This window comes from Methylomonas fluvii (assembly GCF_014850975.1).
Classification (GTDB): Bacteria; Pseudomonadota; Gammaproteobacteria; order Methylococcales; family Methylomonadaceae; genus Methylomonas; species Methylomonas fluvii.
Genome location: NZ_JACXST010000003.1, coordinates 517,239 through 632,021, shown reverse-complemented (window position 1 = coordinate 632,021; position 114,783 = coordinate 517,239). Strand labels below are relative to the sequence as shown.

Annotated in this window: 109 protein-coding genes, 1 tRNA gene and 3 pseudogenes (2 of these 113 running past the window's edge); 75 read left to right on the top strand and 38 right to left on the bottom strand. The window is 52.3% G+C overall.

The annotated features are described in order from the left end of the window. Positions 1-117: the end of a DnaJ domain-containing protein gene (locus EBB_RS20435; RefSeq protein WP_229427616.1), read on the top strand. It extends 363 nt beyond the left edge of the window; 117 of the gene's 480 nt are visible here — the last part of the coding sequence; its start codon lies beyond the left edge, outside the window; it ends in the stop codon at positions 115-117. A gap of 484 nt (positions 118-601) precedes the next feature. Continuing rightward, a complete protein-coding gene (gene rpoS / locus EBB_RS20430) occupies positions 602-1,582 on the top strand; it encodes an RNA polymerase sigma factor RpoS (RefSeq protein WP_192395566.1) in 981 nt (326 codons plus the stop codon). A gap of 78 nt (positions 1,583-1,660) precedes the next feature. Here rpoS and EBB_RS20425 read toward each other — a convergent pair whose 3' ends face one another. After that, positions 1,661-2,896, bottom strand: a complete 1,236-nt coding sequence (locus EBB_RS20425) for a hypothetical protein (protein WP_192395565.1) — start codon at positions 2,894-2,896, stop codon at positions 1,661-1,663. Further along, a complete protein-coding gene (ppx, locus tag EBB_RS20420; protein WP_192395564.1) occupies positions 2,890-4,392 on the bottom strand; it encodes an exopolyphosphatase in 1,503 nt (500 codons plus the stop codon). Before ppx ends, EBB_RS20425 begins: the two co-directional genes overlap by 7 nt. A 118-nt stretch (positions 4,393-4,510) precedes the next feature. Between ppx and EBB_RS20415 the strand changes: the two genes are divergently transcribed. Continuing rightward, complete coding sequence (locus tag EBB_RS20415) at positions 4,511-5,416, top strand: ABC transporter ATP-binding protein (RefSeq protein ID WP_192395563.1); 906 nt, start codon at positions 4,511-4,513, stop codon at positions 5,414-5,416. Next, entirely contained in the window at positions 5,413-6,177 is a 765-nt protein-coding gene (locus tag EBB_RS20410) for an ABC transporter permease (RefSeq protein WP_192395562.1), read from the top strand. Before EBB_RS20415 ends, EBB_RS20410 begins: the two co-directional genes overlap by 4 nt. Before the next feature lie 4 nt (positions 6,178-6,181). Here EBB_RS20410 and EBB_RS20405 read toward each other — a convergent pair whose 3' ends face one another. From EBB_RS20405 to fliK, 3 genes are all read right to left on the bottom strand, one after another. Beyond that, a complete protein-coding gene (locus tag EBB_RS20405) occupies positions 6,182-6,916 on the bottom strand; it encodes a helix-turn-helix domain-containing protein (protein ID WP_192395561.1) in 735 nt (244 codons plus the stop codon). 62 nt (positions 6,917-6,978) lie between these two features. Continuing rightward, positions 6,979-7,983: a class 1 fructose-bisphosphatase gene (locus EBB_RS20400; protein WP_192395560.1), complete on the bottom strand. Its 1,005-nt coding sequence runs from the start codon at positions 7,981-7,983 to the stop codon at positions 6,979-6,981. Between the two features lie 152 nt (positions 7,984-8,135). Continuing rightward, positions 8,136-9,635: a flagellar hook-length control protein FliK gene (fliK, locus tag EBB_RS20395; RefSeq protein WP_192395559.1), complete on the bottom strand. Its 1,500-nt coding sequence runs from the start codon at positions 9,633-9,635 to the stop codon at positions 8,136-8,138. Positions 9,636-9,928: 293 nt separating this feature from the next. Here fliK and EBB_RS20390 point away from each other — a divergent pair, with 293 nt between their 5' ends. Then, entirely contained in the window at positions 9,929-11,863 is a 1,935-nt protein-coding gene (locus EBB_RS20390; RefSeq protein WP_192395558.1) for a hypothetical protein, read from the top strand. 282 nt (positions 11,864-12,145) lie between these two features. On the opposite strand, the gene EBB_RS20385 is transcribed toward EBB_RS20390, so the two are convergent. Continuing rightward, the gene (locus tag EBB_RS20385) at positions 12,146-12,727 is read right to left on the bottom strand and encodes an ANTAR domain-containing response regulator (protein WP_033156304.1); all 582 of its coding nucleotides are present in this window, start codon (positions 12,725-12,727) and stop codon (positions 12,146-12,148) included. A gap of 2 nt (positions 12,728-12,729) precedes the next feature. Then, positions 12,730-14,208: an MFS transporter gene (locus EBB_RS20380; RefSeq protein WP_225587640.1), complete on the bottom strand. Its 1,479-nt coding sequence runs from the start codon at positions 14,206-14,208 to the stop codon at positions 12,730-12,732. 430 nt (positions 14,209-14,638) lie between these two features. Here EBB_RS20380 and nirB point away from each other — a divergent pair, with 430 nt between their 5' ends. From nirB to EBB_RS20365, 3 genes are read left to right on the top strand one after another with little or no spacing between them, the layout of a single operon-like run. Further along, positions 14,639-17,179, top strand: a complete 2,541-nt coding sequence (gene nirB / locus EBB_RS20375) for a nitrite reductase large subunit NirB (protein WP_192395557.1) — start codon at positions 14,639-14,641, stop codon at positions 17,177-17,179. After that, a complete protein-coding gene (gene nirD, locus EBB_RS20370) occupies positions 17,179-17,559 on the top strand; it encodes a nitrite reductase small subunit NirD (RefSeq protein WP_192395556.1) in 381 nt (126 codons plus the stop codon). The genes nirB and nirD overlap by 1 nt, the downstream gene beginning before the upstream one ends. Positions 17,560-17,562: 3 nt before the next feature. Next, positions 17,563-18,480: a PhzF family phenazine biosynthesis protein gene (locus EBB_RS20365; protein ID WP_192395555.1), complete on the top strand. Its 918-nt coding sequence runs from the start codon at positions 17,563-17,565 to the stop codon at positions 18,478-18,480. Between the two features lie 3 nt (positions 18,481-18,483). Here EBB_RS20365 and EBB_RS20360 read toward each other — a convergent pair whose 3' ends face one another. From EBB_RS20360 to EBB_RS20325, 7 genes and pseudogenes are all read right to left on the bottom strand, one after another. Then, on the bottom strand, positions 18,484-18,999 hold the full coding sequence (locus EBB_RS20360) for a metal-dependent hydrolase (RefSeq protein ID WP_192395554.1): 516 nt from the start codon (positions 18,997-18,999) through the stop codon (positions 18,484-18,486). Positions 19,000-19,059: 60 nt separating this feature from the next. After that, entirely contained in the window at positions 19,060-19,917 is an 858-nt protein-coding gene (creD, locus tag EBB_RS20355) for a cell envelope integrity protein CreD (protein ID WP_223146886.1), read from the bottom strand. Beyond that, positions 19,839-20,423 carry an inner membrane CreD family protein gene (locus EBB_RS26870; RefSeq protein ID WP_223146885.1) on the bottom strand — a complete coding sequence of 195 codons (585 nt, stop codon included), beginning with the start codon at positions 20,421-20,423 and terminating at the stop codon, positions 19,839-19,841. The genes creD and EBB_RS26870 overlap by 79 nt, the downstream gene beginning before the upstream one ends. 162 nt (positions 20,424-20,585) lie before the next feature. Next, a pseudogene (locus EBB_RS26095) lies at positions 20,586-22,216 on the bottom strand (IS3 family transposase). A gap of 94 nt (positions 22,217-22,310) precedes the next feature. Continuing rightward, positions 22,311-23,558 carry a hypothetical protein gene (locus EBB_RS20335; protein ID WP_192395551.1) on the bottom strand — a complete coding sequence of 416 codons (1,248 nt, stop codon included), beginning with the start codon at positions 23,556-23,558 and terminating at the stop codon, positions 22,311-22,313. A gap of 207 nt (positions 23,559-23,765) precedes the next feature. Beyond that, on the bottom strand, positions 23,766-24,110 hold the full coding sequence (locus EBB_RS20330) for a hypothetical protein (RefSeq protein WP_192395550.1): 345 nt from the start codon (positions 24,108-24,110) through the stop codon (positions 23,766-23,768). Between the two features lie 127 nt (positions 24,111-24,237). Beyond that, complete coding sequence (locus tag EBB_RS20325) at positions 24,238-25,116, bottom strand: HDOD domain-containing protein (protein ID WP_192395549.1); 879 nt, start codon at positions 25,114-25,116, stop codon at positions 24,238-24,240. Between the two features lie 88 nt (positions 25,117-25,204). On the opposite strand from EBB_RS20325, the gene prmB reads away from it, so the two are divergent. The 8 genes from prmB to kdsB are packed head-to-tail and all read left to right on the top strand — an operon-like array spanning position 25,205 to position 31,418. Beyond that, positions 25,205-26,134 carry a 50S ribosomal protein L3 N(5)-glutamine methyltransferase gene (gene prmB / locus EBB_RS20320; protein ID WP_192395548.1) on the top strand — a complete coding sequence of 310 codons (930 nt, stop codon included), beginning with the start codon at positions 25,205-25,207 and terminating at the stop codon, positions 26,132-26,134. A gap of 2 nt (positions 26,135-26,136) precedes the next feature. Next, the gene (aroC, locus tag EBB_RS20315) at positions 26,137-27,225 is read left to right on the top strand and encodes a chorismate synthase (protein ID WP_192395547.1); all 1,089 of its coding nucleotides are present in this window, start codon (positions 26,137-26,139) and stop codon (positions 27,223-27,225) included. Next, entirely contained in the window at positions 27,226-28,380 is a 1,155-nt protein-coding gene (locus EBB_RS20310; protein ID WP_192395546.1) for an MFS transporter, read from the top strand. 34 nt (positions 28,381-28,414) lie between these two features. Further along, positions 28,415-29,029, top strand: coding sequence for a MotA/TolQ/ExbB proton channel family protein (locus EBB_RS20305; RefSeq protein WP_192395545.1), 615 nt, complete (start codon positions 28,415-28,417; stop codon positions 29,027-29,029). Then, complete coding sequence (locus tag EBB_RS20300) at positions 29,029-29,460, top strand: ExbD/TolR family protein (RefSeq protein ID WP_192395544.1); 432 nt, start codon at positions 29,029-29,031, stop codon at positions 29,458-29,460. Before EBB_RS20305 ends, EBB_RS20300 begins: the two co-directional genes overlap by 1 nt. Then, the gene (gene lpxK / locus EBB_RS20295) at positions 29,460-30,461 is read left to right on the top strand and encodes a tetraacyldisaccharide 4'-kinase (RefSeq protein WP_192395543.1); all 1,002 of its coding nucleotides are present in this window, start codon (positions 29,460-29,462) and stop codon (positions 30,459-30,461) included. The genes EBB_RS20300 and lpxK overlap by 1 nt, the downstream gene beginning before the upstream one ends. Next, a complete protein-coding gene (locus EBB_RS20290; protein WP_033156289.1) occupies positions 30,454-30,645 on the top strand; it encodes a Trm112 family protein in 192 nt (63 codons plus the stop codon). Before lpxK ends, EBB_RS20290 begins: the two co-directional genes overlap by 8 nt. Further along, positions 30,642-31,418, top strand: a complete 777-nt coding sequence (kdsB, locus tag EBB_RS20285; protein ID WP_192395542.1) for a 3-deoxy-manno-octulosonate cytidylyltransferase — start codon at positions 30,642-30,644, stop codon at positions 31,416-31,418. The genes EBB_RS20290 and kdsB overlap by 4 nt, the downstream gene beginning before the upstream one ends. 313 nt (positions 31,419-31,731) lie before the next feature. Here kdsB and EBB_RS20280 read toward each other — a convergent pair whose 3' ends face one another. The 4 genes from EBB_RS20280 to rpiA all read right to left on the bottom strand — a co-directional run bounded on the left by EBB_RS20280 (position 31,732) and on the right by rpiA (position 36,708). Then, positions 31,732-32,115, bottom strand: a complete 384-nt coding sequence (locus EBB_RS20280) for a bacteriohemerythrin (protein WP_192395541.1) — start codon at positions 32,113-32,115, stop codon at positions 31,732-31,734. Between the two features lie 24 nt (positions 32,116-32,139). Next, a complete protein-coding gene (locus EBB_RS20275; RefSeq protein ID WP_192395540.1) occupies positions 32,140-34,014 on the bottom strand; it encodes a methyl-accepting chemotaxis protein in 1,875 nt (624 codons plus the stop codon). A gap of 134 nt (positions 34,015-34,148) precedes the next feature. Then, the gene (locus tag EBB_RS20270) at positions 34,149-35,822 is read right to left on the bottom strand and encodes a formate--tetrahydrofolate ligase (RefSeq protein ID WP_192395539.1); all 1,674 of its coding nucleotides are present in this window, start codon (positions 35,820-35,822) and stop codon (positions 34,149-34,151) included. A gap of 208 nt (positions 35,823-36,030) precedes the next feature. Further along, positions 36,031-36,708 carry a ribose-5-phosphate isomerase RpiA gene (gene rpiA / locus EBB_RS20265; RefSeq protein ID WP_192395538.1) on the bottom strand — a complete coding sequence of 226 codons (678 nt, stop codon included), beginning with the start codon at positions 36,706-36,708 and terminating at the stop codon, positions 36,031-36,033. A 190-nt stretch (positions 36,709-36,898) separates the two neighbouring features. Here rpiA and ilvA point away from each other — a divergent pair, with 190 nt between their 5' ends. From ilvA to EBB_RS20200, 13 genes are all read left to right on the top strand, one after another. Continuing rightward, positions 36,899-38,428, top strand: a complete 1,530-nt coding sequence (gene ilvA / locus EBB_RS20260; protein ID WP_223146884.1) for a threonine ammonia-lyase, biosynthetic — start codon at positions 36,899-36,901, stop codon at positions 38,426-38,428. Positions 38,429-39,034: 606 nt separating this feature from the next. Then, positions 39,035-40,909: a type II secretion system protein GspD gene (locus tag EBB_RS20255; RefSeq protein WP_192395537.1), complete on the top strand. Its 1,875-nt coding sequence runs from the start codon at positions 39,035-39,037 to the stop codon at positions 40,907-40,909. Beyond that, positions 40,906-41,385 (top strand): tetratricopeptide repeat protein, encoded by a 480-nt coding sequence (locus EBB_RS20250; RefSeq protein ID WP_192395536.1) that lies wholly within the window; start codon positions 40,906-40,908, stop codon positions 41,383-41,385. Before EBB_RS20255 ends, EBB_RS20250 begins: the two co-directional genes overlap by 4 nt. 32 nt (positions 41,386-41,417) lie before the next feature. Next, the gene (locus EBB_RS20245; RefSeq protein WP_223146883.1) at positions 41,418-41,621 is read left to right on the top strand and encodes a hypothetical protein; all 204 of its coding nucleotides are present in this window, start codon (positions 41,418-41,420) and stop codon (positions 41,619-41,621) included. A 287-nt stretch (positions 41,622-41,908) separates the two neighbouring features. Then, entirely contained in the window at positions 41,909-42,853 is a 945-nt protein-coding gene (locus tag EBB_RS20240; protein ID WP_192395535.1) for a type II secretion system protein, read from the top strand. Between the two features lie 443 nt (positions 42,854-43,296). Then, a complete protein-coding gene (locus tag EBB_RS20235; RefSeq protein WP_192395534.1) occupies positions 43,297-45,039 on the top strand; it encodes a PglL family O-oligosaccharyltransferase in 1,743 nt (580 codons plus the stop codon). Positions 45,040-45,342: 303 nt separating this feature from the next. Further along, a complete protein-coding gene (locus EBB_RS20230; protein WP_192395533.1) occupies positions 45,343-46,020 on the top strand; it encodes a prepilin-type N-terminal cleavage/methylation domain-containing protein in 678 nt (225 codons plus the stop codon). After that, the gene (locus EBB_RS20225) at positions 46,017-47,099 is read left to right on the top strand and encodes a type II secretion system protein (protein ID WP_192395532.1); all 1,083 of its coding nucleotides are present in this window, start codon (positions 46,017-46,019) and stop codon (positions 47,097-47,099) included. The genes EBB_RS20230 and EBB_RS20225 overlap by 4 nt, the downstream gene beginning before the upstream one ends. A gap of 361 nt (positions 47,100-47,460) precedes the next feature. Then, positions 47,461-49,275, top strand: coding sequence for a hypothetical protein (locus EBB_RS20220; protein WP_192395531.1), 1,815 nt, complete (start codon positions 47,461-47,463; stop codon positions 49,273-49,275). Beyond that, entirely contained in the window at positions 49,253-49,978 is a 726-nt protein-coding gene (locus tag EBB_RS20215; RefSeq protein ID WP_192395530.1) for a hypothetical protein, read from the top strand. The genes EBB_RS20220 and EBB_RS20215 overlap by 23 nt, the downstream gene beginning before the upstream one ends. 4 nt (positions 49,979-49,982) lie before the next feature. Continuing rightward, on the top strand, positions 49,983-51,635 hold the full coding sequence (locus EBB_RS20210) for a GspE/PulE family protein (protein ID WP_192395529.1): 1,653 nt from the start codon (positions 49,983-49,985) through the stop codon (positions 51,633-51,635). A gap of 1 nt (position 51,636) precedes the next feature. Beyond that, the gene (locus tag EBB_RS20205; RefSeq protein WP_192395528.1) at positions 51,637-52,860 is read left to right on the top strand and encodes a type II secretion system F family protein; all 1,224 of its coding nucleotides are present in this window, start codon (positions 51,637-51,639) and stop codon (positions 52,858-52,860) included. Next, positions 52,861-53,310: a hypothetical protein gene (locus EBB_RS20200; protein ID WP_223146882.1), complete on the top strand. Its 450-nt coding sequence runs from the start codon at positions 52,861-52,863 to the stop codon at positions 53,308-53,310. Between the two features lie 17 nt (positions 53,311-53,327). Here EBB_RS20200 and EBB_RS26525 read toward each other — a convergent pair whose 3' ends face one another. The 4 genes and pseudogenes from EBB_RS26525 to EBB_RS20185 all read right to left on the bottom strand — a co-directional run bounded on the left by EBB_RS26525 (position 53,328) and on the right by EBB_RS20185 (position 56,731). Further along, the gene (locus tag EBB_RS26525) at positions 53,328-53,648 is read right to left on the bottom strand and encodes a response regulator transcription factor (RefSeq protein ID WP_306790029.1); all 321 of its coding nucleotides are present in this window, start codon (positions 53,646-53,648) and stop codon (positions 53,328-53,330) included. Positions 53,649-53,652: 4 nt separating this feature from the next. Next, entirely contained in the window at positions 53,653-53,955 is a 303-nt protein-coding gene (locus tag EBB_RS26520) for a response regulator (RefSeq protein ID WP_306790084.1), read from the bottom strand. 216 nt (positions 53,956-54,171) lie between these two features. After that, complete coding sequence (locus EBB_RS20190) at positions 54,172-55,056, bottom strand: fructosamine kinase family protein (RefSeq protein WP_192395527.1); 885 nt, start codon at positions 55,054-55,056, stop codon at positions 54,172-54,174. 14 nt (positions 55,057-55,070) lie between these two features. Further along, positions 55,071-56,731: pseudogene (locus tag EBB_RS20185) on the bottom strand (glutamine--tRNA ligase/YqeY domain fusion protein). 242 nt (positions 56,732-56,973) lie between these two features. Between EBB_RS20185 and rpoH the strand changes: the two are divergent. From rpoH to EBB_RS20135, 10 genes are all read left to right on the top strand, one after another. Further along, positions 56,974-57,828, top strand: coding sequence for an RNA polymerase sigma factor RpoH (gene rpoH, locus EBB_RS20180; protein ID WP_192395526.1), 855 nt, complete (start codon positions 56,974-56,976; stop codon positions 57,826-57,828). Positions 57,829-57,876: 48 nt separating this feature from the next. After that, positions 57,877-57,961: transfer RNA gene (locus EBB_RS20175), tRNA-Leu, on the top strand. A 186-nt stretch (positions 57,962-58,147) separates the two neighbouring features. After that, positions 58,148-59,401 carry a tyrosine-type recombinase/integrase gene (locus EBB_RS20170; RefSeq protein WP_192395525.1) on the top strand — a complete coding sequence of 418 codons (1,254 nt, stop codon included), beginning with the start codon at positions 58,148-58,150 and terminating at the stop codon, positions 59,399-59,401. Beyond that, the gene (locus tag EBB_RS20165) at positions 59,402-60,124 is read left to right on the top strand and encodes a hypothetical protein (protein ID WP_192395524.1); all 723 of its coding nucleotides are present in this window, start codon (positions 59,402-59,404) and stop codon (positions 60,122-60,124) included. A 98-nt stretch (positions 60,125-60,222) separates the two neighbouring features. Next, positions 60,223-60,444, top strand: coding sequence for a helix-turn-helix transcriptional regulator (locus EBB_RS26865; RefSeq protein ID WP_192395523.1), 222 nt, complete (start codon positions 60,223-60,225; stop codon positions 60,442-60,444). Positions 60,445-60,482: 38 nt separating this feature from the next. Then, positions 60,483-60,710, top strand: coding sequence for a hypothetical protein (locus EBB_RS20155; protein WP_192395522.1), 228 nt, complete (start codon positions 60,483-60,485; stop codon positions 60,708-60,710). Then, entirely contained in the window at positions 60,703-61,638 is a 936-nt protein-coding gene (locus tag EBB_RS20150) for a primase/helicase family protein (RefSeq protein ID WP_192395521.1), read from the top strand. The genes EBB_RS20155 and EBB_RS20150 overlap by 8 nt, the downstream gene beginning before the upstream one ends. After that, the gene (locus EBB_RS20145; protein WP_192395520.1) at positions 61,625-63,607 is read left to right on the top strand and encodes a cell wall-binding protein; all 1,983 of its coding nucleotides are present in this window, start codon (positions 61,625-61,627) and stop codon (positions 63,605-63,607) included. The genes EBB_RS20150 and EBB_RS20145 overlap by 14 nt, the downstream gene beginning before the upstream one ends. A gap of 880 nt (positions 63,608-64,487) precedes the next feature. Beyond that, positions 64,488-64,802: a hypothetical protein gene (locus EBB_RS20140; RefSeq protein ID WP_192395519.1), complete on the top strand. Its 315-nt coding sequence runs from the start codon at positions 64,488-64,490 to the stop codon at positions 64,800-64,802. A gap of 20 nt (positions 64,803-64,822) precedes the next feature. Continuing rightward, on the top strand, positions 64,823-66,469 hold the full coding sequence (locus tag EBB_RS20135) for a phage tail tape measure protein (protein WP_192395518.1): 1,647 nt from the start codon (positions 64,823-64,825) through the stop codon (positions 66,467-66,469). Positions 66,470-66,540: 71 nt separating this feature from the next. Here the strand turns inward: EBB_RS20135 and EBB_RS20130 are convergent, their stop codons facing one another. Further along, entirely contained in the window at positions 66,541-67,044 is a 504-nt protein-coding gene (locus tag EBB_RS20130; RefSeq protein WP_192395517.1) for a PEP-CTERM sorting domain-containing protein, read from the bottom strand. 368 nt (positions 67,045-67,412) lie between these two features. Here EBB_RS20130 and EBB_RS26090 point away from each other — a divergent pair, with 368 nt between their 5' ends. The 8 genes and pseudogenes from EBB_RS26090 to EBB_RS20090 all read left to right on the top strand — a co-directional run bounded on the left by EBB_RS26090 (position 67,413) and on the right by EBB_RS20090 (position 74,509). Next, positions 67,413-68,054 (top strand): DUF7673 family protein, encoded by a 642-nt coding sequence (locus tag EBB_RS26090; protein WP_223146881.1) that lies wholly within the window; start codon positions 67,413-67,415, stop codon positions 68,052-68,054. Then, complete coding sequence (locus EBB_RS20120; protein WP_192395516.1) at positions 68,051-68,554, top strand: hypothetical protein; 504 nt, start codon at positions 68,051-68,053, stop codon at positions 68,552-68,554. Before EBB_RS26090 ends, EBB_RS20120 begins: the two co-directional genes overlap by 4 nt. Further along, positions 68,551-69,192, top strand: coding sequence for a helix-turn-helix domain-containing protein (locus tag EBB_RS20115; RefSeq protein ID WP_192395515.1), 642 nt, complete (start codon positions 68,551-68,553; stop codon positions 69,190-69,192). Before EBB_RS20120 ends, EBB_RS20115 begins: the two co-directional genes overlap by 4 nt. Then, a complete protein-coding gene (locus EBB_RS20110) occupies positions 69,189-69,449 on the top strand; it encodes a hypothetical protein (RefSeq protein WP_192395514.1) in 261 nt (86 codons plus the stop codon). Before EBB_RS20115 ends, EBB_RS20110 begins: the two co-directional genes overlap by 4 nt. A 334-nt stretch (positions 69,450-69,783) precedes the next feature. Further along, a complete protein-coding gene (locus EBB_RS20105) occupies positions 69,784-71,583 on the top strand; it encodes an ABC transporter transmembrane domain-containing protein (RefSeq protein WP_192395513.1) in 1,800 nt (599 codons plus the stop codon). A gap of 155 nt (positions 71,584-71,738) precedes the next feature. Continuing rightward, a complete protein-coding gene (locus EBB_RS20100; RefSeq protein ID WP_225587636.1) occupies positions 71,739-73,037 on the top strand; it encodes a YihY/virulence factor BrkB family protein in 1,299 nt (432 codons plus the stop codon). Between the two features lie 151 nt (positions 73,038-73,188). Beyond that, positions 73,189-73,378 (top strand): annotated as a pseudogene (locus EBB_RS20095) (transposase); the annotation flags it as partial. Between the two features lie 657 nt (positions 73,379-74,035). Beyond that, on the top strand, positions 74,036-74,509 hold the full coding sequence (locus EBB_RS20090) for a GNAT family N-acetyltransferase (protein WP_192395511.1): 474 nt from the start codon (positions 74,036-74,038) through the stop codon (positions 74,507-74,509). On the opposite strand, the gene EBB_RS20085 is transcribed toward EBB_RS20090, so the two are convergent. Further along, positions 74,506-74,970: an EVE domain-containing protein gene (locus EBB_RS20085; protein WP_192395510.1), complete on the bottom strand. Its 465-nt coding sequence runs from the start codon at positions 74,968-74,970 to the stop codon at positions 74,506-74,508. The two genes, EBB_RS20090 and EBB_RS20085, sit on opposite strands and share 4 nt — an antisense overlap. Positions 74,971-75,675: 705 nt before the next feature. Here EBB_RS20085 and EBB_RS20080 point away from each other — a divergent pair. Continuing rightward, complete coding sequence (locus tag EBB_RS20080; protein WP_192395509.1) at positions 75,676-79,203, top strand: DUF1631 family protein; 3,528 nt, start codon at positions 75,676-75,678, stop codon at positions 79,201-79,203. A gap of 28 nt (positions 79,204-79,231) precedes the next feature. Here EBB_RS20080 and dnaQ read toward each other — a convergent pair whose 3' ends face one another. Together dnaQ and ppk1 are read right to left on the bottom strand one after the other, a co-directional pair. Beyond that, positions 79,232-79,951, bottom strand: a complete 720-nt coding sequence (gene dnaQ / locus EBB_RS20075) for a DNA polymerase III subunit epsilon (protein ID WP_192395508.1) — start codon at positions 79,949-79,951, stop codon at positions 79,232-79,234. Positions 79,952-79,959: 8 nt separating this feature from the next. Then, on the bottom strand, positions 79,960-82,029 hold the full coding sequence (ppk1, locus tag EBB_RS20070; protein WP_192395507.1) for a polyphosphate kinase 1: 2,070 nt from the start codon (positions 82,027-82,029) through the stop codon (positions 79,960-79,962). 126 nt (positions 82,030-82,155) lie between these two features. On the opposite strand from ppk1, the gene cysM reads away from it, so the two are divergent. The 4 genes from cysM to truA are packed head-to-tail and all read left to right on the top strand — an operon-like array spanning position 82,156 to position 85,761. Beyond that, positions 82,156-83,046: a cysteine synthase CysM gene (gene cysM / locus EBB_RS20065; RefSeq protein WP_192395506.1), complete on the top strand. Its 891-nt coding sequence runs from the start codon at positions 82,156-82,158 to the stop codon at positions 83,044-83,046. Between the two features lie 58 nt (positions 83,047-83,104). Then, positions 83,105-84,427 (top strand): 23S rRNA (uracil(1939)-C(5))-methyltransferase RlmD, encoded by a 1,323-nt coding sequence (gene rlmD / locus EBB_RS20060; RefSeq protein ID WP_192395505.1) that lies wholly within the window; start codon positions 83,105-83,107, stop codon positions 84,425-84,427. Continuing rightward, the gene (locus EBB_RS20055) at positions 84,424-84,945 is read left to right on the top strand and encodes a L,D-transpeptidase (RefSeq protein ID WP_192395504.1); all 522 of its coding nucleotides are present in this window, start codon (positions 84,424-84,426) and stop codon (positions 84,943-84,945) included. The genes rlmD and EBB_RS20055 overlap by 4 nt, the downstream gene beginning before the upstream one ends. Positions 84,946-84,957: 12 nt before the next feature. Further along, positions 84,958-85,761, top strand: a complete 804-nt coding sequence (truA, locus tag EBB_RS20050) for a tRNA pseudouridine(38-40) synthase TruA (protein WP_192395503.1) — start codon at positions 84,958-84,960, stop codon at positions 85,759-85,761. A 32-nt stretch (positions 85,762-85,793) separates the two neighbouring features. On the opposite strand, the gene EBB_RS20045 is transcribed toward truA, so the two are convergent. Then, positions 85,794-87,113 (bottom strand): AMP-binding protein, encoded by a 1,320-nt coding sequence (locus tag EBB_RS20045; RefSeq protein WP_192395502.1) that lies wholly within the window; start codon positions 87,111-87,113, stop codon positions 85,794-85,796. A gap of 176 nt (positions 87,114-87,289) precedes the next feature. Between EBB_RS20045 and EBB_RS20040 the strand changes: the two genes are divergently transcribed. From EBB_RS20040 to EBB_RS19980, 13 genes are all read left to right on the top strand, one after another. Next, positions 87,290-88,516: an NAD(P)/FAD-dependent oxidoreductase gene (locus EBB_RS20040; protein ID WP_192395501.1), complete on the top strand. Its 1,227-nt coding sequence runs from the start codon at positions 87,290-87,292 to the stop codon at positions 88,514-88,516. Positions 88,517-88,526: 10 nt separating this feature from the next. After that, on the top strand, positions 88,527-89,696 hold the full coding sequence (locus tag EBB_RS20035) for a beta-ketoacyl-[acyl-carrier-protein] synthase family protein (protein ID WP_192395500.1): 1,170 nt from the start codon (positions 88,527-88,529) through the stop codon (positions 89,694-89,696). Continuing rightward, positions 89,668-90,159 (top strand): hotdog family protein, encoded by a 492-nt coding sequence (locus tag EBB_RS20030; protein ID WP_225587634.1) that lies wholly within the window; start codon positions 89,668-89,670, stop codon positions 90,157-90,159. Before EBB_RS20035 ends, EBB_RS20030 begins: the two co-directional genes overlap by 29 nt. Beyond that, positions 90,156-90,884: a 3-oxoacyl-ACP reductase FabG gene (gene fabG / locus EBB_RS20025; RefSeq protein WP_192395499.1), complete on the top strand. Its 729-nt coding sequence runs from the start codon at positions 90,156-90,158 to the stop codon at positions 90,882-90,884. Before EBB_RS20030 ends, fabG begins: the two co-directional genes overlap by 4 nt. Continuing rightward, a complete protein-coding gene (locus EBB_RS20020) occupies positions 90,878-92,113 on the top strand; it encodes a beta-ketoacyl-ACP synthase (protein WP_192395498.1) in 1,236 nt (411 codons plus the stop codon). Before fabG ends, EBB_RS20020 begins: the two co-directional genes overlap by 7 nt. A gap of 1 nt (position 92,114) precedes the next feature. Then, the gene (locus tag EBB_RS20015; RefSeq protein WP_192395497.1) at positions 92,115-92,870 is read left to right on the top strand and encodes a beta-ketoacyl synthase chain length factor; all 756 of its coding nucleotides are present in this window, start codon (positions 92,115-92,117) and stop codon (positions 92,868-92,870) included. A 206-nt stretch (positions 92,871-93,076) separates the two neighbouring features. Continuing rightward, positions 93,077-93,325, top strand: a complete 249-nt coding sequence (locus EBB_RS20010; RefSeq protein WP_101052293.1) for an acyl carrier protein — start codon at positions 93,077-93,079, stop codon at positions 93,323-93,325. 6 nt (positions 93,326-93,331) lie between these two features. Next, entirely contained in the window at positions 93,332-93,979 is a 648-nt protein-coding gene (locus EBB_RS20005) for a COG4648 family protein (RefSeq protein ID WP_225587630.1), read from the top strand. Between the two features lie 2 nt (positions 93,980-93,981). Continuing rightward, the gene (locus EBB_RS20000) at positions 93,982-94,359 is read left to right on the top strand and encodes an ApeI family dehydratase (protein WP_192395496.1); all 378 of its coding nucleotides are present in this window, start codon (positions 93,982-93,984) and stop codon (positions 94,357-94,359) included. Next, on the top strand, positions 94,343-95,086 hold the full coding sequence (locus EBB_RS19995; protein WP_192395495.1) for a glycosyltransferase family 2 protein: 744 nt from the start codon (positions 94,343-94,345) through the stop codon (positions 95,084-95,086). The genes EBB_RS20000 and EBB_RS19995 overlap by 17 nt, the downstream gene beginning before the upstream one ends. Further along, positions 95,083-96,060: a lysophospholipid acyltransferase family protein gene (locus EBB_RS19990; protein WP_192395494.1), complete on the top strand. Its 978-nt coding sequence runs from the start codon at positions 95,083-95,085 to the stop codon at positions 96,058-96,060. The genes EBB_RS19995 and EBB_RS19990 overlap by 4 nt, the downstream gene beginning before the upstream one ends. Position 96,061: 1 nt before the next feature. Further along, complete coding sequence (locus EBB_RS19985; RefSeq protein WP_192395493.1) at positions 96,062-96,478, top strand: acyl-CoA thioesterase; 417 nt, start codon at positions 96,062-96,064, stop codon at positions 96,476-96,478. A gap of 124 nt (positions 96,479-96,602) precedes the next feature. Next, positions 96,603-97,169, top strand: a complete 567-nt coding sequence (locus EBB_RS19980; RefSeq protein WP_192395492.1) for a hypothetical protein — start codon at positions 96,603-96,605, stop codon at positions 97,167-97,169. A 63-nt stretch (positions 97,170-97,232) separates the two neighbouring features. Here EBB_RS19980 and EBB_RS19975 read toward each other — a convergent pair whose 3' ends face one another. From EBB_RS19975 to EBB_RS19965, 3 genes are read right to left on the bottom strand one after another with little or no spacing between them, the layout of a single operon-like run. Further along, positions 97,233-97,610, bottom strand: a complete 378-nt coding sequence (locus EBB_RS19975; RefSeq protein ID WP_192395491.1) for a rhodanese-like domain-containing protein — start codon at positions 97,608-97,610, stop codon at positions 97,233-97,235. A gap of 29 nt (positions 97,611-97,639) precedes the next feature. Continuing rightward, entirely contained in the window at positions 97,640-98,470 is an 831-nt protein-coding gene (locus EBB_RS19970) for a polysaccharide deacetylase family protein (protein ID WP_225587628.1), read from the bottom strand. Beyond that, a complete protein-coding gene (locus EBB_RS19965; RefSeq protein ID WP_192395490.1) occupies positions 98,470-99,585 on the bottom strand; it encodes an acyl-CoA dehydrogenase family protein in 1,116 nt (371 codons plus the stop codon). Before EBB_RS19965 ends, EBB_RS19970 begins: the two co-directional genes overlap by 1 nt. Before the next feature lie 235 nt (positions 99,586-99,820). Here EBB_RS19965 and EBB_RS19960 point away from each other — a divergent pair, with 235 nt between their 5' ends. Then, a complete protein-coding gene (locus tag EBB_RS19960; RefSeq protein ID WP_192395489.1) occupies positions 99,821-100,564 on the top strand; it encodes a YkgJ family cysteine cluster protein in 744 nt (247 codons plus the stop codon). A gap of 157 nt (positions 100,565-100,721) precedes the next feature. Here EBB_RS19960 and EBB_RS19955 read toward each other — a convergent pair whose 3' ends face one another. The 8 genes from EBB_RS19955 to EBB_RS26350 form a co-directional block, all read right to left on the bottom strand. Then, a complete protein-coding gene (locus tag EBB_RS19955) occupies positions 100,722-101,156 on the bottom strand; it encodes a GNAT family N-acetyltransferase (RefSeq protein WP_192395488.1) in 435 nt (144 codons plus the stop codon). A 77-nt stretch (positions 101,157-101,233) separates the two neighbouring features. Beyond that, entirely contained in the window at positions 101,234-101,764 is a 531-nt protein-coding gene (locus tag EBB_RS19950) for an REP-associated tyrosine transposase (RefSeq protein ID WP_192395487.1), read from the bottom strand. 74 nt (positions 101,765-101,838) lie between these two features. Next, positions 101,839-102,615 (bottom strand): hypothetical protein, encoded by a 777-nt coding sequence (locus EBB_RS19945; RefSeq protein ID WP_192395486.1) that lies wholly within the window; start codon positions 102,613-102,615, stop codon positions 101,839-101,841. Between the two features lie 89 nt (positions 102,616-102,704). Further along, positions 102,705-104,132: an amino acid adenylation domain-containing protein gene (locus EBB_RS19940; protein WP_192395485.1), complete on the bottom strand. Its 1,428-nt coding sequence runs from the start codon at positions 104,130-104,132 to the stop codon at positions 102,705-102,707. Between the two features lie 171 nt (positions 104,133-104,303). After that, the gene (locus tag EBB_RS19935) at positions 104,304-105,590 is read right to left on the bottom strand and encodes a hypothetical protein (protein ID WP_192395484.1); all 1,287 of its coding nucleotides are present in this window, start codon (positions 105,588-105,590) and stop codon (positions 104,304-104,306) included. Next, positions 105,587-105,829 (bottom strand): acyl carrier protein, encoded by a 243-nt coding sequence (locus tag EBB_RS19930; protein WP_192395483.1) that lies wholly within the window; start codon positions 105,827-105,829, stop codon positions 105,587-105,589. The genes EBB_RS19935 and EBB_RS19930 overlap by 4 nt, the downstream gene beginning before the upstream one ends. 56 nt (positions 105,830-105,885) lie before the next feature. Continuing rightward, positions 105,886-106,143, bottom strand: a complete 258-nt coding sequence (locus EBB_RS26355; protein ID WP_229427613.1) for a methyltransferase family protein — start codon at positions 106,141-106,143, stop codon at positions 105,886-105,888. Continuing rightward, entirely contained in the window at positions 106,140-106,391 is a 252-nt protein-coding gene (locus EBB_RS26350) for a hypothetical protein (protein WP_229427612.1), read from the bottom strand. Before EBB_RS26350 ends, EBB_RS26355 begins: the two co-directional genes overlap by 4 nt. Positions 106,392-106,533: 142 nt before the next feature. On the opposite strand from EBB_RS26350, the gene EBB_RS19920 reads away from it, so the two are divergent. The 9 genes from EBB_RS19920 to EBB_RS19880 all read left to right on the top strand — a co-directional run. Then, positions 106,534-106,797 carry a phosphopantetheine-binding protein gene (locus tag EBB_RS19920; protein WP_033156258.1) on the top strand — a complete coding sequence of 88 codons (264 nt, stop codon included), beginning with the start codon at positions 106,534-106,536 and terminating at the stop codon, positions 106,795-106,797. A 2-nt stretch (positions 106,798-106,799) separates the two neighbouring features. After that, entirely contained in the window at positions 106,800-107,411 is a 612-nt protein-coding gene (locus EBB_RS19915) for a COG4648 family protein (protein ID WP_192395482.1), read from the top strand. Continuing rightward, positions 107,408-108,040 carry a LolA family protein gene (locus EBB_RS19910; protein ID WP_225587624.1) on the top strand — a complete coding sequence of 211 codons (633 nt, stop codon included), beginning with the start codon at positions 107,408-107,410 and terminating at the stop codon, positions 108,038-108,040. The genes EBB_RS19915 and EBB_RS19910 overlap by 4 nt, the downstream gene beginning before the upstream one ends. Before the next feature lie 3 nt (positions 108,041-108,043). Then, positions 108,044-110,374: an MMPL family transporter gene (locus EBB_RS19905; protein WP_192395481.1), complete on the top strand. Its 2,331-nt coding sequence runs from the start codon at positions 108,044-108,046 to the stop codon at positions 110,372-110,374. Beyond that, positions 110,374-111,576 (top strand): beta-ketoacyl-ACP synthase, encoded by a 1,203-nt coding sequence (locus EBB_RS19900; protein WP_192395480.1) that lies wholly within the window; start codon positions 110,374-110,376, stop codon positions 111,574-111,576. Before EBB_RS19905 ends, EBB_RS19900 begins: the two co-directional genes overlap by 1 nt. Next, a complete protein-coding gene (locus tag EBB_RS19895; RefSeq protein WP_192395479.1) occupies positions 111,576-112,325 on the top strand; it encodes a beta-ketoacyl synthase chain length factor in 750 nt (249 codons plus the stop codon). Before EBB_RS19900 ends, EBB_RS19895 begins: the two co-directional genes overlap by 1 nt. 93 nt (positions 112,326-112,418) lie before the next feature. Continuing rightward, entirely contained in the window at positions 112,419-112,829 is a 411-nt protein-coding gene (gene bamE / locus EBB_RS19890; protein WP_192395478.1) for an outer membrane protein assembly factor BamE domain-containing protein, read from the top strand. Between the two features lie 17 nt (positions 112,830-112,846). Next, on the top strand, positions 112,847-114,052 hold the full coding sequence (locus tag EBB_RS19885) for an NAD(P)/FAD-dependent oxidoreductase (protein ID WP_192395477.1): 1,206 nt from the start codon (positions 112,847-112,849) through the stop codon (positions 114,050-114,052). A gap of 225 nt (positions 114,053-114,277) precedes the next feature. Then, on the top strand, positions 114,278-114,783 hold the 5' portion of the coding sequence (locus EBB_RS19880) for a S26 family signal peptidase (protein ID WP_192395476.1). The gene runs 340 nt beyond the window's last position; 506 of the gene's 846 nt are visible here — the first part of the coding sequence; the start codon lies at positions 114,278-114,280; its stop codon lies off the right edge, out of view.

The window sequence follows — 114,783 nt, the reverse complement described above, 5'->3', positions numbered from 1 at the left end:
GAAGAAATTATTCAGGCTCACCGTAAACTCATTTCGCGCTTTCATCCTGATCGAGGCGGTTCAGATTATTTGGCGGCCCAAATTAATCAAGCCAAAAAAATTTTGTTAGGCCGTTGAAAAGTCCGTTCGGCTAAAACTTAGTCAGAATTGTATATTTTTGCAGTTATTTTAAATATATGTGACGCGCATCACTTTCTTGTTTTCATAATTTAGAAGTGGTTCGGGTTTTAGTTTGATCTTGCTGATTTTAGTCGCAAAAAATGCCTAAGAGGCTGCTGTGAATAAAAATCAAAAAAGAGATGTGGACCACAAAAATATCAGTAAATTCAATTTATAAGACAAATCTTTTAAAGTTATATTGGCACTCGCCGTTAAGGTTAGTACCTTCGATTAGATTAGTCGAAAATACAAGAAGAGGCATGATGTCGTTAAGATTGAGCTGTTGACTTAAGTGGTTTTGACAGTGAGCAATTTCGATCCAGTTGTTGGGTTTCAATCTTATCTGCATTTAAATAGTTTTAAGGGATTAATAGTTATCTGGCGAGACACGTACCAATAAAAATAAACGATTCAGCAAGCCAAAATACCTGGGAGATTAATCATGATGGAAGAAACGATAGATGTAATTAAAGATATGGATATTCCAGATTTCATTTCTTTTGATGATGTCGATGAAGAAGTTGTCGAAATCGATCCGAACGAAACGTTTAAGCTGGCCGAGATAGAAAGTAACGAATCGCAAAATGAGAGTAATTTCGATGCTACTCGAGCGTATCTGAATGAACTCAGTAAATCCCAGCTGTTAACTGCTGATGAAGAAAAAATCTACGGCAGACGCACTCAGCAGGGTGATCCACAAGCCCGAAAAATTATGATCGAAAGCAATTTACGTCTGGTTGTGAAAATTTCCAGGCGTTATCTAAACCGCGGACTCCCTTTACTCGATTTAATCGAAGAAGGTAATTTAGGATTGATCAGAGCAGTTGAAAAATTCGATCCTGATCGAGGCTTCAGATTTTCAACTTATGCAACCTGGTGGATCAGGCAGACCATAGAGCGTGCAATCATGAATCAGACTAGAACTATTCGTCTGCCGATTCATATTGTTAAGGAAATGAACATTTATTTGAAAGCGCAACGGAATTTAGCGCAACAGCTCGATCACGAGCCTACTGTCGACGAGATCGCCCGGCATCTTGATAAACCGGCTAAAACCGTCAGTAAAATGCTGAAACTCAACGAGCGTGTCACATCGGTTGATGTGTCGTTCGGTAAGGACTTTGACAAACCTCTACTTGAGACAATTTCCGAAGAAGAAAGCCGTAATCCCGCTGAAATCTTGCAAGACGACTTTATTCAAAATAACGTCACCTACTGGGTCTATCAGCTTGCCGAAAAACAGCGTGAAGTCATTTGTCGCAGATATGGCCTTTGTGGATTCGAAAACGCAACTTTGGAGCAAGTAGCGCTCGAATTGGGCGTAACTCGGGAAAGAGTCAGACAAATACAGATGGACGGCTTGAAGCGTCTGAAAGAGATTCTTGAAAGTAGCGGCTATTCGTTCGAATCGATTTTTAGCTAATAGTAAAATTTAACCGGCGGCAAACCAGAGTAGTGTGACTTTTGTCAGATCTGGTTTGGGTGTCTTTTCTGAGGAACCTCATAATTGATACAACGGCAAGCCTGTAATTCTGTCGTCAATTAGTTGGATCAGTTCGTTGTATGCAGAACTTCCTACCGAATGAAACTTGCTAACAAACGTCGCTTCGTCCATATGTTCCGGTAAGTCCTGTAGCTCCGGGATAATAGACGAATAATCTTTAGTGCTAGACATAATTCTTTGTAATTCCCTCGCTTTCTCGGTTGATGCTACGGCTATTTGACCGAATCTAGTACCGGCTCGATCCGCTGTCAGATCAATGAAACTGAAGCCACTACCTTTTTGCGCATCTCCCAATTCTTTATCGATACCAATTTGCTCGCCGAGTAATGAGGAATCAAGAATTGCCAATAGTGCCGACGCAATAAAATGTTGAGGTATATCCACTCGCTTATAGGCAAATACAGGATATTCCTTGCTGTAAACCAAGCCAAGCGGCAGATAGCGGCGTAAGTCCTGTTTATAGATATAACTGCCGACAGCAATGATGATCGCGCGATTTTCCTGAACGGCATCCGCCATCGGTGTTTGTTGATACGCCGTCAAAAATAAAGGTTGCAACAAATCGGTGATTGATAAGCGCCAGCTAGGGTCATGTTGGCTGACGATTTCGTTGATTTGCTGTTGATAGCGATGCAGGTTTGGGTAATCCCGATGTTTTTGGATAGCCAATTGCTTTGCTGCGTCCACGATGGACCCTAGATAACTAATTTCCAAAGCTTGCGGACTAATGCGGACTTTCTTGACGTATTGGCTCAACAATTGCCAATGCTGCTCTAGCGGCGTGTTATGCACGATGGCCGGAATCAAGAGGTTAGCAGCTGGATCGGGAATGGAGATTTCGCCAATTTTCAACGACTTGATAACAATGGCATCATCTACCTGTCGTAGATTAAAACTAAAGTCCAAATATCTACCCCAGGGGCTTTTGGGCACAAATATCGCTATCTGAATCATCAATCTGTCATCGACAATCTGAATTTGCGTCGTATTTTCCGCAAAATGATTTAATAGATAACTCACCGCAATATTCAAGTCCTTCTGGTCCAAACTAACGGTTTTAATTTGGCCTCTTTCCTCCGGTGCCACATGCAATAACTGCTTCGCGCGCTGTATGTCTTCGCGGTTTAAACCCTGATGGATTTTTATCAACGGCGTATCGTCGATTGCGAAAAACAGTAAGCCTACGAAGAGTATTGCCAGCGAAAGGAGAATATACAGCAGGAATTTCAGCATTGATCGAAGATCAGATTAAAGCGGGCCTCCTTGAGGTAATACATTTCTTGTTTGAGATCGGCATGCGTCAGAGGCGCTTGTTCCAGCCAATTTTCCGGAAAATCAATTTTTATATCGTGGCGATCAATCGTGATGCTAAAGTCTGGGCGTTTGCTATTACGATTACGGTGCAGCAAAGCGGTCAGCCGAAATACGACTGCCATAATCGGTGCATGTTGGCGCCAAGGAAACGGCAAATCTTCAAAACGGCTTAAATTAAGCTTTTTGCGGTGACTACGAACCAGCTTAGACAGTAGTAGCTGATCTTGTTTGGAAAATCCTGCCAAATCGCCATTTTCAATAATATAGGCGCTGTGCTTATGATACTGGCTATGGGCGATCTCAAAGCCGATTTCATGGAGTTCCGCCGCCCATTCCAAAAACTGTAAACTGGCAGGATTGTCATTAAAGCAAGGGTGACCGTCTAATTGCTGAACGATGTAACGTAGGGTTTCTTTGAGCTGATGACTGTGTGAAGTGTCGGTGTGGTAACGTGCGGCAATGGTCTGGCTAGTCTGCGAACGAACGTCATCGTTGTAAATTCTACCCAGCAAATCCTGCACCAGACCTTCGCGCAATGCACCATCCGAAACCGTCATTTGCTGAATATTCAACATTTTGAACGTAGCATAAACAATAGCGACCGCGCCGATAAACACTGGCCGCCGTTCTATACTCAAGGCCGGAAAGCTGATTTCGTCGATCCGATTCAGTTTTAATAGATGGGCGACCAACTGTTCTAATCCTTGATTGGTAATGCCGTTATTGCTCCATCCCATGGTTTGTAACACATTGCTGACGGCTTTTAGGCTGCCGGAAGCACCTATGGCTTCCTCCCAGTTTTTGGAATTGAACGTGTTTTGAAAAGGTTCGAGATGTTGCTCGGCAAACAGTACCGCCTTACGAAAGGCCTTTTTGGTCAATTCGCCATTTTTGAAAAAGTTCTGACTAACAGTGACGCAGCCCATGTTCAGGCTTTCCTTCGTGTGGGCAATATCATCCCGCCCGATAATGTACTCTGTGCTACTGCCGCCGATATCCATCACAAAGCGGTTGTTGGCATTGCTGCCCAGGCTGTGGGCCACGCCTTGGTAAATTAAGCGCGCTTCCTCGATGCCGGAAATGATATGAATCGGATGCCCCAGGGCTTTTTCGGCCTTGTTGATGAATTGCTGCGAGTTTCTGGCGATGCGTAGGGTATTGGTACCGACAATCGCAACGCTGTTCGGTGCGAAATCCCGGATGCGGTGACCGAAGCGTTCCAGGCAGGCCAATGCGCGTTCTTGCGTGATTTGGTTGAGATTTTTATGCTGATCCAATCCCGCAGCCAGGCGCACCATTTCTTTCAAGCGGTCGATGGTTTGCAATTTGCCGTTATGCAAGCTGCATATAATCATGTGAAAACTGTTGGAACCCAGATCGACGGCAGCAACACTGGTCGGTATTTGATATGGCAAGAGTCTAATCCTGTTCAGGCTGCTGAGAAGTGGTGAATTCTGATAAAATCCGAAGGCTTTATTGGCGCATTTTTAAAGAACGCGTCAACTTCTTCGCCCGGGATTATAACATTAGAGCATGACGGCTTTATCCATCCAAAACCTAAAAAAGACTTACAACAACGGCTTTGTAGCCTTGAAAGGCGTGGATCTCGATGTCCAGCGCGGCGACTTTTTTGCGCTGTTGGGTCCCAATGGCGCCGGCAAATCGACCTTGATCGGCATCATTAGTTCGCTGGTCAACAAAACCAGCGGATCGGTCAGCATCTTCGGCCACGACTTGGATAAAGACAATGTCGCCGCCAAAACCTGCATTGGCGTGGTACCGCAGGAAGTTAACTTCAATCAATTCGAAACCAGCATGAGCGTGGTGATGAACCAGGCCGGCTATTACGGCATTCCGCGCAAGCAAGCCTTACAGCGCACCGAACAATGCTTGCGGCAAATGGAGTTATGGGATAAGCGCGACGTAGTGTCCCGGCGCTTGTCCGGCGGCATGAAGCGGCGCTTGATGATAGCCAGAGCCATGGTGCATTCGCCGCGCTTGTTAATATTGGACGAACCCACCGCCGGCGTGGATATTGAAATCCGCCGCTCGATGTGGGAGATGATGCAAGACGTCAACAAACAGGGCACCACCATCATTTTGACTACCCATTATCTGGAAGAAGCCGAAAGCCTGTGCCGGAATATCGCCATCATCAATAATGGACAAATCGTCGAGAAGTCTGCAATGAGCAGTTTGTTGAGCCGATTGCAAACCGATCATTTTGTATTGGATATAGCGCGCCCCTTAACGCAAGCACCGCTAATCGATGGCTGCGAAATTGTGCTCAGCGCCGATACCGTATTGGATGTGGCGGTGCCGAAAAGCCACGGTCTAAACCGTTTATTTCAGGCGCTATCTGAGCAACATATCGAAGTCCTCAGCCTGCGCAACAAGTCCAATCGACTGGAACAATTATTTTTGGATCTGGTGCAATGAATTACTCAGTCGCTTTTTCGACGATTTTAATCAAAGAAATCCGCCGTTTCACCCGGATTTGGCCGCAAACGCTGCTGCCGCCGGCCATTACCACGGCGCTGTATTTCCTGATCTTCGGCAAGTTGATCGGCGACCGCATAGGCTTGGTGCATGGCGTCAGCTATATGGACTACATCGTGCCGGGCATTATTCTGATGTCGGTGATCAGCCATTCTTATTCCAATGTGGTGTCTTCGTTTTATTCCACTAAATTCCAGCGCCATATCGAAGAACTCTTGGTGGCACCAGTGCCGAATTATGTGATTTTGGCCGGTTATGTCTGCGGCGGCATCGCTCGTGGGGTGTTGGTTGGCGTGGTGGTGGCGGGGATTTCGATGATGTTTACCCATACTACGATTTTGCATTGGGACATCGCCGCTGCGGTGTTTGTGCTGACTGCAACTCTGTTCGCACTAGCCGGTTTCATCAATGCGGTGTTTGCCGATAGCTTTGACGATATTTCCATCATCCCCAATTTTGTGCTGACGCCATTGAGTTACCTGGGTGGCGTATTTTATTCGGTAGCGATGTTGCCGGGGATTTGGCAAAAAATCGCGCAGGCCAATCCGATTCTATACATGATCAACGCCTTCCGTTACGGCATGATCGGAGTTAGCGATGTCCAGATCGAACTGGCTTTCGCGATGACCGGTGGCTTTATCCTGTTCTTGACTGCCCTGAGCTTGCTGCTGTTGCACAAAGGTATCGGTATTAAAAATTAGGACCTTATTCCAACGGCACTAACATATTGCGCAAAGCGGTAAGATCTTTGATCGCGATAAAACGGTTCTGCACCACGATCAAATTATCGTCCTGGAATTTTTTCAGCAGCCGGCTCACCGTTTCCAAGGCCAAGCCTAAGTGATTGCCGATTTCCTGGCGGGTGAGCGACAACTTGAATTCGGATGACGAAAATCCGCGCCGTTTCAGCCTTTCGGATAAGCTGATCAAAAAATAAGCCAAACGCTCTTCCGCCGGCCGTTTGCTCAATACCAGCTGGTTTTTGTCCTCCAGCATTTTCTCACCGGTATGCCGAAACAATTCGCGCGTCAGGCTAGGCATGTTCTTGAACAAATCTTCCATGTTATCAGCTGGCAGGATGCAAAAACTCATGGTTTCCAAGGCAATCGCCGCGCAGCCGTGCTTTTCGGCGGATAGGCCGTCGAAGCCCAGTAATTCGCCTGGTAACAGAATATTTAATATGTGCTCGTTGCCATGGCTATCGTTAGCCACCAACTTGGCGCTGCCGGACTTTATCGCCAGAATGCCACGGAAATTGTCGCCTTCGCGGTAGATAAAGTCGCCGCGTTGCAAGGTTTTACGGGCCTTGACGACTTGGCTGATATTATTAATTTCGGCTTGCGATAAACCGCGCGGTAAACAAATATTATCCAGACTGCAATTAACGCAACTGACTTGATTTTTAAGCGGCTCAGGGGCTTGAGTTTTCAATGAAAGCATAGTTTTGGGTTTGATAATTTGCCGCTTCTCGACGAAGCGGCGACATGGCAACGGATGACTGGTTAATCTTGTTGGTGATAGGCAACTATCCGTTCTACTTCGGATTTAGAACCTAAAATCAACGGCACCCGTTGGTGAATGCTACTGGGTTTTAGATCTAAGATTCGTTCGCGGCCGGTGGAACACAGCCCGCCGGCCTGTTCGATGATGAATGCCATCGGGTTGGCCTCGTACATCAGGCGCAGTTTGCCGGGTTTGGACGGATCGCGTAAATCGTGCGGATACAGGAATACGCCGCCGCGCGTCAGGATACGATAGACTTCAGCCACCAGCGAAGCCACCCAACGCATATTGAAATCTTTGCCGCGCGGCCCGTCCGTACCGGCCACGCATTCGTCAATGTAACGCTTCACCGGCGGCTCCCAAAAACGCTGGTTGGACATATTGATGGCAAACTCGCTGCTTTCCTCGGAAATTTTCATGTTGCAATGGGTGAGAATAAACTCACCGACATCCTGATCCAGCGTAAAAGCGTTCACGCCATTGCCGGTGGTTAGTACCAACATGGTGGAGGGACCGTACAGCACGAAACCGGCGCACACTTGTTCGGTGCCTTTGCGTAAAAAATCCTCGGTTTCCGGCTCAACGCCTTCGCGGCAGCGCAGAATCGAAAAAATAGTGCCCACAGTCAGGTTAATATCGATATTCGACGAACCGTCCAACGGATCGAACAACACCAGGTATTTGCCCTTTGGATACTGTTTGGGGATTTTGATCGGATCATTGATTTCCTCTGATGCCATGCCGCCCAGCGAACCACTCCAGTCCAAAGCCTTGACCATGATGTCGTTGGTAATAATATCCAGCTTTTTTTGCACTTCGCCCTGCACGTTTTCGGATTCCGCACTGCCCAATACGCCAATCAGGGCGCCGCAATTGACCCGGTGAGAGATCTGTTTGCACGCACTCACGATGTTATTCAGCAGCAGTGTGAACGTACCGGATGCTTCCGGCAGCCCGCGCTGCTGCTCGATGATGAACTGGGTCAGGGTCACTTGGTGGGACATGCGTTAATTCTCCATGGCATCGGCTAGAGTAAGAAGTTATTTCGGTAACCACGGCAGGCTAATGCCTGGTTTGGCGAGTAAATTGTTGGGGTCAAATTGTTTGCCTGTTCGCGGCAGATTTGTTTATCCAATTGCTGCATTCCGGCCCGGTATCAGACTTTTTCGCTCAAAAGACTGTGCGGCGGGAGCGTTTGCGGATGGGTTTGCGAGGGTTTCCCTTGTTGAACATCCATAAATCCGGGTTTTAATCCTTTTTGTTCGAACTGTTGTCTTAAATAGTCCAGACGCGCATTGATTTTATCCACGGTGCTGGTGGACTCGCTCCAGAAACGCGTATTAATACTGCCGTCGTAACAGGAGACCTTGCAGTGTATTGTAGCAAGTTCGGGAGGGGTAATGGTAATGCTCACTACCCAGTTCTTTTGGCCGTTCTCACTGTTGGTTTGTTTGTCTTGTTCCACTATCAGCTGCAATGTTTCCGGCTCGGCTTTGTTAAAGAACGGTAACTCCAGCATCCAGACCTGTTTCGGCGAATCGTCCCTGGGCAGCGAATTGAGTTGATCCAATGTCAATTTGGCCAGATTGCCCTGGGCTTTTTGCAAGGTTTCTTTCAGTAGTTCGCTTGCAGTCTGCTGAGCCGCATTTTCATCCTTAAGCACAGCCAGTTCCAAACCCAGCCGCGCAATCAGCTTGCTCAGTTTTAATTTAAAATCGTCTGGCAACACAAATGATGCCGGTTTTGCCTCAGCCTCGACTAAGTTGCGTTCCATAAACAAGCCGGATTGTGCGATGGCTTGCTTTAGGGTGGCCGGTTCGAACAGCTTGGTTTTGTCCGGAATCTGCTGCAATATTTCGTGGGCCAGTTGCTTGAGCAATTCGCCTACGGTCTTATCGTTTTCGGCTGGCTGTATCAAAGGCGCCAGTTGCGCCAGCAATTGTTGCGGCGGTACTTGAACGGGCAACAACTGCTTGAACACCGTCGCTATCTGTTCGTCAATAGAAGGTGCCGGCAATGATGCGCTCAGCAATGGGCGCTCACCGCTCTTCAGAATTCGTAAATCTATGCGGCTACCGACGGTTAGCGCGGATTTAGTCTGCGGATCGCTCCATTGCAGTTGTTTGCTCTCCAGCACGACTCGGTTTTCGCCGCCAGGCAACACTGTGCTTTGGGTTTGTTGGGTATCGCTCTGTGTCGACGTCAATTGCACCGTCAAGGTATGTTTGCCGATATTAATAATCTGCGCTTGTATCTGTTCACCCGGGTTTAATGTCGCCAGCGGATTGCTGAGTGCAGGTGCTGCAACAGTCGCGGTTGGGGAGGGTAATAATTTAAGTATTTGTGCTTCGGGCGCCGTTGGGCTTGAGGTATTCGGCGATTGTGATGGTGGCAGGGCGATAATTTTTAGCTCAGGGGTCGGCAAAAGTTTCACCACTTGCAACTGCAAGGTCTGGCCGGGTGGCAAAGTCAATGCCTGTTGGCTCTGTAGCGTCATGGTTTTATCGGCCACGCTGACAGTCAGGGTATTCAGCATCACTTGGTTGGTGATGATTTTGGCGTCTAACACTTGATTCAATTTAAGTTCGGAAATCGAAGCACTGGACTTATTCAATGCCATGACCAGTTTCGCATCTAAAGGCAGCTTTATATCCATGACATCCTCACCTCGCCGCAATCGGGATTTACGCTTGTTCCGCTGCAATGCTCGCGGTTTAGCTAGAGTACTATAAAAAACTCACCCTTACGATTCGCTGTGGTAAGCGTTTTGGCAAACTTTTTCGTAGTCTGCCGATAAAAGCCAGATGCCACTGTTCAGGTAAACGCACGCGTATCAGGAAATAAGCAATAAGTTAGGTCAGAACCCGTAAATGCTTTTATTTTAAAGAACTTGACAAGCCACTTGCGCTCACTCTAGGCTCAGTTGACATTCAACTGGGGGAGTGAGCCATGAAAACGCTGCAATTGGGTTTTATCTGTACGGTTTTTTGGGTTAATGCTGCGCTGGCAGTTAGCGTGACGCAACGCGCCGGCAATAATTTTCGTACCGCGGCCAATAATCAAGAGTTCACGCTGAACAAAACTAACGTGAATACCGAGCAGTTCGGACTGCTGCGTACTTACGATTTCAACGCCAAAGTCGAAACCCAGCCCTTGGTGATCGAAAAGGGTGCCGGCACGGACGATTTAGTGATTATCACCACGATGAAGAACGGCGTCATCGGCATTAACGCCCGTACCAACGAAACGGTTTATAACGTTAAACTCGGCCCGGAAATCAGCTCGCAAGACATGGATATGTGGAAACACACGCCCACCTGGGGTATTTCCGCCACGCCGATAATCGATCCTGCCACCAACACACTATTTGTCGCCTCCTGGCAAAAGAAGAACAACGACAACCGGTTCCGCGATTACTGGGTGTATGCCTTAAATCCGCTAAACGGCAGCCAAAAAAGTAAACCGGTACGTATCTTCGGCAAGTCGCAGGAAGGCAGCGGCTGCTGGTTTAACGATGCCGGTGCGACGTACAAGCAAAACAATCAAACCAAGCAATATGTCTATCCCAAACTGCGCGCCGGACTGGCGTTGACAGAGAACAACGGCTTGGTCATGGCATTCGCCGCCAACGGCGAATCGCTGATGGGCGGCCGGAAAAATCCACATGGTTTCGTGGTGGCTTACGACACCAGAGCCTTGCTCGGGCAAAGCGGCTATTCCAAACAAGCTGCCATCTTTTGCGCAACCTCATTTAACTCCTGGGGCGCCGGCATCTGGCATGCCGGAGGTGCGCCGGTCACTGAAGACGACATGATTTACGTTGCTACCTCTAACGGCACTTCAAATAACGGCGATGTCGATTTGGCCGAAAGTATGATCAAACTCCGTTTCAAACCCAGCGTCGGCGGTGCGCGGCCCGAACTGGAAAAGGTGGATTTTTACAAAGCGTTTCTGGATGAGCGCGTTTCCGGCGACAAGTGTTTGTGGAGCGACAATAACTCCGAAGTGTCTTGCGGCAGGGCGGAAGCGCATGCTGCAGGCGCCGACTGGGATTTCGGGGCGGCCGGGCCGATGCTGGTACCGGGTTCCAGATTGTTATTGCAGGGCACCAAGGACGGCATCATTTACTCCTTGGACAAACTTAATTTGGGCCGGAACGACCGTTTCAATCAATTGATGTCCAAACCGCCATTAGTGGCAACCTACTTTGCGGGCGGCGTTCAGGAAAACTGGGACCGGGCCCAGCATCTGAATCGCAGCCTGCCATGCCCGGCCTCGGGGCATAGCGATCATGGGTGGTTCGTGCCCTGCGGCGATCCGGAAAACAACAAAATGCACCATATTCATTCACTGGCCTTGGCGCAACGCGATCAGAGCGGCGGCATTGTCTATGTTTGGGGGGAAAACTCCCGCTTGAAGTCCTACAATTTTTCCACTGTAGACGGCAATTTGCCAAGCTTCCGTGCCGAAGCCGAGGACATGGCGTCGGTAGGCGTCGAATCGCCTGGCGGCATGCCCGGCGGTCTGTTGATGGTGTCTGGTAAACCGTCCACAACCACTAATTTTGCACACGCCATCGACTTCGATTCGGCTATCGTTTGGGCGGTATTTTCCAAATTCGGCGACGCTAATAAGGAGTTCGCCGAAGGCCAGTTGATTGCTTACGATGCCACCACGATAGAGCCAGGCAACCAATTGAAGCGCTTATTCCGTACCGGTGACGATAATAACGGCGGCTTGGGCAAGATGTCGCGGATGATTCCGCCGGTGGTGGCGAATGGCCGGGTGTATGTAATGATTTATCGGGTGGGTACTGCTGACTGCAGCGTGCCGGACAATCAATTACCGGTTTGCAGTCAATTGAAGGTTTACGGCTTGAAGTAACAATAGAGACGCTTTTTCAGCGACTCAAGCACATCTCGGAATCATCTCCGCCGAAATACACTGTTTGCAGATGTAGCTGTAAAATCCGGCATTAACGGCATCGCAGACAAAGCTGCGATGCCGAACTATTAACCCACACCTATTTGTCACGGGTATTCCGTTCGGGCTGAGTGCGTCCAAGCCCAGGCTGGTGTGCCCTTCGACAGGCCCAGTACTCTCAAGGGCACGATATTTAATAAATAATGACGTGGTGAACAGCCGCCGCGACTGTTCTGCAAGTTGTTATTTGTTGAACAACTCCGCCATCGATATGACGTTTTTGGCCATTTCACCGATGGCGATGTTGCGGTCCATCGCCAGTTTGCGCAAGGCGTGATAGGCCTGGTCTTCCGTGTAACCTTGCGACTTGATTAAAATCGCCTTGGCGCGATCCACCAGTTTGCGGTCTTCCAACTGGGTCTTGGTTTTCTTCAATTCTTCTTTTAAGGCATGTTGTTCCTTGAAACGCGCTATGGCTATGTCGATGATGGCCTTAATGCGTTTCGGATCCAGGCCATCGACTATATAAGCACTGACCCCGGCTTTGATGACCTTGTTGATGGTCTCGGTTTGCTGATCTTCGGCGAAAATGACGACTGGCAGCGAGCAGTTATGGTTGATGTCAACGATGGTGCGCAAGACAGCCTCGTTAGGGGCGTACAAATTCAAAACCACCACGTCGGGGTTCAGGGTCTGGACAATTTGCATCATGTCCAATTCTTTAAGTTTCAAGGTTACCACCTCACAGCCATGCTGGCGCAAGCTGGTTTCCAGCAAGGGTTCGCTGTCGAATTCATCGACGACCAAGACATTAAGCGCTGCCATGTTCAATCCAGGGCGATTTTCAGCAAAGTGCCGTCAGGCATGATTTCGGTGATGTAGTTTTTAGGTTCTTCTAGGTAGTAAATCAAACCCAATAACAGGAAACAGGACAGGCCCAGGATCAGGAAAAATTGCCCGGTGGAGACGAAGGTCAGCAAAATTAAATAAACGATGGCGCCAGCGTTGCCGTAGGCGCCGACAATACCGGCCACTTCGCCGGTAATGGCGCGTTTGATCAGGGGCACGAACGCGAATATCGCGCCTTCCGCCGCTTGCATGAATATAGAGCAAACCAAGGTAACCGCCACCGTTGCCAGGATAGTCCAGCGCGCGGAAATCATCGCCATCAAACAATATCCGCCCGCCAGGCCGGCCACGAATAGGTACAGGGACAGTTTGCGGCCAATTTTATCGCTGAGCCAGCCGCCGGCCGGCCGGGCGATGACGTTGGTTACCACAAAACTAGAGGCCAGGAACCCGGCATCCAGCATACTGGTGCCTTGGGTTTCATTGAATGTCTTAAAGAAAAACATCGGCAGCATCGATAAAACGGCCAGTTTAGAGCCGAAGGTAACCAGATAGGCTATGGCCAGGATGAATACCTGCCGGTATTGATAATGATGGATACTGGCAATGGGTTGGCTGAGGCGGTCGGCGTTGTTGTTGACCAATTGAAAGACGTGGATCAGGAACAGCAGCCAGACGACTGCATGAATAGCCAGATTCCAGCCTTCCGTAAGGACAGGTGTGGCCGGCGTAGACAGTTTCCACGCCAACAAGGAGATGGTCGCGTACAAGGGCACCAGACTCAGCATGTATAAAAACAAATCGCGGATGCTGGTAACTTCCATCGCCATGGGCCGGCGGGTTTTCAGGGCGGCAATTTCCGGCGGCAGGTTTTCTACGCTGAAATAATAAATGACTGAATAAATCAGCGCGATCGCACCGGTCAAGGCAATCGCTGAACGCCAGCCGTGTTCGGCGCCGAAATAAAACGCCAGGCCCGGCAGAAAAATCGCCGCAACTGCCGACCCGAAATTGCCCCAGCCGGCGTAAATACCTTCGGCGGTACCGACCTGGCTGGCCGGAAACCAGTCGCCGATGATGCGCACGCCCACCACAAAGCCGGCGCCGATGAAGCCCAGTAAAAACCGCGACCAGGCCAGTTCGGTAAAGTTTTCGGCCGCCGCAAACATGAAGCAGGGCAGGCTGCAAACCGCCAGTAATACGCTGTAACTTATTTTCGCTCCAAATCTATCCACCAGCATACCGGTAATGACTCGAGCCGGAATGGTCAGCGCCACGTTCAGCAATAACAGGATTTCAATTTGGGTTTCGCTGATGCCCAGATCTTGCTGGATCAGAACTAACAAAGACGCATGATTGAACCAAATAACAAAGCTGATGAAAAAAGCGATCCAGCTCATGTGCAGCACTTTGGCCTTGCCGCGCATGGATAGTAATTTAAAAGGCGTAAAAGACATGGATGATCCGTGGTTGTCGTTCCTTGGTCTTTTTAAGCAGTTTATATGCCAACGACCCAATGGCGACAAATCCGGCAATTCGCGGTCGCATAGCTCCATAGTGGTGCAAGCGACCGGTTTCTTTGCCTTATTTGGGTGCGAATTTTGCGAAAAAAATAGTGCCTGGCGGCGGGAGCCGGTGTTTTTAAAGGGTTTTTAATGTTGGCATTAATTTTGTTATAGATTTAGCAAGTCTCGTCGTTAGACTTTACCCCCGTATTAAACTGGACAAAGGCGTCCTGCTTGAATGAGTCAATCATTCGAACAGGATGCCTTTTTTTTTGGCTGTAAAAACGGGCGATTGCGACCAGACAGTAGCTCCTTGAATCGCCTTACCGCCACCAGGCCGTGTAGCGCGTTTGCATAAATTCTGAGTAAACAGAGGCCCCTGATGAATATGAAACAAACCCTGGTTGTTATAGGTAACGGTATGGTAGGCCAGAACTTTCTGGCCGGATTGGTCGCCAGCAACGCGAAAGATTGCTATCGGATTGTCACATTCTGCGAAGAACCCAGAGCGGCTTACGACAGGGTGCATTTGTCCGAGTATTTTTCCGGGAAAACCGCGGCTGATTTGTCCTTAGTAGAAGATGGTTTCTTTGCCGGGCACGGCATCGAGATTTATTTAGGCGACAAGGCTGCCAGTATTGACCGGGAACGTAAGCAAGTCACGTCCGCTAATGGCGTGGTGGTTGATTATGACAAACTGGTACTGGCGACCGGCTCTTATCCGTTCGTGCCGCCGGTGCCGGGGCATGAAAGACCGCAGTGTCTGGTGTATCGGACCATCGAAGATTTAGAAGCGATGAAAACCGCGGCAGCCAAATCCAAAGTCGGCGTGGTGATCGGCGGCGGTTTGTTGGGTTTGGAAGCCGCCAAAGCATTGAAAGATTTAGGCCTGGATACCCATGTGGTCGAATTCGCGCCGCGTTTGATGGCCGTGCAACTAGACGACGGTGGCGGGGCGATGTTGAAGCGCAAGATCGAAGCGCTGGATGTGAAAGTGCATTTAAACAAAAACACCACGTTGATCGACGACGGCACGGAATGCCTACATAAAATGAATTTCGCCGACGGCGAAACGCTGGAAACCGACATCGTACTGTTCTCGGCCGGTATCAGACCGCGCGACGACATCGCCCGTGGCTGTGGTTTGGAAGTCGGGCCGCGCGGCGGCATTGTCATCGACAATCAGTGCCGCACTTCCGACGCGGATATTTATGCGATTGGCGAATGCGCATTGTGGAACGGGCAAATATTCGGCTTGGTCGCGCCAGGTTACGCGATGGCACGCACAGTGGTTGCCGATTTGGCAGGGGAAGCGGGCAGTTTTACCGGCGCCGACATGAGCACCAAGCTTAAACTGATGGGCGTCGATGTGGCCAGCATCGGCGACGCGCACGCCAAAACCCAAGGCGCCATGGTCTATACCTATCAAAATGGCGCCAGCGAAATCTATAAACGACTGGTGGTCAGCCAAGACCAGAAACGGCTATTGGGCGCGGTATTGGTCGGCGAGGCATCCGCTTACAGTACTTTGTTGCAGTATTGCTTGAACGGCATCGAACTGCCGGAGCATCCGGATTCTTTGATTTTGCCGCAACTCGCTGGTGAATCGGCCGGTCTCGGGCCGGATGCGCTACCGGTTAGCGCGCAGATTTGCTCCTGTTACGATGTCAGCAAGGGGCAGATTTGCGGCGCAATCGAAGCCGGTTGCACCACACTCGGCGGCCTCAAGGCCGAGACCAAGGCCGGCACTGGTTGCGGCGGCTGTTCGGCTTTGTTGAAGTCGGTGTTGGATTGTGAATTGACCAAGCTGGGTGTGGAAGTCAGCACTGATATTTGCGAGCATTTTCCACATACCCGCCAGGATTTGTATAACCTAGTGATGGTGGAAGAAATCAAAACCTTCGACGAATTGCTGGACAAACACGGCAAGGGTTTGGGCTGCGAAGTATGCAAACAAGCGGTCGGTTCCATCCTGGCTTCACATTGGAACGACTACATCCTGAAAAAAGAACATATTGGTTTGCAGGATACCAACGATATTTTCCTGGCCAATATGCAAAAAGACGGTACCTATTCGGTGGTGCCGCGCGTCGCCGGCGGCGAAATCACGCCGGATATGTTGATCGCAATAGGCCAAGTCGGCAAAAAATATCAGCTTTACACCAAAATCACCGGCGGTCAGCGCGTGGATTTGTTTGGCGCCCGCGTCGAGCAATTACCGGCAATTTGGCAAGAGTTGATCGATGCCGGCTTCGAGTCCGGACATGCTTACGGCAAATCCTTGCGCACGGTGAAATCCTGTGTCGGCAGTACCTGGTGCCGCTTCGGTGTCGATGACAGCGTGGGTTTGGCGATAGAGTTGGAAAATCGCTACAAAGGGCTCCGCGCGCCGCATAAGATCAAGTTCGGCGTGTCGGGTTGCACCCGCGAATGCGCGGAAGCGCAAGGCAAGGATATTGGCGTGATTGCCACCGAGAACGGCTGGAATTTATATGTGTGCGGCAACGGCGGCATGAAACCGCGTCACGCCGATTTGTTTGCTACCAATCTGGACAAAGAAACGCTAATCAAATACATCGACCGGGTGTTGATTTTTTATGTGCGCACCGCCAACCGGATGCAGCGGACCTCGGTGTGGATGGAAAATATGGAAGGCGGCTTGGACTATTTGAAATCGGTGGTCATCGAAGATCGACTGGGTATAGGCGCACAATTGGAAGGGCAGATGCAGCATGTTATCGACACCTATCAGTGTGAATGGAAAACTACCTTAGCCGACGAGCAACGCCTGAAGCGCTTCCGGCATTTCGTCAACAGCGATCAAACCGACGATAACGTGGTGTTTGTCGAGGAGCGGGGCCAAGTTAGGCCAGCCAACGCCCAGGAACGTAAACATTTCAAATTGATCGAGGAGGCGGCATAATGAGTACGTGGATAGATGTGTGTCACATCGACGATTTGCAAGCCGATTCCGGGGTGTGTGCCTTAGTAAAAGGCAAACAAATCGCGATTTTTTACCTGCAACGCCGGCAGGAGGTCTATGCCATCGGTAACTTTGATCCGTTTAGCCAGGCCAATGTCCTATCGAGAGGTATGATAGGCGACATGGGCGGCGAACCGATGGTTGCGTCGCCGATGTATAAGCAGCATTTCCATCTACGTACGGGTGTGTGCTTTGAAGATGCCGGCGTCAGTGTGCCAGCCTATCAAGTACGCCTGGAAAACGGCAGAGTCGCCGTGATGCTGGCGTCGTCGCCTGCACAACAAAAATCGCCGTCTTTGGCTGTCTGTGAAATGGAGTAAGGTGTGAACTACCAATATTACATCGCCGATGTCTTTACCGACCAAGTTTTCAACGGTGCGCAGATAGCGGTATTACCGAAGGCTGACGGCTTGAATGCCGAGAAAATGGCCAAGATCGCCAAGGAATTGAATCTCTCGGAAACGGTATTTCTGTTTCACAAGGCCGATGACGACAAGCACCGGCGGATGCGAATATTTTCCCCTTTAGGCGAAATTAATTTTGCTGGCCATCCGATTATTGCCGCAGCCTATGTGTTGGCTATGTCCGGCGGTGTGGCGTTAACCGAACCACTGACTAAACTTGAGTTCGAACAAAACATCGGCGTTATTCAAGTTAATCTGTCCAGTCAGGATGGTCAACCGGGTTTGGTGCAATTTAGCCGTAGCGTCGATTCGATAGTCGACCGCTTTGCGCCCAGCGATGATGAAATTTGCAGTTTCTTAGGCTTGCAGCTTTCGGAGCTGGACCATAAAAAATACTCGCCACGCCTGGTATCTTGCGGGTTTCCTTATTTAGTGGTGCCGGTTTGGAATGTCGAATCGGTACGCAAAGCCCGCTTTAATTACGCGGCTTGGGCACAATCCACGGCACCGCAAACCGCGGCGCAGGAAATTTTGCTGTTTTGCCCTAAATCGTCAAGCCCGGAAGCGGACTTCAATGCCCGCTTGCTGGGACCCAATATCGGCATCCATGCCGATCCGCCGGTCGGCAGCGCGATGCCGGCGTTTTGTTGTTACCTGTGTTCGTTCGAACACACCCAGAAAGGCACCCATACTTTTGCGGTGGAACGCGGTGATCAAAGCACTCGCCGCAGCTTGATCCACTTGGAAATGGATAACAAAGGCCTGGAGAACTTGACCATCAGGGTCGGTGGCCAAGCCGTGTTGTTTGCCGAGGGAACGATCCACCTTCCCGATTAAGGTTTATTCGACCAATTCGTGCCTATTTGACCGACGCTTAAGCCATAAACCGGTGGCCCAAATCACCAGCAAAATTTCCAGTACAAAGGATCTGTGCAGCAGAAAATTCAGCCACCAATCCTGGTAGACACTGGGCACCTTAATCAAGGCAAAAGGCTTGTTTACGAAAGGGGCCAACCAGTAGATATTGGTCGAAATATAATCCAGCACCATATGCAACATACCGTTGCCGGTAAAAATCAGCGCCAACACCGGCAGCTTCTTGTGCCGGCAATGCTGAAAACACAGGATTGCCATCGTTAATAACAGCAGCCAAACGCTGGGAAAGTGACTGAAATAACTGTGATGTGGGTGAGCGCGGTGGTCGAAACCATAAAAATAAATCATATCCAGATCGGGCGCGATGCTGCCGAGCATGCCGGCGCGCAGAAAATTTATCCCGGTGACCCCATATTTTGCAAATCGCCTAAACAGCAGCGTCGATACGATATAGCCGGCCGGAAGATGAGCAACAATCATAACTACCTCGATGATGTTGCTCGGAGCGCTGCTGACAGTCAGCGCCCCGAGCAATGGGATTTAAATGATTGCCGCGTTATCGGCACTGGATTGACCGAGACCGTACCAATCCAAGCGTCGCGTGGTAACCATAGCCATGGCCAACAAGGCAAACATCAGTAAAGACCCCAGCATCAGCGCGTTATCCTCTGACTCCAATAAGCCATACAAACTGCCGAACAAGCCGCTCAGTAAGGCGCCGGCGCTAATGCCGCGTTTGGCGCTGCGCAATACCGCACTGAGATAGAAGCCGATCAGTATTACGCAGGCGGCACTGGCGATTAGATAAGCCAGCACAAAGTCCAAATGCTCCGACAAACTCAACAGCAGTAGAAAAAACATCGCCAGTGCCAAACCGACCAGTGCGTATTGCGCCGGATGTATCGCCAGGTTTTTCAGGATTTCGAACAAGAATATCGCCGCAAAAGTCAGACAGACGAATAGGAAGCCGTATTTGCTGGCTCTGTCAGACAAGGAATAAACATTGATGGGTTCCATCAGGCGGATCCCAAAGCTGTCGTAACAACTGATAGCCTGGCACTTATAAAGACTTTCGGCGACGTTTGACGCCAGTGCATCGACCGACCATAACGCATGAAAACCGGCCTCGCCGACTTGCTGGGTTTGCGGATCGGGCAGAAAGCGGCCGTAAAAGCTTGGGTGCTGCCAGGTAGAAGACAGTTCCACGCGGGTTTGCTTACCGGCCGGAATAAAATCCAGCGATTCGATGCCGCGGATTTTTAGTGTGAAGGCAAACGGCATGTTGATGGCGCCAAACTCGACCGGCGGCGCATCTAATGTCACGTGCATGCCGTTGGCTTGGGGCATGGGTAATTCCGTACCTTGTTCAAAGGCATATTGCTTGCCTCCCCATTCCATACCGGGCGCTTCCAGTACCCCGCGCATATCCCCAGCACGACGCTGGCATAAGGGGTGCCGAAACTGATCTGGCCGTTATGCAGCGACTTGGGATTGCCGTAAGCGCCGGGTAGTTTCATATCGCCTTTGATACTGACATTCAGCACGTAAGACCGCACTTTGAACAAGCCGCGCTGCTTGGTTTCCGTGGCGAGCTCGCCGGCTATATTCAAGTGCTCGGGTAGAAAATACAGCAGGCTATTTTCGTTATGCTCGATCAGTTCGCGCTTGGGTTGGCCGTCGACTTTAGTGTCGATAATTTCCGTCCAGCGCTCGGTGTAAGGTACCACCAGCAAGGGACCGAACAATTGCTGGGGGCCGGCGGAACTGGCGGCAATGTCGCTTACTGTCTGTTGTTGGCGTTCGGCGCGTTCGCCCACCAGATTTTTTATCATGCCTATCGGTATTAGCAGCACCAAAGTCAGACCGAACATTATGCAGATCTTTTGCCAGAGTTTTTTTTGCATCGCATTTATTCCGTGAAGTTAAAAGACGATGAACAGCATGCACCGGCAAGGTGAGCGGATGATGGTGGGAATGTGAAGCGAGAGTGAAGTGGGCAGGAATGCCGGGAACGTAATGCGAGGGACGGAAAATTTCAAGCTAGTTGTCGCCTCAATGTAAAAAATTCATGCGGTTATTTTGTCGTAGCTGGCAGCCTCCTGGTTTGTGGTATTGGCAGAGTTTTGCGTATCGGCCTGGTCAGGATTGAGATACACGGTATGGACGCGGTTCCAGCGGCGGGTCTGTCGGCTCCAGCGCCGGGGGTTTTGAGCCTTGGCTTGTTCGTACAACGCCTGGCGTTGAGCAAGCAGGGCCTGGTCCAAGCCGGCATGGCGTTGCGCCGGGGTCACGAAGCCGATGGCGCTGTGGCGGTGTTCGTGGTTGTAACCTGAAGGTCATAAATACCACTGCACGAGATCAGCCACCCAGTGCCGGGCGGACGTTAAGTCGGCAAACGGTTGCAACGGGTATGGCGGACGGTATTTCAAGGTTTTGAACAACGATTCCGAATAGGGGTTGTCGTTGCTGACCGCCGGTCTGCTAAAGGACGGCATGATGCCGAGCCGTTGCAGGGTGGCCAGCATCGTGGCGCCTTTCATTGGGCCGCCATTATCCGAATGCAGGACGACCTGTTGGGGCCGCAGGTCTTCGCGCTGATAGATGTCCCGTAACAGCTCGCTGGCCAATTGGCCGCTTTCTGCCTCGAACACCTGCCAACCCACGACCTGCCGACTGAAAATATCCAGGAACAGGTAGAGATAGTAGAACCGGCCTTTGACCGCCGCCGGCAGATAGGTGATATCCCCGCTATAGAGCTGATTCGGCGCGGTGGCCGTCAGCGCCTTGGGCTGGGTACGGGGCTGGCTGGGGCGCTCGCTACGGCGGTGCTTCAGTTGCCTTGCGGCTTTCAGAATGCGGTAGAAGGTCGATTCGGACGCCAGATAAATCCCTTGGTCGGCCAGGCGCGGGACAATCTGGCTGGGCGGCAGATCGGCAAACTCAGCCGAATTCGCGACGACCAAGAGGTGACTCCGCTCCGCATCGCTCAAGGCATGCGACGGCGTATAGTGCCGTTGCGGCCGGCGGTCTTCCGTCAATGTTTCCCCGGCCTGCCAACGTTGCAAGGTGCGCGGGCTCAGGCCCAGTACGGCACAGGCTTGGTCCTGGCGAGCACCGGCCGCCGTGGCTTCGGCGACTGAGTCGACCAGCTGCTGGCGCTGCGGAAGGGAGGTCATTCGACCGCGCCCACCCAACAGCGCCCGCACCTTTTCTTGTGCCCTGTGGGTATTTGCAGGATCAACAAGGCAGCGGCTTCGGCTAGTGCTTTCTCCTTACGCTGGAGTTCGCGTGCCAGACGCTGGTTCTCGGCCTTGAGGCTACGCAGATTCTGGCTTTCTTCGCGATCAGGACGCAACCTGGCTGAGGCGCAAAACTCGCTTTTCCACTGCGCCAGTTGATGGGTAAATACGCCACGCTCCCGGCACCAGGCATTCAGCACCTCGCCGCTCAAACTATGGCTTTCCTGGAGGGCCAGCAAACGTTCTTCGGGCCGCCAATCTTGAGGCCGCTGGGCGGACTTGGCTGTGACAGGACGGTGATCGGTCGAGGAGGTGTGGCTCATCCAGGTTTTTAGGGTATGTATGCTCAGGTTTCATTCATCGGCAACCGTTTGAATGGATCGGTTGCCCCGGCTGTAGACTTTCGCCAACGCTTGGTCTTTGAATGCATCAGAATACTGCTTTTTGGAACGGCTCATGGTTCATCTCAAATTTCAAAAGGAATGGAAATTTGAGGCGACAACTATTCTGACTCAGGGTATGGCTAAGCCTTCAGCCATACCCTAAAAGAGCTTAATCGATGGTTTCCACCCAGTGACAGCGTTCCTTGACGATAGGTGCGGTGTGTTCGTTAGCGATGCCTTTGGCGATCAAGGCAATCACCCGGTCGTCGGTGTCGTAGCCGATATGGGCATCCATGGGATTAGCCAGTTTACCCAAACCGAATGCATCATAAACTCTGGCGACGTTGATATTGATATTGGTGACATTGACGCATAATCGCGAATCCAGGTATTTATTCACGAAATCGTGCGGGATGGCGTAGCTAAGTAAATCGTTAGGGTCGCTAAACGCTATCACCGAGGTTTTCGCCATGATCCGTTCATTGTATTTGGCGCCGTCGGCTTGGCAATAGGTGTCGGCATGATTCGCCACTTCCGGCAAGGCGCGCCCCAATTGCAGCATGGGCAATTGGTTGGACATCATGTAAATAGGTATCTCTTTATTCTTTAAAACATTGGTCAACGCGGTGTAGTAACTGGCTGTTTCGCCGTTACCCAGTTTCGAGGCAATTTGTTGCAAGCCGTCGATAGTGATGCGGCTACCCAAACTGTGCGAGATGAAGGCGTAGCTGTCGTTGTAAAACGGTGTGACGTTCTTGGTGGAGCAAGTTTGCTTGACGTCATCCGGCAGGCTGTTCCACTCGCCGTGGATCATCCAGCAGAAGGATTGTGCGAATGCCGACAAAATATCCTCGCGCTTCTCGCCCAGATAAATGATGGGGTCCGGTCCGGTATCGTTAGAGAATTTTTTTAACAGATCGTTGACTTCGGCGCGGCGAAACGACTGCTCTCCGGAGTTATCGTAGGACAATACTTCTTTTTCTTTGGCGCTAATCTCCGACCAGGTTAGCTCGTAAAACAGCATTTCCTGAGATTTATTGGCATCCAGATAACGGTGGATACGCAAATTGCCCAGTGGTCGCTCTGGACCTTTTGCATCGGCCAAGCGGATATTTTTGACATTTCTGCTGGTGACGGTCAGATCAAGTTCCTTAGCCAGTTTTTCCATGAACTGGGTCGAGTAACCCGGCAAGTGGTTGCCGACCCCGTGCACCATCAGCAGCTTCATTTTTCGATCATGCACTTCCAGTTGCGGTTTGATGCCTTCGAATTTATCGCCTTTGATTTCGCAAAGACGGGTGTCTTCTGCATCCTGTTTTGCCAGAATGGCTTCGGTTATGCCTCTGCCGAAGCTGGCGCAACCGTTTAAAAGCACGCTGATAGCCAGTATCAGCAGCTTGATGTCGACTTTTTTCATGGCTTGGGTCGTGTTTATTGCTAGAGAGTGGTGGTCTGGGAGCGCAGCCCTCGCGTTACGCGAATGGCTGCTGCATGTCATGCAGAGATTTTATGATAAATCCCGGTTGCTCGGGAGGCTTAATCGGGGCGCGAATTGTAAACTCAGGTAAAAATGGCTGTTGGCCCCAGCAACTGCGGCTTGCAGTGCGGCAGTGCAGCCCGCTTATTATTTATCGAGTTTTTTCTTAGCAGCCTCGGCTTCCGCGCCGATTTTTTCGACTGTTTCCCTATATTTGGCCTGAGCCTGATTCGCATGGTCAGCGATGATGCCGTTATCGGTGTTGGCTTCTTTGATCAAGCATTCGAAATAATCGCGGGATTTTTGTTGCCAGGCGTTTATAGCTGCAATGCTTTTATTGTAAGCATCGATATTGCCGCCATCGATAGTAGGTGACTCAGGCACTACGCCGCAGCCGCTGGGTTGCCAACTACCGTTGGTTAGACTGCCAGCTTGCGCCGGGATTGCGAATAGGATGGACAGCAAGGCTGCGATTGTTGATGTAAGTTTCATCTAGCTAACTCCTTTGGTAAGAAAAAATCCAAGAATAATCAATGCTACGAATTGCAAAATGGATAATCCAATCATGGCTAAATTATTCCGCAACTTAAACAGATTGCCAGCGTGAGCTCAGAGCGGTTTAGCTCAGCATCTGCCGGATATGCTCGATCTCGTCCTTGGCCTGGTCAAGGATGTTGATGCTTAAATCGGCGTCCAGATTGCCTTTGGCCAATTTTTTATAAGCCGGCAATTCGTCCAGCTTGGGCATTTGTTTGATGTCTATCTTGCCAATGAAACTGTGCAATTGGGAAATCATGACTATATCGCTGTAACTGGCGGTTTCGCCGCTGTCGCGGTGCCAGTTTTCGGCATGAATGATCACGTCTTCAAAGTCGCTGGGAAAATCCCATTTGCGGATGATTTGCACGCCAATCGGGCTGCGCAATTCGCGTACCGCTTCAGCCAGGTCGCCCGGATTCGCCACAATCTCCGGTTGCCGATCAGCATAAGCCAGAATCGGCACTACGCCAATGTCGTGAATCAAGCCGGCCAACATGGCTCGGTCCGGATCGAAGCCGGGGGTTTTGTGGGCAAATACCGCACTGATCGCCGCCACATAACTGCTATGCGCCCAAAGATCTTGCATCTTACGGCGAATCACCGGGGATTTGGCGTTGAACACGGCTTTCAATGCGAAGGCGGTGATGATGTCTTGCGCGGCTTTCAAGCCCAAACGCGTCAAGGCTTCCGGACAGCTTTCGATCTTGCGCCGGCCCCGGTATAAGGGGCTATTGGAGATTTTGACCAGGCGCGCGGTAATGCTGGGGTCGATTTGCACGACTCTGGCGATTTTATTGCTGTTGGCGTTGGGTTCGTTAATCGCCCGGCGGATTTTTACCGAGACATCCGGGATGGTCGGTAACGCCAAGGAATCGGATTGCATATATTTAAAACAATCCTGATACAGACGATTCTTTGCCAGTTTGGCGGATAGCGCTTGAGAATGGGCCTCGGTCATTTACTGTGCTTTATTCGGGCAAGCGACGGGGGATTGGTTTAAAATCCGCTGCTGCATTTTTAAACGTATTTTTAAGTATAGACACGCTATGAATATAACAGGCCCGGATGTTATCACAACCCTCAGCAGCATCAGAGACTATATTCGCTGGGCTGCCAGCCGGTTTGCCGAGCATCAGGTTTTTCTGGGGCACGGCACGGTCACGCCTTTGGATGAAGCAGCGGCGATTGTGTTGCATACCTTGCATCAGCCTTACGATTTGGATCACGGCTATCTGGATTCGGTACTGACCATGGCCGAACGCCAAGCGGTGGTGTCTTTAATCGAACGCCGCATCGTCGAACGTAAGCCGTCCGCCTACTTAACTCATGAAGCGATATTCGCCGGCCTGTCTTTTTATGTAGATGAACGGGTCTTGGTGCCGCGTTCGCCCATCGCCGAACTAATTGCCGAACGCTTCGAGCCTTGGGTGGAAGAAACCCAAGTGTTCAACATCCTGGATTTATGTACCGGTAGCGCTTGCATCGCTATCGCCTGCGCTTATGCCTTCCCGGACGCACAAGTGGATGCAGTGGAATTGTCGGACGATGCGTTAGCCGTAGCGCAGATCAATATCGAAAAACATGATCTGGAAGACCAAGTCCAACTCTATCAATCCGATTTATTCAACGACTTGTCGGCCAAGCCTTACGACATTATCGTCAGCAATCCACCCTATGTCGCCATCGCCGAATGGGAAGGTCTGCCCGCCGAATTTCATGCCGAGCCCGAAATGGGGTTTACCGGCGGCGAACACGGCTTGGATTTGGTGTTGCGGATTTTGGTCGATGCCAAGCGCTATCTGGCGGAGCAGGGTATCCTGATCATCGAGGTCGGTAGCAGCGCCGAAACTTTGCAGGAAATGTTTCCGGACGTGCCTTTTCAATGGCTGGAATTCGAACGCGGCGGCGATGGGGTGTTTTTACTGACCGCCGAACAAGTCACTCTTTATCACTCACTTTTTGTTAGCGCTTTATAAACATGTCCGGAAACAGCATAGGAAAATTATTTACTGTCACCACCTCCGGCGAAAGCCATGGCCCAGCCTTGTTGGCTATCGTCGATGGCTGTCCTCCCGGACTGGAATTGTCCGAAGCCGATTTGCAAATCGATCTGGACCGCCGCAAACCCGGTACATCAAGGCATACCACTCAGCGCCGCGAGGCCGACGAAGTGAAGATACTGTCCGGCGTATTCGAAGGCAAAACCACTGGTTGTCCGATTGGCTTGCTGATCGAAAACACCGACCAGCGCTCCAAGGATTACAGCAAAATCGCCGAGAGCTTTAGGCCCGGTCATGCCGATTACACCTATCAGCATAAATATGGGTTTAGAGATTATCGCGGCGGTGGCCGCTCCTCGGCCCGTGAAACCGCGATGCGGGTGGCCGCTGGCGCGATTGCCAAGAAATATCTCTTCCAAGAACATGGCGTCCTGGTACGCGGCTATTTATCGCAACTGGGTCCGATCAAAATTGACGGATTCGATTGGAACGAAATCCCCAATAATCCATTCTTCTGCCCGGACGCCGATAAGGTGGAGGAAATGGAAAAATACATGGATGCGCTGCGCAAGGAAGGCGAATCGATAGGCGCCAAGATTGAAGTGATTGCCAGCCATGCGCCGCCCGGCTTGGGCGAGCCGATTTTTGATCGGTTGGATGCCGAACTGGCTTATGCCTTGATGAGCATCAACGCCGTTAAAGGCGTGGAGATTGGTGACGGCTTCGATTGCGTCAATACCAAGGGTACCAAATTTCGCGATGAAATTACTCCCGAAGGCTTTTTAAGTAACCATGCCGGCGGCATCTTGGGCGGTATCTCCAGCGGTCAAGACATCATCGCCCGGATTGCCTTAAAACCTACCTCCAGCCTGCGTTTGCCGGGTCGCAGTATTAATAGCAAAGGCGAGGTCATCGAAGTGGTCACCGAAGGCCGTCACGACCCCTGCGTCGGTATCCGCGCCACGCCTATCGCCGAAGCGATGGTCGCCATCGTCTTGATGGATCATTTGCTCAGGCATCGCGGGCAAAACCTGCATGTAAATTCAGGATTGCCGATTCTGCGCTGAATGAGCGTACCTTACTGGCGCTTATCCGGCTTTTACTTTTGCTATTTCGCCACGCTGGGCGCATTCCTGCCGTTTTGGAGTTTATACCTTAAGCAAGTCGGTTTCGCCGCCACAGAAATCGGCGAGCTGACAGCGTTTTTGGTGGCGACCAAGATCATTGCCCCGAATTACTGGGGCTGGCTTGCTGACAAAACCGGCCGTAATTTACGCCTGATTCGTATCACCTCACTGCTGTCGGTGCTGTGTTTTGCCGGTTTTTTGTACCGCAGCGACTACCTGTGGTTTGCCGCAGTGACCGTAGTTTTCAGCTTTTTCTGGAATGCCACTTTGCCGCAGTTTGAAGCTGCGACCTTGTTTCATCTACAATCCGAACCACAGCGCTATAGCCAAATTCGGCTGTGGGGGTCTATCGGCTTTATTGCGGCAGTTCTGGGCATAGGCCGGTTTCTGGATCAATTTAGCATTGCCTATTTGCCGTGGATCATAGGTAGCCTGATGCTGTTGAATTGGTTGATGGCGCTGGTGACGCCGGAAGCGCAGCCGCGCCTGATTCATAGCAATACTGGCGGCATCTGGCAAATCCTAACGAAACCGGAGCTGTTGGCATTTTTGCTGGTTTATATGCTGCTGCAAGTCGCGCATGGCCCTTACTATGTGTTTTATTCGGTTTACTTAAAGCAGCACGGCTATTCGGCGACCGAAACCGGTTTGTTGTGGGCCAGCGGTGTAGCGGCCGAGGTGTTGTTGTTCATGGCGATGCGCCAATTGTTGAAATGGCTCTCGCCACGCACGCTACTGCTTATTGCGGTATCACTCAGCGTAGTGCGTTGGCTGTTAATCGCCGAAGGGGTTGATTCGTTGGTACTGACGATCAGCGCGCAAGTTCTGCACGCAGCCACGTTCGGTGTCGCGCATGTCGTGGCTATGCAATTGCTGTATCAGTATTTCGGCGAACGCCATCAAAGCAAAGGGCAGGCGCTGTACAGCAGTATCAGTTTTGGCTTGGGCGGCATGATAGGCAGTCTTTACAGCGGTTATTTCTGGGATATGCTGGGCGGCCGCCTGGTGTATATCATTGCCGCCCTGGTGTGTTGCGTGGCTTTGCTGATTACCTATATCGGTGTGGCTCGGCAATCTCGCCTCGGATTGAGTTAAAATTGACAGGTTTCAGGAAAGAGGGATAGACAACGTGTTTGAAGTAATCAAAAACGGCGGCTGGATGATGGCGCCGATCATCTTGTGTTCCATCGTCGCGATGGCGATCATCGGCGAACGCTTTTGGTCTTTGCAGCGCAAACGCATCATTCCCACCGATTTGGTGCCGTACATTTGGCAATTGCATCGGGACAAGAAACTGGACGAACCGACGATCAGGCGCATTAAACTGAGTTCGCCGTTGGGCCGCATCCTGGCCGCCGGCTTGCTGAATCGCAAACATGGCCGGGAAATTATGAAATCCAGTATCGAGGAAGTCGGCCGCCAGGTCACTCACGAACTGGAACGCTATTTAAACGCGCTGGGTAGTATCGCGTCCATCACGCCCTTACTCGGATTGCTCGGCACAGTAGACGGCATTATCCGGGTGTTTTCCGACATCGCGATTGGCGGCATGGGCGATCCCGCAGTGCTGAGCGGCGGTATTTCCGAAGCCTTGATTTGTACTGCCTCGGGCTTAACCGTGGCGATTCCCAGCCTGTTTTTCCACCGTTATTTCGAGCGGCTGGTGGATGATCACGTGGTACGCATGGAGGAAGAATCGCTGCGCCTGATCGACATCATGCAAGGCGCGCGCGAGGATATTTGATGCAATTCCGCCGCAAACGCCGCACGCAGGTCGATATCGGTTTAATCCCGATGATAGACGTGTTGCTGGTTTTACTGTTTTTCTTCATGGTCGCCACCACTTTTCGCCATCACTCCGAACTGAAGATCAACCTGCCTGAAGCCCAAGGCAGCGACGCTACGGAGCAGGGTAAGACCATCAATTTATACGTCGATGCCAAAGGTACTTATGCTTTGGCAGGCGAAGATAATCAGTTTCATGAACTGGTGAATCAAAATCTGGACGGTTTGAAAGCGGCTTTAGAGCAAACTGCCGGTGAGTCCAGACTGTTGCCGTTCATTATCAGTGCGGACGGCAAAGCCCCGCATCAAGCCGTGGTCAGCGCATTGGATATCGCCAATCAATTAGGCTTTCACCACATCACTTTTGCTATCAACCGCCCGGAAAAATAATGAACCCGAAATTAGTGAAATGGTTTGAGGACGCCTGGTACAAGGAAATGTACATCTCAGCTTGGTTTATGCCGCTGTCTATGTTGTATGTCGACGCAGTACGTTTACGCAGGTTTGCCTATCGGGTCGGCATCAAGAAAAGAACCAGATTGCCGGTGCCAGTGATTATCGTCGGCAACATCACGGTGGGAGGCACCGGCAAAACGCCGTTGGTGATCTGGATGGTCGAATTCCTGAAACAAAACGGCTTCAAACCCGGCGTGATCAGCCGCGGTTATGCCGGCAAGGCGAACACGAGTCCGCAATCAGTCACCGCCGACAGCGACCCGCTGCAAGTGGGTGACGAAGCGGTGTTGTTAGCCAAGCGCTGCGCTTGTCCGATTGTGGTTGGCGCCGATCGAGTCGCAGCCGCTAGGCAATTATTGTCAAGCAACGCCTGCGACGTGTTGATTTCCGACGACGGATTGCAGCATTACGCATTGGAGCGCGACATCGAAATCGTCGTGATAGACGGTCAGCGCCGTTTTGGTAACGGTTATTGCCTGCCGGTCGGACCGCTGCGCGAGCCGCAGGAGCGGGTCAAACAAGTGGACTTGGTGGTCGTCAACGGCCCGGATGAATTGCTGGAAGGCGAATTGCCGATGCACTGCAAGGGCCAGCAGCTGATCAACATGAAAACCGGCGAACGAAAACTGCTGGTCGAATTCAAGGGCATCCCTTGTCATGCCATAGCCGCTATAGGCAACCCGGTACGCTTCTTTGCGCAATTGGCGACCGCCGGACTGGATTGTCAAACCCACGCCTTGCCGGACCACCATCCGTTTACCGCCGAAGACTTGCAATTTAAAGAGCCGCGCCCGGTCATTATGACTGAAAAAGATGCCGTTAAATGCGCCCGCTTCGCGACCGACCTGCACTGGTATTTACCTATCGATGCCGAATTGCCCGAGGCATTTTCCCAACAACTGTTAAAACTACTTAAAGACAAAGCTCATGGATAAAAAACTGCTCGAGATTCTGGCCTGCCCGCTTTGCAAAAGCTCCCTGATTTACGACAAAGACAAACAGGAATTGATTTGCAAGGCCGACAATTTAGCTTTCCCGATCCGCGACGATATTCCGGTGATGCTGGAAGACGAAGCCCGCGAGTTGAGTTTTGAAGAAGCGGACGCGCTACGTAAATGAGCACCGGTTTTAAAGTCGTCATTCCGGCGCGCTACGGCTCCACCCGCTTGCCCGGCAAACCCTTGTTGGACATTGCCGGCAAGCCGATGATCGTGCATGTGTGCGAACGCGCACTGGAAGCCGACGCCGAGCAAGTGGTGGTTGCCACTGACGATCGACGCATTTTCGCTGCGGTCGGCGACTTGGGCCTGCAAGCGGTGATGACCGATCCCAACCACCAATCCGGCACCGAGCGCATCGCCGAGGTAGCGCGGGTCATGGGTTGGGCCGACGAGCAAATCGTCGTGAATCTGCAAGGCGACGAACCGTTGATTCCACCGGCTTACATCCGAGATGCGGCCTTGGCGCTGGCTGGGCAAGATCAGGCTGGCATCGCCACGTTGGCGGCGAAGATTTTGGATGCGGACGAAATTTTCAATCCCAATGCGGTGAAGGTGGTTTTGGATAAAAACGGCTATGCGCTGTATTTCAGCCGGGCGGCGATTCCGTGGAATCGTTCAACTTTCCCTGATCAACATGATCCTGCTGTTTCGTCTCTGCCGCATCTAAGACACATAGGCATGTACGCCTACACCGTTGGCTTTCTGCAGCGCTATTGCAGTTGGCCGGCGTCACCGCTGGAAAGTGTAGAGTCTTTGGAGCAACTTCGGATACTTTGGCACGGGGAGAGGGTGTTGGTGAAAATTGTTGATAAGACGCCGGAGGCTGGGGTAGATACGGAGGAGGATTTGGTGAGGGTTTCCAAACAGATTATTTCCCCAGCTAGTGCTTAATTCCGTAAGTTAACGATAGTATTTCTTAGTTGCGCACCGCGCTAGATTCGGCTTAAACAATTTTTTCGCCAGATTGAATAAATTGCCTATGCTTGGCACCCACCGTGGCGTGGCCTATTGTGTAGTTATCTTCTTATTGGACAAACTCGCTGGTATTCAGACCTAGTTATTGTTCAATTAAACGCTTAGTAAATTGTCCTAAGGAACCTCTGATTAATTCAGTTTTTCATGACAAATATATATTCAAGCAATTGATTTTATTGGAAAATTAATTCTAGGTTACGAATTAATCAGAGGTTCCTTAATTCTTCCGCTATTTCTGGGTTTTTAAATAAGTATTAATCGCGGCATCATCCTCTGCCATATGAGTAATCCAATCTCGCATGAAGCCAGACACCTCTATTTCCTCTAGTTTTTGCTGATTGATTCCATGACTAAACGCGATCAGTTTCTCCAGCATCAGATTATGCGTCTGCACATGATGTTGATATTCCGGATAGTCGTGCTGCTTCATAAAGGCTTCTTCAGCTTGAAAATGTTCTCTAACGTGTTGATAAAGCAACATAATATTTTCGGCTAGCGCTTGCGTATCTTTCGATTTCACCAGTTGGTTTGCCAGATCGAAAATCTCTTTGTGCTGTTGGTCAACTGCTTCGTTTCCGAGCAGATATTGATTTTCCCAAACGAATTCGTTCATGTTATTTCCGTCATCTTCTGTCTGTTAGCGCATCTTAAAAAAGCCAACTTCCTGCATGAGCGTTTGGCTTTGATCGTTTAATTCTTCAGCAGTGGCGGCCAATTGCTCGGAAGCTGCCGCGTTGTGCTGAATCGCCGTATCCAATTGTCCTACCGCTTGACTGATTTGCCGGACACCGGCTGCCTGTTCGTCGGATGCGGTAGCTATTTCCTGTACAAGCGTAGCGGTTTTTTGAATGCTGGGCAGCATTTGGCTGAAGATACGGCCGGCGTTTTGGGCGATGTCCAGGCCGGTATTAGCGAGTTCGCCGATTTCGTTGGCGGTATCCTGGCTGCGGGTTGCCAACTTCCGCACCTCGGTTGCTACTACCGAGAAACCGGCGCCGTGTTCGCCCGCTTTGGCGGCGACAATAGAAGCATTTAATGACAGTAAATTGGTTTGGTAGGCAATCGCCTCAATTAAACCGATTTTCTCGGCGATTTTGTTCATCGCCTCCACGGTGTCTCTGATCGCCTGTTCGCCGCTTTGCGCCGATTCGGCGGCGGTAAGTGCAATTTTTTCCGTGGTCTGCGCATTCTCGTGATTGTGCTCCACTGAACTGGTCAATTGTTCCAGTGCGGCACTGGTTTGTTCAATACTTGCCGCTTGTTCGCAACTGCTTTGACTGAGGGTTTGCGCCGCATTATTGACTTCATTAGAGGCTTGGGCAATTTGCGCCGAACAACTGCCGATAGTGCCAATCACATCGGCCAGACGTTTTTGCATGGTCAGCATGGCGGCAAAAATGCCGACATGTTGCTCCGCTTGCGGCATGCCCCGCCGTTCCAGTTTCCCGGCAGCGATATTGACCGCTAGATTATTGACCTGCAACGGTTCTCCGCCCAACTGAGCGGCTATGTCCTTGCGCAGTATCCAAAATAGCGAAAAAGACAAACCCGCTACCACAACAATAAACACACCGTTGAACAACAAGCGGCGACTGGCGCTGTTTTCTATCGCCTTGGACGAGTCTATGGTGTCTTTGGCAATATAGTTTTCCACTTCTTTCAATAGATTGATCTTGCCGGTTTGCATCGCAAACCAGTGGGCCGGGTCCACCGCAAAACCGCCTTTATCGGCATGGCTGAGGGCTTTGCTGCGCATGGCCGCCGTTTCGTCAATAAACTGGCCGCGCAGAGTGTGTTGTAAAAAATCCAGATACGGTTGGGGAGCGACCGAGGCAAAAATATCCAGATAAGTATTCTGAAAAGCGATCAGGGTCACCAGTTTTTCATACATGCCTGGCCCAAAAGCGTCCTTGGCAAAAGTGTTCGCCAACACTGCCCGCTCCACGCCCGCTTGTTCCTTGCCTTTCAGGAAATTGGCATAGGCATCCAGCTTGTGATTGATTTCTACATTGGTGCTCAACTGCGGCAATTGGGCGATGATGGCCAGATAGGCGGCATTTAGATTGGAATAGTAATTGATGGTGGCTTCGCCGCTGGCGCTTAAAGCGATGACCGACTGACGAGTCTCGTCGAGTTGGTCGATTTGCCGGTCTGCCGCCGCCAAACCCGCCGTCAGATTGGTGGCGGCGTTGGTATCGAAAGTTTTGAGAAAAGCATTCAGTTGTTTCAGTTTTTCGTCGGTGGCTAGGCGTTGTTGCTCCAGTTCTTGTTTAAATTTCTGACCACCACTACCCAAATGCCCCACTGACAAGCCGCGTTCTTTTTGTAATTCATGTACCAGATCGCTGGCGTACACGGAAAAGTCGGCTAAAGAGATTATCTTTGCCGCTGACTGCATCTCCGCAATATGGGTGTAGACCACGAAGGAGGCCATTAGCAGTAAGCCTGCTAAGGGTATCAGCGATAGGGCCGCTATTTTGTGGCTGAATTTAACGGTTTTCAGGTCAAGCATGTCGATTCCCGGCGACTATTCATATGCTCAAGCATAGTCCAGGGTGCTTATACCTGCTACATGTAAGGTTGAGGGAAACGGGCCGATTGTATTGGAAAAAACTCGAACAATCGACCCAATTTGTCTACCGATATTTAGAACAAACCGCTGATCACGCCGTCGTCGCTAATATCGATACGCTCTGCCGCCGGTACTTTCGGTAAGCCCGGCATCGTCATCATGTCGCCGGCAATCGCCACAATAAAGCCGGCGCCGTTGGCCAGGCGTACTTCATTGATTTCCACGACATGGTCGGACGGTGCGCCCTTGGCGTTGGGGTTGGTGGAAAACGACATTTGGGTTTTGGCCATGCAGACCGGGAAATGGCCATAGTTGGCTTGCAGCGCCTTCAGCTCGGCGCGAATTTTCGGGCTGGCGCTGATTTTTGCCGCGCCGTAAAGCTTGGTGGCGATGGCTTCGATTTTATTCCATAGCGGCAGTTCGCTGTCGTAAACGTAGCTAAAGCCTGGTTCTCGATGATCGACGATGTTCAGAATTTCCTGAGCCAATTGTTCGGCACCGGCCCCACCGTGCGCCCAATGCTTGGCGACCACGCATTTCACGCCCAAGGCTTCGCATTTTTGCTGCAACAAGGCGATTTCGGCATCGGTGTCGAAGGTAAAGTGATTGATGCTGACCACGCAGGGCAGACCGTAATGCTGTGTGATGTTATGCAGGTGACGTTCCAGATTGGCAAACCCTTGTTCCAGTGCTGCCAGGTTTTCCTGGTTCAAATCGTCTTTGGCTACGCCACCGTGGAATTTCAACGCGCGTACTGTGGCGACCAATACCACCGCCGAGGGCTTTAAGCCGGACATGCGGCATTTGATGTCCAGAAATTTTTCCGCGCCCAAGTCGGCGCCAAAGCCGGCTTCGGTCACCGCATAATCGGCCAGCTTCAACGCGGTTTTGGTGGCGGTGACGGTGTTGCAGCCGTGGGCAATGTTGGCAAACGGCCCACCATGGATAATAGCCAGATTGTTTTCCAGGGTTTGTACCAGGTTAGGTTTGATCGCATCTTTTAAGATCGCCGCCATCGCGCCGTGAGCTTTCAGATCGCTGGCGTAAACCGGCGTGACTTTATCGGATTTGTAACCGATGACGATACGGCCCAAGCGCTCCTTCAAATCAGCGCGGCTAGTCGCCAGACACAGAATCGCCATCACTTCCGAGGCGACGACGATGTCGAAACCGTCTTCGCGCAAATAGCCGTTGGCCGGGCCGCCCTGGCCGATGGTGATTTTGCGCAACGCCCGGTCGTTCATATCGATCACGCGTTTCCATTGGATGCGGCGCGGGTCGATGTCCAGTTTGTTGCCGTGGTTGATGTGGTTGTCGATCAACGCAGACAATAAATTGTGCGCAACGCCGATGGCGTGAAAGTCGCCTGTGAAATGCAGATTGATGTCTTCCATCGGCACCACTTGCGCATAACCGCCGCCGGCCGCGCCGCCTTTGACACCGAAGCAGGGGCCCAGCGAAGGTTCGCGTAGGCAGATAATGGTTTTCTTACCCAAGCGGTTCAAGGCATCGCCCAAACCGACCGTGGTGGTGGTTTTGCCTTCGCCGGCCGGGGTAGGGCTAATGGCCGTGACTAAAATCAGTTTGCCGTCGGTTTTATCGGTCAGACTGTTGACATATTCCAGGGAAATCTTGGCTTTGTAATGACCGTAAGGGTCCAGATGTGCGGCGGGGATGCCGAATTTTTCGCCGGCCAAATCGATAATCGGGCGCATGCTTGCCTGTTGGGCAATTTCAATGTCAGACATGGTAGTTCCTAAAATACTCTGAGAAGTGTGGCAATAAAGCAGAGCAGCCGGCGGCTGCGATAGGCGGATATTGTAGAGTTCTAAGGCTGGGGCAGCCAGAAATTTAATGGGGAAAAGCCGGCAAGGCTTTACGTGTAGGGCGCTGCCGGCTTTTCGGCGACTGAGGTCGTCGCGCCGGACAACCTGTCGCAATAGCGGGTGATGCGGTTTAGTAAGTAATCACTTCGCTGCCTTTACCCACCAACACCACATCCGCGTCGCGGATCGCAAACAGACCGTTGGTGATCACGCCGGGGATATTGTTGATGGTTTTTTCCAACTCGATAGGGTCCAGGATACTTAAATTATGCACATCCAGAATCTCGCAACCGTTGTCGGTGATGTAGCTGGCGCCAGTATCTTTGTTCATGCGCAATTCGGGTTGGCCGCCCAATTTAGCCAATTGGCGAGCCACGAAGCTGCGCGACAAAGGCAATACTTCAACCGGCAACGGAAATTTGCCCATCACGTCCACGCATTTGCTTTCGTCGACGATGCAAACAAATTTTTTGCTGGCGCCGGCAATGATTTTCTCGCGGGTCAACGCGCCGCCGCCGCCTTTCAGCATTTTTTTATGCGGGGTGACTTCATCCGCGCCGTCTACGTAAATGTCCAGATCGCCGGATTGGTTCAGGTCGATGACGCGAATACCGATGGATTGCAAATGTTCGGTGGTTTTCGCCGAGCTGGATACCGCGCCTTCGATGTCTCTTTTGAAATCGCAGTCGGCCAGCAGATTAATCAAATGGGTAACGGTAGAGCCGGTACCCATGCCGATGATGGGTACGTTTTTCAAATAGTGCAGGGCAGCCTGAGCGACTTGTTTTTTTAATTCGTCTTGAGTCATGGTGATGGTCCTGATGGATTACTCTTATAAATCTGACACGGCGTTTAACCCGTCATTGTATGGGATAATAACCGATTGACGCTGATCTCTCAGCAGTTTTTACGCCGAACCGGCTCCAGGCAGCCTCGCCTAAACAGCCCCAGAACCCAAGCATGGACGGCAAGTGCGCCAGCGGTTGCCGAGGACAATAATGCAAAAATACATAGAAAAGATATTGCGGGCAAAAGTCTACGACGTTGCCGAAGAAACTCCATTGGATTTTGCCGCTACGCTGTCGGAAAAAATCAGCAACAAGGTTTATCTGAAACGTGAAGATTTGCAGCCGGTGTTCTCGTTTAAATTGCGCGGCGCCTATAACAAAATCGCCTCTCTGCCGCTCGAACAAACTGCGCACGGTGTCATCGCCGCGTCGGCCGGCAATCACGCCCAAGGTGTCGCTTTGGCGGCCAAAAAGCTGGGCATTAAAGCCCTGATTGTGATGCCGAAAACCACCCCGGAAATTAAGATCAAATCGGTGAAGGCGCGCGGCGCGAAAATCGTGCTGCACGGCGATTCCTATGATGACGCTTACGCGCATGCGATGGAATTGGTCGCGGAAAAAGGCATGACGTTTATTCACCCTTACGACGATCCAGAAGTGATCGCCGGGCAGGGTACGGTGGGGATGGAAATTTTGCGCCAACACAACGGTGATATTCACGCGATATTCGTGCCGGTTGGCGGTGGTGGGTTGGTGGCCGGCATCGCCGCTTACGTTAAATTCGTGCGCCCGGATATTAAAGTCATTGCGGTGGAGCCGGACGACGCTGATTGCTTGAATCAAGCTTTAAAAGCCGGTCAGCGCGTAATATTGGAACAAGTCGGTTTGTTTGCCGACGGCGTGGCGGTCAAGCAGATTGGCGAGGAACCGTTTCGCATCGCCCGTGAGTACGTCGATCAGGTGATCACCGTCAGTACCGACGAGATTTGCGCGGCGATCAAAGACATTTTCGACGATACCCGCTCAGTCGCCGAGTCGGCTGGCGCTTTGGCGGTGGCGGGATTGAAAAAATACGCCGAACAACAGCAGCTACAGCAACACACCCTCATCGCCATCGATAGCGGTGCCAATATCAATTTCGACCGCTTGCGCTATGTGGCGGAGCGCACGCTGGTAGGCGAGCATCGGGAAATTCTGCTGGCGGTGGAAATACCGGGCAGCTTTTTACGGTTTTGCAAGATGATAGGTAAGCGCAGCATCACCGAATTCAATTACCGCTACTTCGATGCGCGCATGGCCCAAGTGTTTGTCGGTATCAGCAGCAGCGGCGCGGAAAACGACCGCCAGCATCTGATCGAGCAACTAGCCGTAGACGGTTTTCCGGTTACCGATATGACCGGCAACGAACTGGCAAAAGATCATATCCGCTATATGGTCGGTGGGCATGCGCCATTCGAGTTGAAAGAGAGCGTCTACAGCATCCAGTTTCCCGAGCGTCCCGGCGCGCTGCTGAAGTTTTTGCTGTCGCTGGGTAGCCAGTGGAATATCAGCCTGTTTCATTACCGCAATCATGGCGCCGCCTTCGGTAAGGTATTGATTGGCTTGCAGATCGACGGTGAGCAGCGCCGGCGTTTTGAACAATGCTTGTCGGTTTTAGGACTTGCCTATCGGGATGAGACCGGTAATCCAGCCTATCGCCTGTTTGTGGGCGGTAGCGAATCTGCTGACATCGGCTGCTAAGCTTTTCCACTCCCGTTTAGCTTCCCAATCTTAGGATCTATTTAAAAAATCTCCCCCAGCCCCTCTTTTTCTAAAGAGGGGCGAGTAACTTCGCAATTCGGTGCATTCAGAATTGCCTGACCTTATTTCCCACTAAATCCTTAAACCCAAAAAACCAGGTGCTTGATGTTCTTAAGTGCTTCGGCAAATTATTCCGCCCAAAATCTTAACGCCCGGAATTATTGGCAAACATTTCGGGATTTACTCCTAACGACAACTGGGAATTCACCAACATACAATGCGCGCCATTTTGTGCTATGGCGATTTGAATATAAAGATGCTTCTGTCAGACCCAAGAAACCGTCGTTCCCGCAAGGATACCCACAGGGCACAAGAGCGGGTAGCCCAGAGCCATGGAGGGCGCGCTTCGACTTATCCATGCGGTTTGGGCTCGGCTAAGGACAGCTTGAACAACGGTTTTTCCAACATGGCGGAAGCATCTTTATATTCAAATTTTAAACAGCCTACTGATACGCAAACGGCAATCGTCTTGGGAATTAAGCCTCCGCGCCCGCCAAGATTTTCGATAAGTGCAAAACATGAATTATCAAGTTACTGAGGCTGTAATTGAAAATCGTAAAACTAAGGCGCGTCAAGGTGTTGTGCATGCTCATGCTGTTGTCGGCAGGCTTTACCCTGCGCGCTGCCGCCAAGTCTTTCGAAATTCAGGAACTGGAATTCAAAAACTCCCAGGTCTCCGACATCATCCGCGTACTGTCGGAAGACGCCAGCGTCAACATCGTTGCCACGCCGGAAGCGGGCAAAAAGAACGTCACTATTTTTTTAAAAAAAGTCAGCTTGGAAGACGCCATTCGCACCATTTGCCGCATCAGCGATCTTTGGTATCGCCAGGATAATGGCGATGCCGGTACCTTTAGACTGATGACCAAGGAAGAGTACAGCAAAGATCTGGTGATGGGCCAAGACGACGATGTGCGCGTGTTTCAATTGCGCAACCCCAATGTTATGGCGGTGGCTATGGCTATCGAAAGCCTGTATGGCAATCGGGTACGAGTGTCTTATGGCAACGCGATGATGTTGAGCGGCATGGGTGGTATGAACGGGCGTGGTGGTAACGGCCGTAGCGGCGGCTTCGGCAATAACCGCGGCATGGGCAATACCGGCTTCGGTGGCGGTATGGGTAGTTTTGGCGGCGGCATGGGCGGCGGTTTCGGTGGTGGGTTTCAAGGTGGTTTTGGCGGTGGCAGCAGCGGCAATATGTACGGCGGACGTAACAATCGTTTTTCCGGCGGCATGGGCAATCAAGGCGCGGCCGGCGGTCGCTATGGTAACTTGCAACAAGGTTTCCGCGAAGAAGTACCCAAGGATTTAAGCGTCGAACAACTCGCGGAACTCGGCGCCGACGGCAAACGTGTCGATCCCGGCGAACTGTCCGAGGTGTCCGGTATCAACAAAGTGATATACGTCACCATCAACGCTGAACACAATCAATTGATCGTCAAGACCAGCGACAACGCCATTCTTAAATCCATTTCCAGCCTGGTCGATCAACTCGACAAGCCGCAAAATCAGGTGATGCTGGAAATGAAGATTATCGACGTCAAGGTTGGTGAAGACTTTAGCTCTTTGTTCAACTTCGAAATCAAAAATACCAAGATTCAAGGCGATAGCCTCAATCCTTTGATCATGGGCGGCGCAGCGGCCATGACCGGCGGCGGCAGCTTTGTTTACGAATTTCTCAGCGACAAAATCAAAGCCAATATCGAATTTCTGGAAAAAAATAACCGCGTCAACGTGGTTTCCAATCCCATGCTGGTGGCGTCCAATCATCGCCCGGCTAACCTGTTCGTTGGCGAGGAACGCATCATGGTGCGTGGCTATTCCATCGATAATATCGATAACCTGAATACCACCCGCACTATCACCACCCCGGAAACCGAGCTAGAAGAAATCGGCACCACCCTGGAAGTGACGCCGCATATCAACGCCGACGGTACCATCCACATCCAGCTCAGGCAGGAAAACTCCACGCTCAACGAAGGCGCGGCCTCCATTCCAGTGACCAATAACACCAGCGGTGAAGTGGTGGATTTACCGGTGGACACCATTACCACCGCCCGTATGGAAGGTGAAATTTTCGCCCGGCACGGTTATACCGTAGCAGTGGGCGGCTTGATTCGTGACAGCTTTTCCCGCAACCGCCGCAAAGTGCCTTATCTGGCCGACATCCCGGTGCTCGGTCAGGTGTTTAGACAAACTACCGACGCCGACAGTAAATCGGAAATGGTGTTGTTGATTACGCCCTATGTGCTGAACCAAGGCAACGACAGCCACCAAGAATACGATCCCACCGACAAATACCATCGCTACGCGCCGGACATCGCCATGCAAGCCAAGCCGGTGCCCAAACCGGAAAATCCCGACGAACCGGTTTGCGGAGAGTTTTGCGCGCCGCCGCGCCTGAGGGAGTCGGACCAATGAGCCGCGACAATTTAAAAACTCGGCGCGGATTCCCGATACCGAACCAATTCTATGTCCGGAGTTTGCTGAGTCTGTTCGTGCTGGCCTGCACCGCTTGCCAGCCCAACCACATGGGTCTGGACACTCCGGCCGACATCGCCACCGAAAACTGTTACGCCTACCGCTACGGCGACAAATTGCGCAAGATCAACTTTGCCCAGGCCTTCGATTGGTGCCATCGCGCCGCTGGCTCGGGCGACGCCAACAGCCAGGCCCTGCTGGGCGAACTGTATTACCTGGGATTGGGCGGTCCGCAGGACATGACACTGGCGGCACGTTGGTTCGAATCCGCCGCCCGCCAGGGGCACGCCCACGCCCAGTACATGCTGTATCGGGTGCACGCCACCAGCACCAATCTGGAGCAACAGGAAAAAGCCGAATATTGGCTGAATCAGGCCCGCCATAGCGGTTACAAACTGGCCTTGCCCGCGCAATGAACACGCTTGAATTGAATGAGGGAGAAATAGAGATGATGAGAAACCATAAGCACATGCAAGCCCAACCCGTCAAAAGCAAGCTGATGGAATTGCTTGATGAAGTATTGCAGCACGACGGCTTCGGCGAAATCCGCGTCGAAGTCAAAATTCTCAAGCGTCAGCAAAAGGAAGTGATTTTGCACTGCGGCAAACAATACCGCTTTGTAGTTGATAGCGGCTTGCCGGGCCAAGCTTGATACTTGCAGTTGGCACGGTCCGTATGGCTATGCGGGAGATTGGCAATGAGGCCGCTTTAGCCTTATTAATTCCCCTCTTTGGCAAAGAGGGGCCAGGGGAGATTTTCTAAATAATCCCCTATCTTTTTCTGCCCAGTGGGCACGAGGAAGACAGAGAACTCAGGACTAATCCGCGCACGGATGCGCATAACAAAACGAGTGTGATGGGGTCACATCAAAAAACCAAAAAATAAGATGACCAACAGGCTGCGTGAGGCAGTTGCGGCATTTACATTTGAGAAAACAGTATGAAAGGCAAACAACTGAAAAGACTGCAACACAGACAAGCGGGTTTCACCTTACTGGAACTGTTGGTGGTTATCACGCTGATCGCTACGTTGGCGACGGCGGCATTGGTGGCGTATGACGGTATTGGCGACAGCGCGCAAGCAACTGCAGCGTCCAACAGTACCTCCACTGCTGACGGCGCGATTCGTAACTACCGTGCAGTTACGCAAAAATTCCCTGATCAATGGGATAACTTGGTAACAACCGCAGGTGCCAGCCCTGCATTCTTGTCTGATCGAACAGCTGCGCGGTTTGCCAATTGGGCGCGACCAGTATCCACTTCTGCTTTTAGCATCGCATTGAACACCGCGATGGCGGCAGTTGGTATTACGGAAATACAGGAGCGCACCGTTGCGACAACTACTGCGGGCGTAGAGCCAAACTTGCAACACAATGAGGGCGCGACCCAGAATAACGGTGAAGCCGCAGAGAACGAATGGGCCACCGTAGCCAATGTCGCCATCCTGCCAACATTCGGGGATACCGCTATAGGTACCGGTGCTTGTAGTGTAAATGGTACTGCGTTGGGTACCAAGTTGGACGGCGCCGCTATGACTGCTCTTGACGATGGCAACCGTCAAAACGTCATCAACGATTCACTGGAAAGCGACCAATGTAATCTTGTGATTGCTTTGGGCTTTGGACATGATGCCGCGCATAGCACTAGCAACTCATCAGTAGCAATTTCCACAGCGCCGACTTTCGTCAGCCAAAACATCAATCCGGCAACCACTTACGCCCGTTACATCGCGTTGTTCCACGTTGGTCAAGACGGCGCGAACGCTGGTGCTGTGGACAACAACATTGTAACCGGTGAATTATTCACTAAACCCCGTCTGCTGGCGGTGGTTGACACTGAAGGCCGTATGATCGACGAAAACATCGCCGCTCAAAATCCTAACTAAGTTTAGCTAGGTAAGCCGGTTCCCACGGTCCGCCGTGGGAATCCCTGCTAGCTCTGGGCTTTTCTGCAGAGTTTAGAGCTAGCAGGTAGCGGGCCTTCCGCCATTTCGGACGGTCGCATTTGAAACAGGTGGACAGTGCAAATGGCAGCCTTTGGGCTTTGCCGCGTGCAAGCGTCACAGCCATTCATTAAGTGCCACCTCGGCAGAGATTGCCGAAGTCCGGAGACCGGGGATGGCGACGGCGTTTCACCGCTCGGCAACCTGGATTTCGCTAGTCGTAAGCGCGTGAAGTGCATCCCTGGTGGAATGGTGGCCTATTTTCCGGCTCTTAATCGCGTCCCTGAGGGTGATGAGTAAGATCGAAGGACGAATGGTTATACCCAAGAGCACAACAGCCGCTCATGTTTTGAAAAGTGCAACACAACTGAAACTGATAACAAACGATGAAATCGCTCCACTTCTCCAAACTTCCACCGCTCACCCTGCTGCTAGTGGGCTTGTTGCCGATTTTGCCTTGGTTGGCGCCCTGGCATTTGCAGCCGGTAATCACTTTTCATTTGGAATGGCTGGCGGTAGTCGGCGGATTGCTGGCTTGTGCGGCGGCATTGCCAGGCTTGTGGCGTAGCGAGCATTTGCAGCTACCGCGCACACTGTGGTTGCCTTTAACGCTAGCCGCCTATCTGGCATTGCAAAGCAAACTGTTGCCGCAAGTTGTAGTACCCCATGCATATATGGGGATGGCTTATTTGGCTTGGGCTGCGCTGATGATGGTTTTGATGGCCTATTTGCGGCAACAGTTTGGTGGCGAACGGGTCGGCGGCTGGCTGGCCGGCGGTTTGGTAACAGCTGCCGCGCTGGTGGCCTGGCGTGAGCTATTTGGGCGGTTATCCGGGGAAATCGGCGATTGGGGCGGCGTGGGTCAAGCCAACAATTACGGTGATTTGTTGGCCTTGGGCAGTGTGTCTTTATTGTACTGGCATGCGCTTGGTAGGCTACCTCGGTGGGTATTTGCGTTCTGCGGGTTTAGCCTGATGCTGGGCTTGAGCCTGACGCCTTCTCGCAGCGTTTTATTGTATTGGCTTGCGATATTTGTCATCGCTTGGCGCTACCGTTGCGCTTGGTTGAAACCCATTGCTTTAGGGCTTTTCGGCTATCTGGCATTGCAGGGTTTGTGTTCGCTCGGGGTGTTGCCCGATGCGCAACCGAGCTCGGCGGAACGGATGTTGCAGCAGACCAGCGGCGTGTCGCCACGCTGGCATATCTGGCAAGTGGCCTGGCACTTGTTTTTGCAGCAGCCCTTGCTGGGCCAAGGTTTCGGGCAATTCGACACCGCGTATTTTCAAGCTGGCCGGTATATTCCGGCACTGCCTACCTATATCGAACACGCCCACAACCTGATTTTGCACTTGTTGACCGAACTGGGTTTGTTGCCGGTATTGCTACTGCTGTTGGCTATCAGCCGCTGGGTTCGTCCGGTACTGGCCGTGGGCGAGGGGACAACGCAGCAAGCGTTTAAGACTTGGCTGATGTTGTTAGCGGCAATCTTGGGCATTCACAGCATGTTGGAATATCCGCTGTGGTATGCGCCGTTTTTAGGGGTTGCAGCGATGGTACTGGGCTTGGGTGATGAGTTAAGCCGGCCGATAGCCTTGAAAAAAACCGGCACTGTCATTGCCGGCTCCTGCATTGCTGCTGCCGTGTCCGTGGCGGTTGTGCATGAAACCCACTATCTGCGCATGGAGCTGGCCTTGTTAGCGACGGTGGCGCAACCCTCTCAGCAACGCTCCGATCATCTGGTGGATGTCTGTCAAAAAGCGGTGACGCAAGCGCCGTTGCTAGCACCGTATGTGCCGATGATTTTTACGTTTACCGGCAAGCCTGATGATTTAGCGATGCGGCCGCAACTGACCGTGTTGGCGGATGTTGCCGTGCGTTTCGTGCCGGCCAATAATTTGGTGTACCGACTGGCGCTGATGCAAGCGCTGAACGGCGATCAGCAAGCAGCCAAAAACACGCTGAGCCGGGCCTTGGCCGCTTATCCAAATGATGCCTCGAAGTTTATTGTCGACCTGTTCCATCTCAAAGGCGCGGATAGTGTCAAGGTCAACTTCATGTTGCCGATGCTGGCCTCCACGCTGGGTGCAAAAGTGGTCACCAGCAGCGGCGCGCCTGCTAAGCAGCTTTAAGTGAGATGTTTGATTTGGCTCACACGGTCATCCGCTCGCCGTTATACAAAACTATGTTTGATAACCGTCATTCCGGCATACCCTCTGGGGCACAAGGGGATTGCCGGAGCCGTAGACCGCGAAGCGAATCCAGGCTGCAAGGATAGCTTTAAGCTACCATCCGTGACACTGGATGCCCGCGTCCCGCGGGCATGACGGCAGTTGTGTATAACGGTGAGCGGTCCTTCGTGGGAACGAGGGTTGGCTAAGTTTTTAATTTTCACAAGCAAGTAAATGAGGTGTTTATTGTTTGTTCTTAGCGGGATGTTGCGGTCCGTCGCCTGGCGCGATGTTGCCATCGTGCGTTCCAAAACCATGAAAAGTGGCTCGCAAGCCGGTTTTACCCTGCTGGAGTTATTGGCGGTGATTGCGCTGATGGCAGTGGTGGCCGGCACAGCGGTGCTTGCTTATGAAGGCGTGCAGGATCAAGGTCGCCACGATGCCACCCGGTTTGAAATCGCGGAAATCCGCAATGCTCTGTTGCAGTTCCGCCGCGATAGCGGTAGCAACGATTTGCCGGGGCAGGGGGCTTACGTCTGCGAAGACCCGGCAAACCCCGGCAAAATCAACCCGGATTTGGCTAATCTGCCCAGCGAAGCCGGCAGCACGGATGCAGCAAAACTGGCCTGGTGCGAATCGCCGGCTAATTTCTGGATGCTGTTTGCCGACCCTTCCGGCAGCGGCTGGAATCCCGATACCCGCCGCGGTTGGCACGGCCCGTATTTGCAACGCAAAAGCGCTCTGATGAGTTATGCCGGTGTCGATAATTTGTGGGTGATTACCGATGCCTATCAAGCCAATTACTTGATGCTAGATTTGGATGACGCCGACAAAGCTCGGCTGGTCAGCCTGGGTCCGGATAAAACCGACAATAACCCAACGCCCGGCACCTGCCAGCTGGCCGGCGGCGGTGACGATACCGTGCTGTGTTTGTTGCGATGAATGCGTTGATAGAAACGGCCAAAAGCGCCAAAGCATTGGCTCCCACGCCATATTCCGCGGGTTGGAAAAGTTTGCGGCCACAGCTTGGCTTTACCCTGCTGGAAATGCTGCTGGTGATTTTTTTGATGGCACTGGTGGCGTCCACCGGCTTGCTATTGACCGAGGGCGTGGAAGACCAGGCCAAATACGACGAAACCAAACGCCGGATGGAACTGATCCGTAAAGCCATCGTCGGCGACCCGACCCGCACCGTGAACGGCGCGCCAGAGCTTAGCGGCTTTGTCGCGGATATGGGGCGCTTGCCCTTATGTTTGGCGGAGTTATTGAGGCTCGGTGACGAAGTGCTTCCCGCCACCGTTCCGAAAACGTTTAAATCGCCGTGCGACGACACCGAAATCGTTAGCGAATGGAATTTGGATCAGAACACGGGTGTCGGCATTGGCTGGCGCGGCCCCTATTTACAGGTTATCCCTGAATCCGGCGGCGGCCTGCGTTTTAGAGATGGCTATGGCAACGAGGGCGCGAATGCAGCGGCTGATGCGCTGAACTCAGGATGGCATTACAGCGTAACTGCAGCGACTACCAGTTTAGCTAGCGAGGGCACGGATTTGACGGTTGCAACCGATGACGTGGCCGCGCCGCAACTGATTGTCAGCGCCGACTGGCAGGTGCCATTACCGGCGGCAGTGAGTGTGACTTTTGAGAATCAAAGCGGGGCACCATTGCCAACGCCCAACCCCGTTAACTTGGTGTTGCGCCTTTATTTATCCGATTTGACGGATTATGTCGATTCGGACGAAGGAACCCCTGATTACTTGGTTTTGGCAAAGGATTCAGTATTGGGGAGCGGTCAAAAAACCGAGACCTTTAAGTTGAGCACGCCGCCACTCTTGCCTATCGGACAACGCGGGTATGCGATTGTTTGTTTCGGAGTTCCGTCGGCCAATCCTGATGATTTTGTGATCTTCGATGGCGATTGCCAGGCTGGAAATTCAGTTCCGGCTGTAAGCAACATCCGCAGTTTCAGCGTCTTACCCCGCCAGACATTGAATTTGGCTCTTAATTGGATCATTCCATGAGTCCAGTTTGTCCGAATCGTTCTCAGGATGTATTCCCAGGCTCCGCGGTTACCGCCAATGACTCAAGCCTTCCTCCCCCTTTGAAAAAGGGGGATCGAGGGGGATTTATTCGAAAAATCTCCCCCAACCCCTCTTTTTCAAAGAGGGGAGTAAAACGACAGGGCCTTAACTTGTCCCGGTTCACTCGGTGTACCGCGCGTATCCCTAACAGCCCTCGCACGTTGAACTGTGCGTGGAAAGTCGAATGGCCGGTCCGCAATGCCAGTTATGCAGTGCCTAGTCAGCGGGAGACTGGGAGCGAAAGCCCCAGAGCTAGCGAACGCCGATTCAATATCTTTACCACCCATAACATCCAACCACGATGAAATTTAACCGTTTTATCCCTTTCGCTACCCCGTCGCAGTTATTGGTCTGCGAGACCGACGGTTTTTCCTTGCGTGCCGCCGTGCTGCGCCGGTCCGATCAGGATATGGAATTGCTGTATCAGGCAAAAACCGAGCAGGTGGATATGGCCGAAGGCCTGAGCGATGTGCTGACCACGCTAAAAAGCCAGGGTTGGCAGGGCGGCGGTTCGGCGATTTTGTTGTCGCCGGCGGTGTTTTCCACACTGGTGGAGTTACCCGTCAATCCTCGGAAGCCCCGGCCGTTGTTGCAGATGTTGGAACTGGCGCGCTGGGAAGCGGAGCCGCTGTTGCTGCAACACGTCACCCGCTGGTCGGTGGGGCATTTGTTGGTGGGCCAAGGTTATATGACCGAGGAACAGGCGCGGGCGGTAATGGATTTGCAGCAAGGTAAATCCAGAGCCGGCGGCAGTTTGGCGTTGGCCGAGCAGTTTTCCTTAAGGCGTTTCGGCGATCTGGCGGTGGAGTTGGGTTATATCAAACGCAGCCAGCTCAATGCGTGCTTGACCGGGCAGGAATGGCTGAAAGCCGCCGACGAGGCCATCGAAGTTGGTTGGGCGGCGCAGAGTGCGGTGGACGATATACCCGGTACGTTTAACTGGCTGATTAGTTGCGTGCATCAAAGTTTATTGCAGCGCTGGTCGGACGCTTTCGCGCGGCAGGGTTTGAAATTGCAAACCATGTATCCCTTGACCGGTTGCAGTGCGGCCTTATTGCCCGCGACAGAAACCCACGCGGTGCTGCTGGAGACTCAACCCGGTTTGGGGTTTAGCACGCGGATAGCCGCTGGCGGGATTACGGCCTTGCGCCACTATTTGAATCTGCACAAAGCGCCGCTGGATATTTGCCTGGAAAGCTACCACGCGCTGCATGCGCCGCCGCGCGAGCCGGTCTGGCTGGCTAGTTGGCCGCCGGCACCGGAGTTGGCCGCCAATTTGGAACACATGCTGGAACTGGATTTGCACCCGCTAACCCATGCTGTCGTTGGCGATAAGGTCTCGCCGGGCATGGCCGGAGCGGCTTACCACGCCCTGGGCTTGGCCGAAGCTGAGCGTTGTGTGGGGGTGCGCTTGGGCGGCCCGTTGCCGGCGCTGCGTGATCGCTTGGAGGTGCGGGCCGCGGCGCTGGTGCTGCTGCTATTGGTGCTGGTCGGCGTGGCCGAGCTGTCGTTGTGGGCGCGCAAAAGCAGCGTGGAGAGCTACAAGCAGCAGGTGGATACCAGCTGGCAAAGTATCGATGAGGCTATTAAGCGCATCAACGCCCAAGCGGCTGAAATTGCCCAGATCAAGGACAAGATCAAGAATTTGCGAACCGAACAGTCGCGCCTGGAAAATCTGGCCCGCTTCTATGACGAAGACATTCCTGAACGCATGGATTTGGTCAAAGGCGTGTTGGGTATGCTGCAAACGCTGGTTGACAATGAGGTGGTCATCGAGCGCTTGGATGAGCCGGACAAGTCGGTATTAAAACCGGCAGTGGCAGCGAACGCGGCGCCGCCTAACCCTATCGACGCCAAACGCATCGAAGCGGAAAACCTGGTGCTGGAGGCCTGGGCGCTCAGCGACAGCGCCGCGCAGACCTTTATCAAACGGGTGGGTGATGCCGCCGCTCGCTGGGACTTGCAGGTTCGCGAACCCAAAGTGACTTTTGGCAAAGGGCCGCTGCAGAGCAACGGCTTCAGTATTTCCTTGCGGCTGGTCAAATTGGCCGAGCCGGACGGCAAAATCATTCGTTTATCCAATCCAAACCCCCATGAAACTACCCCCTTTGAGTAAGCGCGAACAATGGTTGTCGGCTTTGGCTATCGGCGTGATCGTCATCGGCGGTTATGCCTGGTTGCGCTGGGTACCGGCCAATCGGGAAATCGGTCAATTGCAGCAAACGGCGGAAGCCACCGATAAACGCCTGCGTAGCGCCGAGATTCCGGAAGAACCGGATGAGGACATCGAGCGTTTGAAGAGCCAATTAGCGGAACAAGAGCGTTTACTGGCAGCCATCAAAGAGCAGTCGGATAGTGTGGAAAAACATCTGGCTCCGGACGACTCGCAGTTCCTGATCGTGAATATTTCCAAAGTGGCGCGCGATGCGCAGATTCATGTGCGCGCCAATGAGGTGTTCAAAGCGGCGGTAAGCAACAATGCCGCGCCGGTTGCGGCGGCACCGGTAACCGCCAAGAAAAGCCGAAAAAATAAACCGGCGGCTGTGGCGCCGGCCGCTACCGCTGCGCCCATCGCTGCCGTGATTCCGCCGCTGAGTGCCGGTTGGGTGGCACGGATGTCGCCGGGTTCGTTGTTGGAAAGGCCGTTGCGGCGCCTGGAGGTGGAGGGTACCTATCTGGCTTTGAACCGGTTTATTCACGATTTGGATCGGCTGCCGTTTCAAGTAGCGGTACTGCGTATCAGCGTCGAGCGCATGCCGGTGTTGGCGATGCCCGGCTATCCGCAATCCCTGCTGGCCGAAGTGATTTTGGCACTGTAATTTTATGGCTATCAATGACGAACATCTCCTGGAAGCCGGTGTGCGCTGCGGGTTGATTGAAGCCGCGCAATTGGAGCGCCTGCGTCTGGACGCCCGCCGGCAACGCTTGAGTTTGCTAAGCATGGTTCAGGCCCATTATCGTTTTCCGTTATCGGCCTTGCATCGGGCGGTGGCTGAGCAATACGGCATGCCGTATGTCGATCTGGATACGCTGCAGGTGGAAAACACCTTGTTAAAAAAAATTCCGCCCAGTCTGGTGCAGCGCAAATTGCTGTTGCCGGTGAGTGATGGTGAACAAGTGTTACTGATCTGCGGCGATCCGGGCGACCGGGGCGGCATTGATTCGGTGCAACGCTTGTTGGGGCAGGTATTGCCGCTGGCAATGGCCGATCTGGCTTTATTGCAATTAAAGGTAAAGCAGGCATTGGCCGGAAAATCGGCGCCGGAGCAAAGCAGCGCGGTGACGGCGGAGACCGATACCGATTTGGTGGCCATGCTGGACGGTATCATCCGCGAAGCCTATTTTTACCGGGCCTCGGATATTCACTTACTGCCGGATGCTTTGGGTCTGCGGGTTCGTTTGCGGGTGGACGGCAAATTGCGCGATTTTCCATTGGTTGCCAACGCCGGCGCGGCTGCCGCTTTGGTGTCGCGGGTCAAGGTGCTGGCCGGCTTGGATATAGCCGAACAGCGCATGCCGCAGGACGGCGGTTTTTCTTATCATTTGCCACGGCCCATCGATAAGGGCTTTAACATTCGGGTGGCAACGGCGCCGACCCGGCTGGGCGAACGGATGACGCTGCGGCTGCTCGGCCAAGAGGCGTTTGGCTTGACGCTGGCGGATCTGGGTATGATGGAAGACGACTTGCAGCACTTTCGTAAGGTGATTCACCGCCCCTACGGCATGGTGCTACTGACCGGTCCGACCGGGAGCGGTAAATCGACGACCTTGTTCGCCGCGCTCCAGGAAATCAACCGGGCCGACATCAACATCATGACCGTGGAGAACCCCATCGAATACGTGATGCACGGGGTTTCTCAATTGCAGACCGGCCCGAAAGTCAGCTTTGCCGACGCCCTGCGCTCGTTTCTGCGGCACGATCCGGACGTGCTGATGGTGGGCGAGATCCGCGACCCGGAAACTGCGGATGTGGCGGTAAAAGCGGCGATGACCGGGCATTTGGTGTTTTCGACGCTGCACACCAACAACGCGGTGAGCGCCGTCACGCGCTTGATCGACATCGGTTGCGAACCGTTCCTGATCGGTTCCACGGTGGCGGCGGTCATTGCCCAGCGCTTGGTACGCCGCTTATGTGGGCATTGCCGCAAACCGCGCTCGGCGACGCCTGCCGAGCTGGCGGAACTGGGGCGGGATGACGATGCCGTGCAGATTTACGAACCGGGCGGTTGCGTGATCTGCCAGGGCAGCGGTTTTCGCGGCCGGCTGGGATTGTTTGAAACCCTGTGGCTGGATGAAACCCTCGCCCGCTTGGTAGCGCGAGGCAGCGATGAGGAAACCTTGGAAGCCAGTGCCGGTGAGCGTCTGAGTTTTATGTGGGAGGACGGCTGCCGTAAAGTGCTGCTGGGCATGACCACGCTGGACGAGTTACGCGATGTAGCGGTCCACAAAACCCGCGGTATGCGCGGGGTAAACTGAGATGGCTGAATTTGTTTATACCGCCTTGGATGAGCGCGGCAACGAGATTGGCGGCAGGCTGCAAGCCGACGATATTGCCAATGCCGCAGCCCAAATCCGCCAGCGCGGTTTGCGAATATTGGCGTTGCGGCAGGGGCGCGGCAGCAGCGGCTTTTTCGGGCAGGCCAATTTCTCGGACTGGTTGGCTTCGCAACGTTCGGTTACCACCACGGCGCTGATTTTCTTTTTCAGGCAAATGAGCTTTATGCTGCGCGCGGGCCTGCCGGTGGCGCAGGCACTGGAGTTGGCCCAGGCGCAATTAACCAATCCGCGCTTGAATTTGACCTTACGCCTGATGCTGAAAGACATCCGGGGTGGCCAATCGCTGTCGTCGGCGATGAGTAAGCACAAAGCGGTGTTTCCGGAAATGGCGATCAATTTGGTGGTCGCCGGCGAAACCACAGGCGATTTGGATCAGATCATGGAAAGGTTGGCGATACATCTGGATAAAAGAGCCGCATTGCGGGCGCAGACCATCAACGCGATGATTTATCCGGCGATTGTGGTGCTGGCGGCAATCGGTGTCGGCATTTTCATGGTGGTGAAAATCATCCCCAAATTCAGCAAGTTTTTGATGGGCAAAGGCAAAGCCTTGCCGCCGTCCACCCAGTTGCTGGTGGATATATCCGACTTCGTGCGCCAGCATGGCCTGTGGCTGGTAGGCGGTGTGGCGGCTTTGCTGCTGCTGGTGATGTTGATTTATCAAACCCGTAACGGCCGTTTGTGGATAGACCGGTTGTTGCTGCGACTGCCGGTGATCGGCTCGTTGCTGGTGACCGGTGCGATGGCGCAGATGAACTGGGCGTTGTCGATTTTGCTGCGCAGCGGCGTCACTGTGTTTGAAGCGTTGAAAATTACCGCTAATTTGCTGGGCAACCGAGTTTATGTCGATCAGTTGCTGGCCGCATCGAACCAGATTTTAGAGGGCCGGGATATTGCGCGCAGTATCGATCATCCGCGCATTCCGCCGCTGGTGGTGCAGATGGTTGCAGTAGGCGAAGGGACCGGGTCGCTGGACGAAGTGTTACAGGAACTGGGGATTTATTACGAAAAGCTGTTGGAAATTGCGATCAAGCGCCTATCGGCCCTGATCGAGCCGGTGATGATTTTGGTGATCGGTTCGATGGTGGGCTTTGTCTATTATGCATTCTTTCAAGCCTTATTCTCTTTGGTATCGGGGCATTAAATGAGTTTGTCGAATTCAATCAAGCCGATTGCCGGCCTTGTTTTTTCAATGGCGGCACTAGCCGCGCAGGCTCTGGAAGCGCCGGCCACGCCGCTGCCGTTGATGCCTGCGGCGCCGAAGCAGTTGCGCGATCCGTTCACGCCCAGCGAACTGATGTACGAAACGGCAGGAGCGCAGGGCGGCACCGCCGCCGGCGCTTATGGGTTTATGCCAAATCAGGAAACCATGAAGGTGCCTAACCTCAAACTGCGCGGTTTATTGAATCCGTTCGGCAAGGCGTTTATTGCTCTGTTGGAAGTCAGCGGTGTGGGTACTTTTATGGTTCGCGAGGGCGATGAATTCAATTTCGACCCCTCGCAACCCAAGAACGCAATTCGCGTCAGTAAAATTACCCGGCTGAGCGTGACCGTTGAAACCGGTACCTTGGGTTCGATCAGAGTATTGCGCTGATCGGTTTTAGATAGGGTTTACTGATTGAGTATGTTTAGGTTGACGGCGATGTGAGCCAATTCGGTGGTGGTCTGCACCTGCAGTTTTTTCTTGATTTGCGTCGCGTAGTTGGCGATGGTTTTATTGCCCAAACACAGGTGATCGGAAATTTTCGATACCGTCAGGCCTTGGGCCAGTAGCCGGAATATATCAAACTCGCGCGGCGAGAATGCGTTGATTAGCGCTTGATACTGCGCATTGGCAGACGGCTCGTCAGCGGGTTTAAGCAGGCCGGGTTCTGTGTAACCTTTACCTTGCATAATACTTTCTATAGCCGGCAACAATAGATTCGGCGCCATGTTTTTAGTGATGTATCCTTGCGCGCCGCACATACACTTGCTCGTGATAGATGCTGTATACCAAAATCCGCGCATAGGCATCCCGCGCGACGATCCGGCGAATGGCTTCCAGACCGCCGATTCCCGGCATGGATAAATCCATAACCACCAGATCCGGCTTGGACTCGGAATAAAGCTGAATCGCTCGTTCGCCGCGTTCCGCTTCGGCGATGACTTCGACATCGCCACTAACCGACAATAGCATGCGAAAACCCGCGCGAACCACGGCATGGTCATCGACTAACAATATTTTTAGGGTGTTGCTCATGGCAGCGGTGAGATAGGTTGGTGTCATAAATTTCGAAACGGGGCTCTGGATATAAGCTGCTGTTTCGGCTTTAAAATTGATGGCTATTATCCAGGAGGAAATTCCTGAATTTAGGCGGGAAAAATTCTTTTTATGAGTCAGAAAAATGCAGGGGGAATTGCAATTGACTATGTCTATCTACCGTTTCATTTATTGGTGATCCGGTGCTGGGCGCGATTAGTTTAATTCGGCCAATAACTGAGCGATCATGCTGTTGGCCTGGTTCAAGTAGCCGCTGCCGAACAGATTTAGATGGTTAAGGATGTGGTAAAGGTTGTAAAGGGTTTTACGGGTTTTGTAGCCAGGGTCCAGCGGATATTCGGCTTGATAAGCCGCATAAAAATCGCGGCTGAAACCGCCGAATAACTCGGTCATGGCCAGGTCCGCTTCGCGGTCGCCGTAATAGCAAGCCGGGTCGAAGATTATCGGTTGTCCTAGCTTGTCTGCGGCAGCATTGCCGCCCCACAAGTCGCCGTGCAGCAAGGAGGGGTGAGGGCGGTAATCGCTAAAAAAATCGCCAATTTTTTCAAGCAGTTTTTCCCCTTGGCTCTGTAGCGCGCCGCAATAGCCGTTGGCGGCGGCAAACTGCAATTGTTTGCCCAGGCGTTGCTGCTGCCAAAAACTGATCCAATCGTCGTGTCTGGCGTTGTGTTGCGGCGTGGAGCCGATGGTGTTGTCTATGGCCCAGCCGAAATAGGCTTGTGGTCGCTGGTGCAGCAAGGCCAGTTGTTTGCCGAATGAACTGGCGCTGCGGTTATGCAACGCGCCCAATTCGATGAATTCCAGCACCAGATAAGCGTGTTGTTGAAATTCGCCAAAGCAAATCACTTTGGGCACGCGCACCGCGCCTATGTCGGCCAACTCGCGTAAACCGGCCGCTTCCGCTACAAACATCTCTGCCAGGCTTGCCCGGTTTAATTTGATAAACCAGTCGATATTGGCGGCTTGCAGCCGGTAAGCGCTGTTGATGTCGCCACCGCCGATACTGCTTAGGCGGTGGTTATTTAAGGATTGGCCGGTTTGGGTTTCGAGATGGCTAATTATCGGTTGCAAAGCGGCCATGGTCGATTAACCGGTTATTTTGCCCAACTGTCGCGTAAGGTCACGGTACGGTTAAACACCCGTTTTTCCGGTGTGCTGTCGGCATAGTCCAGGCAAAAATAACCGGTACGTTCGAACTGATAACGGGTATCCGGCGTGGCGTTGGCCAGGCTGGCTTCCACCCGGCAATCAGTCAACACTTCCAGCGAATTGGGGTTGATGCCATCCAGGAAATTGTCCAAAGTGTCCGGGTTGGGATGGCTGAACAAGCGGTCGTATAAACGCAGTTCGGCGGGCAGGGCGTGTTGTTCCGATACCCAATGGATGACGCCTTTGACTTTGCGGCCTTCCGGATTTTTGCCCAAGGTGGCCGGATCGTAACTGCAATGCAGTTCTATGACATTGCCGGCTGCGTCTTTAATCACTTCCTCGCATTTGATGACATAGGAGCCGCGCAGTCGGACTTCGCCGCCTGGTACCAATCGTTTGAAGTCTTTAGGCGGATTTTCCATAAAATCGTCTTGTTCGATCAAAATGGTTTTGGAAAAACTGACTTCGCGGCTACCCATTTCCGGTTTTTGCGGATGGTTGGCGATTTGGTAGGTTTCGGTTTTGCCATCTTCCCAGTTGCTGATGACGACTTTTAACGGCCTTAACACGGCCATTGCCCGAGGTGCGCGTTCGTTCAAGTCTTCACGAATGCAATTTTCCAAAACACCCATTTCGATCCAAGAATCGTTTTTGGTGACGCCGATGCGTTCGCAGAAGTCGCGAATCGCTTCCGGGGTAAAACCGGCCCGGCGCAGGCCGGAAATGGTTGGCATGCGCGGATCGTCCCAACCGTTGACGTGTTTTTCGGTCACCAATTGCAGCAGTTTACGCTTGCTGACGATGGTGTATTCCAATTGCAGACGGGCGAATTCGATTTGTTGCGGATGGCAAGGGGTTTGCAATTTGTCCAGTACCCAGTCGTACAGCGGACGGTGATCTTCAAACTCCAAGGTGCAGATCGAGTGGGTGATACCTTCCAAAGCATCGGAAATGCAATGGGTGTAGTCGTACATGGGGTACACACACCAGGCATCGCCGGTACGTTGGTGATGAACACGGCGAATGCGGTAGATGGTCGGGTCGCGCATATTGATGTTGGGCGAGGCCATATCGATTTTGGCGCGCAGCACATACTGGCCGTCGGCGAACTCACCGGCGCGCATGCGGGTGAACAAATCCAGGTTTTCCTCGATGCTGCGGTTGCGGTCCGCACTTTCTTTGCCGGGTTCGGTCAAGGTGCCGCGGTCCGCACGCATTTGCTCCGGCGTGGAGCTGTCCACATAAGCATCGCCTTGTTTGATCAGCTGTACCGCGTAATCGTAAAGCTGTTCGAAGTAATCGGAGGCGTGATATTTGCCGGCCCATTTAAAACCCAACCATTGCACGTCGCGTTCGATGGCTTCCATATATTCGACACTTTCTTTTTCCGGATTGGTGTCGTCGAAGCGCAAGTTGCAAGTGCCTTGGTTTTCGGCAGCTAGTGTGAAATTCAGGCAAATCGATTTGGCGTGGCCGATATGCAGATAGCCATTGGGTTCGGGGGGAAGCGGGTGGCAACTTTGCCGTTGTTTGTGTTGGCGGCCAGATCGGCGGCAATGATATGTCTAATAAAGTTGGATGATACGGGGCTATCGGAAGCTGACATGTTTGAGTAAATGGCTGTGGTTATTTATAAGGTGGGCGGCAAATATTGAGTCAGTCGCCATTTTAACGAGTTTGGCCGGAATTCGTAAAGGCGGCATCGTCGGCTGGTTTTGCATTAAAATCAAGGCTAAATACATTGTAACTTTTTGTATTACAAGATTTTTACTAAATTATTAGCACTCTCGTTTATCGAGTGCTAGAATTTGACCATCGTTAATTTATTCCACCGGAAACGAGGGTGATATGAACAACAGCTTGGCTTTACCGATCAATTTATCGGTTGGGACGTTTGATTCTTATTTAAGCCTGGTAGCCCAAATGCCTAAGCTCAGTGTAGAGCAGGAGCAGGATTTGGCTTTGCGTTACCGAGATGAAGGCGACTTAAACGCCGCACGCGAGCTGGTTATGTCCAATTTGCGTTTCGTAGCGCATGTGGCCAGAGGCTATGCGGGTTATGGTTTGCCGTTGGCGGACATCGTGCAAGAAGGCAATATTGGCTTGATGAAAGCGGTAAAACGCTTCGACCCTGATATGGGGGTGCGCTTGGTATCGTTTGCCGTACATTGGATCAAAGCCGAAATCCATGAATATGTGATCAAAAACTGGCGCATCGTTAAAGTTGCAACGACTAAAGCACAGCGCAAACTGTTTTTTAATCTGCGCAAATTCAAAAAGGACTTGAGCTATCTATCGCAAGACGATGCGGAAGCGATAGCAGAGAACCTGGACGTGGATGTCAAAACGGTTTACGAAATGGAACGGCGTTTGGACGGTCGCGATATAGGACTTGAGCCGACGGGCGACGACAGCGAAGACCATGCGCAGGCGCCTATCGCTTATTTGGAACAGCATGGCGCCGATCCGGCTTTATTGCTGGAAAATAGCGACTGGGAAGACCGCAAGGAAGAATTGCTGATGGATGCAATGGCGGGCCTGGATGACAGAAGCCGCGATATTCTGGCTAGTCGCTGGCTGGTGGAAGAAAAAGCCACTTTGCACGAATTAGCTGATCGTTATCAAGTTTCGGCCGAGCGTATTAGACAGTTGGAACAAAACGCTATGAAAAAACTGAAAGCAGCAGTGACTTTGGCGGCGTAAAAAATAGTTTGGCATTTCTGAAGAAATCAGTATAATGATGCTTTCTTTGCCGGGGTGGTGAAACTGGTAGACGCGCCGGATTCAAAATCCGGTTCCGAAAGGAGTGTCGGTTCGATTCCGACCCTCGGTACCAAAGAAAGATTTAGAGAAGTACAAAGACATACAGAAACCCGCAAGCCATAAGGCTTAGCGGGTTTTTTATTGTCTAAAGAAGTGCAACGAAATGCAGTGACATACACCGCAAACAGTGACACGTTTAGTGATACGGAGTAAATTTACGGCCAACCGTATCACTCTCGTATCACTCCGGTGTCACTCAATGGCTAAGAATCTCAACAAAGACACGGTCTACAGGGCAGCTAAGCCTAAAGACAAGGACTACACCATCAATGACGGCGAATGCTTGACGTTGTTGGTCAAGGCCAACGGTTCAAAGCTCTGGCGTTTCATCTATCGATTTAAAGGTAAGCAGAATAGGCTAGGCTTTGGATCGTATCCGGAAACCTCCCTGGAAAGCGCCAGGCGCAAAGCTGAGATTGCCCGCGAACAGATTGCCAATGACATAGACCCCGGCGAAATTCGCAAGCAAGAAAAGGCCGACACCCAACAAACTGTTGAAACTCAGAACCGCCTAGATGCCGGCCTGCCAATAATCAACAGCTTCGAATATGTTACTCGCGAATGGTTAGCCTCAAACGCCCACACCGTCCGCGACATTACCCACCAAAAGAAACTCCGCCGCTTTGAGCTGTATGTTTTCCCGGCGATTGGCCAAATGCCGATTGGCGATGTGAAGTCACCGGATGTTTTTGCAATCATCAGGCCGCTGATCATCAAAAACCAACTGGAGACCGCCCATCGGGTCAGGTCGGACATAAGCGGCGCTTTTGCTTATGCCATCGCCCACGGTTTTACCGATTACGATCCCGCCCAGGCGGTTGGCGCCCAGATCCCCGCCCAGAAAGTCACCCACAATGCCGCGATTACCGACCCCAAGGCAGTGGGCCAGTTATTGCGGGACATTACCCACTACCAAGGCACCTTTGTTGTGCAAACTGCGCTCAGGCTTTCGCCCTATCTGTTCCAGCGACCCGGCGAGATTCGGCAAATGGAGTGGAAAGACCTTGATCTTGCGGCCGGCGAGTGGCGTTACTTCGTCACTAAAACCGAAGTGCAACACATTGTCCCGCTATCGCGCCAAGCGGTGGAGATATTGGAAGCCATCAAGCCGTTAACCGGTGTTGGCCAGTATGTGTTCCCGTCTAGCCGTGGCGATGGCCGGCCCATGTCCGATGGCACCGTGCGCACGGCGTTGAAAACACTAGGCTACGAAAAAGACGTGATGAGCGCCCACGGGTTCAGAACCACGGCGTCTACCTTACTCAACGAACAAGGCTGGTCGCCGGATGCGATCGAGCGGCAACTATGCCACATGCCCAAGGATCAAGTCCGCGCGGCCTATAACCGGGCGCAATATTTGGAAGAACGGCGGCGGATGATGCAGAGCTGGGCGGATTATTTGGATGGCTTAAAGGCGGGGGCTGATGTTATCCCGTTTAAGCGGGTGGTTTAGATGAAAAGTGATGAGTTCGAACAGCGTTTGTTGGAGCTTAAAACAATTTATGAAAAACAAAATCGATCAAGGGTGGCTTTGCGCGAAGCTTTTGGTCTTTGTACCCAAAACTGTATTCCATTGCCGGAATGGGTGGTATATGGCCTGGAGCATGTGCTTGGTTGTTCTGATATTGACGATAAGCTTTCTGAACTGGGACAAATTTATTCTTCCGGTCATTTAGGGGCTATAGCCGATGCGGTTTCGTTATGCTACCAATCAAGTCAACCAATTCCGCATTGGGTTCATTCTGGATTGAGGACGCTTCTATATTCACTATCGGCCAATAAACAGGAGTTTATTAAAGGCTGGTTGAGTTGGGGTAAAAGGTATCGCAAAGATATGGAAAACAAGCAAATTTACGACACCTTTAAAATTTTTATGGAAGAAGGATTTTTGACAAGGGATCACGCGTTTCTAGTTTCTGGTGTTGAGTATTTTCAGGAAATCCCGGACGGTTTGGATTCAAGTGAATTAAAGTATCTTGACGGCGAGAAGCTCGCTTTTAAGATTGAAAATATTTGTAAAAAAGTTGAACGGGAAATAAAAAAAAGTCCATATCGCTATCGCATGTTAATGACCTTGAGGCTTAGAAAACTCCCGGTATTTAAAAATCATGAACTTTATCGTTATATCCAAGATGTGGTTTCTACAAGCAAACCAAAGAGGAAAAAGACGCAATAATCTAATTAGGGGTAAATTTTACATTGGTTTTTTACCCCTGATGCCGTTGTTAGACAAATTAGGATTTCACCGTACAACTAAAGACGGAGAAATTCAAAGTGATAAATCTACCCGAAACCGGCTATCTGCGTTTACCGCAAATTGTCGGCAATTCCAAAGCAAACCCGCCCATCCCCGCGATCATTCCAATTGGTCGTTCAACATGGTGGAAGGGTGTCAAAGATGGCATTTACCCTGCACCCGTTAAGTTAGGGCCGCGCACTACTGTCTGGCGTGTTGAAGACATTCGCGGTTTTATAGAAAGAACCGGGGGTGCTTAATGCCGGCCAAAAAAGCCCCTCAAACCGAACTTACCAAAATGCGAAGCGCCATTGCGGCGGCTGAGGCTGAAACCGCCACGGAATGTCGAATTAAGTCTGCCATCGCAGCCGAAGCGGCGAAAATTCCAGGTTCATCGCGCAACCAGTGTCGCAAGTTAATTGATGCGCTGGGCTGTCTGTTTCTGGAGTTGGCAATCGAAATGCTTGAGCCGGTCGCCTGTCCGTATTGCGGAAACCAGGATGTTCAAGGCGGTAGCCATGATTAGCGCCCATTCGATTATCGATCAATTCAAAGCTGCGATGCTGGAAGCCGGCATCGAACCGCCGACCACCATCCAAGCCGATGGTGTGTTGCATCGCTTCCACATTGCCGGCCGCAAGTCTGGCAGCCTGGACGGCGCTTATAACCTACATCTTGACGGCGCAAAACCGGCCGGTTACTTCGAGGATTTCAAAGCCGGCATCAAAACTACCTGGAAAGCCGACGGACCGGCCAAGGCATTGACGCCGAACGAACGCGCGGAACAGGACGCGGCACGCCGCCGGCGCGAAGCGGAACTGGCTGCCAAGCATAACAAGGTGGCCGCCAGCGCCCGCCGTGAATACCGCAAGGCACAAGCCTGGCCGTTCGAGCCGACCGGCTACATGCAGCGTAAGCAATTGCCGAGTGCGCACTGTGCCAAACGCGGTCGATTCGATAGGCGGGTTCGTTGTGTCGATGGCTCGGTTCGCCGCCTGATCGTCGATGACGTGTTGCTGGTGCCGGTTCTGGATCGTGGCGAACGTATCCGCAACATTCAATACATCTTCGACAAAACGCCGCCAGAACTGGGTAGGGATAAAACATTTCTGGCCGGCGGCGAGTTGTCCGGTTGCTTTTGCCGGATCGGCGCACCATCAGAAACGGTATTTATAACGGAAGGTTTCGCCGATGCGGTTTGCCTGCACTACGACACCGCTTGCCGTGTGTATATCGCTTTTTCCGCCGGGAACATGCCTGCGGTGGCGTTGATCGTCCGCAAAATGCATCCGGAAGCCTTGATTATAGTTTGCCGAGATAACGACGCCGTGGGCATCCGTAAGGGCGACGAAGCGGCAGCGCTGGTCGATGGCACCGTTTACGCGCCACCGTTCGGCAAGGACTACAACGACAGCTTTATTGAGCAAAGGAGGCTGGAACGTGAGCGAGGATAAGAAAACCAAAGTCGTTGAGATTGCAAAAGCCGCCAAGAAACCCAGCTCCCAAAAGCCCACTGGCGATGGTGGTAGAGGGAGCGGCGGCGGACGCTCAACCCCGCCGGAAAAGTTCGGCGAGTACTTGATAAAAAACGGCGCGTTTCATCAATCCCGCGCGGTCAAGGCCGGTCCTGATGGGTCTGGCTTTGTGGAATTCCCCCTGTGTGATTTTACCTGCTCGATTAAGGAGGAAGTCACCGCCGAAGATGGCTTAAACGATGCGTCGTTTCTGCGGATCGAGGGCCGCCGTAGTGATGGTTTACCGTTACCGGCTGCCGATGTGCCGGCTAAGTCGTTTTATTCGTCGCAAGCCTGCTGGCCGAACGAGGCTTGGGGTAGTCGGGTCTTTGTTTATCCAGGTACCGCCAAACGCGACAACCTACGCGCCGCCGTGCATCAATACAGCCGCTTATCGGCTGACATTCCGCGCCGCGTGGTCTACAAGTTCACCGGCTGGAAAAAGATCGATGGTACTTGGCATTATTTGACCGGCTCGGGGGCTATCACTGCCGCCGGTCTGATTGATGGCGTTCAAGTCGATTTAGGGCCAGGCAACATGGGCCGTTATGCCCTGCCGGTAGCCTTGGCCGGCGATGATTTGAAACAAGCGGTGGCCGATGCGCTGCTGTTGCTCGAGGTGGCGCCCAGTAGGCCGCATATCGGCGCCGCTCTGTTGGCGGCGGTGGCGCGTGCGCCGCTGGGCGAATGTCAGCATACTGATTTTGCTATCTGGCTGCACGGTTTAACCGGTTCCCGCAAATCGGCGCTGGCCGCTATTGCCCAGGCGTTTTATGGCGACTTCACCGCCCGCAGCTTTCCGGCTGGGTGGGCTGATTCTGCGAACGATATGGAAGCTAAAAGCCATCAGGCCAAGGATGGCATCTTTTCGGCAGATGATTTCAAACCTTCCGTTAACCGCGTCGAAGCCGAAAAACAACACGCGATGGCCGAACGTATTATCCGTGGCACCGGGAATGGCGCGGGACGTGGCCGCCGCACTGCCAATATGCAGGCACAAGCCGCGCCGTTCAATCGCTCTATGCTGTTGGTCACGGCGGAAGACTTGCCGCGCGGCGTATCCTTACTCGGCCGGCTGTTGGTGCTGGAATTAGGTCGGGCCGACGTGGATAACCCCACGCTCAGCAAACTACAGCACGCCGCACAGGCCGGGCGATTTGCTGGGCTGATGTCTGCGTACCTTCGGTGGCTGGCGCCGCGCTTGGATCTATTGAAAGCCGAATTTCCCAAAGTGGTTGAACAATTGCGCAATGCGGCCATTCGCGACGGCTTCGCCAGCAGTCACCCGCGCGCCCCTGAGATTTATAGCAACCTGTTAGCAGGCGCCGAAACCTTTCTGGAGTTTCTGGAAGACGCCGGCACGCTGACCAGCGAACAAACCAACATCGTGTTGGCTGAGCTAGAGAGCTGCTTAAAGCAAGCATTCAGCGAACAAGGTGCGTATCAAACCGAACAAGACGAAGTCGAACGGTTCTTGCAACTGTTGCGGGCCGCGTTCAGCTCGGGGAATGGCCACATTGCCACCGTTATCAAACAGGGGCCACCGCTTACCAGGCCATATAGCTGGGGTTGGCGGACTTCAGGCAAAGATTTGAATGGTGATGATCTATACAAGCCGATGGGCGACTGTTGCGGCTGGTATGCCGAACCCAGGGACGCACAACCGCCCGAGGTATGGCTGGAGCCGAACACCGCCTTCAAGATCATCCAAGAATTTGCCCGCCATCAAGGCGATAGTTTTTTGATTTCTGCCGGCTCTTTATGGCGTCGGATGGCTGAGCGGGGATTGTTGTTAAAGATGGAGCGCGATAGCACTCGCAGTAAACCAAGGCCAACAGTTCCGCGTGGTGTAGCCGGTCGCACGGTACGAGTCTTGGTATTGTCTGCCGATTTGGTCGAGTCTGGTTGATTCCCCGCACCCGTAATCGATTACGCCATAGGGTAGCGGTGGCTGTTTCGTTTGCCTCATTAACCCGTCAAGCCGGAAAAAACTAATAATGAGTATATGTAAAAAGTGGGGTGTTTGGGGTGGAAAATAGCTTAAAGCCTTATTTGCCAAGGCTTACAAGGCAACCCCAATTGTTTAGAGGTTGGGGTAGATCACCCCAATAGTTGGGGTGGCGCTCTTGGTCGTCTTAAGTTGGTAATGTTCGCTTTGAATCCGCCCACCCCAATATCACGTAAATAAATGGGGTAGCACACCCCATTTTTTCATGTGGTGCGGTAGCTTGAAAGCTGTGCTGGACGTGGCCTGTAGCCATATCCACCCCAATTACCCCAGCTTCTTACACAAGGGTATAGAGAAAATGTTTTTACAGTCACTCGCCGAGGTGATCAGACCCAAGCCCCCCGGGGGTATTAAAAGTCTGGGACTTACCCACCGTAGACCCGTTCGCAAGCAAGATATTTTGTGCAAAGTTTTTCAATTGAAAAAGCCCACGGTCAGCAAGTTATACACATGCCTGTTTGCGTAGAAAGCGGGTGATTTAGGCCCCTAAATAGGGGGGCGTTAAAACTCTGGGGTTAATGCCCTTAGACCGGTTGCAATTCGCTATGTGCAGCGCCGCGAAATTCGGGAGGGGGGTATATCGACAGTAATTGGCAATTAGGCCTCTTTCTTTGTGGATAACTTAGTAAGTCCACCCGCCGCCACCCGCTTGGCGTTTCATCAATGGGCGCGGGTTTGTCGTCTTGATCCCTTGCCATAAATAAACATAAGTTATTTATTTATAAGTATTTTTATGATATTTTGTTTATGTGTTTTTCGCCACTATTAAGGAGTTTAGATTATGAAAAACATCGGTTATTCAATCGTTGACCATGATGGTCGATTGTTGTCCCGTTTGGATATAAAACAGACAGACGCCGGCCATGAGCTGGACGTAGCCTTCGAGCGTGATTTCCGGCAAGTGTTGAGCGTTAAAAAACTCACCAGCGCCAGGGACACGCACCACATGCTTAATCAAATCTTCCCCGGCCGGCCTTTCATTGTTGTGCAAATCAGCCAACGGCGCGGCCGGTATGTAGTCGATGTGCCTAGCGAAGATCGCCCGGCCTGGATCGCCAAAGCCATCGAAAGCCTCGGTGGCGTCTTCATCGCCTGAATGCAGGCAAGGAAATCATTATGTCGAAAGACTTTGAGTTAAAAGCCCTTATCACCGCCGTTGACAAGTTATCGCCGACGTTAAGGGTCATGAGTAAAAATCTCAATGTGTTCAGGCGTCAGCTTAATTTAGTGGGTCAGGGAGCGCCGTTGTTCGGTGCTGGATTCGCCGCATCGCTGGCAATGCCGGCCAGGGCCTTTGCTGAGTTTGAAAGTGCCGGCGTAGCCTTGCAAAACACGCTGATGAATAAAAACGGCGTGGCTGCGGGTTTTGAGGCTTTGAATAAAGTCGCCGTTGAACTGGGCAACAAGCTGCCGGGCAATACTGCGGATTTTCAGCGCATGGCCACAGTGATGAAAGCTAACAGCATGGACACCAACACGCTGATCAACGGCGGCTTAAAAGCGGCGGCTTATTTGGGTGTCGCAACCAAGGAACTGGGCGAGACTTACGACAGTTCGGCACTGGGGATTGCGAAAATATCCAACGTCTTTGGTGTTGCCAACCAGGATTTTGTCGCCCTGGCGGACACCATGCAACGCGCCCGCCATATCGGTGTTGGGTTTGAAGATTTCACATCGGCCATGTCCAAAGCCGGCGGCCCGTTGAAAGCCTTAAAAGTGCAGGGCATTGAGGTAGCCAACGCCCTGGCACCGATGGTGGCTTTACTGACTCAAGCCGGTATCGATCCCAGCGAGGCCGGAACCGGCGTTAAGGAAATGATTTCCGCTGCGGCCAGAGTCGGCAAGTTCACCACGGTGGAAAACTTGGTGAAAGACATCGAGAAAATGGCAAAACTTAATCCCGCCAAACTGTTTTCGACGTTTGAGAAGACCTTCGGCAAAGAGCATGCTTCCAAAGCCATGGTATTGGCGGCCGGTGGTTACGGGGACATGGTGAAAAAGTTTGCCGATCAGGGCGATGTGTACCAACGAGTCAATAACTCGTTAGGCACGCTATCCAACACGGTAGATACGCTGAGCGGGACTTTAGAAAACATGCAGGCCAGGCTGGGCGGTACGTATGCACCCCAGCTCAAGCAGTTGAGCGGCGGATTGACGGAGGCAGCGGAAAAAATGGCCGGGTTCATCAATGATCATCCGCAGGCCGTTATGACAATGATTAAGACGGCCGGTGCGCTTGTCGGCTTAAAGGTGGCGGCTTGGGGTTTGGCCGGTGGCATTGGGGTTTTGAATACCGCCATGAAAATGAATCCGCTGATGATTCTTGCCCAAGCGGCCGTTGTGGCCGCGCCGCTGATCATTGATAACTGGGACACAATCGTCGGGAGGTTCAAAAGCGGCATTGCCAATATTGTCGACTTCTTTAAGCCGCTGAAAGAAATGCTGCAATACATGGTTGATTGGGTGACGGATAACGAGTTTTTGCGATTCATTGGCAGTATTCCGCAATACTTTGGTGAATCGGTGATGAAAGCTTTGCCTAAGCTTCCGGATTTAAGTGTCCAGGGCAGCGGCGACATGCGTCCGCCAGGCTTCCACAAACAAAGCCTGTTAGGCGCTGGCAATGGCGCCGTTTCCGTCAAGGTCAGCTTTGAAAACGCCCCTTCGGGCTTGCGGGTCGCACCGGTACAAACTAGCGGTATTGCCCAAGCCAAGCCGGTCAATGTTGGTTACCGCACCGTCGGGACCAATTACGGCATCTAAAGCCGCAACTGTTCAACCAAGCCGTCGGCAGTGTGCCGTCGGCTTTTTTGCAATTAATATGGAGGATTGAGTTACTTTCTTCTTGATGCAATAAAACCGAAGATACCAGAGGCTAGCAGTGCAATGGAGGTTGGTTCTGGTACTTGGCTAATGGTAGTTTGATAACCGAACCACTGGTGTCCAGTTCTCCCATCGTTTACAGCGTAATTATAGCTAGGGAGGTTAGTTACATTTGGGAGGCCGTTATTACCCGTCAACATAAAAAAAGCGAACAATCCAGAAAAGTCCTTAAAAATGGCTGCACCAACTGTTGGGGTCGAAGTCAGGAACAGATTGGAGTCCCATGAAAATGACGGCGAGACAAGATTTACAGAGGGGGTGCTACTGTAATCGTTGTATTCTTCGTATGCTTGAATACTGGTTACAGAATTGGTTGATGTATCCCATGAGAAATCGAATATGAAGTGATTGCCAACTCCGTCATTGCCAATTTCAGTATATTTAACAGATGCCGCGTTAGTTAAGAGTGGAAAGGTCGTTAATGCAGCCAGCAGAATAGTATTGATTTTTTTCATGGTTTTCGTCCCTGAATGATTAAAATATGCTCTTAATACCATGAATAAGCCTGCATGTTTGTTATGGCTTTATGACATGTAATACATTCTTCCTGCTCATGAGGGCTAGGTAGAGCAACGCGAAACCCTACAAATGCTTTTTAATAACCAAGTTTCTTTGGTTTCAAACTATCCCGCTTTCGCGTTATCGTTAGACCATCGCTGTTTTGCCCCATGCTACGGAGCAGGGCACAAAATAGGGCACATCCCGAAAAACGTTTTTCAAATCTAATGAGTAGCGGGAGTTAGTTGAAAAAACACTCGTCTCGATAATCAACAAGCCGCGGCATTCAAAAAATAATTGACATTCCCGCCACTAGGCGAGCAGAATGAAACCGTCAGTCAACACACTGACACCGGGCGTCGAAACTCGGAAAGGTCAAGGCGAAATTCGCCGCATTCATCGCGGCTTTTTTATGCCCAAAATTTGCGTAGCATCGCTACGTCTACATTATGGCGGACTGTCTGGGCAGCGTACGGCGCTGGCCGGATCCTTGACCCGGTTTTCGACCCCATTCAGTCCGTCGCCCAATAGCGTCGAAACTATCGGCGGCGGTTTACTTATCTGTCAAGGAGTAACCGTTATGAATACGTCCGCTCGGGGCAAAATCCGCCCAATCAACACCCAACCAAACCACGCCGTTAACGATTTTTTCCGGCAAATAGCCGAACTGGACGCTGAGCGCCAAGCAGTTACCGCAACGGGCCTGCCGGCGCTGATCAGATTGTCCGCCGTTGCCGACCGCGACACCGGCCAGGCCGGTACCGTGCGCCGCTTTCTGCTGGGGCTGTATAACGGCTACCGCTTTCCCTTCAATTTAGTCACCTTGCGTGGCCTGGATAAAGACCTGTTCGACGATTGCATGGCGGTGCTGGCCCTGGATGCCAGAGCCACGGCGAAAGAGATCCATCATTACCTGGACAACGGCGACACCTGTTTTCAGCGTTGGGCGCAAGGAGGTGCGCAATGAGCCAGCAAACCGATTCTGCTCGTATCGAGCAACAAACGGCCTTGGTCAACTCTTTAACTCAAGCCTTTGGAGATGTTATCAACGGCCATGGTGAGGCTGTTAAGCAAGCCCAGCAAGGTGAATTGTCGGCTGATGCCTTACATCATCTGATCGATGCCAACGTCCGCATGGTGGATGCTGCTCAGTGGGCGCTGCAGGTCATATTGGCTGATTCGAAAATGTCTTGGAAAAATGCCCGGTTTGTGACGCTAAGCAGCAGTGATCGAAACGCGCTGGACAGCTATACGAAAAGCATCACCACGGCGGCCACTGCCGTCGCCAGTTGTTCTTCGCTGTTGTTTAAGTTTCTGCTCGATGACGATTGCGGCGATGAAATTCCAGACGAAGTAAAGTCTAACTATATCCGGAGCGGCCTGCTGGATTCGATTATGGTGGCTTCAAATAAGGTGTTGGATCTTGCTGATTCGCTTGGTAATCAAATCCAGGGTGGTGCAAGATGAGTAATGAATATTTGAACGCCGCTTTCCAGGTGCGCTTGATGGGCGCGTCCAAAGCGGTGCTGGTTGCGTTGGCGGATCGTGCCAACAAGGCCGGCTACTGTAGCCCGTCGCTGGAGGATATTGCACTACGGGCCGGCTGTTCACGGCGTAGTGCCATGCGGGCCATTGGCGAGCTGGAGGCGCTGGGGCTGCTGGTTGTGGTGCGGGAGACTGGCCGGCCAAACCGGTACCTGTTGATGGTTGAAAAGTTTTCAACAACCGATGACACCCTGTCACCGGATTTTTCAGACTTTTCAACAGCCAGTGACAATGTGTCACCGCAAAAAGTTATCCACACCGGTGCCACTGTGTCAAAAACCCGTGACATTTCAGCAAAAAGCAGTGACACCACGTCACCCAAACCATATAACCCAAATAACCATAACGCGCAGGTGCGCGAGGTTGGCGCTGTCCACACCCGGCATTTGCCAAAGCAGCCGGCCAGGCCACCGAGCCAGCAGTCGGTGCAAGCATACGGGCGCGGTTCGCCGCCGACTTTGCGGAAAAAGCCGCGTTCCAGTGCTGTCGCTGTTCGCGAATTAACCCACGTCCGAGCCTTTCTGCTCGATGCCGCAACGCCTACCGGAGCCAAATCATGACCACAACAGCAATCAATTTTGAACACCGCATACCATGGGGCAGCGACGAACAGTTGCAGACCTTTCGCATTGAGGATGCCGGCATAGCATCGCTAGCAAGAGCAAAAGCGGTCGCCGAGTTGCTGGAAACAGCGGCAGCCTGGGACGAGGGCTTGAGTCATGTGACTGTGCGTGCCGCCGCGGAAGTAATCAGGCTGGAACTCAGTGACGCGGCTTTGTTGGCGAAAATTTGTGCTGAGCGAGAATCTACCAACTGAGTCGCGCCGGCGAAGAAAATCACCGTGACGCGCTAGGTGCTGATACAATCCGCGCCGTTTCTGAATCCATCCGCGCGGAATAGGGGCGGCGGTAATTGAATTTCGGTGGGCAAAACTCGAAGTAGTGACACGGTTAGTGATACGTTCGCAATGCGCTATAAATAAGTTTTTATAAAACAATGCATTGCATTTCATATCGATTCCGACCCTCGTACCATCTACTCTTCCAGAGTAGTCCAAAGAAATTTAAAAACCCGCTAGCCGAAAGGCTTAGCGGGTTTTTTATTTTTAAGCGATTCATTTTCGCGCCAAGGTTCCCGCACGAGGTATTGATATGCCTGTCTCCCGTTCTAAGCAAACCGTTTCCTCTCGCAAAATATCTACATTAAAGGCTTTATGGCCGTTTATCCGTCCTTATCGGGCCAGAATGCTTCTGGCTTTTTGCTTGTTGTGCCTAGGGTCAGCGACAATTTTATTAGCGCCTTTGGCATTTCGTGACCTGATTGATTTTGGATTTGGGCAGCGGCAGGCTGAGCAAGGCGGTTTGCTGGGTTCGCTGAGTATGGATGGACACTTTTTGGCTCTATTTGGCTTGGCCTGCCTGTGGGCGGTGACGATAGCGGCACGTTATTATACGGTCAGTTGGGTTGGCGAACGGGTGACGGCGGACTTGCGCAGCGCGGTTTACGAACGGGTTTTGGCACAGTCGCCGCAATTTTTCGAAACTTTGCAAACCGGGGAAGTGCTATCAAGACTGACCGGCGATACCACGTTGATCCAGACTGTGGTGGGCAGTTCTATATCCATGGGTTTGCGCAGTTTATTTCAGTTTGTCGGTGGCATGATCATGCTGGCGGTCACCAGCCTGCATCTGTTCTCGCTGATATTAGGGCTGATGATCTTGCTGACTTTGCCGATTTTGGCAATGGGCCGGAAAGTAAAAAAACTGTCGCGGGAGTCGCAGGATAAAATTGCCGATGCCTCGGCGCTGGCTGGCGAGATTCTCAATGCCGTGCCTACCGTGCAAGCCTATACCCAGGAACGCCGCGAAGCAAAGCGCTTTAGCGAGCGTGCCGAAATCAGTTTCCTCACCGCTGTCCGCCGCAGCCGATTTCGTTCCGCATTGACGGTCATCGTCATCACGGCCGTGATGGGTTCCATCATTTTTGTGTTGTGGATAGGCGCCAATCAGGTCAACGCCGGTGTCATGACCGGCGGACAACTGGCTTCCTTCGTACTCTATGCCACGCTGGTGTCCAGCGGGGTTAGCACCATAGCCGAGGTCTGGGGCGATGTAATGCGGGCGACCGGCGCAACCGGGCGCTTGCTGGAATTGCTACATGCCGAACCGGCGATAGTCGATACTGCCACACCTCAGCCTTTGGTAAATGGCGATAAAGCGGCAATTGAATTTCAGCAAGTGAGCTTCAGTTACCCCTCGCGCTTGCAAACTGCCGCACTGGACAGAATCGATTTAAGTATATCGGCAGGGGAGAGCGTCGCTTTTATCGGCCCGTCCGGCGCCGGCAAGACAACGTTGTTCCAATTGTTGTTGCGTTTTTACGATGTAACGCACGGCAACATCCGCCTGAACGGTCAGGATATTCGCGACCTATCTTTGCAGGAACTGCGCAGCAAAATTGCCATCGTGCCGCAAGATGCGGTGATTTTCTCGACCTCAGCATTGGAGAATATTCGTTACGGCCGGCCCGACGCCAGCGACGTGGAAGTCATTGCGGCCGGGCAATTGGCGCAGGTGGCGGAATTTATAGAGCGCTTGCCCGATGGCTACCAAACCTTTCTTGGCGAGCGCGGTACGCGTTTATCCGGCGGTCAAAGACAGCGTATCGCCATCGCCCGGGCTATTCTGAAAAATGCTCCGCTGTTATTGCTGGACGAAGCTACCAGCGCGCTGGATGCGGAATCGGAAGTATTGGTGCAGCAGGGTTTAAATGCCGCCATGCAGGGTCGTACTACCTTGATTATCGCCCACCGTTTGGTCACCGTGAATAAGGTCAGCCGCATCGTAGTGTTGGATCAAGGCCGTATTGTCGAAACCGGCTCGCCCGAGGATTTACGCAAACAAAGCGGACTATATGCCAGGCTGGCAAACCTACAGTTCGATGTGCAATAAACTTGCACAAGTCTAATGCCTGACGCGAACCTATTGCGGTAGGTGAAGACGTATTGCCATCAACTTAGCTTTTTCAATTTATACTGTCAGCGGAGAAGGGATTCTATTTTTGTAGCTACCGCCACCTGCCAAGTCCAGCCATGCACCACAAATTAATGACATTTGTCCGAGACGATATTTGGCTGTTGCACGAGCAAGATCTGCCTTATGTTCAAGAAAAACTAATCAAGTATTTAAAAATCGTTATTTTGTCCTGGCAAAGTTTCAGCCTGGATCTTTGTCAGCTACGCGCCTCCGCTTTAACCTTGTACAGCATTTTGTCGATAGTGCCGGTCATTGCCATGTTGTTTGGTATTGCCAAGGGCTTTGGTTTTGAAACCATGCTGGAGCAAGAGCTGTTGCAGCGTATGCCGGAGCGAGATGCGCTAGTGGTGCAGCTAATCGGCTTTGCCAAAAACCTGTTGGAAAGCGCTAAGGGTGAAGTGGTGGCCGGGATAGGGATTGTGGTGCTGTTTTGGACCGTCATCAGCTTGATAGGTAATATAGAAGAATCGTTTAACTACATCTGGAAAATCGACAAAAGCCGGTCGTTGGGCCGCAAATTTAGTGATTATTTGTCGTTGATGTTGTTGGCGCCGGTGCTGCTGATCGCCGCCAGCAGCATCACTGTCTTTGTTGGTACGCAAATCACTTGGTTTATTACCGTCATTCAATTGCCGGCGTTTGCTAGTTGGTTGGTAGTGAAGGCGCTGAGTTTGTCGCCGGTCTTGCTGATGACCGCTTTGTTTTCTTTCACGTTTATTTTTATGCCTAACCATAAAATAAGCTTTCACGCCGGCATTCTAGCCGGTGTGGTGACGGGGCTTAGCTATCACCTTTTGCAATGGGCGTATTTGAGCTTACAGATCGGCGTGTCGAGTTATAACGCCATTTACGGCAGCTTTGCGGCGCTGCCGTTATTTGTAGTTTGGCTGCAAAGCTGCTGGATGATCGTATTGTTTGGTTGCGAGATGGCGTTTTTTACCCAAAACTATCCAACTTATCGCAACAACAGCCGCTTTGTGAATTTGAGTTTTGCTATGAAAAAGCTTGTGGCCCTGCAAGTTATGCATCTGATAGTCAAAAACTTTAGTCAATTGCATGCGCCTTTAAGTGCCGCCGAAATTGCCGGTAAGCTGGCTATACCGATTGCGATTATTCAGGATGTGCTGGCGAAATTATTGCTGAGCCGCCTAATTGCCGTGCTGAAAGAGCCTGAAGACAGCGACGAGGTCTATCTGCCGGCCTTAGATATTCATATCCTGACCATCAGCTTTGTGATCAATGCGCTGGAGCAATGCGGGCAAAACCAGTTGCCGGAAAGCAATCAGCAGCCGCTGCTGATCGACGCGGTCGAAAGCTTCAAGAGTTTGATAGAAGCATCCGAGCGTAATCAGCTACTAAAAGACATTTGAAAGAGTCGGTAGAATTAGGCACTTTGAGTTTTAACCAAAAATGAGAAATCCCCCGGCTCTGCCGGGGAGACAGCAGGCGATTGATATTTAGAGGAGTCCATCAGGAAACTCGAGAACGTGAGCCGCCAAGCAAACGCAAGAGGAGAACCTGATGGACGAGAACAAGAGCTTGAGCCACTCGAAATGGGAGTGCAAATATCACGTTGTGTTTATTCCGAAGTGCCGTCGCCGAACGTTGTATAGGGGGTTGCGCAAGCATTTGGGAGAGGTGTTCTGAAGGCTAGCTGGCAAGCCAGAAAGAAAGCCGAATATTGGAAGGGCATTTGATGCCGGATAATGTGCAATAAATGCTCCGGTGCTCGGCGCGGCATACAGGGAAACACCGTCGCTGTGTAGCAGATGTTTATTGGTTATTTATAAAATTCCTTACGCATCAGCGAGATTGTCATTTCGGCATACCCGACAATGCCGAAATTCAGGGAGCGTCGATAACTCGAAGCTTGCCATCCATGACACTGGATGCCCGTTCCCGGCGGCCTAACAGATTTTTTGGTGGGATGCTAGCAGGAAATTTTAGTCATCGGGAGGGTTTTGGTCCCATATTTTGCCCCCGAGCATCGCAGTATTTTACAGGATCAGCCCGATAGGGGAGTGGCAGGGAGAGCCTGCCCCGCTTTTTCGGGCATGCCGCTCGCTGGCGAAGGGGCAGGAAGCCCCTTTCGCCAACCCCTGCAAAAAACTGTGAAGCGCAGGATCAGGGCAAAATCCGGGTGTCTTTTTCTTTTGGATACTTTTCTTTGGACAAGCACAAATTCGCTTGGAGCGAATTTGAACAGCCGACAGGCTGGCCCGAAGTGCGAAAACCAAGGATGGTTTTCGTAGCGAAAAGTATCGCTGTTGTCGGTTCGCGAACCGACATTAAATCGAACCGTCGCGATAGCGACACCAATTGTCATACTCAGATTCAATGGGGTCCCGCTATTCCGCAGATACAAACAATGACCATCATCAACCTCTCCCAAGAACCCCACCAAATCCCAACCCTAGCCCAATGGCACCATGCCGAGTGGGCCGACCTCAATCCCGGCCAAACATTGGAACAGCGCATCAAAAAAATGCAGGCCTATTTGAGCGACAAATTGATCCCCAGCACGTTTATTTACAAGCATGAAAGCCAGCTAGCCGGCTCGGCAGCCATCATACACAACGACATGGATACTCGCCCGGAGCTGACGCCCTGGCTGGCCAGCGTTTATGTGGCGCCTGAATACCGCCTGCAGGGCATAGGCGCAAAGTTGGTACGGCACGTCATGCGGCAAACCCAGGCAGCCGGTTTGGCAAAACTCTATCTGTTTACACCGGATCAGGCGGATTTTTATGCAAAACTTGGCTGGACTACGATGGCCCAAGAAGTTTATCGCGGCCACCGCGTCACACTGATGAGCGTGACGCTAAATCTTTGGGAAGACTAGGCGTTTTCCAAACCGAGAATAAATGCCCATTGCTCGGCATTCACCGGCATGATGGACAGCCGATTCCCGCGGCGCAGCAAAGCCAGATCGGCCAGTTCGGGTTTCAGTTTCAGTTCGCGCAGGCTGATATTTCGTGATAGTTTTCTGACGAACTTGACATCGACCATGTACCAAGAGGGCTTATCCGGATTGCTTTTCGGATCGAAGTGCTTGTCGTCCGGGTCGAACGCGGTAAAGTCAGGATAGGATTCGCGCACCACTTGCATAATGCCGACGATACCCGGTTCATCACAGTTTGAATGGTAAAAAAATACCTGATCGCCGATTTTCATGTCGTCGCGCATCATGTTTCGGGCTTGATAGTTGCGAACACCGTCCCAATGCTCGGTTTGGTCGGGTCGATTAAACAAGTCGTCTATACCGAAGGTGTCGGGTTCTGATTTCATCAGCCAGTAATTCATAGTTTTTCAGTTTGCGAGTTATTTTCAGGTTTTTCATTTATCCCAAACTCAGACGCAATCAGCAAGCAAAATCGCGCAAAACATTGGCCAAAAACACCGGTAGTGTCGTGAGCCCTTGATGCTGTTGAACTATAGACTCTGGCGAGACTCAAGTAACCATTGAAACTAGGTTTTTTGTGCGCTAAATATTCGCCCGAACTGGTCTAAACTTGACATCCAGCCGGGACCGCGCCAAAGCCTAACGTGGTATAGTATCCACACCAGTATTGTCGTTAGATAGATGGTGCTTAAAATAAATACATTTCCGCTTCGTTAAATAATGTCAATTAGTCTATTTACGGAGTTTACAACGGCCTTGTTTAAAGAATACGGTCGGTGTCTATTATTACGGTAGTTTTTTCCTATTTCATCTGATTTATGTCTGCTAGTATTAAAAAAAGCAAAAGACGTCGCTATATTAGGTATGCGATTGATCTAAACGCTTTATTGATAATCGACCAAACTGATACACTGGAATGCCGTATTCTGGATTTTTGTAGCGGTGGATTTTATCTGGTTTTTGATAAAACTCATCCGCAGATTTTATTACATAAAAATATAAAAATCCATTTTTCTATTCAATTGGAATTTTAGCTAAAAACTTTTGAAGTAGATGCACAAATAACGCATATCGGCACGACGGGAGTAGGACTTGTCACCGAACAGATGCCCGCCACTACGTTTAATGCTTTAAGAAAAATAGCCAGTGTTGGATCGCTGGGCTCAACGTATGACAATTTAGACACTTCACCAGACAATTTAAATCAAGAAAATTATAAAAACACATTTAAACAATTTCTAATAGAGAGCTTGCCTTTATTAATCGATAGGTTTTTCGACTCGCTCGGCGATTCTATGCAGTCTGCGAACGCGCATTCTGAGTTTTTTTCCAGTCCGTCAGCTTTTGATGACTTAATTACGACGCTAAAGCTGAATAGAGAGATTATTAGTAGCGAGTTTTGTTGTTCTGTTATATATCAGGTTGATTATATTTCCAGTGACGGCGAAAAAAGCTCAGATGCTTTATATCATGATTCGCTTTCATTGATCGAAAAAGACGACTTTGAAGACTGGTTGAATATGTCAGCCACTATCAGAAAGCTTAAAAACTATTTTGACGACGAGCTTAATCTGTTAGTTAGAGAATTATGCAGAGTGTTCGGTGTATTTGATAATGCGATCAATAATCCAATTGGTCCAGCGGTTTTATGTGACAGTTTTAGGGAAATATTCTTACAGCTTGAGCTGGGGAGCAATATAAAAAAGGCAATTTATAATTACTTCGAAAAAACCTTAATAATCGAATTACCGAATTTTTATAAGCAAGCAACTGCGACTTTAGCTAAATTTGAATCCGCGCGATTAAAAATGCCGGTTCATAGCAAGCAAAGCGGCCCCAGTTTTGATACAAAAAATAGCGATAAACAGCAAGTTTATTTCAATGATTATTTGGATGCGGAACCGATTTCCGTTCACAAAGCTATTCAACCCTTAAGCCAGGTTACAGGAAAATTACTTAACCTGTTAACTGAAACAATGGGCGTATCTACGGATACTCAGCGCGAGGAAAATACCCTGCCTGTCAATAATGTCAAGCAAGTATTTGACCCAGCGGAAGTTTTATCTGCGATTGCGAAAATCCAAAAAGATATTACCGCTAAATCGGGCCTTCATTTAGATACCACAACACTGCAAAAAAGCCTTACCGATAAATTACAAGCTGATAATCCGGAGGCAAAATCGTTGGCCGCGAACGATGTTCAGCGCCTTGAGCTGTATGGCAGGTTTTTTGATGCATTGTTCGGTGAGCTTGAATTTTCTAAAGACATTAAAGATTATTTGGAAAGTATTCATTTACCTTTATTGTCATTGCCCATGCAAGGTAATGATTTTCTGGATTCCGAGTCGCATCCTGCCCGCAAAATACTGAATCAACTGGCTGTTCTGGAACCTGCGATTAAAAGTAATCGGGTAATCAAAAATACTAATATAAAAAATACTGTAGAAAAGGCTATCGCGCGGATTTCCGCCGAGTCCATTAGCAATCCTAACGTCTTCACGGAAGTCGAGCATGAATTGGATAGCGTCACTAAGCAATTGACAAAATCCAATGAAACCAACGTCAAACGTATAATAGAGCCCTACGAAGGCCAACAAAAATTGGAAGCGGCAAGGCTGACTATCCAGCAGGAAGTTGATAAGCGTATAGCCGGCCGCTCTGTACCATCGATTATTCCCACGCTGCTTGGCGCTGGATGGCAAGACCTGTTAGTGATTGCCGAATTAAATAAGGAAGCTAAGCCTGAAGAAAAAGCCTCTTATCTCAAAGTGATTGACGATTTACTATTTTGGCTTTATGAACAGGATTCGTTTCTAAATATGCAGTCGGTCAGCATTCATACCACACTCAAATTTATCGAAGAGAATCTAGGCACAGTTTGTCCTAACTTATTCAAACGCGATAATGTTATTGAAGAATTATTTGCTTTACTGGTAGGTAGTGGTGTGCCAAAAGTTAGGAAGCCGATGGACACCGTCAGAATTCCCGCGCCTAAATCCATGCAGGACATTATAGAATCTGAATGGGCAGCACAAGTTGCACAATTGCAGGTGGGCGAATGGCTGATAATCTATAGAGGCTCCGAAGGTTTTGAACCGATGAAACTGGTCTGGATAGGGGGTATTTTACCAATTTGCGTTTTTGTTAATCGCGATGGACTAACTAAGTTAGAATTTAATAAGAGCGAATTGGCATTACTTTTGGAAAATGGCGGCGCGAATAGAATAGAAAGCCTGGATGTGCCTTTAATGGATCGCGCGACCAACCAAATGTTGCAAAACATGCATAGCAAATTGATTTATAACGCTACGCATGATGCGGAAACCGACTTACTCACCAAAGACGAGTTTGTTAAACAGCTAAAAGTCGAGCTTGTTAAACTCGACAGTACCGGCCATATATTGGGCCATATAGAGGTTTTGGACTTTCGCGTCATTACCAACGTTTGTGGTGTGACTGGCGGCAAACAATTCTTAAAAACCCTCACTCATTTAATCAGCGAGCAGTTGCGTGATGGCGATTTATTCGCGCGAATTGGTGATAAATCGTTCGCGGTGCTGCTAAAAAATTGCGGAGCGCAAACTGCTTATGAGTTATCCAAAAAACTGTTAAAAGTCATTAGTGAATCGCGGTTTCAATGGCAAGATAAAAGCTATACCATCGGTGTGAGTATCGGTTTGGTGCCATTCGAACAGAACAATTTTGATGTTAACGAGTTGTTGCAAAATGCCGATACCGCCAGCATGTCGGCAGAGCGTTCCGGTCCGAATAATGTTTTGCTTTTTACGCATGATGACGAGAATTTAAAACGTCAAAATAAAATATACGAATGGATAGGCAATATTGACAAAGTGTTCTCTGAGAATAGGTTATTTTTACGGTGCCAAATGATTACTGCGGTCGATGAGACCAGTGCCAGTCATCAACATTATGAAATTCTGCTCGGCATTAAAGACGAAAACGATAATATTATTCCGCCCGATCATTTCATACCTGCCGTGGAACGCTGTAAGCGTATGCCGGAAATCGATCAATGGGTAATTACCAATGTGCTTATGTGGATTGAAAATAATAGGCATTATTTCGATCATATTGATGGGTTTGCGATCAATTTGTCCGGACAATCTATTAACAGCGAAGAATTTTTAGGCTTTCTTAAAGGGATATTGGAATCAACCAGCGTGCCCACAAATAAACTGACGTTCGAAGTCACGGAAACGGTTGCAGCGGAAAGTTTTTATTTAACAAATAGTTTCATCAAGGCCATCAAACAGTTTAATTGCAAATTTTCTTTGGATGATTTCGGGTCAGGCTATTCGTCGTATTCCTACCTGAAGAACTTGAATATCGATTATCTGAAAATAGACGGGGCTTTTGTCAAAGACATATTAAATGATAAAGCCGATGTTGCCATCGTCAAATCCATGAATGAAATCGCCCATTCCTTGGGCTTGACGACCATCGCTGAATACGTCGAAAGCGCTGAGATTAGAGAGGTTTTAAAAACCATAGGTGTCGATTATGCGCAAGGTTACGGCGTGCATAAACCAATGCCGCTTAGCGAGTTAGTCATCGAACCACCGCCGATTACACCGCTTTTTTCATTTGAAGACACTGAATTCTGGGGGTTTTAAAAGCAGGGTGTCTAAAAAATTAGCCACATTACTGTTGCCACAAACAATTGCCGCTGACTTTGGCTATTTTCGCCAAGCGCTGTTGGTGCGCCAGTTCTTCCTCGCTACTGCAAGCAATGATTTTTAATGGCGCTCTGTCGGCCGATAGTCTAACGATAGCCTGTTCGCCGCCATTGCCGGTGTGATCGCCTTCATCCAGCAAGGAAGCTTGGCCTCCGGTCATCAATAAATAGACATCCGCCAGGATTTCAGCGTCGAGTAAAGCGCCATGCAATTCGCGGTGACTGTTGTCTATGCCGTAGCGTTTACACAACGCATCCAAACTGTTTCGCGCGCCGGGGTGTTTTTTTCGGGCGTACGCCAAGGTATCGAACACGGTGCTGTTGGTTTCTACGCGGCGTTTTTCGCCGGCTAACAGCGCCAATTCGTGATTCAAAAAGCCGACGTCAAACGGTGCGTTGTGAATAATCAGCTCGGCGCCCTGAGTAAAGCGCATAAAGTCTTCGACCACATTGGCGAAGCGCGGCTTATCTTTTAAAAATTCGTTGGTGATGCCATGCACTTCGATGGCGCCGGCATCGATTTCCCGATCCGGATTCAGATAGACGTGAAAATGATTACGGGTCAAACGGCGGTTAATCAGTTCCACGCAGCCGATTTCGATAATCTTATGACCTTCCTTGGGGTTGATGCCGGTGGTTTCGGTATCGAGTACTACTTGCCGGATTTGGCGGGGTTGTTGACTCATGGCTTATCCTATCCGCAAAACGCTTTGAGCAGTTCGGTCTGCACTTGATAAATGGGCTGATTGTCGGCGCGCAAATGCCGGTACTGGCCGTCGCTTTGCAATTGCCAGGCTTGGGCATTGTCTCTGAGATACGCATCCAGATCGTTAAGAATCCGTTCCGCAATTCGCTTGTCGGCGATAGGGAAACAGACCTCCACGCGACGGAACATATTGCGGTTCATCAAGTCGGCACTGGAGGCATAGACCGCCCAGTCGCCGCCGTTGCAAAACGCATAAATACGGGTATGTTCCAGGAAGCGGCCGACAATAGAACGTACTTCGATATTTTCAGAAACACCCGGCACACCCGGACGTAAACAACAGACGCCGCGCACGATCATCTTGATTTCCACGCCGGCTTGCGATGCGCGGTACAGGGCTTGAATCGCTTGTTCCTCAACGACGGCATTGACCTTGATAATAATCCTGGCCGGCTTACCTTTTTTGGCGTTCTCGATTTCCCTGTCGATCATCTTCATGATCCCGTGGTGCAAAGTGAACGGCGATTGCAGCAGCTTATTCAGTTTGCTCACCTTGCCTAAACTGGTCAATTGCATGAATACCCGGCGCACGTCTTCACCCAGTTCTTTTTCGCAGGTAAACAATCCGTAATCAGTATAAAGCCGAGCCGTTTTAGGATGGTAGTTGCCGGTGCCCAGATGCACGTAATTGCGCAATGTGCTGCCTTCCTTGCGCAAGACCATGCACATTTTAGCGTGGGTTTTATACCCTACTACGCCGTACACCACGTGAGCCGCGGCTTCTTGCAATTTAGCTGCCAAACCGATATTGTCTTTTTCATCGAAACGCGCCCGCAGTTCGATGACCACGGTCACTTCCTTGCCGGCGCGGGCGGCTTTGATCAAGGCCGCTACGATAGGCGAGTCCACGCCGGTCCGGTACAAGGTTTGTTTGATGGCTAATACATCCGGATCGGCAGCAGCCTGGCGAATGAAATCCACTACCGGCGAGAATGACTCGTACGGATGATGTAACAAAATATCTTGTTTGCGGATACTGGCAAAAATATCCTTATTGCGCCCTAGCGCTGGCGGCACGCTGGATTTGAACGGCGTAAATTTAAGATCGGGCCGTTCGACCATGCTCAAAATGGTTTGCATCCGGCTTAAATTGACCGGACCGTTGGCTAAAAATAGTCGGTCAGGTTTTAAATCAAAACGCGCTAACAAGAAATTCACAGTTTCTTCGGGACAATTGCCGTCGATTTCCAGGCGCACTTCATCGCCGTAATTGCGCATCGCCAATTCGCCTTCCACCGCCAGCATTAAGTCGTCGATCGCGTCGTCGTCGACAAAAAAATCGCTATTGCGGGTAACCCGGAACTGATAACAGCCCTTGACCATCATGCCGTTGAACAACTCGTTGACGAACGCGTGAATTATGGAGGACAGAAACACAAAATCGTAAGGTCCGCTGTCAGTCTCAGTAACAGGTAATTGCACGATGCGGGGCAGGGCGCGCGGCGCCTGCAAAATCGCCCGGCCGCTGTTACGTCCAAATGCGTCTTTGCCGGTCAGGGAGATGATGAAATTTAAACTCTTATTCAAAATCCGCGGAAACGGGTGGGCGGAATCGAGCCCTACCGGGGTCAGAATCGGCAACAGCTCTTCGTTGAAGTATTTTTCCAGCCAGGCTTTTTGCGCCGGACTCCAGCGGTCGCGCCGCAGGAAGCGGATATTTTCGGCCTCCATACAGGGGATCAGTACTTCGTTAAGCACCCGATATTGCTCGGCAACCAATTCGTGCGCTTTGATCGAGATTTTGTCGAATTGCTCGTTAATGGTTAAGCCGTCGGAACTGACCAGATTGGGGTCCATTTCCGCCATTTGTATCAAGCTGGCGACACGTACTTCGTAAAACTCATCCAGATTGGAACAAGAAATGCATAAGTAATTCAGCCGTTCCAACAACGGCAGCGTTTCGTCCAGGGCTTGTGCGAGCACCCGAAAGTTGAACTCCAATAAGCTGTGTTCGCGGTTGATATAAAGCTCGGGACTATTTAGATCGATGGATTCCATGTCGGCTGCTGGTTTGATTGGTGTCAGTCGATTATAAATGAAATTTTTTCGCCTTGGGTTACAGCGGCGCTTGAGGGCTGGAACTTGCTATAATCGCCGCCGTAAACTTAATCGGACGTTAAAGTCATGAACTTTCCAACCATAGAATCTTTTGTCGGAAATACGCCATTGGTGCGTTTGCAACGCCTGCCTGTCGCCGGCGGCAATACTATTTTGGTGAAACTGGAAGGTAACAATCCGGCTGGTTCGGTTAAAGACCGTCCAGCTTTAAGCATGATTCAACACGCCGAAGCGCGCGGCGAGATCAAACCAGGCGACCGCTTGATCGAAGCCACCAGCGGCAATACCGGCATTGCATTGGCGATGGCTGCTGCGATTAAGGGTTATAAGATGACCTTGATCATGCCGGACAATATGAGCTCAGAACGCATAGCTTCTATGAAAGCCTACGGCGCGGAGATCATCTTAACGCCGGCCAAAGCCAGCATGGAAGGCGCTATCGATTTGGCAAGAGCCATGGAAGCGCGCGGCGAGGGGCGGATTCTGGATCAATTCGCCAACCCCGATAATCCCTTGGCGCATTACGAAGGCACCGGCCCGGAAATCTGGCGCGACACGCACGGTAAAATTACGCACTTCGTCAGTTCGATGGGTACTACCGGTACCATTATGGGTACGTCGCGGTATTTGAAAGAGCAAAATCCCGCCGTTCAAATCATCGGTGTACAACCGGAAGGCGACTCGAAAATCCCTGGCATTCGCCGTTGGCCGAAAGAATATTTACCCAAGATATACGATTCGGTGCGGGTGGATAGCATCATTGAAGTCAATCAGCTGAATGCGGAAAACACCACGCGAGCCTTGGCGGCGCAAGAGGGCATCTTTGCCGGGGTATCCTCAGGCGGCGCGGTTTACGCGGCTTTGCAATTGTCCCAACAAGTTGAAAATGCCTTGATCGTGGCGATAGTTTGCGATCGGGGCGACCGCTATTTATCCACCGGCATTTTTCCAACCTAAACAACGCAGCGTCATATTGGGTTACACCGCGCTAACCCAACCCACCCAATCGAGCACAATGGCCCACAAGAAAAAACTCCCGTTAGATCCCGTCACCGTTACCATAGAATCTTTGTCTCACGATGGCCGTGGCGTCAGCCACGTCAACGGCAAAGTCGTATTCATCGACGAAGCCTTGCCCGGCGAAACCCTGGAATTTGTCTACACCGACAGTCGTAAAGACTATGCGGAAGGCAAAGTAGTCAATCTGATAAGCCGGTCTGAACACCGAGTTGAACCGGCTTGTCCGCATTTCGGTAGTTGCGGCGGCTGCAGTTTTCAACATGTTGATGACGCCGAACAGATTAACTTTAAAGAGGATTTACTGCGCGATCAGTTCCGCCGCATCGGCAAAATTGAAATTCCGCAAATTTGGGAGGCGCTGACCGGCCCGCATTGGGGTTATCGCAGCAAGGCCCGGATGGGCGTGAAATGGGTAGCCAAAAAGAATAGGGTGTTGGTGGGCTTTCGGGAACGGCGCAATCCGTTTCTGGCTGAACTCGATAGCTGCAAAGTGATGAACCCCATCGTCGGCGAAAAGCTGATTGCCTTGGGTGAGATGATTGCCGGCCTGACCGTAAAAGACAAAATTCCGCAAATCGAAGTCGCGATTGGCGATAAGGAATGCGTACTGGCGTTTCGGGTACTGGAGCCGCCAACCGATGCCGATAAACAAAGGCTGCGCGAATTTGCCCATCAGCATCAGTTGAGTATTTGTCTGCAACCTAAAGGCCCGGACACCATCGTGCCTTTGGACGGCGAGCCGGAAGTCATTCCGAGTTATGCTCTAGCCGAACAAGGCGTTAAGTTCAATTTCCGTCCGGCGATGTTTACTCAGGTCAATTACCAGATCAATCAGAAAATGGTGACGCGGGCCTTGGCGGCGCTGGAACTGACTAAGGACGACAGGGTACTGGATTTATTCTGCGGCTTGGGTAATTTCACGCTGCCTTTAGCAACCCTGGCTGGACAGGTCGTCGGCGTGGAAGGCGACTTGCCGCTGGTCAAGCACGCCCGCGAAAACGCTAAGTTGAATAATCTCGACAACGTAGAGTTTCATGTCGCCGATTTGACCAAGGACTTGAAAGACCAACCCTGGTCCAAGCAAAAATTTACCAAGGTGCTGCTGGACCCTTCCCGGGCCGGTGCGTCGGAAGTGTTACACAACTTGAAACACTGGCAGCCAGAGCGCATCGTTTATGTATCCTGCAACCCATCGACCTTGGCCCGCGATGCCGGGATTTTGGTGAACGAACTCGGTTACAAACTGGTCAAGGCCGGCGTGATGGACATGTTTCCGCAAACCGCGCATGTCGAATCGATAGCCTTGTTTGTGAAATGATTCCGGGTTCTGCGGCAACGCAGCGCTATAACTTTGCAGCACCTTATTTGGACATCTCCATTGCCGAGCAGCGCCTGCGCTTAGTAGACGGCAGCGAGGTGTTAGCCGAGTATCCGGTTTCTACCGCTAAAAACGGCCCAGGCGAAAAAAAGGGCAGCTACTGCACACCGACCGGCTGGCATAAAATCCGCGCCAAAATCGGTGCCGGCTTGCCGATCAACAGTGTACTGGCAGGTCGTCGGCCAACCGGCGAAATCTACACGCCGGAATTAGCCGCGCAGCATCCGCAACGCGACTGGATTCTCAGCCGCATCCTGTGGTTGGGCGGTCTGGAACCGGGCAAAAACCGCTACGGGGATGTCGACAGCACCTGGCGCTACATTTATATCCACGGCACGCCGGACGAATTGATGCAAGGCAAGCCGGAATCGCATGGTTGTATTCGCATGCGTAACGCCGATCTAATCAGCTTGTTCGAGCAGGTTGCCCTGGGTTGCCGAGTGTGGATTCATGAATAATCAGCAACCGATATGCCGCGCATCGTTTTAGGCATCGAATACGACGGCAGTGCTTACGCCGGCTGGCAATGGCAGGACGGTAAAGCGACCGTGCAGGGCCAGTTGGAAAAAGCCTTGAGTAAAATTGCCAATCAACCGATTACGGTACTTTGCGCGGGCCGCACCGATGCCGGCGTGCATGCGCTGGAGCAAGTGGTGCATTTTGATTGCGAGACGGAACGCGATATGCGTGGCTGGTTGATGGGCGGCAACAGCTATCTGCCGGATGACATCCGTATTACCTGGGCACAAACGGCGCGGGGCGACTTTCACGCCCGCTACAGCGCCATAGCGAGAGCTTATCGGTATGTGATTTTGAATCGGCCGATGAAGTCGGCTTTGCTAAGAACGCAGGCTACCTGGTGTTACCAGCCGCTGGACGAGCAAGCCATGCATCAGGCTGCACAGTCGCTACTGGGTGAACACGATTTTTCCTCGTTTCGCGCACAGAGCTGTCAGTCAGTTAGTCCAAATCGCTTAATGCATTTTATAGATGTGTATCGCGACGAACAGCGGGTGATCATCGATCTCTGCGCCAATGCCTTTTTGCATCATATGGTCAGGAATATCGCCGGGGTATTGATGGAAATCGGCATGGGCCGGCGGCCGGTGGATTGGACGGCAGAACTTCTGGAAACTAAAGACCGCTCTCAAGCCGCGATGACCGCCCCCCCACATGGTTTGCACCTTGCAGCCGTGTATTACCCGGAGCATTATGCCATCGCCAAAAACCCGTTATTCGATAAATTGCCGGCAGATGCCAAGCGGCATGATTAGTCTGGCCTGCGCATCGCAGTCTGGCAAGTCGTCTAACTTAAACTTTCTAACAGCTTTTCCAGCTCGAGTTTTGCCAGTTTACCTGTCGCGTTGCGCGGAATTTTAGTAACGAAATGAATTTTTCGCGGCAAAAACACCTCATCCAAATAAGGTTGTAAACCCAGCCGAATGGCTTGATTGTCTAGCCGGCTGACCACAACAGCGGCCAGTCGCCCATTTTCATGGCTAAAACAAACACCATCGTCTACGCCGTCTATGTCCAGCAAGCGACGGTTCAGTTCGGTCAAGGACGCGCGCTTGCCACCGATTTTCACCATATCCTGATCCCGGCCCAATACGGTAAAACAGCCGTCGGCTTGGATCTGCACCGTGTCTTGCAAAGGCACTTCGTCCGGCAAATGCGCAGCTTGCAGATAGCTTTGTCCGCTTTTATCTTGATGCAAGCGGCAGCCGGCGTAAGGTTGCCACGGGTTTTCAAGCAAGGTCTCGCGGCTGGCAAACGACAGGGTTTCGGTGCTGCCATAGATTTCGAGCGGGGATTGCCCTAAAATTGCCGCGGTTTCGCCGGCCAGCTTTGCGGATAAGGTGTCGGTTGCGGAAATAATGCCGGCCAGATTGTCCCAAGTGCCGGTGGTTTTAATTAAGGAACGCAAATGGGTCGGTGTTGACGCCAGCACCGTAGGCCAAGGCGAGGTGTTAATCGTTTGCCGGATGTCTTCGGCGAAAAACGGCCGGCCGTCGTGCAGCACCAGTTGGGAAAACAAAGGCCAAAATACCGAGGTTTCCAGACCGTACATATGTTGCGGCGGCGTGGTGGACAGCATCAAAAGTTGCTGTTCCGCTAATCCCAGGCTGCTGACCGCCATTTCGGCGGAGGTTTTAAAGGTATGCAGGCTATGCGGGCAGGGCTTGGGTTTGCCTGTACTCCCGGAAGTAAAGGCAACCACGGCGGTGCCCTGCCAATCGAAATGGGGTGGCGATGCTGCGGTGGCAGAGTTTGGCGCTATAACTTCGAACCAGTCCAAACCCGTTTGCTGCGGCGCGTGTTCTCTGGCGATATACGCGCCGGGATAATCGCGCAGAATTTCCAGGATAACCGCCATTTGCCCGGCGGGCGGCAACAGGCAAATCTGCCCGCGTACCGCCGCCGCTAACAGGCAGAGACAAAATAGGTAGCGGTTTTCGCATAAATTAAATTGATAGGGTCGGTCCGGCAATTGCGCGGCCAGGGCCGTCACGTCAGCCCATAAATTACCGCGGCTTACCATCTGACCGTTGTGCAGGGCAAACGGCGCTGTGTGGTTAGAATATAGTGGTGTTTGTGGGGCGGGAGATTTTTGGGTTTCCAGCATTGAATGGGATGTTATTGGGGTAATACCGCCAAGTTGACGCCTATCTTGCTAGGGTTGTCGTAGAAGTTCGCTCTCCTGCGGGAGAACGATCACGCCAATTTAACTTGGCGGCATTGCCGCTGTTTCTGAATTTTGTACTGGACGTATTTTAACCGGATAAGAGGGTTGGTAAGTAAATGGATGCAGATGTATTGATTATCGGGGCCGGCCCCTCCGGCAGCGTGGCTGCCAAGATGCTGAAACAACTAGGACACCAAGTCGTTATCCTGGAAAAAGAGCAGTTTCCACGCTTTTCGATTGGCGAAAGTCTGCTGCCGCAATGCATGGCCTTTATGGAAGCCGCGGATATGCTACCGGCGGTGACGGCGGAAGGCTTCCAATTCAAAAACGGCGCCGCTTTTTCCAGAGAGGGCAAGCTGACCGAATTCGATTTCACCCAAAAATTCAGCCCAGGCTGGGGCACTACCTTTCAAGTACCGCGCGCCCATTTCGATAAGGTGTTGGCCGACAGCGCCGAGGCGGCCGGCGTGCCTATTCATTATCAACAAACTATCCTGGCAGCCGATTTTAGTAATCCTGAGCAAGCGAAACTGACCAGCGTTGATGCCAACGGTGTGCACAAGCAATGGCGCGCAAAGATGGTATTGGATGCCAGCGGTTTTGGTAGGGTATTGCCAAGATTATTGGATCTGGAAACACCTTCGTCGTTATCGCCACGTCGCGCGCTGTTCACGCATATCGAAGATCGGATTACTGTATCCGATTACGACCGCAATAAAATTCTGATCGCGATTCATCCGAAATTTCATGAGATTTGGTATTGGCTGATTCCGTTTAGTAATGGCAGATGCTCGTTGGGTGTGGTAACGCCCGCGGGTTTTCTGGACGCGCGCAGTGGTGAGCCGTTGGAAGTGCTAAAGAACATGGCGTTCGAAGAACCGCGTCTCGCCGAGCTGTTGGTCAACTCCCGTTTCGATACGCCGGCTAATACCATCGGCGGCTACTCGGCCAACGTCAAGCAACTCTATGGACAGGGCTTTGCGTTACTCGGCAATGCCGGCGAGTTTTTGGATCCGGTGTTTTCATCGGGTGTGACTATTGCGATGAAATCCGCCGCGTTGGCCGTACCCTTGGTTGACCGGCAATTACGAGGTGAGCCGGTAAACTGGTCTGTAGAATACGAGCAGGCGTTGCGCAAAGGCATCGAGGTATTTAGAGCCTATGTGGAGGCTTGGTACGATGGCCGTTTCCAACAAATTATTTTCGAAGAAAATCAGTTGGCCAGCGTCAAGGCCATGATCTGTTCCATTCTCGCCGGCTATGCCTGGGACGAGGAAAACCCGATGACGCAGCGTAGCGCTAAGAAAATCGAGGCTATTTTGGCAACGTATCAAACTGCCTAAGCGGTGTCATTTGTATTTACATGATTTAGGTATGGTCTGCGCATTGGGGGACAGCAAGGCGGATATTTTAGCCGCATGGCTTGCCCGGAGTGCCGTTCAGCCAGTTCCACCGGCCTGGCTGGATTCGACAATTCCCGCATTCGGCGTGCTAACTGAATTGCCAGCCATTCCGGCCAAGCTTAAACAATACGATTGCCGCAACAACCGTTTGCTATTGTCGGCGCTTTGCCAGATCGAATCCGCTATCAGCACCGCCATCGCTCGTTACGGCGCGGGGCGCGTTGGCATAGTGGTCGGGACCAGTACCTCCGGGATTGCTGAGGGTGAAAGTGCGGTGCAAGTTTTGCGGGCAAGCGGGAGCATGCCCAACAATTATCACTACAAACAACAGGAACTGGGCGGTGCTGCGGAATTTTTGGCGGCGTACCTGGAGGTTCGCGGCCCGGCCTTCACCGTCTCCACCACATGTTCATCGAGTGCCAATGCCTTGGCTTCGGCCCGCCGTCTGCTGCGCTTAGGTATCTGCGATGCGGTCGTAGTGGGCGGTGCTGATAGTTTATGCCGCACCACGCTGGAAGGCTTTTTTGCATTGGGTGCTCTTAGCAAAACCACTTGCAATCCGTTCAGTAAAAATCGCGACGGCACGACGATAGGCGAAGGCGCGGCTTTATTTCTGATGACGCGCGAGCCTAGTGAGATCGGCTTACTGGGTGTCGGCACCAGTGCCGATGCCTATCATATTTCTGCGCCACGCCCTGACGGCAGTTGCGCGTTACTGGCGATGCAGGCCGCGCTGGACGATGCCCAGCTAAAGCCTAAGCAAATCGATTACATCAACCTACACGGCACGGCAACCTGGCAAAACGACGCGATGGAAAATCGGGCGGTCGCGCAGTTGTTCGGTAGCGATACGGCATGCAGCTCCAGCAAACCGTCCACCGGCCATTGTTTAGGCGCGGCCGGTGCGCTGGAAGCGGGTTTATGCTGGTTGCTACTGTCTGATTTACATCAAGAAAGGCGTTTGCCTGTGCATCTGTGGGATGGCGAACCTGACCCGGATATGACTCGACTAAACTTGGTCGGGCTGGAAAACCAGCAGCCAAAGCCGCTACAATACTGCCTCAGCAACTCTTTTTCATTCGGCGGAAATAATGTGTCCTTGCTCATTGGACATCCCTGACAGTCCAGCGGCTTTTCCCTATGCCATCGAAACCCTCTTACCTCAGTCCGGGCGTATGGTGCTGTTGGACCGGGTTCTGGAAGTCAGTGATAGCCATATCGTGGTCGAATTGGCGGTGCGCGAAGACGGCCTGTTTTCGTGTGGCGATCACAGCGTGCCGGCCTGGTTAGGTTTGGAATACATGGCACAAGCCATTGCCGCCTACTCCGGGTATCACCGTAAGTGCAGAGGCGAAGCGATTGGTTTGGGGTTTTTATTAGGCACTCGCTACTTCGAATGCTCGGTCGGCAGTTTTCCCTATGGTGCCAAACTGACCGTTGGGGCGGAAAAAATTATCGAGGCCGCCAATGATATGTCGGTGTTCGACTGCACGATAACCGGGCAAAATATCAAGGCCAGCTCGAAGTTAAATGTGTTGCTGCCACAGGATTCGCAAAAGTTTCTCGCCGGAAAAGGAATATGAGCCAACCCACCATCCTGGTGACGGGATCCAGCCGAGGCATCGGCAAAGCCATCGCCCTGCGCCTTGCTCGCGAGGGCTACGACATTGTGCTGCATTGCCGCAGTAGGCTGGATGAAGCCGAGCAAGTCAAACAGCAGATTGTCGAGATGGGCCGCCAGGCGCGCGTGCTGAGTTTTGATTTGGCCGACCGCCATGCGGCCAAAGCCAGTTTGGAAAACGATATTCAAGCCCGTGGTGCCTACTATGGCGTGGTCTGCAATGCCGGGCTTTCCCGAGACAATGCTTTTCCTGCGCTGAGCGGCGAGGACTGGGACCAGGTGTTGCGCAGTAATCTGGATGGTTTTTACAACGTGCTTTATCCGCTAGTTATGCCGATGATACAACGCCGTAAACCGGGGCGCATCGTCACACTGTCTTCCGTATCTGGTTTAGTCGGCAACCGCGGCCAAGTCAATTACAGCGCAGCCAAAGCCGGCATCATCGGCGCGACCAAAGCGCTGGCGGTGGAGTTGGCAAAACGCAAAATCACCGTCAACTGTGTGGCCCCTGGCTTAATTGAGACCGAGATGCTGGAAGGCTTACCCCTTGAAGAAGCGCTGGCCGCCGTGCCGGCCAGGCGCTTAGGCACGCCGGAAGAAGTCGCGGCGCTGGTAGCGTTTTTGATGTCCGAAGATGCTGCTTACATTACCCGGCAAGTGATTTCGGTGAATGGAGGTTTGTGTTGACCCGCCGCGTCGTCGTGACCGGCATGGCCGGATTTTCGCCGATCGGCAACGATTGGCAGGAAATACGCGGCAGACTGTTAGCCAAGCAGTCCGGCATTCGTTACATCCCGGAATGGGAAATTTATAACGGTCTTTTGACCCGCTTGGCCGGGCCGGTGGAAAATTTCACTTTGCCGGGCCATTACACTCGCAAAAATACCCGCAGCATGGGCCGGGTTTCGCTAATGGCGACTCGGGCCACAGAACTGGCCATGCTTGATGCCGGTTTGCTGGGGGATCCGGTGATTAGCGGCGGTCGTACCGGCGTAGCTTACGGTTCGTCGGTAGGGTCGACCCCGGCTATCGCCGACTTCGGCAGAATGCTGATTAATCACGACATCGGCAATCTGAATGCTACCACCTATCTGAAAATGATGGGCCACACCACCTGCGCCAACGTAGCCTTGTTTTTTCAGGTGCGCGGCCGTGTCATCCCTTCAGTCAGTGCCTGTACCTCGGGTAGTCAGGGCATCGGTTACGCTTACGAAGCGATCAAATACGGTTTGCAGGACGTGATGCTGGCAGGCGGCGCGGAAGAGCTTTGCCCAACCGAAGCGGCGTTATTCGATGCACTGTATGCCACCAGCACTCGTAACAGCGAACCTAATCTGACTCCGCGGCCTTTCGACCGCGACCGCGACGGTTTGGTAATCGGTGAGGGTGCTTGTACTTTGGTACTGGAGGAACTGGAACGTGCTTTGGCGCGCGGCGCGCGGATTTACGCCGAGATTGCCGGCTTTGCCACCAATGCCGACGGTGTACACGCTACGCAACCCAATGCCGACACGATGCAGGTAGTAATGCGTTTGGCCTTACAGGATGCGCAGCTAGAAGCCAATCAAATTGCTTATATCAGTGCGCACGGCACCGCCACTGAACAGGGCGACATTGCCGAAAGTCAGGCTACGGCCGCGGTATTTGGCAGCAATACGCCGATCAGCAGTTTGAAAAGTTTCACCGGCCACACCTTGGGTGCTTGCGGGGCCTTGGAAGCCATGGTGGCGATTCAGATGCAGCGGGAAGGTTGGTTTCATCCTAATTTGAATTTGGATAATCTCGATCCGCGTTGTGCCGAGTTGGATTATCTGACCGGCGACGGCCGTAACATCCACGCCGACTACATCGTTAGTAATAATTTTGCGTTTGGCGGTATCAACACCTCTTTGGTTTTACAGCGCTGGGATAGCTGAGTTGACCGAGAGTATGGCCGAGTCTGTTAGAGAATGCCGTTTCGCTTTCACATTAAAACACTGGTGTTTCTGGCAATCGGCCCCGCATCCCCAAACCAAGATCTGGCCCAACGGTGAAATATTGCCGCATAACCAAGGTAAGGCCGATGTCGGTTTTTTACCGGCGATGCAAAGGCGCAGATTATCGCCCTTAGCCAGAGCCGCCTGCGCTGTGGCTTGGCGCAGTCGCAGCGAAAACGGCGATATGCCCTCGGTATTTTTTTCAAGCCACGGCGAAAGTCAGTATTATTTCGAGATGCTGGATGAGTTGGCAAATGGCGAACATGTTTCGCCTAGCCGCTTTAGTCAATGTGTACATAATGCCATCGCCGGCTTGTCCAGTTTCCATAGTGCCAGTTATTTGCCTTATGTAGCCTTGGCCGGCGGTACGGAAGGGCTGTATTCGACTTTTCTGGAGGCGGGCGGCATGCTGTTGGATGTGCCTCAGGTTTTGCTTGTCTGCTATGAGCAGCCTTTGCCGGAGGCTTATTTACCTTATCTGCCCGGCAGTCCAACGACCTGGGCTTTGGCGATGACGCTGGCAAGGCCTGGCGGCGCGGGGCCGCAATTGCAGCTGACGCGCGAGCCGGCACATGGCCCGGCATTGCCGGAAAATGGCTTGCCCAATTTCGTGCAAGCAATCCTATCCGGCCGGCAAAGCGGATCTTGTCGGCAGGACAGGGCAAACTGGCATTGGCGTTTGGACGATGATTCATGATGTCGATTGCCAGCGGCCTGAGCGATCTGCCGTAACCCAGGGTATAATCCATGTTTGGCGTAGTAATTTATCGCGCGATTGGCACAGATACTTTGGCGCTTGGAGTGGTGCCAGAGGAACACAATAGCAAACCGATACTCGCTAAATCGAGGCTGTAGAGTAAGTCCCAGGCCGAGTCGAGTATCGCAACAGGAAACAACACCCGTATGAAGACCCAAGAAGACGTATTTGCCACCTTAAGAGAATTGATGTCGGAAATGTTCGAGTTAACGCCCGAGGACATCACCTTGGAGGCTAACTTGCGGCAGGATTTGGACATCGACAGTATCGATGCGGTGGATTTGATGGTCAGGCTGCGCGAGATTACCGGCAAACGCATCAATCCCGAGGATTTCAAAAATGCCCGCACCATCCAGGACGTGGTGGATACTGTTTACCGGATCAGTGCTGAATAAGCCTGGATGTTTAAAGATTTTTTCACCAATCGGGTAGCGAACAAGATTCAGGCAAATCCAGACGCCAGTATTTGCCCAAAATCCCCAGCAGAGTCTCGGCAAATCATCCTGAATGTGATTATCGGGGCCGCGACGGTCAGCTATCCCTTTCTGATCTGGTTTTCCGCCGATTACTTTCAACCCCGTTCCATGGCTTTAGGGCTAGCTGGATTGTTCTTGCTGCGTTACTGGCTGCAAAAGCAGCGCAAATCGGCTGGCTTAGCCGAGTCTAGGTTGATATTGGCCTGCGCGCTATTTCTGTTGCTGGGCGCACTGGTTAATGATGCCGACTGGCTGCTGGCTTATCCGGTGTTCGTCAGCTTGCTGTTTTTTGCGGTATTTTCCTTTAGTTTGATCCATCCACCGACGGTAGTAGAACGGCTGGCCAGGCTGGAATTCCCGGATCTGCCGGCTCATGGCGTGCTGTATACCCGCAGAGTTACCCTGGTTTGGAGCTGTTTTTTTCTCGGCAACGCGGCAATTTCCTTGCTGACGATTTTCAATGGCGACCGCTGGTTGTGGAGTCTGTACAACGGTTGCATCTCTTATGTACTGATGGGTTTATTGATGGCAGCGGAAATGGCGGTACGCCGCAAAGTGAAGGCCAGCTTTTGAATATGAAAATTCAGGGAAGCGAATCGGGCGTTTTGTTTCCGGAAACGCTAGACGAACATATTCAGGCCGATGGTCTGGTGCTGGCCTTACGCATCCCCAAAGATTTGACTTATTTTAACGGTCATTTCGACGAAATTGCGGTGGTACCCGGCGTCGTGCAAATCCAATGGGCGGTGCATTATGCCCGGCAATACCTTGGTTTAACCCGGGTCTTTAGCCATATGGAATCGGTAAAATTCAAAGAGCTATTGTTACCTGGACAAGAGCTGGAATTGGCATTGCACTATCTGCAACAAGCCGGCAAATTGACATTTTGTTACCGTTCGACAGCCTGCGAATACAGCTCGGGTAGAATTTACTTTCATGACCACCACGTTTAATCCCTGTATCCTGATTCCGGTTTATAACCACGAGAAGCCGCTGCCCGGCATTATTGAGCGTTTGGCTGCGCATCAACTGCCTTGCCTACTGGTGGATGACGGTAGCGATGCGTCCTGCGCCCAGGTGATTCGCGGCTTAGCCGAGCAATATGCCGGGGTGCAAAGTATCAGGCTAGAGATTAACCAAGGCAAGGGCGCGGCGGTCAAGGCCGGCATTCTGGCGGCTCAAGCCCAAGGGTATTCACACGCGCTGCAAGTCGATGCCGACGGCCAGCACGATTTAAACGATCTGGATAAATTTCTAAGTGCCGCCCGGCAAACGCCGGCAGCAGTGGTCATCGGCCGAGCGCTATTCGACGCATCGATTCCTAAACTGCGCTACTACGCCCGCTACCTGACCCATATTTGGGTACATATCAACACACTGTCTTTCGCCATCCCCGACTCGATGTGCGGTTACCGGATTTACCCGCTGGCGTCTTGCGCAAAGTTGATTCAAAGCCAAGCCATGGAAAATCGCATGGGCTTTGATACCGAAATTTTGGTGCGGCTTTATTGGCAAGGTGTGGCGGTCATCTCCATTCCCACCCAGGTTCGCTACCCGCTGGACGGCTTATCGCATTTCCGGGCTTTGGAGGACAATCTGCTGCTAAGTCAGACCCATGCCCGTTTATTTTTCGGTATGTTGTTACGCTGGCCCAAACTGCTATTGAGGCATTTTCAATGAAGTCCGCGAACACCGCCGCCCGGCATTGGGCTGCCGTGGAGGAAAACAGTCTGCTTTGGGGCATACAGGCTCTGGTGTGGGTGTATCGGCTGTTCGGCCGCTGGGTGTTTAGGCTGTTTTTACGGCCGGTGGTGAGTTACTATTTTCTGGCCGGGCATCTTGCTCGGGAGTCATCCCGAGAATATTTGCGCCATTTGGCCGAGTTTTACCCGGATTTGGGTTTAGGCAGCGGGCTCTGGCAAAGTTACCGGCATTTTTTGAGCTTCGGCGAAACCTTGCTGGACAAAATCGTGGTGTGGACCGGCAATATCACGTCGGAACAAGTGGATTTTCCCAATCGCCAGCTGCTGTTGGATTTGATCGAACAAAAGCGTGGCGCCATGCTGCTGTCCGGGCACATCGGCAATCTGGAAATCTGCCAGGCTATCGCGACGATGCGCGGCCACATCCATCTAAATATTTTGGTGCACACCAAACATGCCGAGAAGTTCAACCGCTTGTTGGGTAGCCGTGGCAGCGCCACGATACAGCTGATTCAAGTGACTGAATTGAGTCCGGCCATTGCGATCAGCTTGCAGGAAAAAATTGAGCGCGGGGAATTTCTGGTGATGGTGGGCGACCGAATTCCGGTGCAGGGCGGGCGCACTGTGCCTGCCAGCTTTCTTGGTGAAGATGCCGAGTTTCCGCAAGGCCCGTATCTGTTAGCGTCCTTGTTGCGTTGCCCGGTTTTTACCCTGTTCTGCTTCCCGGTTGAGGGCCGCTTCAAAATTCATCTGGAACCCTTCGCGGATAGCATTCGTATCCCACGCACCGAACCCAAAAGACAAGACATGCTGCAATCCCTAGCCAGACAGTATGCCGAACGGCTGGAAGCCTATTGCCGCATCGCACCACTGCAATGGTTTAATTTTTACCCGTATTGGCGCACACCTGCCGCGGATGACAGCGGTCGGATAGCCGCCGAGGACAAGTAATATGTTGCGCACCGAAGTGGAATTAACTGTGCCGTTTCATGACATTGATTTGCTAAACATCGCCTGGCATGGCCACTATTGCAAATACATCGAGATCGCCCGTTGCGCGATGCTGGATAAAATCGGCTACGGTTATATGGTCATGAAAGAAACCGGCTATGTCTGGCCGATTGTGGATTTGCAATTGCGTTATGTGCGTCCCGCCCAGTTCGAACAGCGGATCAAGGTATCAGCGGAGTTGGTGGAATGGGAATACCGGATGAAGATTAAATACCAGGTTGCCGATGCCGAAACCGGTGAAGTCTTGGCCAAGGGCCATACCATCCAGGCAGCCGTGGACGCGGATAGCCGCGAAATGTGCTTTGCTTCGCCGGCGGTGTTCTTGGAAAAGCTCGGGATTAAAATCGATACGCCCTAATCAGGCGCTTGCTATGGCGTTTGTGTTTGGGTCTTTCCTGGTTTGTTCGATCTGTTGTACTGTCGCGTCGCTGTTTTACTTAGCGTCAGCATGTTCTTAACCTTTTTCTCGAGGGATTTTGATTATGTTCAGAAAAAACTATGTCTTGATGTTGCTATGCCTGGCTGCGTTGGCGGTAGGTTGTAAGAAGGAGCTGAAACCCGGCGAAGGCGCGGCAGCAGCCGTGCAGCCTGCGCAGGTTTATTACACGCAATTCAGCCTGTTCCAGGAACAAAACAAGTTTCGCACCACCAATTACCGCAAAGGCCAATTGATTCCGATCAACACGCCGGTCGCGTTGTTGTCTCTGAACTCCGACGAAGCGGTGCTGAGGATAGAATCCAGCGGCCAACTGATTACAGTCGAAAACGTGCAAAAATTTACCAAAGACGATATGCCGATTGCTTTCAGTAAAATCGCCGGCTCCAGTAAGGTAGACCTCAATCAATATACTCCCACCGAGCGCGAAAGTATTTTGGCAGGGCAGGTGAAGACAGGCATGAGCAAAAAAGCCGTGCTGGCCGCCATCGGCTATCCGCCTCAGCATGTCACGCCTTCGCTCGACAGCGACGACTGGACTTACTGGTCCAATCTATTCAACCGCTTTGTGGTGAAATTTAAAAACGGCAAGGTCGATAGCATTGTCGAATAAACACCGAGTCTTTTGATGTACTGGAACCGGCAGGCAGGGCCGGTTCCAAAGGTGATTACTGATCTATTCGAACCCAAATCCCGCTTTAGCCCAGGCTTTGGTTCCCCCCTCCAAATTACGCAAATGCTCGTAACCCAGTTCGTGTAATCTCTTTGCGGCGGCATTCCCCATCGGGCCGCCTTCGCAATACAGATAAATCGGGGTGGTTTTATCTTGCGGCAGTTTATCCAGGTATTTCTCGACATTGTTGTAAGGAATAAACACATCGGTGCCTTTGATATGCCGCTGCTCCGGGGTATGCACGTCCACCAGAAAAATATCCTGGTTTTGCATCAGCTGATTTAATTCCGGCGCGGTGACCATTTGTAAATAATCGGGTGTTTGAAACGCGCAGCCGCCCAGAAACAGGCTCAACACTGCACTGGCAAAGGTGTTTTTCATGGCTTAAATCTCCGTAATCAGATGGGGCGTTAGGGGTTTTGGCAACGATCTAAGCTTTCGCTTAGCGTGACCGGTTGCAAATTCGCGGCGGTAATGGCGTCCAGCAAGGCCGGCAATACCGCCAGAATGACCGGCTGGCCGCTGCTGGTCCGCGCGACGTTACTGTCGTGCAGTAACAGAATGTCGCCAGCCTTCAGGTCTTTCAATAGTTTTGCCAGAACGACTTGCGGATTGCTGTCTATGGTATCGAAACCGCGTCGGGTCCAACTCGCCAATTGCAGACCCAAACGCTTGAGTACTGGGTCCAGCAATGGATTCCGCAAGCCGACCGGCGGCCGGAAAAATCTTGGCCGACTGCCGGTGACTTCTGTAAGAGCCCCCTGGGCCGCGTTGAGTTCAGCCAGCCAGCCATTCAACAACAGAAACGGCAAATGGTATCGATGATGCATGCTGTGATTTTCGACTGCATGCCCACGTTTGACGATGTCTCGGCATAGATCCGGGTAGCGTTGGGCTTTGGCGGCGATGCAGAAAAAGGTCGCTTTGGCTCCGTAACGATCCAGAATATCCAGCACGGTAGGGGTGACGTCCGGGTCTGGGCCGTCGTCTATGGTAATGGCGATTTCGCCGCGCGCCGCAGATGTGGGTGGTAGCGAGGTCCAATTCGATCCCACCCAGTCGCAACGCGGCCAAAGGCCGGCAAAGGTTAATAACAAGTGGTCGGCAATGATCAGCGCCAAGGCCCAGGGCCAGATACCTGGCCGAATGACTACTGCCAACAGCGCAGCAGCGGTTAACCAAAATGAGGCTTTTATCAACGGCGTCGGTTGCCAATCGCGGTAAGCGGAAAAATTCATCATCAGTGGGATAGTGGATTGGTTTTGTAGGCGTCGCCGGTGCCGAGCAGGGCGGCGATCAAATTTTTCTGCACTTCCGAACTGCCGGAAAACAAGCGGCCGGCCATGGCATCCTGCACCAATTCCGCCATCGCGCTTCCCGATGCCAAGCCGGCAGCGCCCATGATTTGCACCGCATCCAGGCTGGATTGCAAAAAAGCCTCGGCCGCATACAACTTGGTTTGCGCCGACGCCAGCGTAATGCGTTGACCGGCGTCGCACAGCCGCGCACATTCGTTTAACCATAACGCGATAGTATCCAGCCTTAACTTCATCTCGGCAATCCGATGGCTGATGGCCTGATGCTTACCCAGATGTCCGCCGGCGGACCGCCGCTCGCGGCTGTAACGCACCACTTCCGCCAGTTGCCAGTCCATGATGCCGGCAATACCGGCAAAGACAAAGGCCCGCTCATATTCCAACGCCTTCTGGATCATCTGGGTGCCGGCGCCAATTTTTCCGAGCAGGCGATCAGCGTCGATTCGGCAATCCTGCAAAATCACGCTACCGGTGGCGCTGCCCCGGCAAGCGTTAAGTGCTGCGTCATCGCTGAAACGGCAGCCGTCATCGTCACGAGAAACCAGAAACGCGCAAATCTTGCCGGCCAATTTGGCGTACACCACCAAGCAATCGGCCACAGGAGCGTTGGTGATGTAGCGCTTCTCCCCGTTTAACACATAACTATCGCCTCTCAACTCTGCTTGAGTCGTCATTGCCTGTACGTCGGAGCCGCATGACGGCTCGGTAATCGCATGCCCTCCCAGCCATCTTCCGCTGATTAGCGGCGGCAGAAATTGCGCTTTCTGCGCCTCGCTGCCGTACAACAGGATAGGAAACACCGAGCCCCACACATGCGCGTTGATCGCCAGCATCAGGCCGGGATCGCGGCAGGCTGCTCCGAGCTGGCGATGGCTTTGGACTAGCGCGGCAAAGTCGTCGCCGAAACCGCCCAAGACTGAGGGCAGGGCGTGGCGAAACACGCCCAGTTCGGCAACAGCACGCAACCGGGCTTTGATTTGGGTCTCATCCGGTGGGCCGGCAAAAGTGGGTATGCTGGAGAAATCAGGGGTTTTAGTCATCATCGAGCGTTTGGCGAGGCTAATAAAGTCTAATTGTATCGTTCCCATCCGAAGCATGGAAACGCAGGGAAATGATGCGCTATGGCAACCGGGCAAAACAAAGTTTCGGTTTTTCGTAAAAGCTTTTATGCTGCTCAGGCTTGGCGGACGCCGAGCCTGACGCCAGGTCCCGCCGATTGCGATTAGTCAATCAGATTAAGCCTGCCTAGACGATGATTAAAACTTAAAAGCACGCATGAGCAAAACCACACCCGCCAACATCAAACTAACGCTTTACGGCAAGCCTGTCGAACTGGCATTAAGCGCGCCGACACAAAAGGTGACACCGGTGGCTATGCTGCCGACTCTGCATCGCATCAACAACACGTTTGTCGAAACCGCAGTGGCTGCCTTTGTGACCAACCAGGAGAGCATCTCCTGCCAAGCCGGCTGCGGCGCCTGCTGCCGACAAGTCGTGCCGTTGGCGGAATTTGAAGCCTATCAAATCGCCGGTTTAGTTGAACAATTGCCCGAGCCCAGGCGTTCCGCGGTCAAGCAACGCTTTGCCGACGCTTGCGAAAAACTGGACGCAATCCAGTGGTTGAGCCGGCTCGAACAGATGCTGGCTGAAGGCACCAGCCACGAAGCGGTAGAGCAACACGCGCTGACTTATTTTCAACAAGGGGTGCCCTGTCCGTTTTTGGAAGCGGAAAGCTGCTCCATCCACCCGGTCCGGCCATTGGCTTGCCGAGAATACTTGGTGACATCACCGGCCGAACATTGCCAAAACCCGACACCGGAACACGTCAGGCACATCGAGTTAAAATTTCAGGTGTCCAAAATTGTCCGCAAACTTTGGCGCACCAACCACATCAAAGACTTGGATTCGGTGCCGATGATTTACGCCTTGCAATGGGTCAAGAAACACCCCAATCAATTTCCAAAAAAGCGTGGCGAGGACTGGCTGCGGGAGTTTTTTAACTATATGGCGAATCCGTGATGGCACTTGGTGCCGCTGGGAACGATGTAAATTCGTATCAAGAGCGATTGCCACGATGGCCTATCGTTCCCACGCTCCAGCGTGGGAATGCCGCCCCGGACGCTCCAGCGTCACGGCTTCCATAGAGCAACCATCCAGCCCGACACAATTACAAGTATCAGTCTAATTCCATGTGATATAGGGCGCGGTCTTCACCAATAACTCTAAAGCCCATCCGGTCGTAGAGACGTTTTGCCGGATTGATCTTTATCACATCCAGTACCAATTTCTTATTCAGGTTTTTGGCCCGCAACGCTTCTTGTGCCAGCAAAGTGGAGCCTATTCCCAGTCTTTGAAATTCAGGTAGCAGAAACAGGGTGCGAACCCAATGACTTTGCTCGCTCTCCTGCACATAGATAGCGCCCGCGGGTTCTTCGCCGATGCAAATCAGTTTGAAGTTTTGCACCTGTAGGTTTCTCCAGAAACCGGTATGTTGAAATTCATCGTTCCAGCCCCATGCCCAATCGATGTAATCGCGCATCGATAGCTTGAACGCATTAAATATGAAATGTTTGTCATGCTCTGCTGCGTCGATCAGGCTAAAGGAGGTCATAAAGTAAGAAGCAAGTAAGAAGTATCGTTCCCACGCTCTAGCGTGGGAATGCCGCCCCTGACGCTCCAGCGTCACAGCTACCACCCGTCAATATCAATCAAGCCTCCCAATCCCGCATAGTTCGCAGCACTGGAATAGCGCCAATGCTCAGGCAAATTTACATAACCCCGCTTCACCGGATTGGCATGAATATAATCCAACTTCTCCCACATCATCGCTTCATTAAGAATCAACTCCGCATGCACGCCTTCCTGCCAGAACTGAAATTCTCGGTCATGCTTATGCGCGCATTTGGCAAAGCGCAATCTCTGCAACAAGTGTTCGGCTCGTTTCGCTTGCAGATGATCGATGATTCGCCGCGCGGTATAGGCTTTGAAACTGGCAACGCATTTATCCAGCGTGGCGCTCTGAGCGATGAAATGCAGATGGTTTTCCAGGATCACATAGCCATACAGTTTTAGGCCGACTTGTTGCCGTTGATATTGCCAGCAGTCGAGCAGGATTTGCACGGTTGCCGGCCGGGTAAAGACCGGCAGCCATTCCACCACTGTGCAGGTCATGAAATGGGCTTGCTGGGGTTCAGTGATGATGTAACGACTTCGGCCCATGGGCTGTTGGTTGGTTTAGGACGCTGGAGCGTCCGGGGCTGCGTTCCCACGCGGAGCGTGGGAACGATAGAGGTTTAGGGATATTTGCTGCGGATGGCACGATGAAAATCTTCTGGCGACATGTTTTCATCAAGCCCCATGAGTTCTTCGTAGGACCAAGGTGAAAGATCATATTTCTCGGCTGTAGATGACGCGCCCCCAAAGTACATCTCGTAATGCACTTCATCTGGAGGGCTCCCGTTATCATTAGACAAGTGCATATATTTCAAATGAGGCCATTGAGTAACGGCAACCTTAATTGACTCAATAGCTTCTTTTGCTGGAAGTTCACACCCAACCCAAATTGCCTCATGCCGCTCTAGACTATCAATGCTACCCTCGGATGAAAGATTGTCTGTATACACTTCTGCCGAAAACCCCGATTTTTTTAGTGCTGAAATTAGGGCATCGGCACCGGGCGCGTTTGTAACGCTAATTGAGAAAAATTTTGAAGCAGTTTTTTGTACTTGCGACTTTTTAGCCTTTTGTCGTGAACGAGGCTTTGCAGATACCTGCTCACTGCTAAGGATACCCGCTGAATAAGTGTTTTTGTCCTTTAACCACTGCGCGTACTCTTTTCCGTCCTGCAAGTGAGGACGGGAAATTGTAAGCATAAGCGTCACACATCCAAGGACTAAGACAACTAATACGGATGTAAAGATAACTAGGTAACCAGCCGCCCATTCTGGCTTCGTGATGTTATTTGCAGCAGTTAGAAGAATTGAGACCAAGAGAACCAGCATGGCAAACCATGCTGCCATCAACTGAAACGGGCTTGTGATTTTTTCTGGGGTTAACTTAGTGCCAGACACTGGAATATCCCTAACAAATAATTATGAAGTTTCTGTATATCATCGTCGATAGTTATAACCTCGGCAATTGTAGCATCGCCACCGGCTCGTCAGGTCGCCAGCAATATACTCACTTGACCGTAATCCATCTTCCCATTAGCCAATCGCGGCAACTCTTCCAAAACCAGATAACGACTCGGCTGCATATAGGCCGGCAATTGGCGGCTGAGTGACTTGCGAATCTCGGCGATGCTCATTCCGGGGTCTAAAACCACTGCCAACGCCGAACGCTGGCCGGCAGTCTGATCGTCTACGCCGATCACGGCGCAACCTTTGACGCCGGGGATGGCATTCACAACCGCCTCAATTTCCGCAGGTTCGACGCGGTAGCCTGAGCATTTCAGCATGCGGCCCAGGCGGCCATGGAAGCGGTATTCGTTTTGTTCCAGGCTGGCGCGGTCGCCGGTGGGATACCAATCGTCGGCATTTAGAAAAGACTGCACACGGCCGTCGCGCCAGTAGCCGCTGGCTAGCGTCGGTCCGCGTACCCATAACTCGCCGGTGTCGGCGGTTATATGCAGTTCGCAGCCGGCGGCGGGTAGGCCGATGGGGATGGTTTGCTCGGCGATCAAACGCTCGCGTTGTACCGGCCAATAGCAGCAGACATTGGTTTCGGTGGGGCCGAAAAAATTGTACAGGGCCGTCTGCGGCAAACTGGCGGCCAGATCGATCAGCGCTGGGGTGGGGAACACCTCGCCGGCGAAAATAATGAAGCGCAAAGCCGGCAGCGGAGTATGCGCCAGATTGCCTTTGTAAGTGAGGAAGGCCAGCAAGGACGGCACGGTGTACCAGCCGCTGATGGCGTGTTCGCTCAGCCAGGCGCTCAAACGAGCAGGGGCCATGGTCAAGCCGGCCGGGATGAAATGCAGGCTGGCACCGCTACCTAATACGGCGTAAAGATCGAAGGTGGATAGATCGAAGAAAAACGGCGCGCTGCTGGCGATGCGGTCGGCAGAGGTTAAGGCCAGTAAGTCGGCTGCCCAGGATGTGAACGCCAAAATCGCCCGATGACTAAGCGCCACGCCGCGCGGCTGACCGGTGGAACCAGAGGTATACAAAATCGCCGCCAGCGATTCGGCGGGAATATCAACGGTTGCGGGGAGGGCGGTTGAGCAAGCGTTGATGTCCAGCCACAGGCTTTCATCCAGCCAAACCGGCATTGCACCGGTCCCCAATACCGTATGCACCTGGGCGTCGGCGACAATAAAGCTCAATCTGGGTGCCGGGTTTTTCAAATCTAAAGGAACATAGCAGGCTCCTGCCAGCAGAACGCCGAACAGCGCGCAGGCGGCCTCGATACCGCGATCAAGATGCACCGCGACTGGCTGGCCGGGACGGGCGCCTCTTGCTTGCAAGGCAGCGGCGATGGTTTGGGCCTGTTGCAGTAATTGCCGATAGCTGACTTGCCGGTCTTGCTCTTGCAAAGCCAGGGCGTCAGGTTGGTGTTGGCATTGGTGTAGGAAAGGTTTTAGCAGCATGGTGGGCTAATTCAAAAAAATAAAGTACTTATCGCTCCCACGCTCCAGCGTGGTAGCCAGGCCTAGGACGCTCCAGCGTCCCGAACCGCTGGAGCGGTTCTAGCTGCGTTCCCACGCTGGAGCGTGGGAACGATAAAGAGGTAGCCGGATCGAGGGGAAGATGAGCGAGTATTATGGGCTATCCAATAACTCGACATTCATCCGCGCGATCACCGCATCCAGCCACGCTTCGTCGATTGCCGGAGATAAGTAGCTATAGGACAAAACCAGCTTACCGTCGAGCTGGCTAGCCAGTAACGCCAAACCTGGCGGCAAGGTCATCCAGCACATCAGCGATAGATCAGTAACCTGAACGCCGAGAAAGCCTTTCTTACTCCAGGACAATTCGCCGATGTCGGAAAACCACAGCGAGCTCAACTCGCCGCCGCTGTGTTGTTTGCGCAGCACTTTGGCGTACTTTTCGGGTGCCAGCCATTGCCCCAGCCACATCAACGGCAGGTAGGCTAGATCCAATTCATCGCGTACGACTTGTTTATGCTCGTTCAACAAATGTGCGAACAACCCTGTTCTATCCCGCACCTGCTCGCGCGTCGCGCGGGCAAACAAGCAGCCGATATGATTACCAAACACCGGTGTCGGCGCATTTTGCCGACGCAAATTAAAGGCATAAGGGATACAGTAACCGTCTTTTGCGGCCGGCGGCCCTACAATTTCCATCGCCCGCATGAAGCAGCCCAGGTAGTACAAAGTGCGCCCGGTCAAGCCGGTGGTTTGCTGCGCCAGTTTGGCGATGCGTTGCGACTGGTCGGCGTCGAAACGCTGTACTTTTAATTGCAGGCGTTGCGGCCCTTGTTCCACTTGCGTGGGCAGGCAGCTATCCAGGCTATTGGCGGTGGTATTGTGGCGTTTGGCTTTGAAGAACAACTGCAGTTTTTTCCAGAAACTCCATTGCGCCAATTTGGCTTCGATTAAGGACGGAGAGTCTTTGAATCTTTCCGGTTTGTCAGAAGACAGGAAATCCAGCAATATCTTGCAGCCGCGCGCATCCAATAAAGGATGCAACCAAATCAGCAGCAAAGTGCCGCCTTCCGCGCCGGCTATCCAGTGCACGGTCAGCGGCCGGGATTCCGGGCGATTGAAAATGTCCAATAGCAAACGCTGCGATTCGTCCGCCTCATCCGCACCCGGCTGGCATTGGTGAAGTTCCAGAGGTATCGGGTTGCCGGTGGCGACCCAAGCAAACCGCTTGCCGCGCACCTCGATTTTGGCGGATGCTTGCGGAAAGCGAGTCACCAGCAGATCCAAGCGTTGTTGCAAGCTAGATAAATCCGGCGTTTCCACCAATTGCAACGCAAAGCCGCAATAGCCGCCCCGCATGCCGGCGTTGCGGATTTCCTGGTCGAGTACGTAGGTAAAATAATCGCCGGGATTGAATAGCTGTTCTTGGGGGTTTGTCATCCGGCGTAACCGCTGCGGCGAATCCAGTTTGCCAGCGAGTTCAGGCTGCCGACGTTATCCGGTTCGATTTCGGTGTCCGGCAGCGTCACGCCAAATTCTTTTTCGGCGAACATGATTAAACGCATGATGCCCATGCTATCCAATCCGGCGTCCAACAGGTTGTCGTCATCGCCGAATGCGGCCGGGTCTTCGTGGTAAATCAGTTCGGCAAAGATGAAATGCTTGAGTATTTCTTTCATGGCAGCGAAAAGGTGGGTGAGTTAAAAAAAATCCTAGTCAAAGCGCAGCATGCGCGTTAAATCGGCTCCGGGGAAAAGGCTTTTAACGCAAAACCCCAGCGCGGCACCTGCCGACAATAGTGGCTGTAAGACACGCCAAACCGGCTGGTCAAATCCGGTTCTTCGCGAAATACCACGGTAGTATGGAAAAACAGCGCAATCGAGCCGGTATAGACTATCAGGCCCGGATCGGCATACAGCAAACATTCCGCCAGCAGCACCAGCAATACCCCTTGAAACATCGGATTGCGGGTCCGGCGATACAGGCCGCTCACCACCAGTTTTTTTGGTGGATCGATAGGCGCGCTGGCGTGCCCAAGCCCGCGATAGCAAAATCCCAGGCGCAGCGCAGGTAAATAGCCAAGCCCAGAAGGATACAGAAGCCGGCAGGTATCGCCCAAACCGCGTTTACTGTCTGCCAGTTGCCCGGATCGGAAAGCAAGTAGTAAGGCAGGTAAATCAGCACCGCGCCGGGGACGATCAGGGTAAACAGTAGGATCTTGAAGGCCAGGAAAGGACGCACGTGTCGGTCTGTCGGAGTTGGAAGTTCGGGTGGGCTAAGCTTGCAGTAATTTTGGCATTCCCCGCGCCGCAATCCAAGTGATTTTGAACCGCTGCGGGAATTTGTGTAGAATCCGGCGTTTGTTAATGGAACTTGAACAGCCATGTCAGAAGACTTGATCAGCCAATTGAAAACCATGCTTATCGAGGGCTTGCTCCTGGAAGACATCGTCCCGGATGACCTGTCGCCGGACGACGCTTTGTTCGGCGGTGGACTGGGCTTGGATTCTATCGATGCGCTGGAAATCGGCGTGATGCTGGACCGCCAATACGGCATCAAAATCACCTCCGGCGACGAACGCAATAATCAGATTTTTCTTTCTCTCCGCTCGCTCGCCGAATTCGTCGCCGCTAATCGCACCCGTTAACCATGGGGCAGGTCGTCAAACCGCTGATTATCGTCGGTATCGTCGTTGCTTATCCTTTTTTGAGTGCCTACTTGGCCGGTCTGGGTTTTGCCAGCTTTGAACTCATCGTCTTCGCTGCGCTGACCTTGTGGCGCGGTTTTACTTCGTCCGGGCTGGTCGCGCGTTTGCTTAGTTTTTTACTGTCCGCTGTATTGCTGGCCGGCGCCTATTTTGCCACGACCTATTTTGTCTGGCTGGTGCCGTCGTTTGCCTATTTGTGGCTGACATTCTTGTTCGGACATACCTTGTGGTCGCCCCCGTCTTTCATTGAACGCTTGGTGCGTTTGCAGTTTCCTGAGTTGGTGCCGGGGATTGCCGACTATTGCCGGCAACTAACCTGGATTTGGACCGTTTTTTTTGCCGCCAATATTGTTATTTGCGCTGCATTGCCGGCTCTTGCTGGACAAACCGCTTGGGCGCTTTACACCGGTGTGGTGGTGTATCTGTTGATGGGCATGCTGGGAACCGGCGAATGGTTTTATCGGCACAAACGCTTTCCGGATTTGGAAATTCCGCCGGCAGTGGAAACCTTCAAGTGCATCGCCATGAACGGCCATAAGGTATTCAAGGGATGACGATAAAGCGCACGCTGTTTTTGCTTTTGGCACTAATGCCCGTGCTTGGATGGGCTGATGACGCGGTCCTGAGCGAGTTATTGACTCGAATCCGCCAAACAGGTCAGGCGCAGTTTCAGTATGAGGAAACCCGCGTGCTGGAACTGGCAGACGCGCCATGGCACGGACAAGGTGTCATGCTTTCCGGTGCAGACGGTAGTCTGGTCAAATTGCAACTGCAACCGGCGCGGGTGATCATGGCTATCGCCGTACAGCGCATGCTTTACTGGGACCCGCAGCAAAACCAGCGTCACAGCGCGGCTTTGGATTCGGCGGGGCCGGCGGGCGAGCAAATCAAAGTGTTTCGCAGCATCCTGCAAGGCCGCACCGAAGAATTGCAGCTTAACTATGCCATCGCCGCCGACAAGCAAGGCCCGCAATGGACTTTGCGCTTGACGCCGAAACCCGAGTTGAGCAGTGATGATCTTCCTTCTATCGAACTATCCGGCGATGACCAAGACCAGCAACGGCGCATTTTAATCACACAGCCGGACGGCGAATCCACCGAATACCGCATGCACAAAGCCACGGCAGCGCAACAACAGGACTATTCGCTCCCAAGTTTGTTGCGGGAAGCAAGCGGAGAATAGAGCGTGTCTTTTGTTTGGCGAAAGCGCTGGTTCGTGCTGTTGTTTCCCTTATTCCTGGCCATCACGTTCTGGCACATCAAGGTCGAGACAGACCTGAACGCTTTTTTTACCGCGACCGACGATGAAGATTCCCGGCTGTTGGCCGGCTTGTTGAAGTCAGGCGAACTGTCGCGGCGCTATTTGCTGGTGGTCGAAAAGTCCGATCACGTTTCAGCCGCAGATACGATTAATGGCGCTGAAAACCCAATGTCGGTGGCCGCATTCAGTGCTCGACTGCTTAGTCAGCTGGCTAAACTCGATGACGTGGAGCAGGTGTGGCCGGCCGATCAGCCGCCCCGCGACTGGGTCGATGCCGTGGCTTCGTATGCGCCTTACCACGCCCGGCTGTTCAGTCTAAACCCGGAACAAGATGCGCCTGAATTGTTCGATCCCAGCCAGTTACCGGCTAAAGCCGCCGGGTTGAAGCAAGCCTTGCTGTCGCCGCAAGGCAGCTTTGTAAAAGCCATTGCCAAGCAAGATCCGTTGTTGCTGTCTTTAAACGGCTTCAAGGCGCTACAGGGACAATTTCAGCAGCAAGCCAAACGCAGTCAGGGTGGCGCGTTAATCCTGCAAAGCCGGCCGGCGGCGCTGGATGCCGAAGCGCAGACGCGCCTGCAAGCGGCCATCCAGGCCAATTTCGCAGCGTTAAATGCCGCGGCCGGGGAGGGTTTCAAGTTGTCGATGGCGGGGGTGCCGGTGTTCAGTGTGGCCGCGCAAAGTGAGATCAGCCAGGATGTGACGCTGGTATCGGTGGTATCCAGCCTGGCGGTGGCGCTGGTATTTTTATTCCTGTTTCATTCGTTTTCGGCCTTGCATTGGGTGATGATGGTGCAGGGCGCGTCGTTTGTAATCGGCACCCTGGCAACGGCGCTAGTCTTCCCACAAGTGCACAGTCTGACGCTGGCGTTGGGCGCCAGTTTGATTGGCATCTCCTCCGATTACCCGATTCATGTGATGGTGCATTGCGCCAAGCATCGCAACACCCCGCTAGCGGCGGCCAAGCTGTTGTGGCCCAGTCTGTTGATGGGCGGTTTGACCACGGTAATCGGCTACGGTGCCTTGGGCTTTACCGGGTTTCCGGGCTTCGAGCAAATTGCCGTGTTTGCCTTGGCCAGCGTGGTCGGCTCGCTGGGCTTGACCCGCTGGGTATTGCCGGCTTTGCTGGTCAATTCATCGTTGCACGCTGCGCATTTACCCGGCATCGGCGCTTGGGTGGATTTTTGCGGCCGGCACCGGAAAATATTGCTGGGCCTGTTCGCTGCCAGCGTGGTCATGGCTGTGCTGTGTCTGCCGCAAATTCGTTGGATGAGCGATATGCAACAACTGGCGGTCAATATGGATAACTTAAAACAGCAGGATGCGGCAGTGCGCGCGCATTTTTCCAGTATCGAACCGGGCCGTTTTGTGTTGATACAAGCCGACGATTGGGAAACCGCGCTGCAACGATCCGAAGCTGCCGAACGCCGGTTGCAGTCTTTAAAGCAAGCGGGAGTCATTAGCGAATATCACGGCCTGTTTCCGTGGTTGGTATCCAAGCAGTTGCAAACCGAGAACAGCCAGGTTTACCAACATGGCCTGACGCCGGAATTTCAGCAAGCTTGGCAAACCGGCTTAGCCCAAGCGGGCTTATCGGTCGAGAAATTAGGGACGTTAGCGCTGGCGTCCCCCGCAGCGCTGCAACCCTCGGTGGTGATGGACTCGCCGGTTAGGCATATTCTGTCCGGGCAAATAGTCAGCGGGCAAACGGGGGTGATGTTATCGCTGTGGTTGGGCGAACACGATCCGGATAAATTGATAGCCGGTTTGGCCGGATTGGACGGCACCCGGTACTTCAGCCAAAAAGATCAACTGGATCAGTTGGCGGGCAAATATCGGGACCGGTCTTTAGTGATGCTGGGTATTGGCATAGGCATAATGGCCTTGTTCATTTGGCTGCAACAACGCGACCTGCGCAAAGTGTGCTTGACCTTGCTGCCTTCGCTGGCTGGCGTGCTGTTCATTTTTGCCACGTGGGCGCTGATGGGCGAGGAAGTCAGTTTTCTGCATGTGATCGGCTTGTTGTTATCGGTGTCGTTGTGCGTGGATTACGGTATCTTTTTTATCGACAACCGCGGCCAAGACGCCGATGTGACTTACCACGCGATTGCCTCATCCACGCTGACGACGATTGCTTCCTTCGGTGCCATGGGCTTGGGCAAGACACCCACCTTGCCAATTTTGGCACTGTCGGTAAGCTTAGGTGTGAGCTTGGGTTTTCTGCTTTGTCCCTTACTGATCCAAAAGCCAAAGAATTAATGCGTATTTCCCCACTGATTTCTCCAGTCGCCGTCACGGCCTACCAGTGCGTCAGCGCGGGCGGTGACGATATGGACGCTTTGTACGCCAGTCTGTTAGCCAATCGTCCTTGCCTGAAACCCCTAACCTTGTTCGATATTCCTTTTGATACGGTAGTGGGTGAGGTGACTTCAGCTTTACCCGACATTCGGCCTGATTTAAAAAACTACAATTCCCGCAATGCCCGCTTGGCATTAAAAGCTTTGGAGCAGGGCGGTTTTCGCACCGAGGTGGAGAGAGCGGTCGCCTGTTACGGTGAGGCCCGCGTTGGTTTAATACTTGGCACCAGTACCTCCGGTATCTACGACTCAGAGAACGCCTATGCGCGCTTGCAGCAAGACGGCGTGATGCCTGGCGACTTTTATTTCACCAATGTGCAAACCGCCCAAGCTACAGCAGAATTTTTGCAGCTCGAACTTGGTTTACAAGGGCCTTGCTACGCGATCTCCACCGCCTGTTCTTCCAGCGCTAAAGCCTTGGCCGCCGCACAAAGACTGATCGGCACAGAGTGCTGTGATGCGGTATTGGTGGCCGGGGTGGATAGTTTGTGCCGACTGACCCTGCGCGGTTTCAACAGCTTGCAACTGATTTCTGCGGACGCTTGCCGACCGATGGATGCAGAGCGTCAAGGGATTAACATAGGCGAGGGCGCGGCGTTGCTGTTGTTGGAAAAGCCCAGCATTGAGAATACGGATCGGCCCAGATTGTTGGCGGTGGGCGAATCGTCGGATGCCCACCACATGAGTGCGCCGCACCCGGAGGGGCTTGGGGCTGCCACGGCAATGGCGCAGGCCTTGCGTTTGGCAGGACGCGATGTGAGCGAGGTCGATTACATTAATTTGCATGCCACCGCCAGCACCCTGAACGATCTCGCCGAGGCCAGAGCGGTAGCCAGCGTATTTGCCAACCCGCCGCCCTGCAGCGGCGTGAAAGGTTTGCTTGGTCATACCTTGGGGGCGGCTGGTGCCGTGGAAGTCGTGGTGAGTCTACTGGCTTTGGAGCGCGGTTTTTTACCCGGCACCTGCGGTTTGCAAATGCCCGACCCCGAATGTCGTTTTCCGCTGGTAACGGCGCCAGAACTGAACATTAGCCCCCGACTGATCTTGAGCAATGCGTTTGGCTTCGGCGGCAACAATGCCAGTGTCTTGCTGGAGGCTGCATAATGGAATGCATGAACCTGCTTGGCGTGGGCGTTTGTGCGCCGGACGCCGAATTTCGCGCCAGTCTGCCGTTTCCGGCCTTTGCTATCAATCGCGAGACCATTCCGCCGCTGTTGCGCCGTCGCAGCAGCCAGGCGATGCAAATGGCTTTCAGCGCGGCAAGCGCTGCCTGCGAGCAAGCACAGCGTTCGCCATCCAGCTTACCGGCGATATTTGCCAGCGTGGCGGGAGAAATAAACACCACCGACCAGATTTGTAACGAACTAGTCAAAACGGACGGGGTGATGTCGCCCAGCGCTTTTCATAATTCCGTGCAAAATACCGCGGCGGGTTATTGGAGTATCGCTCAGCAATGCACCCAGCCAGCCACCGCTCTGGCGGCAGGATCAGATACCTTGGCAATGGCTTTATTGGAAGCCTGGTGCCAGTTGGCTTGCCAGGGTGGTGAACTGCTATTGGTTTGTTACGATGAGGCATGGCCGGGCTATCTAGCTCCCGGTTGCGGCAATCCGGCATTTGCCTATGCCTTGCTATTGGCGGCGGGAAAAGTGGACGGACGTCTGATGCAGATTAGCAGACCGCAAGTTGGCGAAAGCACTTTTCCGGCGGCCTGGACTGATTCGGTTAATAGTATGCCAATTTTGGCCGCTATTCCTTTGCTTGAAGCGGCTTTAACCGGAAGAGGGCCGCAAGCCATAGCATTAAGCCCGCATATGCCGGGCTGGCAAGTTCATGCAGGTGCTTATGAGTAGTGGCCTCTGCTTATCCGAAAACAGACGATGGTGAAAAATGGCGGTAACTGAACTACTATAGACCGCTGACAAAACTAACCGGAAGGTATCTCTGTGAAGCACTATAAAACATTAGCATTCTTCGCCGCTTTAGCGCTGGCCGCCGGCTGTGCATCCAGCAATAAAACACCCGCGCAAGCAGGCACACCGGCCGCTCAGGCCAGTACCGCGCCGGACTCGCGAATTGACGGTAATTTTCCGGCGAATAGCCCGTTCGCCAAACTCAAGCTGGGCATGACCCAGGGCCAGGTTCATGAAATTCTCGGCCAACCCACCGACACCAAGTCTTATCAAACCGGCAAAGCCTGGATCCCATTTTATTTTGGTCCGGACGTGATGCGCACCGATGAGTTTTATAAAGGCGTGGGCATCATTACTTACACCGGTGCCGGTATCGGTGGCGTGCATTGGACTGTTTACCGCGCCATTTACAACGCTGCGGAAGACGGTTATCCAAACGACTAATCCGTTAATCTTTAAAGATGATAGACAACCAGCAAAACCCTTTTGACCATGATGTGGTCGTCGTCGGTGGCGGCCCGGCCGGCTCGACGGCCGCGACGTTACTAGCGCAATATGGTCATAAGGTATTGCTGTTGGAAAGCGGTACGCACCCGCGCTTTCATATCGGTGAATCGATGCTACCGTTTAGTGAGCCGATTATTCAGCGTTTGGGGATAGATTGGAGTGCCGGGAATCTGTCGAAAAGCGGCGCGGTCTTTATAGACGAAGCTACTGAGCAACGGATGTATTTCCCGCTGAGCATACACCGCAAAACCTACCAGATAGAGCGCGCACCGTTTGACCAAATGCTGTTTGAAAACGCCGCGAAATACGGCGTCGAAACCCATCAGCAAGAAAAAGTACTGGATGTTTCCTGCCAGGCTGACGGCGTGAACATTGTCTCCGATAAAAGCCGATACCGCAGCCGCTATCTGATCGACGCCACCGGCCGCAGCGCGCTGATGGGCCGAAAAGACAAAGGCATCAAAAGGATCGAAAATTTGGGCAAATTTGCGGTGTATACCCATTTCGAGAACATTCAAGCGGGCGAGGAGGCCGATGAACTGTTCCGTTCCGGCAATATATACGTGCCGGTCGTAGACATCGGCTGGATCTGGATCATTCCGCTGGCTGGACGCCGCTTGAGCGTAGGTTTGGTGGTTCAGAAAGAGCGTCCCAAGGACTGCGATGCGGAAGAATTGTTGCGCCGTTATCTGACAGCCTCACCGCTCCTGAGTTGTTTGTTAACAGGCGCAGAGCAAGTCGCGCCGGTGCGGGTTGAAGCGGATTTCAGTTACACCAACCAAAGCCGCTACGGCGTCCGCTATGCCTGCTGCGGCGACGCGGCCGGCTTCCTCGATCCGGTGTTTTCATCCGGCGTATTTTTGGCGTTCACCAGCGCCGCCCGGATTGCCGACCGCGTCCATATCGGGCTAAGCGACGGGCGGGAAGCCGATCCTGATCTGCACGCCGAGGACGATGACAAGTATTTGCTCGGTTTTAATACGATGCGGCTATTCGTCGAGTGCTTTTACCAATCTAATATTGTCCATAACTTGTTTTTCGAAGCCGACCGCGATCCGGATTTGAAAGCCCAGATTGCGCAACTGTTGGCCGGCGATTTATGGGTAGACGACAACAAACTACAACAAAGCCTGCTGGCCGGCCGCCGCAGTGCAAGTTAGTTTTTCCGGAAACTTTCAACCTTTGCTGGCCAAGCGGCGTTTTTAACTTCCCAAACCATCTAAACCCACCGCTAAACATCGGCTTTTACGCGGTGCTTTTGATGCCCCCCAAACACTGCCGAGAAAGGCGAATATCTGAGCTGACGGCTTCGTTTTTTAGGCTAGCAACACTCGCGTTTTTCAGGCTGTGCTAGTCTTTAGGGCTTTCGACTCGGACGAATCACCATGCGCGTTAATCGATCTTCATTAGGGCCAACGCTGCTCAGCCTGCTGGCGGTGGTGGTTTTCGGCTGTCCGATTATTTATACCGTTTTGTACCACCCGATCAGCCGCATGGCATCGACCAATCCCTTGTACAAGGAGTTGTCCAAGAACGCTTTTATGGTGATGTCCGCTAAAGTGGATTTGGCAGCCGGGCGCTTGATCAGCTTTGACGATGCGGCCGGCAAACTGCAGATCAGCAGAATCGTCGGTATGCCCGGCGATGAAGTCGGTTTTACGGCCGGTGTATTGTCGGTTAACGGCAAACCGGTCGCAGAATATCCGCGGAATACCTTGCCCAACTCAACGTTAATCGTGCCGCAACAAGCCGTTTTCTATTTCCCGGATTTTATTCCCGACACTGCGGAGTCTGCGAATCCCGGGACATTGGCGAACCATCTACTGGCGCAGAGCAACATAAATGCAAGCGTGCTTTATGTATTCGATCAGGCGACGTCGGCGGCCCAGCA

What these genes read in the sequence shown, in the direction of transcription:
- rpoS (WP_192395566.1), top strand. Translation starts at nt 602, where the DNA reads ATGATGGAAGAAACGATAGATGTAATTAAAGATATGGATATTCCAGAT.
- EBB_RS20425 (WP_192395565.1), bottom strand. Translation starts at nt 2,896, where the DNA reads ATGCTGAAATTCCTGCTGTATATTCTCCTTTCGCTGGCAATACTCTTC.
- EBB_RS20415 (WP_192395563.1), top strand. Translation starts at nt 4,511, where the DNA reads ATGACGGCTTTATCCATCCAAAACCTAAAAAAGACTTACAACAACGGC.
- EBB_RS20410 (WP_192395562.1), top strand. Translation starts at nt 5,413, where the DNA reads ATGAATTACTCAGTCGCTTTTTCGACGATTTTAATCAAAGAAATCCGC.
- EBB_RS20405 (WP_192395561.1), bottom strand. Translation starts at nt 6,916, where the DNA reads ATGCTTTCATTGAAAACTCAAGCCCCTGAGCCGCTTAAAAATCAAGTC.
- EBB_RS20400 (WP_192395560.1), bottom strand. Translation starts at nt 7,983, where the DNA reads ATGTCCCACCAAGTGACCCTGACCCAGTTCATCATCGAGCAGCAGCGC.
- fliK (WP_192395559.1), bottom strand. Translation starts at nt 9,635, where the DNA reads ATGGATATAAAGCTGCCTTTAGATGCGAAACTGGTCATGGCATTGAAT.
- EBB_RS20390 (WP_192395558.1), top strand. Translation starts at nt 9,929, where the DNA reads ATGAAAACGCTGCAATTGGGTTTTATCTGTACGGTTTTTTGGGTTAAT.
- EBB_RS20385 (WP_033156304.1), bottom strand. Translation starts at nt 12,727, where the DNA reads ATGGCAGCGCTTAATGTCTTGGTCGTCGATGAATTCGACAGCGAACCC.
- EBB_RS20380 (WP_225587640.1), bottom strand. Translation starts at nt 14,208, where the DNA reads ATGTCTTTTACGCCTTTTAAATTACTATCCATGCGCGGCAAGGCCAAA.
- nirB (WP_192395557.1), top strand. Translation starts at nt 14,639, where the DNA reads ATGAATATGAAACAAACCCTGGTTGTTATAGGTAACGGTATGGTAGGC.
- nirD (WP_192395556.1), top strand. Translation starts at nt 17,179, where the DNA reads ATGAGTACGTGGATAGATGTGTGTCACATCGACGATTTGCAAGCCGAT.
- EBB_RS20360 (WP_192395554.1), bottom strand. Translation starts at nt 18,999, where the DNA reads ATGATTGTTGCTCATCTTCCGGCCGGCTATATCGTATCGACGCTGCTG.
- creD (WP_223146886.1), bottom strand. Translation starts at nt 19,917, where the DNA reads ATGGAATGGGGAGGCAAGCAATATGCCTTTGAACAAGGTACGGAATTA.
- EBB_RS26870 (WP_223146885.1), bottom strand. Translation starts at nt 20,423, where the DNA reads ATGCAAAAAAAACTCTGGCAAAAGATCTGCATAATGTTCGGTCTGACT.
- EBB_RS20335 (WP_192395551.1), bottom strand. Translation starts at nt 23,558, where the DNA reads ATGAAAAAAGTCGACATCAAGCTGCTGATACTGGCTATCAGCGTGCTT.
- EBB_RS20330 (WP_192395550.1), bottom strand. Translation starts at nt 24,110, where the DNA reads ATGAAACTTACATCAACAATCGCAGCCTTGCTGTCCATCCTATTCGCA.
- EBB_RS20325 (WP_192395549.1), bottom strand. Translation starts at nt 25,116, where the DNA reads ATGACCGAGGCCCATTCTCAAGCGCTATCCGCCAAACTGGCAAAGAAT.
- prmB (WP_192395548.1), top strand. Translation starts at nt 25,205, where the DNA reads ATGAATATAACAGGCCCGGATGTTATCACAACCCTCAGCAGCATCAGA.
- aroC (WP_192395547.1), top strand. Translation starts at nt 26,137, where the DNA reads ATGTCCGGAAACAGCATAGGAAAATTATTTACTGTCACCACCTCCGGC.
- EBB_RS20310 (WP_192395546.1), top strand. Translation starts at nt 27,226, where the DNA reads ATGAGCGTACCTTACTGGCGCTTATCCGGCTTTTACTTTTGCTATTTC.
- EBB_RS20300 (WP_192395544.1), top strand. Translation starts at nt 29,029, where the DNA reads ATGCAATTCCGCCGCAAACGCCGCACGCAGGTCGATATCGGTTTAATC.
- lpxK (WP_192395543.1), top strand. Translation starts at nt 29,460, where the DNA reads ATGAACCCGAAATTAGTGAAATGGTTTGAGGACGCCTGGTACAAGGAA.
- EBB_RS20290 (WP_033156289.1), top strand. Translation starts at nt 30,454, where the DNA reads ATGGATAAAAAACTGCTCGAGATTCTGGCCTGCCCGCTTTGCAAAAGC.
- kdsB (WP_192395542.1), top strand. Translation starts at nt 30,642, where the DNA reads ATGAGCACCGGTTTTAAAGTCGTCATTCCGGCGCGCTACGGCTCCACC.
- EBB_RS20280 (WP_192395541.1), bottom strand. Translation starts at nt 32,115, where the DNA reads ATGAACGAATTCGTTTGGGAAAATCAATATCTGCTCGGAAACGAAGCA.
- EBB_RS20275 (WP_192395540.1), bottom strand. Translation starts at nt 34,014, where the DNA reads ATGCTTGACCTGAAAACCGTTAAATTCAGCCACAAAATAGCGGCCCTA.
- EBB_RS20270 (WP_192395539.1), bottom strand. Translation starts at nt 35,822, where the DNA reads ATGTCTGACATTGAAATTGCCCAACAGGCAAGCATGCGCCCGATTATC.
- rpiA (WP_192395538.1), bottom strand. Translation starts at nt 36,708, where the DNA reads ATGACTCAAGACGAATTAAAAAAACAAGTCGCTCAGGCTGCCCTGCAC.
- ilvA (WP_223146884.1), top strand. Translation starts at nt 36,899, where the DNA reads ATGCAAAAATACATAGAAAAGATATTGCGGGCAAAAGTCTACGACGTT.
- EBB_RS20250 (WP_192395536.1), top strand. Translation starts at nt 40,906, where the DNA reads ATGAGCCGCGACAATTTAAAAACTCGGCGCGGATTCCCGATACCGAAC.
- EBB_RS20245 (WP_223146883.1), top strand. Translation starts at nt 41,418, where the DNA reads ATGATGAGAAACCATAAGCACATGCAAGCCCAACCCGTCAAAAGCAAG.
- EBB_RS20240 (WP_192395535.1), top strand. Translation starts at nt 41,909, where the DNA reads ATGAAAGGCAAACAACTGAAAAGACTGCAACACAGACAAGCGGGTTTC.
- EBB_RS20235 (WP_192395534.1), top strand. Translation starts at nt 43,297, where the DNA reads ATGAAATCGCTCCACTTCTCCAAACTTCCACCGCTCACCCTGCTGCTA.
- EBB_RS20230 (WP_192395533.1), top strand. Translation starts at nt 45,343, where the DNA reads ATGTTGCGGTCCGTCGCCTGGCGCGATGTTGCCATCGTGCGTTCCAAA.
- EBB_RS20225 (WP_192395532.1), top strand. Translation starts at nt 46,017, where the DNA reads ATGAATGCGTTGATAGAAACGGCCAAAAGCGCCAAAGCATTGGCTCCC.
- EBB_RS20220 (WP_192395531.1), top strand. Translation starts at nt 47,461, where the DNA reads ATGAAATTTAACCGTTTTATCCCTTTCGCTACCCCGTCGCAGTTATTG.
- EBB_RS20215 (WP_192395530.1), top strand. Translation starts at nt 49,253, where the DNA reads ATGAAACTACCCCCTTTGAGTAAGCGCGAACAATGGTTGTCGGCTTTG.
- EBB_RS20210 (WP_192395529.1), top strand. Translation starts at nt 49,983, where the DNA reads ATGGCTATCAATGACGAACATCTCCTGGAAGCCGGTGTGCGCTGCGGG.
- EBB_RS20205 (WP_192395528.1), top strand. Translation starts at nt 51,637, where the DNA reads ATGGCTGAATTTGTTTATACCGCCTTGGATGAGCGCGGCAACGAGATT.
- EBB_RS20200 (WP_223146882.1), top strand. Translation starts at nt 52,861, where the DNA reads ATGAGTTTGTCGAATTCAATCAAGCCGATTGCCGGCCTTGTTTTTTCA.
- EBB_RS26525 (WP_306790029.1), bottom strand. Translation starts at nt 53,648, where the DNA reads ATGGCGCCGAATCTATTGTTGCCGGCTATAGAAAGTATTATGCAAGGT.
- EBB_RS26520 (WP_306790084.1), bottom strand. Translation starts at nt 53,955, where the DNA reads ATGAGCAACACCCTAAAAATATTGTTAGTCGATGACCATGCCGTGGTT.
- EBB_RS20190 (WP_192395527.1), bottom strand. Translation starts at nt 55,056, where the DNA reads ATGGCCGCTTTGCAACCGATAATTAGCCATCTCGAAACCCAAACCGGC.
- rpoH (WP_192395526.1), top strand. Translation starts at nt 56,974, where the DNA reads ATGAACAACAGCTTGGCTTTACCGATCAATTTATCGGTTGGGACGTTT.
- EBB_RS20170 (WP_192395525.1), top strand. Translation starts at nt 58,148, where the DNA reads ATGGCTAAGAATCTCAACAAAGACACGGTCTACAGGGCAGCTAAGCCT.
- EBB_RS20165 (WP_192395524.1), top strand. Translation starts at nt 59,402, where the DNA reads ATGAAAAGTGATGAGTTCGAACAGCGTTTGTTGGAGCTTAAAACAATT.
- EBB_RS20155 (WP_192395522.1), top strand. Translation starts at nt 60,483, where the DNA reads ATGCGAAGCGCCATTGCGGCGGCTGAGGCTGAAACCGCCACGGAATGT.
- EBB_RS20150 (WP_192395521.1), top strand. Translation starts at nt 60,703, where the DNA reads ATGATTAGCGCCCATTCGATTATCGATCAATTCAAAGCTGCGATGCTG.
- EBB_RS20140 (WP_192395519.1), top strand. Translation starts at nt 64,488, where the DNA reads ATGAAAAACATCGGTTATTCAATCGTTGACCATGATGGTCGATTGTTG.
- EBB_RS20135 (WP_192395518.1), top strand. Translation starts at nt 64,823, where the DNA reads ATGTCGAAAGACTTTGAGTTAAAAGCCCTTATCACCGCCGTTGACAAG.
- EBB_RS20130 (WP_192395517.1), bottom strand. Translation starts at nt 67,044, where the DNA reads ATGAAAAAAATCAATACTATTCTGCTGGCTGCATTAACGACCTTTCCA.
- EBB_RS26090 (WP_223146881.1), top strand. Translation starts at nt 67,413, where the DNA reads ATGAAACCGTCAGTCAACACACTGACACCGGGCGTCGAAACTCGGAAA.
- EBB_RS20120 (WP_192395516.1), top strand. Translation starts at nt 68,051, where the DNA reads ATGAGCCAGCAAACCGATTCTGCTCGTATCGAGCAACAAACGGCCTTG.
- EBB_RS20115 (WP_192395515.1), top strand. Translation starts at nt 68,551, where the DNA reads ATGAGTAATGAATATTTGAACGCCGCTTTCCAGGTGCGCTTGATGGGC.
- EBB_RS20110 (WP_192395514.1), top strand. Translation starts at nt 69,189, where the DNA reads ATGACCACAACAGCAATCAATTTTGAACACCGCATACCATGGGGCAGC.
- EBB_RS20105 (WP_192395513.1), top strand. Translation starts at nt 69,784, where the DNA reads ATGCCTGTCTCCCGTTCTAAGCAAACCGTTTCCTCTCGCAAAATATCT.
- EBB_RS20100 (WP_225587636.1), top strand. Translation starts at nt 71,739, where the DNA reads ATGACATTTGTCCGAGACGATATTTGGCTGTTGCACGAGCAAGATCTG.
- EBB_RS20090 (WP_192395511.1), top strand. Translation starts at nt 74,036, where the DNA reads ATGACCATCATCAACCTCTCCCAAGAACCCCACCAAATCCCAACCCTA.
- EBB_RS20085 (WP_192395510.1), bottom strand. Translation starts at nt 74,970, where the DNA reads ATGAATTACTGGCTGATGAAATCAGAACCCGACACCTTCGGTATAGAC.
- EBB_RS20080 (WP_192395509.1), top strand. Translation starts at nt 75,676, where the DNA reads ATGCCCGCCACTACGTTTAATGCTTTAAGAAAAATAGCCAGTGTTGGA.
- dnaQ (WP_192395508.1), bottom strand. Translation starts at nt 79,951, where the DNA reads ATGAGTCAACAACCCCGCCAAATCCGGCAAGTAGTACTCGATACCGAA.
- ppk1 (WP_192395507.1), bottom strand. Translation starts at nt 82,029, where the DNA reads ATGGAATCCATCGATCTAAATAGTCCCGAGCTTTATATCAACCGCGAA.
- cysM (WP_192395506.1), top strand. Translation starts at nt 82,156, where the DNA reads ATGAACTTTCCAACCATAGAATCTTTTGTCGGAAATACGCCATTGGTG.
- rlmD (WP_192395505.1), top strand. Translation starts at nt 83,105, where the DNA reads ATGGCCCACAAGAAAAAACTCCCGTTAGATCCCGTCACCGTTACCATA.
- EBB_RS20055 (WP_192395504.1), top strand. Translation starts at nt 84,424, where the DNA reads ATGATTCCGGGTTCTGCGGCAACGCAGCGCTATAACTTTGCAGCACCT.
- truA (WP_192395503.1), top strand. Translation starts at nt 84,958, where the DNA reads ATGCCGCGCATCGTTTTAGGCATCGAATACGACGGCAGTGCTTACGCC.
- EBB_RS20045 (WP_192395502.1), bottom strand. Translation starts at nt 87,113, where the DNA reads ATGCTGGAAACCCAAAAATCTCCCGCCCCACAAACACCACTATATTCT.
- EBB_RS20040 (WP_192395501.1), top strand. Translation starts at nt 87,290, where the DNA reads ATGGATGCAGATGTATTGATTATCGGGGCCGGCCCCTCCGGCAGCGTG.
- EBB_RS20030 (WP_225587634.1), top strand. Translation starts at nt 89,668, where the DNA reads ATGTGTCCTTGCTCATTGGACATCCCTGACAGTCCAGCGGCTTTTCCC.
- fabG (WP_192395499.1), top strand. Translation starts at nt 90,156, where the DNA reads ATGAGCCAACCCACCATCCTGGTGACGGGATCCAGCCGAGGCATCGGC.
- EBB_RS20010 (WP_101052293.1), top strand. Translation starts at nt 93,077, where the DNA reads ATGAAGACCCAAGAAGACGTATTTGCCACCTTAAGAGAATTGATGTCG.
- EBB_RS20005 (WP_225587630.1), top strand. Translation starts at nt 93,332, where the DNA reads ATGTTTAAAGATTTTTTCACCAATCGGGTAGCGAACAAGATTCAGGCA.
- EBB_RS20000 (WP_192395496.1), top strand. Translation starts at nt 93,982, where the DNA reads ATGAAAATTCAGGGAAGCGAATCGGGCGTTTTGTTTCCGGAAACGCTA.
- EBB_RS19995 (WP_192395495.1), top strand. Translation starts at nt 94,343, where the DNA reads ATGACCACCACGTTTAATCCCTGTATCCTGATTCCGGTTTATAACCAC.
- EBB_RS19990 (WP_192395494.1), top strand. Translation starts at nt 95,083, where the DNA reads ATGAAGTCCGCGAACACCGCCGCCCGGCATTGGGCTGCCGTGGAGGAA.
- EBB_RS19985 (WP_192395493.1), top strand. Translation starts at nt 96,062, where the DNA reads ATGTTGCGCACCGAAGTGGAATTAACTGTGCCGTTTCATGACATTGAT.
- EBB_RS19980 (WP_192395492.1), top strand. Translation starts at nt 96,603, where the DNA reads ATGTTCAGAAAAAACTATGTCTTGATGTTGCTATGCCTGGCTGCGTTG.
- EBB_RS19975 (WP_192395491.1), bottom strand. Translation starts at nt 97,610, where the DNA reads ATGAAAAACACCTTTGCCAGTGCAGTGTTGAGCCTGTTTCTGGGCGGC.
- EBB_RS19970 (WP_225587628.1), bottom strand. Translation starts at nt 98,470, where the DNA reads ATGATGAATTTTTCCGCTTACCGCGATTGGCAACCGACGCCGTTGATA.
- EBB_RS19965 (WP_192395490.1), bottom strand. Translation starts at nt 99,585, where the DNA reads ATGACTAAAACCCCTGATTTCTCCAGCATACCCACTTTTGCCGGCCCA.
- EBB_RS19960 (WP_192395489.1), top strand. Translation starts at nt 99,821, where the DNA reads ATGAGCAAAACCACACCCGCCAACATCAAACTAACGCTTTACGGCAAG.
- EBB_RS19955 (WP_192395488.1), bottom strand. Translation starts at nt 101,156, where the DNA reads ATGACCTCCTTTAGCCTGATCGACGCAGCAGAGCATGACAAACATTTC.
- EBB_RS19950 (WP_192395487.1), bottom strand. Translation starts at nt 101,764, where the DNA reads ATGGGCCGAAGTCGTTACATCATCACTGAACCCCAGCAAGCCCATTTC.
- EBB_RS19940 (WP_192395485.1), bottom strand. Translation starts at nt 104,132, where the DNA reads ATGCTGCTAAAACCTTTCCTACACCAATGCCAACACCAACCTGACGCC.
- EBB_RS19935 (WP_192395484.1), bottom strand. Translation starts at nt 105,590, where the DNA reads ATGACAAACCCCCAAGAACAGCTATTCAATCCCGGCGATTATTTTACC.
- EBB_RS19930 (WP_192395483.1), bottom strand. Translation starts at nt 105,829, where the DNA reads ATGAAAGAAATACTCAAGCATTTCATCTTTGCCGAACTGATTTACCAC.
- EBB_RS19920 (WP_033156258.1), top strand. Translation starts at nt 106,534, where the DNA reads ATGTCAGAAGACTTGATCAGCCAATTGAAAACCATGCTTATCGAGGGC.
- EBB_RS19915 (WP_192395482.1), top strand. Translation starts at nt 106,800, where the DNA reads ATGGGGCAGGTCGTCAAACCGCTGATTATCGTCGGTATCGTCGTTGCT.
- EBB_RS19910 (WP_225587624.1), top strand. Translation starts at nt 107,408, where the DNA reads ATGACGATAAAGCGCACGCTGTTTTTGCTTTTGGCACTAATGCCCGTG.
- EBB_RS19900 (WP_192395480.1), top strand. Translation starts at nt 110,374, where the DNA reads ATGCGTATTTCCCCACTGATTTCTCCAGTCGCCGTCACGGCCTACCAG.
- EBB_RS19895 (WP_192395479.1), top strand. Translation starts at nt 111,576, where the DNA reads ATGGAATGCATGAACCTGCTTGGCGTGGGCGTTTGTGCGCCGGACGCC.
- EBB_RS19885 (WP_192395477.1), top strand. Translation starts at nt 112,847, where the DNA reads ATGATAGACAACCAGCAAAACCCTTTTGACCATGATGTGGTCGTCGTC.